Origin of the sequence: Haladaptatus sp. R4 (assembly GCF_001625445.1) — an archaeon.
In the GTDB taxonomy this organism is placed as follows: domain Archaea; phylum Halobacteriota; class Halobacteria; order Halobacteriales; family Haladaptataceae; genus Haladaptatus.
In genome coordinates, this window is the sequence record NZ_LWHG01000031.1 from 110050 (window position 1) to 221628 (window position 111579).

The window sequence follows — 111579 nt, forward strand, 5'->3', positions numbered from 1 at the left end:
TCGACATGCTGTTCGACATCCAGAAGACCCTCAACGAGGACGTCCCGATGCATCCCATCGTCCAGATGCCGAACATCGTGGCGTACAACTCGGACCAAGTCAGCGGCTGGACCGATCACATCGCCGGGTACTTCCACTTCGAACCGATGACGAGTGTCGAGGTGAACAACAGCAAGAAGGAACTTCGCGGGTCGTGGGCCGAGACCTCGGCACTTTGAGCGTCCTCGGATACAACAACGAGACGAAACTCATCCACCAGTTCGAGATGCTGTACGACAAGCTCGTGCGTATCAACTCGAAACTGGAAGCCGATCCGGAACTCAGTCTGGCGACCGAGTGGAAGCGTCCGGATACCAAGACGGTGAAGTACAAGATTCGGGAGGGGCACAAATGGCACGACGGGAAGAGCCTGACCCCGGACGACGTGAAGTTCACGCTCGACTACATCAAGAAACACGAAATCCCGCTTTACGCCACGCAGTGGGAGATGTACGACACGGTTTCGGTCGACGGGCAGTGGGTGACGGTGAAGTTCAAGGACCCGGTCGGCCCGGTCCACAAACTGTTCTCCAACCAGATTCCCATCATTCCGAAGCACAAGTGGGAGAGTCGGAGCAAACCGGCCAAAGCGACCATCAAGGAACCGGTCGGAAGCGGGCCGCTCCAGTTCGACTACTGGGACAAGGGGAGCGAACTGAGCCTGAAGAAGTTCGACGCCCACTGGCACCCGGTCAAGTTCAACCGCCGTATCTGGCGAATCATCCCGGAGAGTTCGACCGTCTGGTCGCTGCTGAAGAAAGGGACGCTGAACTACCTGCCGTACACCCGTATCGGCAAACAACTCAACGACAACCAGGACGAATCGAACATCGGCGTGAAATCCGCCCCCGGCGACGGATGGTGGCACTTCAGCCAGAACACGCGAAAGAAGGGACTCGACGACAAGGCCGTTCGACAGGCCGCCGTCAACGCGATTCCGAAGAAGGCCATCAACCAGCAGATACTCTACGGTTTCGCGACGGAAGGGTGGAACCTCGTCGGGGAATCCTTCGGCAAGTTCAGCAACCCGGACGTGAAGAAATACCAACCGGCGGACGGCGTGAAAGCAGGAAAGAAGACCCTCAAAGACGCTGGCTACGTCTTCGACGGGGACGGGATGGCGCACTTCCCGAAATCGAAGTCGGAGTAACCGACGACACAACAGCCACAACACTTCACATAAATGGGAAAATTAGACTTCTTCGTCAGACGCACGGTGCAGTTGGGAATAACGCTCTGGGCAGTCGCGACCGCACTGTTCCTCCTGTTTCGACTCATGCCGGGCGACCCGACATCGTACATCATCTCGCCCGGGATGACGCCGGAGGTGAGACGGCGACTCATCCAGAGTTACGGGTTGAACGACCCGATGTGGATGCAGTACGTTCGATACATCCAGAACCTCGCCACGCTCAACCTCGGTCGTTCGTTCAAGACGCACGAGCGCGTCGTGAACATGCTCGTCACGTATCTCCCGAACACGCTCATCCTGATGCTGACTGCCTTCGTCGTGGCGTACATCATCGGCATCTCGCTGGGAGTGCTCACCGGTTGGTATCGTGGAAGCCGTTTCGAGAAGACGACGGTCGTCACCGCGCTCATCGGACGGAGCGTTCCCAGTTTCTGGATGGGTATCCTCGTCCTCTGGATATTCGGCGCCAAGTTGGGCATCATCCCCATGAGCGGAATGACGAGTTTCGGGTCCGGACCCAAGCACTTCTGGGCAATGGTGTTCTCGCTCGACTTCCTCAAGCACATGGTCGCGCCGGTCCTCGTGCTCGCGTTCTACTACATGGGCTACCCGCTGCTCATCATGCGCAACAGCATGCTGGAGACGCTCTCGGAGGATTTCATCGACCTGTGCCGTGCGAAGGGGTTGACGGAGCGCAAGATAATGTTCAACCACGCCGCCCGGAACGCCCTGCTTCCCGTCCTGACCGCGGCCGCCATCGCCATCGGCTACGCGGTCGGCGGCAGCGTCCTCATCGAGACGGTGTTCGGGTGGCCGGGCATCGGACGCGAGATGATCCGGGCCGTGCTCCGACGCGACTACCCGGTCGCGCAGGGGACGTTCCTCGTCCTCGCGCTCTCTGTCATCGTGATGAACTTCGTCGCCGACCTGCTGTACGGGGTTCTCGACCCACGGGTGACCTATGACTGAAGCGATGAATCAAGAGCGGGAGGCGTCGATATTCGCGGATATCGACGAGGAGAGCGAGGAGCAGTTCAGCGCGTGGCAGCGCAACCTCCGCCTCTGGAAGCGGACGATATCCGAGCAGTTCGACATGCTCACCGACGACCCGTTGGTCGTCGTCGCGATGTGTATCCTGGCGTTCTTCGCGCTCGTCGCCGTCTTCGCGCCGTTCATCGCGCCGTACGGCCCGAAGGACCGACTGATGACGAACGCGCTGTTCGCCAAGTGGATCAAACCGTCGTTCCTCGGCGGTCAGGGGGGCTACATCCTCGGCACGACCGCGCAGGGGTACGACATCTTCAGCCAACTGGTGTACGGGGCACGTCCCGCCATCATGGTCGGTCTGGTGGCCGCCGTGATGACGGTCGGTCTCGGGACGCTCGTCGGACTGGTCAGCGGTTACTACGGCGGCCGCGTCGACGACCTCCTCATGCGCCTCGTGGACTTCGTCTACGGGCTACCGCTCCTGCCGACGGTCATCGTCCTCGTGACGGTGCTCGGGCCGGGACTGGAGAACATCGTCCTCGCGTTCGTGCTCCTGCAGTGGCGCACGTCCGCCCGCGTCATCCGCGCGCTCGTCCTCTCGCTCCGCGAACGCTCGTTCGTCAAGGCGGCGAAGGTCTCCGGCGCGAGCAACTGGCGCATCATCTCGCGACACATCGCGCCGAACGTCCTCCCGATGGCGTTCCTGTACGGCGCCTTCGCCATCGCGTGGGCCATCCTCACCGAGGCGGGGGTCTCCTTCTTGGGACTCGGCGACCCGAACAGCGTCTCGTGGGGCATGATGCTCCAGAGCGCCCGCGTCTACAGCGCCATGACCGAAGGGACGTGGTGGTGGTTCGTGCCGCCGGGAGTCTGTATCGCCCTCGTGGTCATCAGCGGCTTCCTCATCGGTCGCGGCTACGAAGAAATCGTCAATCCGGAACTACAGGTGGAAGGATGAACGTATTCGAACGATTCATGATCACACGATTCACGCTCGAACGGTTCATACACGCACGATTCACACACATGGGATACATGTACTCGGACGAAACGGAGGCCCGCTGAATGGCACTGCTCGAAGTCGAAGACCTCGAAGTCTACTACGACAGCGAGGACGGCCCCGTCAAAGCCGTCGACGGCGTCAGCTTCGAGATCGAGGCCGGTGAGACCGTCGGCATCGTCGGCGAATCCGGCTGTGGCAAATCGACGCTCGCGAAGGCGCTCATCGGAATCCTTCCGAAGAACGGCTACATCAACGGCGGGAAAATCCTGTTCAAGGGTGAAGACCTGACCGACATGCCCGAAAAGCGACGTCGGGAACTCCGCTGGGACGAGATTTCGCTCATCGCCCAGTCGGCGATGAACGCGCTCGACCCCGTCTACACCATCCGCGAACAGATTCTGGAGGCCATCGACGCCCACTACCCGAAGATGGGACGGACCGAGGCCCAGGAGATAATCGACGAATCGTTCGACATCGTCGGGTTGGACCGCGAACGCCAGACCGACTACCCGCATCAGTTCTCGGGCGGGATGCGCCAGCGGGCGATGATCGCCATGTCGCTCGTGCTCCAACCGTCGCTCATCCTCGCGGACGAACCGACGACGGCGCTCGACGTGATAATGCAGGATCAGATCCTCAAGCGGATCAACGGGATTCAGCGCGAGAGCGACACCGCGATGATGGTCATCACGCACGACGTGGCCGTCGTCGCCGAGACCTGCGACCGCGTCGTCGTCATGTACGCGGGCGAACTCGCGGAGGAAGGCCCGGCCGAGTTCATCTTCGGCGAACCGTACCACCCGTACACGCTCGGGCTGAAGAGCGCGTTCCCGGACATTCGGCTGTCGGAACAGGACCTCGTGAGCATCGGCGGCCATCCGCCTGATTTGAGCAACCCGCCGAGCGGGTGTCGGTTCGCGGAGCGCTGTCCGCTGGCGACCGAAATCTGTTCCGAACAGACGCCGCCGATGGTCGAACACGGCGAACTACGGTCGTTCTGTCACCACACCGACCGCGTCGATTCGGAACTGCGTTCGGTCGCCAGCAGTGCGCGGACGTGGCAGAACGACGCGTCGATGGAGGTGGGCGATGACTGACACCGAACAGGAGACGCTCGTTCGCGTCGAAGGGCTCGAAAAGGAGTTCCCGGTCGGGAGCGGTCTCGTGACGGACCTGTTGAACTCCATTCGCGGCGAAGAGGGTGATGCGGTGCACGCCATCGACGGCATCGATTTCGACCTCCGCGAGGGCGAGACGTTCGGCATCGCGGGCGAATCCGGCTGTGGGAAGACCACGACCGGGATGTGCCTGACGAAGCTGTACGAACCGACGGGCGGGAGCATCTACTACGACGGCGAGGACATCGCGGACAAGAGCGGGTCGGACCTCACGAACTTCCGGCAGAACGCCCAGATGATCTTTCAGGACCCGTTCGAAAGCCTGAATCCGCGCATGACGGTGTACGACACGGTGGTCGAACCGCTCCGGATTCACGACATCCCGAACCAGCGCGCGCGGGTTCGCCGGGCACTCGAATTCGCGGAACTGGAACCCGCCGAATCGTTCTTCGACCGCTACCCGCACGAACTGTCCGGCGGGCAACGGCAGCGTCTCGCCATCGCCCGGGCGCTGGTCATCGACCCGGAGTTCATCGTCGCGGACGAACCGGTGTCGATGCTCGACGTGAGTCTTCGGGCGGGCGTGCTCTCCCTGCTGGAGCGCATGACCGACGAGTTCGGTCTCTCCGTGGTGTACATCAGCCACGACCTCTCGCTCCTGCGCCACATGTGCGACCGACTCGCCATCATGTACATGGGGAAAATCGTGGAGCAGGGACCCACCGAGGAGATAATCACGAACCCAAAACACCCCTACACGCGGGCGCTCATCGACGCCGTTCCGGTCCCCGACCCCACGGCGGGCAGGGAGCGCGTCGAACTACAGGGCGAGGTTGGCGACGCCATCAACGTCCCGTCCGGTTGCCGGTTCAAGAACCGATGTGAGAAGTACATCGGCGGCGTTTGCGATGCGGTACAACCGCCGCTCGAACGGAAATCCGACGTCGAGGACGAACGTGAAGTCGCGTGTCACCTCTACGAGAGCGCAGAAGGCTTCGACCCGTACGCGGGGATCGAGGACGAACGCGAGGACGCCGCCGAACCGGTTGAGTCGTCCGCCGACTGAACCTGCTTCGGCCGACGACAGGGTGAAGTGGAAAAGCGGAAAAAACGTGACTCCGCGCGGCTCTCCCGGTGCCCCCGGCGCGGAGTAGTAGACGGCTACTCGTAAGACGACTTCTTCTACTCGATCGATCGGGCGAGCGTGTCGCGTCCGCCCGTCACGAGCGGTTGACCGTGACCTACGCAGGCAACGTCGAACTGCGGCCCGTCCCGTAGCAAGTAGCGGATGCTCTCCCTGACGACCCCCGTGTCGTAGCTCATAAACCACGGCGAAGGGTTCAGGTCGCCGTCGGATTCCCGGACGAGGTCGCCGAGGAGCGCCACGCCGCGCTCGCGCGAGACGAACGCCACGTGTCCGAGCGCGTGCCCGGGTGTGTCGTAGGCAGTGAAGCTCCCGAACTCGTCGCCGTCGGTGATCGAATCGGCTTGTTCGGGCGCATCGAGGAACAACCCCGTGAGCCACTGGGAGAACCCCTTCCGGTTCGAGAGTGGCGGCCGCTGTCGGCCGAGGAGGAAGTCCACGTCCTTCGCGCCGACGTGTATCGGTGCGTCGAGCGGGAGTTTGGCCAGCGTACCCACGTGGTCGAGGTCGTAGTGCGTCACGAGCACGCGGGTGACGTCGTCGAGGTCGTGTCCCGTGGCCGTGATCTCCGCCCGGAGGTCGTCCGCGTCCCACGGCATCCCCGCGTCGACGAGGATGACGTCGTCACCCTCTTCGATGAGGTAGGCGTTCACCCCGCCGAGGTCGAACCACCAGCATCCGGAGACGAGTTCTTCAGGCATACCGGCACCCCTCCGGCGTTGCGCGCCCCCGTAGACCGACGAGATTGCTATCGTTCCCATCGAGGGCGTAGATGGCTACGAAAAGGTGGCCATCGTCCATCCCGACGATGCACGAGTGAATCTCCTCGGTCATTTCTCCGAACTTCATCTCCGTCGGGAGCGCACGGATGTGATCTGTAACTCGCATGTTGGTGAATGATCGTTCATTCATTATAACTGTATCGTTTAGATGAGATCGACTTGGCACCCAGCGCTACGACTCGTCTACGTCTGCACCGTCTGCTGTGCTTCGTCCCTCGACACCCGACTCATCTTTTAAGTCAAGATGCGGGAGTGCAAGCGCTGCGACGACCGAGAGAACGAGGAGAATCCCGCCGAAGAAGAAAACGGCGTCGAAGGCGTCGGCGAGTGCGTGGACGGCAGTTTGTTGAAGTTGCGGTGAGAGTTGTTGGATCGACTGTGGACTTTGTGCGACTGTACTGGGGTCGATACTCTTCGGAAGCACATCGCCTAATTCGGTAGTGACCCGACGGTTGAGGACGATACCGAATGCCGCAACGCCGAGTGCGCCGCCAAGATTCCGCGTGAATGCGTACAGCGAGCTAACTTCGCCGATGGCGTCGCCGCTCACGGCGTTTTGAATCGCTGTCGAAAGCGTCGGGCTCGTCATCCCCATCAACCCGGCGGCGATCATGTAGCCAGTCGTCTGAAGCCAGGTGATGTGCACACTCATCGTCGAAAGCAGGTAGAATCCGAGTGCACCGAAGACTAGCCCGCCAATCGTGATCGGTTTGTATCGACCTATCCGGCTCATGAACTGTCCACCGACCATAGAGCTAACTACGTAACCGCCGAGGAACGGCAGGAGGAGGAGTCCGGCGTTCGATTCGCCCGCGCCGAGTACCGTCTGCAAGAACAGCGGGATGTAGTTGGTCGCGCCGTACCTCGCGCCGGCGTTGAGCACGGCAATGATAGCGATTAACACCACGGTCCGATTCCGGAACAGTTCGAACGAGAAGATCGGTTCGTTAACACGGCGTTCCTGGAGGACGAATAGAACGGTGCCGACGACGGTGACGACCGCGAGTCCGAGTATTTCCCACGACCCCCACGCGTAGCGGTCACCGCCGAACGAAGTGAGGGCAATGAGGGCGGTGACGGTGACGACGATGAGGATCGCTCCACCGAAATCGATCTCGTGGCTCTCGTCCGGCACGGGAACGTCCAGCGACGTTTCGACGAGCGCGAGTGCGAGGAGCGCAACGGGAACGTTGATGTAGAAAATCCACCGCCACGTGAAATATTCGGTGATGTAACCGCCGACCAGCGGTCCACCGACGACTGCGGCACCGAAGACGAGATTGAGGTAGCTCATGTACTTGCCGCGTTCACGGGGAGTGAAGATGTCACCCATTCCTGCGACCGCCATCGCCATGAGGCCACCACCACCGACCCCCTGAAGAGCGCGGAACAGAGTGAGCTGAAGCATCGATCCGGAGAGACCGGACAGGATGGACCCCACCAGGAAAATTATAATCCCGACCTGGGTGAGTCGGCGTCGGCCGTAGATATCGGAGAGTTTCCCGTAGAGCGGAGTAACCGCTGTGGTAGTGATGAGATAGGACGTGACGACCCAGAACACCTGATCGAGGGAGCCGAGATCCGACGCGATCGAGGGAAGAGCGGTGGCCACGATAGTCTGGTCGATTGCGGCGAGCAGCATCAAGAACGCTAACCCGACGAAGGCTGAGTACTTTGTACGGTCGTCCACCGACATCAGTTTCCACCTCGGTTCGGTCGGGCGACCCCGAGACTCCCTACGAAAGAATATAGCGACGGAGGATGCAGGTGCCCTTGGGACGACCGAAAGTCCGCTTCGCTTTGCGTCCGAGTAAAAGAAGTGGACCATCTCGGTTCCTCTTTTGTGCGTGTGCCGATTGTATAGATTTTCATATATGAACGATCGTTCTTCACATAGGTGAATTACCGTTCGTTCACATTAACGTGTCGATGTGGGAGACTACCAAACGTGATTTCGTGGTGTCGTGGACGAGGACGATAGCCTTTAGTTGCGCTGAGAACGAATATTCGTTCATGAGGGAGACCGATAGCCTTTCTGAGAATGGGTCAGGAGATCGAAAAGAGGAGATCATGAGGGCGACGTATCGGGTATTTCGGACGGAAGGCTATGCCGGCCTCTCAATTTCGAAGATCGCTGATGAAGTCGGTGTTAGTAAGTCTGCCCTTTATAACCATTACAGTGGGAAAGACGAACTCCTCGTTGCGTTCCTAGAGTATGTAATGGATAAGTACAGCGATGAGATCCAGCACAGTGATACAGAGAATCCCATCGTGTATCTCAAACTGTTTAAAAAGACGCTCCTCTCGGAGGAGTCGATAGAAAATAACGGAAACAGTGACGTGCCGATCGACCTCTTCGAGACGATCATGCAGCTCAAGGTACAGGCGGTGCACAACGAGGTCTTCCGGGAGCATTTCACCCGGGACGATCAGTTCGAACACGAACGCCTCGCGGATCGAGTGCGCTCCGGCATCGAGGAAGGATATTTCCAAGATGTAGACCCCGACGCAACGGCGGAATTCGTACAGACAGTCGTTGAGGGAGCGATACTCCGGCAGACGACAACGGACTCCACCTCGTTACAAAATATCAGACGAGAGCTGGACGAGTATCTACGCTGTCGGTTGATTGCCGACCCAGAAAAATTCAACTTGCGTGATTAACTCCCAAATCACTTCGAGAGCACCGCATTCGAAACACGCTCCATAAGACCGGTAACTCCTCAAACCACGTAGAATCGGTATGGTTTGTGAATCTATCTCCCGGAGCTCTGTCTGGCGACTCGAATTCGGCAGTGGACGACTCGTCGGGGACGAGTCGTCCGCGTTTGATAGGGTGTCGCCCAATTCCGAGAGAGATTCGTCCGAATAACCGTCACTGACGGCGCTTTCGCCGGTTTTCCTCCGCCTCGGCTTCGAACCGCTCGGCGCGAATCTGGTCGGTTCGTTTCCGTCGCCACTCCCAAATTCCGGCCCCGATGACGACGATTCCTACCGCTGCACCCCGTACGGGCGACCCTTGAATCCAGAGGAACACGAAGACGACGACCGCAAAAAGTATCGAGATACCGAGGGTTATCTTCGCCCAGCCGCGCTGTGGCCCTCGAAAACGGCGCATACTCCTTCGTCGGATGGGAGGGACGTGAACGTTACGGGAACCGAGCGTCGGGCGGCGGGTGGCGAAGGGAGTTACCGCGGGCGGCGAATCTCGTCCCGACTCGGGAACTCCCGCTCCAGCGCGGACAACAGCACGTCCGCAGTTTCGTCCGCGTCCTCCATGGAGATGGTTTCGACCGGGGAGTGAGTGTAGCGGCAGGGAACCGCGATTGCGCCCGCGTGACGGCCGCCGCGGACCTGTTGGAGTTCGGTCGCGTCGGTCGTACCGGTCAGCATCACGTCGTGTTGCACGTCCACGTCGATCTCGTCCGCCGCCTCGCAGAGCCACGTTCTCGTCTGGCGGTCCACGATGACGCCGCCGAAGAAGTACTCCGAGGACCCGTCCCCGAACTCGACGACCGGACCGCCGTCCAGCGTCGCCTCCGCACCGTCCGTTCGCCCGGCGGGGTAGTCGTCAACCGGGAAGATTTCGAGCGCGATGCCGACGTCCGGGTCGAGGTCGTAGCCCGCCGTTCTCGCGCCGCGGAGGCCGACTTCCTCCTGCACCGTGGCGACGTAGTGAACCGTCGCGTCCACGTCCGCCTCGCGGGCGAGGGCGAGCAGGATGGCGAGCGCTATCCTGTCGTCCAGTGCCCGCCCGGCGACGCGGTCGTTTGCGAGGCGGGAGACGCCGCCGTCCCACGTCGCGTAATCGCCGGGTTCGACGTTCAGGTCGGCGACCTCTTCGGGGGAAGTGGCGCCGATGTCGATACGAAGGTCGTTCGGCAGGGAATCCTTCTCCTCGTCGCCCATGTAGTGGCGACAGCGCGGACCGATGACGCCGAGGACGCTGTCCGGGCCGACGCGGACGCGTTGGCCCGACAGGTTGCCCTTGTAGTGACCGCCCAGCATGTGGAAGGTGAGAAAACCGTCGTCGTCCACCGCGTCGATCAGGAACCCGAGTTCGTCGGTGTGGGCCGCGAGCATTATCTCGAAGTCGCTTCCCTCGCTCGTGGCGCGACGACGTTCCCCATCGCGTCGAACGAAACGGTGTCAACGTGCGGTTCTATCAGTTCGGCAAAACGGTCGGCGACGGCGTACTCGTTCCCCGGTGCACCGGGTGCGTCCACCAACGCTTCGAGGTCCTCGAACGAAACGTGCATGCTGGTATCGTGTGTCTACGGGGGATAACCGTTCGGGTCGAAGCAATCCGAACCGTCGGTCGTCCCGTTTCGGTTCCGGCAAACCACTCGCATTTCTCGATATGTTCTGTTTGTGATCGTATGGACATTTCCCAAATCTAAGGCGATGAAGAGTAATTTTCCGTATATAATCCCATAATTATGAATCTCTACCATCTATTTTTGAACAAAACCCAAACAACGATAACCCCGCACTACGACCCACGATTGGGTAGTATGACCTCAACACGACGCACATTTCTGACAGCGGCAGGCTGCGCGGGGCTTCTCGGACTCGGTGTTGCCGGGACGAGCGGAAAGAGCGAAGCGGACGTTTCGCGTGATTCGTTCACCATTCGGAGCGGGACCGACCAAGCGACGAAAGTGTACGTAACGACCGCCAACCAGTCCGGGCCGACGGTGATGGTCACTGGTGGAATGCACGGCAACGAGGAAGGTGGCTACACGGCCGCCGGAAAAATCGCCGATTGGGACATCAGTCGCGGTAGGCTCGTGGTGATTCCGAGGACGAACGCCGCGGCCGACAGGCAGGATTCGCGTGTCGCGGACGGCGGCGTCGATCTGAACCGCCAGTTCCCGACAGGGAGCGAACCGGAGACGAAACTCGCTCGCGCCATCTGGGACGTCGTCGAGAAGTACGAGCCGGATACCGTCATCGACCTCCACGAATCGCAGGAAATCTACGACGGCGATATGGTCGGCGGCGTCGGCCAAGTGATCTTCCGCTCGCGGGACAAGAAAACGGAGAACGATGCCACCGCGGCGGCCGATTACGTGAACGAGAACTACGTCTCGCGTGACGGCTACGACTTCACCGTCGACGTGTTCTCCTCGTCCTCCAACGAACCGACGGGTCTGTTTACGCACAAGGCAGCGCGCGACACCGATGCTATCGCATATCTCGTCGAAGCGACTTCGGAGGATACGCCCCTCGACAAACGCGTTCAATGGCACACCAAAGTCGTCCAGCAACTCGTCGAGGACGACATACTCACCGGCAGCGGCGGGGATGGCGGCGATGGCGGCGACGGTAACGATGGCGGCGACGGCGACAACGGCGACGAACAGAACAAACCGCCGGTCGCGCGGATCGAAACCACGCCGACGGACACCACCGGACTCGGTCGGGGTGCCACGGTCACGCTCGACGCGTCCTCCTCCACGGACGACGACGGCGACATCAGCGAGTACGCGTGGGACATCGACGGCGACGGGACGTTCGAAAAGAGCGGCGAATCGATCCAGATGACCCTCTCGAACTGTGGCCGCTACCAGGTCACCCTCCAGGTCACCGACGACGAGGGCGCGACGGACACCGACACCGTGGTCCTCTCGACGGTCTAATCGGACCGCGAGAACGACAGTATTGACGATATTTTCAAATTTTTCATTACTAACGACGTTGATTGGTATATATTTGGCCAATAGTGAGATATACCCCGGGTTGTAACCGGCGAGACGCAATGAAACGACGCACGTTCATCGCCGGTGTCGGAACCACGAGCACGTTCTTCCTCGCGGGGTGCAACTCCAACGGGGACGACTCCGGACCCTCCACCAAAACGTCGTCGGGCGAAACGACGACCGGAACAGGGGGAACCACGAGTGGTACAGATTCGACGAGTACGACGAGCGGTGCGGACGAAACGACGAGCGAAACCACCACGGACTCCGAAACGACGACGGACGACGAGACGACGACCGATTCCTCGGGAACCACGACGGCGGAATCGAAGACCGTCTCGTTCGGCGAACACGCGACCGTCGCCGACGACCTCAGCGTCGCCGTGACGGAAGCCAATACGTCCGACTCCTACTCGCATAACGGAACGACCGACGAGGCTGACGACGATTCGACCTACCTCCTCGTCACCTTCGAGACGAAAAACACCGGTGGGTCGTCTCAATCGCTCCCCGACGATGCATCGCTCTCGCTTCACGCCAACGGGAACGAGTACGGCATGACCGACTCGGCGAAGAGCGCGTGGAAGGACTACGTCTCGTCCGGCGTGAACGGCAACGGATCGTCATCGAAGACCGTCGCCTTCGAAGTACCGAAGGACGCTCTCGCTTCCCTCGGCGTGACGGTCACGCTGTCGTACACTGATTCCGGGTCGAAGAAGCTGATCCGGTGGAGCATGGAGTAGCCCCGAACGCTCCTTTTCCCGTCGCTGTCGGTGGGGCCTCCGAAAAGTGAGAAGATCGAAAGGGGTCGTATCGCTATTCGTCCGAGTCGAAGCCGAGTTCGTGAAGCGTTTCCTTGGAGACACCCGCATCGAGAATCCGCCGATAGACTGCCTTTCGCTCGGTATCGGAGAGATCGAGAGATGTCCCGGTGCCGGGAGCGTCATCCGTGGAGCGGCCACTTTGGGCCGTCTCGTAGGCGTCACGGATGAGTTCGGCTTCTAGTTTCGGGACCGATTGGGGAATATCCGGTGAGTTTCTGATTCCTGACATCGTTTCCCGCCACTCACAGGAGGGTGTTAAAGTTATTTTAGGCCAACAGATCTGTCTTTTCCCAGTCCAACGTTCCTCTTTGGTGGTACGTTCGACTGGGTAAGCGTAGGGTTGTCAGTGGGTTCTACTTTCGGTATCGAGAAAAACAACGAAACGACAACGAAGCTGAAAATACGCCGCCTTCCGCCGTTCAATCGACGAGCAGCGGTATCTCGGTGGCTTCCGTCCGAACCTCGTCCATGTCGGGGACGGTGGTTCCGGGGACCGTCACGACGCGGGACGCGACGGTGATTCCGACGCGGAGCGCGATACGGTCGGATTGGCCGCGAGCGAGCGTCGAGAGGACGCCAGCGAGCAGGCCGTCCCCGGCACCGACCGAATCGACCACGTCCACGTCGAGCGGTTTCGCGTGGAAGACGCCCTCGTCGGAGGTGAGAAGCGCACCGTCGTCCCCGAGCGAGGTGATGACGCGGTCGAACCCCTTCTCCCGGAGCGCGTGGGAGGCTTCGGCGCACTCCTCGATACTGTGGACCGGCATGCCGGTCGCGCTCGCCAGTTCGCTCCGGTTGGGCTTGCAGAGCGCGTAGTCGCCCGCAACGCCGGTCAGGAGGTCGCCCTGTACGTCCACGACGGTCTCCCACGGCCCGGCCCCTGCGATACGGTCGATGGTCGCCGGACCGAGGTTCGGCGGGAGGCTCCCGGCGATGACGACGATTTCGGGTTCGTACTCGCGCACCTTCGCGATGAGTTCGCGGACGGTTTCGTCCTTGACACCCTGTCCGGACTGATTGAGTTTGTACTCGCCGTCCTCGCCCAGAATCGTGGTGTTGAGCCGGGTGCACACGTCCATCTCCACGAAGTCGTTCGGCACCTTTCCGCGGATGAGTTGCTCCTCGATGTAGCGACCGAGGAAGCCGCCGACGAAGCCCGTTGCGAGCGTGTCGACCTCCAACCTGGAGAGGTATTTCGAGACGTTGATGCCCTTGCCGCCGGGGTCGTACTGGGTCATGCTCGACCGCATGACGCCACCCGGTTCGACGTCCGAATCGACGGAAACGGTGTAATCGACGGCCGGATTGAGCGTGACGGTCAGGATCATTCCCCCACCTCCTCGATGATTTCGACGCCCATCGTCTCGAACGGTTCGCGGTACTCCGCCGGAACCGGGGCGTCGGTGACGAGCGTATCCACGTCCTCGAACGAGGCGAAGCGGAAGAAGCTCCGGCGGCCGAACTTGCTGTTGTCCGCGACGAGCACGACGCGACTCGCCTTCTCGCACATCAGGGATTTGATGCGCGCTTCGTCCTCGTTCGGCGTCGTCAGCCCGGAATCCGGGTGGATTCCGTTCGTGCCCAGAAACAGCACGTCGAAGTTGGTCCGGTCGAGAAAGCCCTCGCCGGTCGGTCCGACGAGCGACCACGTGGAACGCCGAAGCGTCCCGCCGGTGACTTTCACCTCGATGCCCGCCTCGGCGAGTTGCATCGACACGAGTGGCGAGTTGGTCGCGGCGGTGATGGTCACGTCGTCGGGGACGTGTTTGGCGACTTCGATGGTCGTCGTTCCCGAATCGAAGAAGACGACCTGCCCGTCTTGGAGGGTTTCGACGGCGCGTTCTCCGATGATCCGTTTCGCGTCCCGCCCTTGGACTTGCTTCTGTCCGTAGGTTCGCTCCTCGCCGACGGTTTTGACGGGGAGCGCGCCGCCGTGTGATCGCTCGACGCGCCCGTCGTCTTCCAAATCGCGGAGGTCTCGTCGGATGGTCGCCTCCGAAACGTCGAGCCGACCCGCGAGGTCGGCGACGGTACTGCCGTTCTCTTCGGTGACTATCTCGGCTATCTCTCGTTTCCGTTCGTCAGGCAACATATGTTCGTATCATACCGACTCGACCGTGAGCCGGGAGCGTCTCGTTCGTCTCTCCTGTAGGCAATTCTACCCAATAACGTCTCTGGTGTGGGAGAGCGAGGTCGGTTCGAGTGCGGGGAGTGGGGCGGTTCGGCATCATCTCAGCCGGTGAAGACGAGAAACAGCAACGCGATACCCGCCCCCACGGTCGCGACGATGGTCCCGCCGTACGAGCCGACGAGATAGTTGTACGCCGCGATGAGGGCCAACAGACAGCAAGCGGCCACCAGCAGGATGTCCCGCTCGGGCACCCACGACGTGATCGTTTGTGCCATCGGTCAGTGCGTCGCCTCCACCCGCTTCGATTCCTTGGACGGGGAGTACGTCAGCGATTCGCCGCTGCTGGCGTCGAAGTAGTGGAGCGACCGTCGGTCGAATTCGACGTTGACGCGGTCGTTGAGTTCGACCGGAACGCTCGGTTCCACGGACGCCTTGATGGTGATGTCGTCGCCGAGGTCGAGTTCGAGGACGGTCTTCTCACCCTGCGGTTCGACGACTTCCACGAGCGCGGGAAGGCCGTCCGGTCTGAGCGTGACGTTCTCCGGGCGGACACCGACGACGATTTCGTCGCCGAACTTGTCGTCGAGCGCGTCCCGATAGGATTCGGGCACCTCGTGTTGGAACGGTCCGACGTCCACGACGGGCGTTCCGTCGCGGTTCTGGAGGGTTCCCTCGACGAAGTTCATCGACGGGCTTCCGAGGAAGTCGGCGACGAACTGGTTCCGTGGATGCGTGTAGACGTACGTCGGGTCGCCCACCTGCTGAATCTCGCCGTCGTTCATCACGGCGATCTGGTCGGCGAGCGTCATGGCCTCGATCTGGTCGTGGGTGACGTACACCGTCGTCGTGGACAATTGCTCGTGCAGCTTGTTGAGTTCCGCGCGCATCTGCACCCGCAGTTTGGCGTCCAGGTTCGACAGCGGTTCGTCCATCAGGAACACGTCGGGTTCCCTGACGATGGCGCGGCCGAGCGCGACGCGCTGTTGTTGGCCGCCGGAGAGCTCCGCCGGACGTCGGTCGAGCAGGTCGTCGATCTGGAGGAGGTCCGCGGCGTCGGACACGCGTTCCTCGATGATGTCGTCGTCCACGCCGTGCTGTTCCAGCCCGAATCGCATGTTCTCGCCGACCGTCTTGTGCGGGTAGAGCGCGTAGTTCTGGAACACCATCGCGATGTCCCGTTCGTAGGCGCGGTGGTCGTTGACCATCGTGTCGCCGATGTGAATCTCGCCGTCGGTCGCGCGTTCGAGTCCGGCGATGAGCCGAAGGGTCGTCGTCTTTCCACACCCGGACGGACCGACGAACACCGTGAAGGACTCGTCGGGGATGTCGAGCGAGATTCCGTCGACCGCGACTACGTCGCCGAACCGTTTTTCGAGCGTGTCGAGCGTTACTTCAGCCATCGATACCACCGTCGTTTGGATTGAATCGCATGTGTAGATCTGTTTTCGTCATTCTTTCACTGCTCCTTGCGTGAGACCGCTGACGATGTAGCGCTGGAAGAACAGGCCGAACAGGATGCCCGGCAGGGCCGCAATCATGCCACCGGCAGCGAGGTGCGCCCAGTCGATGAAGTCGTCAGCGACGAACAGGGAGACGCCGATGGGCAGCGTCTGTGCGACGTTCGAGGACGTGAGGACGAGCGCGAAGACGAACTCGTTCCACGAGAAGATGAAGGCCAGAATGGCCGTCGCCGCGATGCCCGGTTTCGCCACCGGGAGGATGATCTTGAAGAAGCCCTCCCACGTCGAACAGCCGTCGACTTGGGCCTGCTCGTCCAACGAGTTCGGGACGCCGTCGAAGTAGTTCTTCATTATCCACACCGCAAAGGGCAGGTTGAAGAACGTGTACGTCAGGATGAGCGCTATCTTCGTGTCGTACAGGGTTCCCGTGAGACCGCCGATGAGCGGGGGGTGCGACATGATCTCGAAGAACGGAACGATGAGCGCGATGGGGGGGATCATCCGCGCCGCGATGATGGACAGCAACAGCGCCTTGTTGCCGAGGAAGTCGTATCGGGAGAACGTGTATCCCGACAGCGTTCCCAGCGTGACACAGATTATCGTCGTCGTTCCGGCGACGATGAGGCTGTTCAGCGTGTACGTGCCGAACGGGCGGTTCTGGAAGATTTCGACGTAGTTCGAAACCGTCGGGTGGTGCGGGTAGAACGTGATGGGGAACGACAGCGTCTCGGACGGTGCCTTCAAACTCGTGATGAGGATGTAGTAGATCGGGAACCACACCACCACGACGTAGAGACCGAGCAGTCCGTAGGCGACCAGTCGCTCACGGATCACGCTCGGCCACTCGTCTTCCGCGTTCAAGTTCAATCCGCGCCGCAGTCGGCTCATCGTGTCTGTTTTCGTACTCATGTTTCGTAGGGGGTCCCTCCGAAGACCTGATAGAGAACCGCAACGATGGCGAACGTCGTAGCGAGCATCACCACGCCGAGGGCGGCACCTTGGCCGGTGTCACCGAACACCATCGCGGTGCGGTAGAGCCACGAGGCCCACACTTCGGTGGACTTCCCGGGACCACCGTGAGTCATCACCCAGACGAGGTCGAGCGCCCGGATGTCGAAGATGATCCGGATGGTGAGCGCGACCAGGATCGACGGTTTGAGGAACGGGTAGGTGACGTTCCGGAACCGCGACCATCGACTCGCGCCGTCCACCTCGGCCGCGTCGTACAACTGCTCGGGAACGTTCTGGAGTCCCGCGAGGAGGATGATGATGATGAAGGGCGTGAACACCCACACGTCGGCGATGATGAGTGCGATCATCGCGAGGGTTCCGTCCGAGAGGAACGGGATCTGTTTCGATATGACGCCCCCGCCGACGAGGACGCCGTTAATCGCACCGTACTGCGTCTGGAACATCCAACGCCACATCAGACCGCTCATCACGTACGGCAGGATCCACGGCACGATGACTGCCGTTCGGATCCAGCCACGTCCCTTCAGGTCCTTGTTGAGCAGCATCGCGATGCCGAGTCCCAACAGGAACGAGATGGTGACGCTGAAGCCGACGTAGATGACGGTGTGTTTCGTGAACCGGACGATGTCGGGGTTGACCGACCCGAACCAGTGGCCGTGCTTGAACAGAAGCGAGGCGAAGTTGTCCAGTCCGACGAACTGTTTTTGCTGTGTGATCGGGTTCGTGTAGAACAGACTCGACCACAGGAGTTGGAGCGTCGGATAGAGGATGATGCCGGCTATCCAGATGACCGTCGGTCCCACCGTGAGCGGGATGAACAGCCTATCGAGCCGTCGCCGAAGCGAGCGTGTATTCTCTGCCATATAGTGACTCTACAGAATCTTGTTCTTCTTGTACAGCGACTTGATGTCCTGTTGGGCAGCGGTGAGCGCGTCGTGAGCGTCCTTCTTGCCGAGGAAGACGGGCGTGATGTTGGACGAGAGAATGTCGTCGACCTGCGGTTGCAGGCGGTAAATCTCGCTCGTCGCGTGTTTGAGGTTGTACTTCATGTTGTCGCGCAACTCCTTCGGATACTTCTTTTTCACCTCGTCGGAGTCGTACACCGACGGCATGACCGCCGGGTTCCCCTCGACCACCATGTCGGTCTTGCACGATTCCTCCTCGCTCATGAACTCCGCGAACTTCTTCGCGGCCTTCTTGCGCTTCGAGAACGCCGAGACGCCGACGGCGTTCGAATCCTGGAACGTCGCACGCGACGCGGGCCCTTTCGGCGGTTTGGCGATGCCGAGGCGGTCCTTCTTCCAGCCCTCGTCGAGCGCACGGGAACCGAGTGGGGTCCATCCCTCGACGGTGGCGAACTTGCCCCCGATGAAGGCGTCACCGACGTTCCCCTCGTTCATGCTCTGGATGCCGCTCGGGAGGAGTCCCTTCTTTCGAAGCGGCGTCAGGAACTCGTCGAAGACTTTCACGCCTTTGTCCGCGAAGACGGGTTCGTGTTTGTCGTTGAACACCTGGCCGCCCGCCTGCCAGAGGAACTGTTTGAACATGAAAACGTCCTTGTTCGCCCACGTGAACCCGAACGCCGACCGGTCGTTGCCGACCTTGTCGCCGAGTTTGAGGACGTCGTCCCACGTGTCCGGCGGCGACGAGATTCCCTGCTTCTCGAAGTACTGCTTGTCGTAGAGGAAGTTACCCCATTTGCCCAGTTGCGGGGCCATGTACGGCTTCCCGTCGAACATGACGAGTTCCTTGAGATTGTCGGGGAACTTGTTCAGGTGTTTCTTCGTGAGCGGAAGCGGTTCGACCCAATCGGCCGCGACGAAGTCGGCGAGCCACCACGTCGGCCCGTTGAAGGCGTCCACTTTGCTGCTCTCGTTTCGCCACTGCGTAATGAGCGTCGTCTTCAGGTTGCTCCACGGAACCTCGTTGACTTCGACTTCGATGCCGGTTTTCTTCTCGAACCGGTCGATGTTCTTCTTGGTTCCGGGGTCGTCCTTGAGACTCCCCGCGTTGAAGAATTTGATCTTGTCGGCCATCTCGCCGCTGCCTCCGTTTTTGCCTCCGTTGTCGCTCTTACTCGAAGAGGTACAACCGGCGAGCGCAGTGGACCCTGCGATACCGAGTGCCCCCGTCGTTTGCATAAATCGACGCCGTGTATGGTTGTGTTCATCACCCATGACATCCATAACCAAAACAAACGACCATAATAAATGTTCTGCAAAAACGTTCAAACTCGTTCAAACTCGTTCACTGATTCAGCGACCAAATGCGCAAAAATGAACAATTACGAAACGAAACACCCCGCGGTGATCCGGGGGAATCGCGGGAATCAGGCCGTATTGAGTGGGGATCACGATCCAGTACGTACGACTGATCGATCGTGTTCAAATCTGCACGAATTGCTTCCGTTCGTTGCGACTGGAAACGTCGCGGCGAGATTGCTCAGTCACGTGACGTTACGAAGTCGTGTTGGCGGAACAGTTCGGGCCAAATGAGATACCGGACGAGGAAGGAACCGGCCATGAGGGCGACGGTGACCAGCGACCAGACCACTTGGGTCGAACCCAATCCGATCATCGCAACACTGAGTGCGACGAGTGCGACGACGGGGAGCGCGTAACCACCGGGGGCGCGAAACGGCGGCGTTACTTCGGGACGGTAGTAGCGCAGTCCGACGAACGAGACGATGTTGAGCGCGTACGGAAGCCCCGTCCCCACGACGGATGCGACGACGAGCAGCGCCTCGAAATGCTCGGGGAAAGTCGCCAGTACGGCCGCGACGAGGCTGACAGTCACGAGTCCGACCCACGGAACCTGAAAGCACGAATCGACCGCCGCGAAGAACGAGGGGAGCGTTTTGTTCCGTCCCAGTGCGAGGACGATGCGACTGGCGCTCATGGTCCCGACCAGCATGGTCGTAAAGATGGCGACTATCGCGCCGAGCGGGAGGAGATACCGTTGAACCACCGGCAATCCGAGTTTCGTCGCTGCCACCCCGAGGGGTACTTGGCTCATGATTTTGGTTTGAAACGCCGACGCCGGGACGACGCCGTGGAGCGCGACGACGACGGCGGTGTAACAGACGGTCGTTACGAGGAGCGAGAGCAAAATCGCCCGTGGAACGGTTTTGGCTGGCCGTTTGACCTCCTCCGCGACGGACGGAATCGCCGTCCACGCGCCGTATCCCGTCAGTGCGAGTGAGACGGCGGCGAAGAACTTCGTCACGCCGCCGGTGAAAAACGGCTCGTAGTTGGTGGGCGAAAAGCGGGTCAATCCGGCACCGACGAAAACGAGGAGAACCGTGAGCAACAACGCTGATAACACGAGGTTCGTCCGACTCGTACTCGTCACGCCGACGAGGTTGACGAGGAAACTCAAGCCGATAGCGACGAGCGCAATCGGGACGACGTACCCCTTCATGCTGGGGAACGCGATACCCAGATACTGGGCGATGGCGAGCGCCGAAATCGTGATGCTGAACACCATCCCGATGCAGTAGGAAACGCCTTCGATGTAACTGGCGAAGAGGCGGACGGACGGGTTCGGACCGAACGTTTCGGCGGGAAAGACGGCGGGGCCGCCAGCCTTCGGGAACGCGAGCGCGAGTTCAGTATAGCAGAGTGCGATTATCATCATCAACAGCCCAGCGACCGGCCACGCGAGCGTCGAGGCGGGGCCGGCCAACCGTCCGGTCGAACCGGGGAAGACGAAAATCGCGGACCCCACCATCCCGCCGACGCTCAACAGCACGCAATCGAGCAACCCCAACTCGCGCGTGAGTCCTCCGTCCCCCGAACTCGCCCCGCCGCGCTCGCTCATCGTGATAGCACCATGTCGTTCGATGCTACAGAGAGATTCTATTTAACCATTCTCAAAACAGGTTAGCGTAACGAATTTGTGATGGGAATGGCAGCTCACAGTTCGAAGGGTCTAGCGCGGCGGCTCTCCATCGAATCTACTCGTGAAAAGGTCGCCCGTTCGAGGCCCTATCGCCACTCTTCCAACGGCATCGTGTCCGTCTCGTCTACCGCGACCCACGCGTCGTCCCGCGTGATGTCGGCGATGATCGCCCGGTTCGGACACCGCTCGTCCGATGTCTCGTCGATGGCGAAGACGATTTCGGGCGTATCCGGTTCCACGTGCCGTCCGTCAGGTACTGCGTTAGTCATGGTCGTTGGGTTTTGTCGCTCGTCTGGCGATGCTCCTCATCCGAACGTTCGCAAGGGGGTTAAAAAGACGTTCTGACCGGTCTCTCGAATCACCGCGGTTCGAAATCGTCCGGATCGAATCGATACTCGCCGTCGGGTACCGTCGGCCTCGGTTGCATCGGCAGGTCGGGCATGAACATCCAAATCAAGACGAGCATGCCAACGAAAGCGGGGAGTACGGTAAAAAACGGAACGGTCGTACCGAGCCATCGAACTCCCTCCCAGAATCCCAGAACCATGAGTATTGTTCCCATACGTCGCTCGATTGATAACTCGCACTGCTATGGTATAACAATACCGATTTTTAATCAAAAATAGCGATTCGAGAGTCAGTCGTCCAATCGCGGCGTTCCTGTCAATATCCCTTGAAGGTCCTCCATCGGTTCGCCGACTCTGACGCCGTTTTCCGTTATCTCGAACTCGCGGAGGAGGTGCTCGTAGTCGCTGGTTCGCTTTTTCAACACGCTGATAGATTTTCGCATCTCGCCGGAAACTTCGAGGTGTTGGAGGAGAACGATGTTGTCCGCGAGGTAGCTGATTCCCTTCCCGGTCGCCTTGACCTGCCCCGTCATCGAGTCGTGTTCCGAGACGAGGATGACCGTGATACCGTTGTTCTTGAGATATCGACAGAGTGCCTGTAACCGCTCGACGAGGTTCTGTCGCTCGTCACGCAGGGAGAGGGTGTACCCCTCGATGCCGTCGATCATTACGATGTCCGTCTCGTTGGTTTCGACCTCGCGGCGGACCATATCGACGAACTCGACGGCCGAGCGCTTGACCGGTTCGACCTCCACGAGATGAAGTCGCCCTTCGTCTTGCATCTCGGCGACGGGAACGTTGATGGCCCTGCTTCGTTCACGAAACGTTTCGGTCGACTCCTCGAACATGTAGATGACCGACCGCTTGCCGCGGCCCGCCGCTTCCTTCATGAACTGCGTCCCGAACGTCGTCTTTCCGACGCCGGTCGGCCCGCTGAGGACCGTGACCGTCCCCCGCTCGATGCCACCGTCGAGTAGCTGATCCACTTGGGGAATCCCGGACGAGAGTTGAACGGGGTTGAAATCGCGGTCGTGAACCGTGGGGTCGAGCGCGGGGAACACGGCGATGCCGTCGTCCGAAATTCGCATCCCGTGTCGTCCCTTTCGCACGTTTTTCGGGAACTTCGGCACGAGGAGCGTTCGTGTTCGGTCGGTGCGCTGGAGTTCGATTCGGCGTCGTCCACGACGGACAGGTCGTCGTTGAGTGCTGTACGGCCGGTAAACAGCACCGTCGTACCGTCCTCCTTTAGATATCGTGCGAGACCGATGACTTCCTCCCGAAACCGTTCCCGACTCGAAAGGAGGTCACGGAGCCGAGTCGAAGAATCGACGACGACTCTGTCGGGCGAGAGCGAGTCGATTCGGTCGGCGAGGCGACCGACGAGTTCGTCGTCGTCGGCGTTCCCAGCGAACGTGTCCCGCTGCCCGCCGCTTTCGGCCTGTTCGGCGCGTAAATCGAGGAACGAAAGGGCGTCCGCATCGATATCGACCGCGTTCGCCTTCTCGCGGAGTTCGTCCGCCGTCTCGGAGCAATGGACGAACAGCCCCGTTTGGTCCCGCTCGGTTCCCGCTTCGAGAAAACGCAACCCGAGCACGGTCTTTCCCGTGCCTGCTTCGCCGTGGAGGACGTACGACCGGTTCGGAACCAGTCCACCGTTCAGCACGATGTCGAATCCGCGAACGCCGGTCGATTGTCGTTCGACAGCCATTATCGTACTCCTGAAGCGCTATCGGAAAACAATTATGAATCCTGGTAGTACCAGAAACAGCACATCGACACGCGACTCCACGCTCGATTCGGCCGACGAGCGGTCAGTCGGGTGTCGTCTGAACGGTTTCGTTTCGAGAGAGTTCGTCGTCCTCGGTCGCACAGGCGTTCCCCGCACGAACGGTACTCCTGTCGAGACAGGCGATGCAACCGTGGACTTCGTCGGTGTTGTCCCCGAACACGCGGGCGAAGCGCGCCGTCACGAACCCCCCGCAGTTCAGGCACCGTCTCGATGACGACCTGTGACGCGTCGGTCGGACGCGGATTCCGGTCTCGTCGCTGGCCAAGTTCGCCATCAGAGCCCTCGCACGTTGTTCATGCGGACTGCGGTCGTTCTCCCACATCCCGTACACGTACTGACTCGGTACGGTTCGCGCGAGAACGCCGCGTTGTCGCTGTGCTCGTTTTCGGTTCGAATCTCTATTTCGACCTCGTGTACCGTGTCCCGGTCACAGTCGGGACAGGATTCGACGATATCGGTCACGAACCCGTCACCGGACTTCGTCGCGGTCATGGGAAAATCACCTCCGTCGTTGGCCCGGGGCCGAACTGGAGTCGGTCCCGATGGCTCTCCACCTTCCAACGATATCGGTACGCGGGCGATTCCCGCGGTTCCGCGTCGACTACGACGTCGGTTTCGTGTTGTGGGACCCCATAGAACGTCATCTCCGGGTCGGCCCTTCGCGTCGAATGCTGTGGCGGTCCGTAGACCGTCTCCTCGATGGAAGGGGTTCTCCTCTCGGTCGTATCGTTCCGGACTGTAGATTTCATTTTGTTTTCGACTCCGTGTGGACCGGTTGTGGTCGTGGGTGCGATTCGTTGACCTACTTCGTACCAGCGTGTGGGATAGAAAAGGAGGTTCTGACCACTTTCTCAAAACGTCGGTCACGATATCGTCCGAGAAACATACCGAGAATTACAAAACGATAATTATAGTTTGGGAGATGATTAAATAGATGGGAATGGTGTAATCGATCATGGGTTCACCGGGTACAGTCCGACTACTGAGCGCCCTTCGAGAGGGCACGCTCGACGAAATTCGACCGGTACTTGACATCGAGACGGGGACGGTCACCTACCCCGACGCGGACGAGTATCTCGACGACTACGACGGAGATACCTTCGAGGTGCTAGAAACGCTGTCCGAACGCGACCTCCTTCACCGCGAGTTTCAGGAGAAACAGTACATCTGTCCTCGCTGTGAATCGAAGGGGATGCAGTACACGACGGCGTGTCCGTCCTGTGAGTCGCCGAACACGATCCGAACGGACAGCTATCGCCATCCCGAGTGTGGCTACGAGGGGATGCGGGAGCAGTTCGTCGGCGAGAATGCCGTCGTCTGTCCGAACTGCGAGACCGAACTCGATTCGCTGAAACACCTCGAATCGGATGCGGCACACGTCTGTGAGGACTGTGGCGACGTGTTCGAAAAGCCCGTCAACCGCCTTCGATGCCGCGACTGCCATCACGTCGCCGACCCGCTCCAAACCATCGAGCGGGTGCTGTACCGGTACTTCTTGAGCGAAGACGGAGCCACGTGGGTGGACGAACAACTCGCCGCGCGGCAGGCCCTCGCGGAAGCGTTCGAGGACAGGAAACTCCGAACGGAGATCGACAGTACCGTCACCGACGCGTCGGATGAAGAGGTTCCGGTCCACGTCTACGCACGCGATGACCTATTGAACGACCACGTCATCGGCGCGGTTTACGAACGTCCCGACGGGGACGACATTTCGGCGCTCAGAACCCTCGCCTCGGGTGCTGGCGCACGCGCGACGCTCGTCACCACGTCCGGGACCATCGTCGGGAACGACGCCGGAACGCTCCTCACGGACGGCGACCTGACGGTGCTCCGGTTGACGGGGGACGGGACGCTGGAACGCGAGTACGAGGTGGTCGAAGGAACGCATCCGAACAACTCGTTCGTCGGCCGTCTCGCCGACATCTTCAAACCGCAGAACGGGTAAACTGTTGCCGAAAACGGGCGGTCAGAATTCCGTCACCGAGGGAATAGCTGCCCGCCCCAACAGCGATCCGTCGTCCGTTCCGCCGGTTCCGTTCTTCACCGCCGTTCCTATCGTGGAGATACCGCCCGCGTCAGTACCGTTGCTGGCGTTTTCACTGACAGCCGACGTATTTTGGACGGCATCCGTCGTGCTATCAGTGGTCGTCGTGAGACGATCCACCGTCTTTTCCACGCCGCCTGAAACATCATCCGACGTGTTCTTGACACCACCTGCGACCCCATTTGACGTGTTCTCGATACCGTCGCCAACCCTCTTGGTCGTCTCGTCTACCGTCCCAGTGGTTTTTCCCGTGCTGTCGTCCACCGTGCTCGTCGTCGTATCGACGCCGTCCGTGATCTTCCCTGTGGTATCGTCCACATCATCCGTGGCTTTGTCAGTCGTTCTATCGACCGTCTCCGTCGTCGCGTCCACGCCATTCGTGATCGTATCGGCACTCCCGTCCGCTTTGTCTGCCGTCCTATCCACTCGATCCGTGATGTTGTTCGTGGTGTCGTTCACCTCATCGGTGAGCCCATTCGTGGTATTATTGACCGGATCCGCCGTCTCATTGACCTCGTCCGTGAGTTTATCCGTCGTGTCGTCGATCGAGCCCGTCGTGTTATCCACGCCATCCGTGATCCTGTCCGTGGTGTTATCGACGCCGTCCGTGACTTTGTCAGTCGTGTTATCCACCGTGTCCGTGGTATCGTCCACTCCGTCCGTCGTGTTATTCACTCCGTCTAAGACTTTTTTCGTCGTGTCGTCGACCCTATCCGTGGTGTTATCGACACGGTCCGTGACTTTGTCAGTCGTATCTTCGATCGTATCAGTCGTATTGTCCGCGCTGTCCGTGGTGTCGTCCACCGTGTCCGTCGTATTGTCCACCCCGTCCGTGATTTTATCAGTCGTATTGTCGACCTCGTCCGTCGTGTTATTCACACCGTCTGAGACCTTTCTCGTCGTATCGTCCACGCCATCGGTGACGTTCCCGGTGGTGTCGTGTACGCGGTCAGCGACATCGTCACGAGTTTCGTTCATCCCGTCCGTGACGTTATCGACTCCGTTTCCGACTGTGTTCTTCGTCTCGTTGACCTCGTTTTCTGGGTTGTTGTCCTCACCGCTTCCCTCGGTGGTGTCGTTCACGATGGTCCCCACTCGGTGAGTCGCGTCGCCGGGTGCAACCGTTCGATTCTCGTTTGCACCCGAGTTCGGTCCAGTGCCCGCGTCGTCGTTCCCGTCATTCGCTCGGTCTCCCCCCGTCAGTAGGGAACGGAATTGGCGGCCGATCCGCTTCGGGACGTCGAACGTTATCGAGTCGGCCGTCGCCCGTTCGAACCGCATGTTCGCCCCTCGAAGGTTCGTCTTCTTCAACACCGCATCGTGAAACGCCATTCTGATGCCCGCATCGCCCCCAGTGGGCTTCACCTCTAGACAGACCGATTCGGCGTGTATCCGTTCGACTCGAACGCTAAGCGCTGTGTCGTTCGTCCGCGGACCATCACCGAGATTTCCGGCCATCGCCTCCTCGACGTCGAGACCGTGAGCGTTCTGCCGGTAGGCAGGGAAGTTCACGGTCCGAAACGTTACGTTCTGGAAGCAGCGTTTCGCATCCGAGAACGACTGTTGGGCGGATACACCCGACGTTTCACGGTGTGTACCCGCCGCCGGAGATACCGAAGCGATCACGAGACAAAGGATAACCACGAGGATGGTTCGGTGTTTCATCGAATATCACTACCTTCTATGATTATTCCTACCATGCGACCGCAGAGGAATATTTATTCCCGCATCCATGCACGGTTATTTATATCCCGTCGAATCTTCGTTGGACGTCATTCCTGGTGGCCGAAAAGGGTCGAAAAGAGGTGATACTCCGCCTTTCGGAGGTGTTCGTCCACGGTGCTCGGCGCACAGCCGAGTCGTTCCGCGATGTCCGCATGTGTCGCTCGTCGTGGGCTCTGGTAGTGACCTTGTTTGACGGCGGTTTCGAGCACCTCGTGTTGCCGATCGGTCAACCCCGAAAAGAGGTGGTCGGAATCCGGCGCATACTCCCCCGTCTGTTCGACACGGACGTCGATTTGCTTCGGTAGCTCGCGGAACGCCCGTTGTATCATCTCCTGCTTGCCGACGACGGTGGCGAGGATGTCGTTGGAGTCGGTGTACGTGAGCGGCGTATCGATGATGAGTGCATACTTCTCGACGACGTACATGAGCGTTCCCGCTGGCTCACCCGCTTCGACGTGTATGTAGATGTGAAACAGATCATCTTGCACGTCGAGTATATCGTAAGCCAAGACCGACTCGTGTGCATCCAACTCCTCGACGAGCCCGTTCGAGCTCCCACGCAGTCGATAGAGAAGCACACCGCCACCGCTGAAGAGGGAGTTGACGTGGAGGAGTTGATCCCGTTGGACGTCGGGCCGTGCAGCGATAACGTCGCCGACTGGATGGATTCCTTTCCCGTCCAGGACTAATTTGAGGGTTAGATATCTCATCATCTTCGATTCTATCACGCACTCGTTCTCGAAACGTACATAATTATTTGTTGTCTAAATTGAAGGTTCGGCAATAGGACTCGCCCAAAATGGAACTCTCCGACGATTACATCGTCGGTATTGTTTCTTCGGTGTCGGTGTCGGTGGTCTCAGGTGGTTCCCACGCGACACAGAGCGCACCGCCGAGCGTGCCGAGTATCATCCCCACGCCGAACCCTCCGAGCGCCCCGAAGATCGAGGCGATCGAAAGCAGGATGCCAGCGGCACCGAAGAACTCGGCGAACTCCGGGCGCAGTAGAGCGAAGACACCGCTCAAGAAGACGAAGACTGCGAACACTAATCCCGCAAACATGAATGTGCTCGGAACCAGCGCGAAGGTTATCGCCAGTTGTGCGGGAATGATCCCGATGACGAGTCCGGCGAGGATGACGAGGAGTGCACCCCAGAACGGCCGGTCGTGGCGCCACGACGCGAACCTCGACCGGTACGATGCGAACTGCGTTATGTGAATTGAACTCATATCGTGTGCCTCCGTTCGATCGGATCAGTTTCCTCCCGCCGCACACTGGCTCTTCGGGAAGCTAGTGGTGTTTTTCGGGTTCACGACGGTCTTCACGTGTGCTCCGGAGAGCGTGATGCTCTGTAGGAATTGGCTTTGTGCTTTGATCCTCCCGTCATCGATGACGATGGTCGGCGCCGAGAGCGAGAACGAACTCTTCATGCTGTTGGGGTCGGACAGCGTCTTCTGGTTCTCCATCTTGAGGTTCCCCTGTAGATAGGTGAACTTCTGTGTCATTCCACTGAATTTCACCGTCTTGTCCGAGGAAATCATGAGACGGACGGTGGTACCACCGCCGGGCATTCCCTTCGGGATTTCAACGTCCTTATACATTTTCAACCCCTTGATCGATCCTCGGTTGATTTTTGCAACCGCCGATGGGTACGTTCCGCACTCGCTCGAATTTTCGAGCGATGCGTACTGCGTGAACCCTTGACCCTCCAGTTGGTCGAACGTGACGGTGAATCCACCCACACCTGCTGTGGGCACTGCGATGGCTGTTCCTCCAGTCGCGATAGCGCCGACAGTGGCGGCTTGTAGCACCAACGCTGCACCGATCACGATCGCGAACTTTTTGGTATTGATTGCCATACCCGTACAAAGATAATTTAATACATTAAGGATTGGCGCGGTTTTACACGGCGATATACAAGGGGGTGGATTTTAATTCAAAATATTACTATAAATTTTATATGGTATTAAAAATATACCGATACTACTCCCCGGGCGATCGACTTCGTTGTAGCACGGGAAAAGCGAACTGCAAATCGATGGGCGAGCGGTCACCGACGAGTACCGGTGAACCGTTCGTCAGCCGACCTGCATCGCGCGTTCGACCACGTTCTCGCCGTACAGTTCCGCCAACGCATCGTGCTGGTCCGGCCGGTTCTCGTACACGTCCTGGAACACGGCGATCGGCGTCATCGCGGCTTGGTACGTGGCTTCGTCCCACATCCGGTCGTTCTCGATGTCGATCTCGACGCCGTCGATGACGACGGTCGTCGCCTGCGTCATGGCGATGGCACCCCTCCCCGCTTCCTTCGCGGCTTCGAACTCCTCCATCGAATCGACGATGTCGTCCATGCTCGGGACGTATTCGGTCATGTCCAGCAGTTCTTCGCGGAGTTCGTCCCCGTCGAGTTCCCGCTCGTCGTCGCCGACCCGAAGGCGATAGCCGTCGCCCGTCTCCGACAGTCCGACTCGATTTCCGTCGTAAAACTGTGTGTCGTCCTCCCGTTCGAGTTCGGTTCGTTGGCCGTCAACGTCGAGCAGCCATCTGCCGGTTTCCGGCGGCAAGGGTGCCTCGTTCGCCGTCACGACTTGGCCGGGGGTCAGCGACCAGATGCCGATCATTCCCTTGGCCCGGTTGGCGGTCATGCGCTCGCGGTAGCCGTCCACGTCCCGGATGTCGTCGTACGGGCCGTCGACCGCGATGAGTCCGGCGGCGCTCGCACCGCGCGACGTGTTGTGGCGCAGTTCCTCCCACTCCGGGAGGCCGCCGGTCGGCGTCATCGCGCGCATATCCTTGGTGTAATCGACCTCGCCGTCCACGAGCATGAACAGGCGTTCGAGGTTGTTGTCCGGCTTTCCTATCTCCTCGCGGAGGTCGCCCATCGCCAATTCCGCCGCCCCGCTCTCGATGATGACGGACATGGCGAGACTGCCCTCTTCGAGGCCGTGTTCGTTCTCGACGAGGGTTATGAACTCGTCGGCCTTCTTCCAGTCGTCGATGCCGCCCACTTCGGGAACCACGAACCCGTCGATGTGTTCGATGGCTCCCCGCTCGGGGTCGGCGATCTGCAGTATGTGCTGGAATCCCCGATAACGGGTTCCGGGGGCGTCCCGGTGCCAGACGATACGAGGGTGGATTTCGCCCGGGAACTCCTCCCCGTGCTCGGCCACCACTTCGACGATGTTCTTGGCACCCTCGTCGCGCATCGACGGGGCCGTCGCGTCCTCGTTGTCCGGGACCCAAACGTCGGGGGCCTGCATCCCGCGTAACTGTGCTGCGCTCCGTAGCATCTTGGCGGAGTCGTCTTCCCCCTCGACCGCCGTTGGCGAGGTGAAGAACGTCCGCACGAACGCTCGTTCGTGTCGTCGTTCCGTGGTCATATCAGTCGTCTCCCTGCTCGGAAGCGACCACCTCTTCGTCATCCTCCGAGTTAGAGGTGATGGGGGTCGATTCGTCCTCGCTGAACCCTTCCGAACCCTCGATTCGCTCGCGGGCCTCCGGGTCGAACTGCGTCTCGATGTCCTGATACCGACTGACGAACGAGAGTTCGTGGTGCGATTCCGTAGGGTGGTCGAGGTATCTGCCTTCGAGGTCGAACTGCGCCTGCTCGTCGTCCTCGGCGAGTCGTTCGAAGTCCTCGTAGACGCTGTGTGCACCCGAATGGAGCGCGAACAGCGTGATGAAGATGTACTTGTAGCCGAGGTCTCCCAGTTCCTCGAAGGTGAGCGGGTCGTCCTCCTCCGACCACGCGAACGACGAGGAGTAGTTGAACGCGAGTTTCAGATCGGGATGGGTCTCGTGGATGGTTTCGGCGTACTCGACCGCGTCCTCTCGACTCGGGTCGGGCATCTCGGGCCACACGATATCGACGCCCGCGTCGGCATAGATGCGGCCGCGTTCGAGGTGTTCCTCCCAGTCGCCGTTCGCCGACCCGTAGGCGTCGGTTCGGGCGATGATGACGGTGTCCTCGGATTGCTTCGCATCGACGGCGGCCTCGAAGCGGGCGCGGGCTTTCTCGCGGGAGACGATTTGCTTGCCCGCGATGTGGCCACAGCGTTTCGGCGTCGTCTGGTCCTCGATGTGGATGGCGGCGACACCGGCCTTTTCGTACTCGCGCACGGCCCGCCGGACGTTGTGGATGCCGCCGTAGCCCGTGTCACAGTCGGCGATAACGGGGAGGTTGGTGGCTTCGACGATGCGTTTCGCGTTCTCGACCATCTCGGTCATCGTCACCATCTCCAAGTCCGGGAAGCCGAACTGGCCGAGCACGGTCGAATAGCCGCTCATGTACGCGGCGTCGAGTCCGGCCATTTCCGCCAGTCGGGCGTCGAGGGCGTGATAGAGTCCGGGTGCGAAGACGTAGTTCTGGTCGTTCAGCATCTCTCGGAGTTCCTTTCCGGCGCGATTCTCGATGTCTCTCGTCGGTGTTTCGGGTTTCATCTGTTGTCCTGTAGGGTGGCTTCGATTCGGTCGAGTTGTGCTCGGAGCGTTCGGAGTTCGCGCGCGAGTTCCGGCAGCGTCTCCGTTCGCTCGGCGGTACGATAGCCCGTCCGTCGTCCGGTCGTCGGTCGGTACGGGGTTGGTCGGCGCTCGGTTTCGGTGATGAGCGGAACGAGCGGTGCTTCCTCTTCGGTGCGGTCGTAGCGTGTTCGGTCGGTCATATACGTCGTGTCGTTCGGTTGAATTTCGTGGGGCGAGTCGTTCTGCGAGCGGTTCCATCGCGTGCCGATGAGCGTGCTGTGTGTACGGACATGTGTTTCACTGCATTGCTGGCGAGGACAGTACCGACAATAAACATTATGATTTATAATGATAATATTCATTAATGAGGTTTAACGCCCCAAGGCCGTTCAAGGACGTATTAGTGACGCGTGGTACCACATGACGTCCCATCCCCGATTCCGGCTTCCCGTGCGCTTATCTCCGTTCGTCCCCGAGTTATCGTATGAAACGAAGGTGGGAGCGTGCGGAATAGGGTTCCCCGCCGATGGTGGCTCCTTCGGATGCTGTTGCTGTTCGCGTTCCTCGCCGGGGGTCGGGGAATTCTCGGCGGCAAAAAACTGCAGGACGTACCGTACGTCCCCGGGACGAACAACACGCTCGTGCTCGTCGCGCTCGTCGGCGCTGTCGTCCTCATCGGCGGCGTCCTCGCGTATCGAGCGGGAGCGCTGCCGGGGACGTCTTCGGCATCCGAAACCGAAGTGCACCCCCCGGATGACGGGTACAACTGTCGATACTGCGGGCGGAACTTGGAGCGCTACCGCAACCGGTGTCCCTACTGCGAAACGCGTGACCCGGTCGGCAACGAGGATTGGTAACCGAATTTTTCTGACAGGGCGTGAACGACCGGTGAGTTGTTGGGCCGTTGGGATTATGCGCGTCCCTCCCGATACACTATTTTCATGGAGAGACGACAGTTTCTCGAACGATTGGGGGGAGTAGTGGCCGGAATCGGTGTCGTCGGGGGGGTGGCCGACGGCGCGCAATCGAACGTGAACCGGAGACCGGTCATCACGTCATCGCTGATTCGGGAATGGACGCTCGAAGACGAGCGGACGGACAAAACGCCGATCAAGCAGGCGGGCACGTCGCTCGGCGATGCTTACACGAACACGCTCATTTACAGGGACGCGGAACTCGCCTCGGGCCTCGACAAGTACGTCAGCGGGAGTTTCGACGGCATCGTCGGCGCGTTCATGGCGACCCGCGTCACGTTCGACTCCCCGGTGGCGATATTCGCCCAGCCATCGCTGGTCACCGGAATCGCAAAGCGGCGGTTCGAGGAGACGTTGAGCAGCCTCGGATTCTCCGACATCCGCGAGCGCTCCGCGTCGGAGCGCGAGACGACGAACGAACAGGCCATCGCGGAGTACGAAGCCTACTACGACGCGAGCGAGTACATCACGCGACCGAACTCGCCAGCCTACGACCTTCCGTCCGTCACGTCCGACGGGCGCGTGAAGACGGTCCTCTATCTGGAGGTGTTGAAACCGGGCAAGACGCTCCTGATAACGTCGGGAATCCGCCCGACGAATCGGATGCTACGTGACGTGTTTCACCGAAACCCGAACGTGTATCGGAGGGAACTCCTCCGGTTGATGCACAGCGTGAAGTAGGGAAACGGCGAAAAGCCTGAAACCCATCGAGTTCAATACGCAAGCGATGGTCGATTCTCACACTTCTGAGCGCCGATTTCTCCCGTTCTTCCGGCGCTACACGAAGACGTGGGTTCACGCGGTGGCGACGGCGGGATTGACAGCGTTCGGCACGTTGACCTTCGTGAATCAAGGTTTCGCGCTCGTCGCCGTCGCCATCTACGTCCTCCCGCCGGTCGTGCTCTACCTTCGCGGCGGAAATCCCGGCGTCGAAGGCGGCGTCGTCTCCCCGGAGCGCGGCGACGGGGAGGCGACGAAAATCGAACCGGACGGGGATGAAGAAAGGGGCGAAGATAACGGGAAGGACGAACGCGAGCGCGAACCCGAACGGGACTCTAATCCTTCGAGAGAACCCGAACCGCCGGAAGGGTCCGAACCCTCGAACGCCCCGGCGTGGACGCGCGCGTCCACGCCGGACGTCGGACCGCTGTTCGACGCCGTCGTTACCGAAGACGGCGCGTACGCCGCCGGTGAAGGCGGCGTCGTTCTCCGCGGTCGCACCGCGGAGAACGACTGGGATTTCGTGCTCGAAGACGGACCGGGCGCGGACGGGGCCGACCTCCACGGCGTCGATGCGACGAACGACGGCGCTGCGGTCTGGGTCGCCGGGGACGGCGGCGCACTCGGTCGGGTCGAGACGGAAACCGACCGGCACACCGACTACTCGGCACCGAACGGAGTCACGGACAATTGGACGGCCGTCGCGGCCGCCGGAACGGCGGGCGACGAGACGATTCTGCTCGCCAACGGTTCCGGGCAGGTGCTCCGCGGGCGATACCGAGACGGCAACCTCGCGTGGGATGGCCCCACAAAACCCGGAAGCGGGTCGAGTCTGTGCGCCGCGACGCTGGTCGATTCGTCCGTCGGCTACCTCTGTGACACGAACGACGGCGTGTTCGAGACGACGGACGGCGGCGGGAGTTTCCGTCGAATCGGCATCGAGAACGTGGACGGCACCCTGACCGACGTGGCGGCAGTCGAGGACGCCGACGGGGCGTACGTCACGGCCGACGACGGCGTCTGCTGTCGATACGCTGATGGAACGTGGACGCCGAACCGTCTCGGGGATGCGGAACTTCGGGCGATTTCGATGGCGGACGAGTTGACCGTCGTCTGCGGTGGAAACGCCGTCTTCGAGCGGCGGAACGGAACCGGGTGGGAGCGTATCGTCGTCCCCGCGGACGGGGACCTTCTGGGCGTCGGGGTCGGGCCGAACCGTGCAGTCGCGGTCGGTTCGGAGGGAACCGTCGTCGAGCGAAGTCGGCGATGACTCACCGGAGGAACACGAGCGCGACGGCCCCCGCGACGAACGCCAATCCCGCACTCAACAGGAAGGTCGGCGACCAACCGATCCGAATCACGAGGAGGCTGGCAACCAACCCGCCGTAGATGCCGCCCCACAACTTCGCCGTGAGCATCACGGCATAGTTTTCCGAGGAGAACTCCTCGCCGTAGTACTCGCCGACGAGTCCCGGGAGGATGGAAAACGAGGGCGCTCTGAAGAACATCGTCAACCACGCGAGCGCGACGAACATCCACTGTAATCCCATCCCGCCCGAGACGACCAGCGCCGTGAGCGCGATACCACAACAGACCACCGAACCGGCGAGGGTCCGTTCCCGTCCCAAGCGGTCGGACGCGGTTCCGATGACGATGACGCCGGTCGCCTGCCCCAACGCGACCATGGACGCCGCCGCCGTCGCGGCCGTCACGGAGAGGCCGAGGTGAGTCGCGTACACGATGACCTTCTCGATGAGCACGAGACCGACGCCGTTGACGACGGCGAAGAGGACGTACAACAACCAAAACCGACGCGTTCGAATCATCGTCCGCCACGTGACGTTCGATCCGGCGGCCGAATCAGCGGCCGCCGGATCGTCGTTCGTGTCAGACCCGTCGTCTTCCGAATCGGCGACCGTGTCCGAACTGCCGTCTTCCGAATCGTCGTCCCACTCCTCCTCGGGATCGTGGATGACGAGTCCGGCGACCACACCCGCGACGCCCGCGGCGACGCCCAAAACGAACAGGGTCGGGGAGAAAGAGGTTTCGACGGCGCTCTTGATGAACGGGATGAGCAGAAAGCTCGTTCCGCTGAACGCCATGCTCACCGCACCCGTCGCCATCCCGCGGCGCGAGACGAACCAACGCGAGGGGGTGTTTATCGCGACATCGTAGGCGATGCCCATACCCGCCCCGCCGAGCGCGAACCAGAGGTAGAGCGCGGGGAGCGACGGGACGAAACTGGCACCGACGAACCCGCCGAACAGCAGGGCCGCGGCCACGAAGAACGGGAGTCGAGGGCCGTAACGATCACGGATCCATCCGGCGGGGAACGCGGTGAGCGTCTCCGCGACCACCAACACCGAGAATATCGCCCCGAGTTCCGTCCCGGAGGCCGAGGCGTGTGCTCCTAACGCGCCGCGAATCGCTGGCCACGAGAACTGATACGTTCCGGCAGTTCCGACGGCGAGGACTGCGGCGACGATGTACCACCACCGTGCGGAGCGAAAACGACCACCCACCATCCCAGAGTAGCTACTCGATACGTCACCACACAAAATATACTCGGCGGTTGAACTGTCTCCGCTGGGTCCTGTCCCCGACAAACCGTCGAATACAGAGCTAAGTCGATGTGGTGCCAGTAGGTCTCATGAGCCTCGAAACCCTGTTCCGAGTGTTCGTGGCCGGCGTTCTCGTCGTCGCGCCGACGGTACTGTTTCTCGGTCTGTGGCGGGGGATGATGGCACTCCGCGACGGCGACCTCGTCAACCGGACGATGAACGGCGATTTCGGACCGATACCCGAATCGCCGATAACGGCCGCCATGTTCGGATACGGTGGCGTACAACGGTCCCGAACGACCAGTTCGACGGCCGGAGGACAAGTACGATGTGGACAGTGCGGTGCGGTGAATCCCGAGTACGCCGACTACTGCGGAAACTGTCTGGACGAACTGGGTTGATCGGGCCGAACAGTTACGATTCGTCGGTTCCTCGTCTCACGAAATGACTGCCCGGTCCTCCATCGGCTTTCGCTCGTTGACCGACGAGATCGACCACGATTGTTGCGTCACCGGAACCGTGCCGGACTGGCTCTCGGGCACGCTGATTCGAAACGGTCCCGGCGCGTTCGAGATGGCCGGGTCGTCGGTGGATCACTGGTTCGACGGGTTGGCGATGCTCCACGCGTTCACCTTCGGCGACGGCGTCACCTACCGAAACCGATTCGTCCGCAGCGACGCCTACCGATCCGCCCGAAACGGAAACTTCGAGAGCGGGTTTGCGACGGGGAACACGACGCTCCGCGACCGCCTGAGGGCGTTTCTCTTCGAGAAACCGTACGACAACGCGAACATCATCGCCGAACGGATCGGTGACGACTATCTCGCACTGACGGAACTGCCGCGCTGGGTCGCGTTCGACCCGGACACGCTCGAAACGCTCGGTCACGTCCAGTATGACGGGCCGGAACCCGCCGGAAACCTCGCCTGTGCCCACCTGAAACGCGACCCGATAACGGACGAACTCGTGAACTTCGAGACCTCGTTCGGACGGAACTGCCACTATCACGTCCACTCGATACCCTCGGCGACCGACCGCGAGCACATCTGCTCGATTCCCGTGGACGAACCGGCGTACATGCACAGTTTCGCGCTGACGCCGAACTACGTCGTCCTCACCGAGTTCCCGTTCGTGGTGAACCCGCTCGACTTCATCAAGCCGGGCGCACAGGGTCCGTTCATCGAGAATTTCACGTGGAAACCGGAACGCGGCACGCGCTTTTTCGTCATCGACCGCCGACGCGGGGCCGTCGTCGCTGCACCGCGGACGGAGGCGTTTTTCGGTTTCCATCACGCCAACGCCTACGAGGACGACGGCGAAATCGTCCTCGACCTCGAAACCGTGCCGGATGCGACCGCCATCGAGGTGTTGTACCTCGACAATCTTCGAGACGGTAATTTCGGCGGGTTGAGCGGCCGGTTGGAGCGATTTCGTGTCGATCCCAAATCGGAATCCGTCGAGCGCGAGCGGATGTACGACGGGACGGCGCTCCCGACGACGTCGCCCGACCGCTGGTGTCGAAAACACCGATACGTCTACGCGCAATCGCCCGACCCACAGATGACGACGTGGCCCGAGGCTATCGCGAAGATAGACACCGAGACGCACCGGGCGGTGGAGTTCGCGGACGAGGGGAGTTATCTCGGCGAACCGATTTTCGTTCCCAACCCGGACGGCGAGCGGACGGACGATGGCGTCATCCTGACGCCCTCGCTCGACCCCGAAACCGAACGGTCGTCGCTGATCGTCGTGGACGGCGAGTCGCTCGCCGAACTCGCGCGGGCAGCGTCCCGCACCCGATTCCGTTCGACTTCCACGGTCGATTTTTCCCCGAACTGACCGGCTAACGGTCACTCGGAGCGTTCCGAGCGCTCCGAGCGTTCCGAGCGCTCCGAGCGTTCCGACCGGCCGCGTCGGTCGCGCCGTTCGCTCGCGATTCGAAACCCGTCGGTGTCCTCTCGTCCGGCGATTTCCCGCTGCGGGACGGGGATTTTGATCCCTTCGCGGTCGAACGCCGTCTTCACCGACGCGATGACATCGGTCGTCGCGCGCCATCGGCGACGACTGCTCGGTCGGTCGATCCAGAACCGGAGTTCGAGCAGGACCGCCGACTCCCCGAACCCCGTCAGCACGGCGTCCGGTTGCGGGACGTTCAACACCACCCGTGAGTTCTCCATCGTCTCCTTCGCGATGTCGATGGCGCGATTCGGGTCCGAACCGTAGTCGATGCCGACTTCGACCTCCAACCTGAGCCGTCCCTTTCGGTTGTAGTTGACGAGCGTGTTCGACCCGACGAGGTCGTTCGGGAGGATCACGTACTTCCCCGAAAACGTCTCGATTCGCGTCGAAAACAGCGTGATGTCGGTGACGATGCCGTCGGTCCTCGTCCCGTCTTCCAGCGGCACCTGAATCCAGTCCCCTATCTCGAACGGCCGCGAGAACATGAGCGTGAACCCGGCGATGAGGGCACTCAGCGTTTCGTTCGCGGCGAGGCCGATGATGATGCCGAGGAACCCCGCACCGATGAGGAACGCACGGACGTCCACCCGCCAGACGCTCAGCAACAACAGCGCGGCGAGGAGGTACACGCCGACCTCGGTGAGGCGGGAGAAGACCTCGCCCTGATGTCCCGTGAGTTGGCCGGTTTCCGTGGTAAATCGATCCACGGCCCGGACGAGCATGCCCGATCCGATGTAGGCCGCCGCGACGACGCCGACCGTGATGAGGACGCGGATACCGGTGGACCGTAGGTCGACGTTCGGCGCGTTCGGTCGCGCGCTCGGCCAGAGCGACAACGCATACTGGCCGATGAGGAGCGCGACGATGCCGCTCACGACGAGGAGAAAGACGTCCACCGCGCGTGGGTCGGTTCGACGCTTCAATCTGGGGGCGATTCGCCAGAGAACCCACACGGCGAAGACGAGAACCACCAGTAGAAACGTCGATTGCAGGACCCTGGCTCCCGGGATGGGAAGCAACGGAACGGGTCGGGGCGAGTCGAGGGACAGCGGTGTCATGGCGAATCTCCGATTGGTCGCTTTCTCCGTACCGCGAAAACGAACCACAGAATCCGGACAATCGCTCTCTGCTTCAGTGTATCGGGTGGAATCGGCGCTCTCGCCGCGACGTTCACTCCGCGCTCGAATTTCCCATCGTCTGGACGGTCCACTCCTCGGAATCGCGCAGGTAGTTCGGGATTTCCTCGTCGTCCAATTTCTCGTGGATGTGGATGGTGTCGTCCTCGACCGCGCCGCGTCCGAGGTCGATGAACAGCCGTTGGAGACCGTTTCGCCACTCCGCGTCCACCAACTGATGCCAACACGACTCGAAGGCGTCCTGTTCGGTTTGGCTGGGACCGCCGCTCTCGCGGGCGATTTCGAGACAGCACTCCGGACAGTTACAGACGGAGACGGGTTTCGTGAGGGCGTGAATGTGGCCGTCGAAGGTGACGACCGGCGCTTGTCGCTCCATCTGTCCGTGGCGTTCACACGTCGCGTCATCCGGTTCCGTGCCGATGTAAATCGGGCGTCTGTTCTGTGACATGGGTCGGATGAAAAGGGTCATCGGTTGACAGGAGTATCAAGCTACTGGCGGCGATCAATTTATCAGAGGGACGAGGTGGCGCACAGAAAGCTCATATAGGGGCCGTAATAATCGGCACAACTGACATGCCCTTCCAGCGTCCGACTCGGCGGCAGTTCCTCGCCGGTCTCGGTGCCGGTGGAGTGACCGCCATTTCCGGGTGTGCTTCCTCCAGTTCGACACCCGCGACCGCGGCGCTCGATTGGCCATCGGACGAGTGGCCGGTCGCCCACGGGACGCCGACGAACACGGGCTACACCCGCTCGAAGAGCGCACCGCGAACCGACCCCACGATGGAAGAGTGGCAACTGTGGGACATGGAGGAGTGGCAGGTGAGCGAGGACTCCGTTCGATACAGAACGACGAGCAGTCCGGTCGTCGCGAACGGGACGCTGTTCGTCGCCACGGGACTCCCCGGCGGACACAGCGCTGACGAGAACGGTGTCGTTCTCGCCCTCGACGCAGCGAGGGGGAAGATTCAGTGGTCCGCGACCCTCCCGAAAGGAGGGTCGGGAACACCGGCCGTCGCCGACGGACTCGTTATCGTCGGTTCGAACGACCGCGCGCTGACCGCGTTCGACACCGCGTCCGGTTCGGTTCGATGGCGAACCACGACGAGCGCACCGGTCGGGACACCGGCCGTCGCTGGCGACCACGTCTACGTCGGCGACGGACACGGGTCGGTTCACGCCTTCAGGCGGACTGACGGGAAACTTCGGTGGCGGTACGGACAGAGAACGCTCGACTCGCTGGGGTCGTTCCTCTCCGACAAAACGTGGGAGATACGCGCCAAACCGGCCGTCACGGACGACACCGTCTACGTCACCACGGGTATCGGACAGCACGGTAAGTCGGTTATCGACCGCACCAACTTGCTTGCGCTCTCCCGCGACGATGGCAGCGAACGCTGGCGGTACGAGTACGCGCGGGACGGCTACACTTACAGACCGCCGCGTGCGCCCGTCGTCGCGGACGGGACGGTTTTCGTCTCCGACTCTGCGCTCCACGCCGTGGACTCGTCGGACGGATCGAAACAATGGCAGTTCACGTTCGGCTACAGGCGAAGCGTGAGCGCACCGGCGGTCCACGACGGAACCGTCTACATCGGCGCGAAGAATGTGTACGCCCTCTCCGCTGAGGACGGGACCGAACAGTGGCGCTTCGTGAACCGGGCACCCATTTCGAGCATGGGGTCCCATCGTGCACCGATGGTGAGCGCACCGGCAGTTACCGACGAAACGGTGTACATCGGCGCTGGCGCGCTCGATTCGTCGTCCGGCGAGAAGTTGTGGGGCGACCTCGGGAATCAGGAGGACAGCGAATACTTCGCCTCCCACATCGACCAAAACGCGACCCTCGAAGGTCCCGCAATCGCAGGTGAGACGGTGTTCATGGCGACGGAATACGGGAGCGTCATCCGGGCAACGGAGGGAAGCGAATGAAGCGCCGCGCGTTCCTCGCGGCGGGAGGAATTGCCCTCGGTGCTGGTTGCTCCGGTCTGATGGACGACTCGAAGGGGAAGAAATCGAAGCCACCGGCCGAGTGTGCCATCGACCCGGACGTAACCCCCGGAACGCCGGGATGGCCGAGCGTATCTGGTGGACCGAGAAACACGCGGTCGGTGCCCTCCGAAGGCGTTCCGACGCCACCATTGGAACTCGATTGGACGTTCACGACGGGCGAACACATGGCCGCCCCGGAACCCGTCGTCGCGAACGGAACCGTCTACGCGACCAACTACGACGACGACGTTCACGCCGTGGACGCGGAGACGGGGGAGCATCGCTGGCGAGTGACCGTTCCGGTGGATTCGCGGGTGGCGGTCGCCGGAAATCGGCTGTTCATCGTGAGCGACCAGTCGCTTCGTGCGCTCGATACGAGAGACGGTGGGACGGTGTGGTCGACCGAATTGACCGCCGAACCGGGCATTTTCTCGACCGAGATACAGGTGACCGAGGATACGGTGTTCGTCTACGGAGGGCTATTCCTCTCCGCATTCGACGTGAAGACGGGGAAGCGACGGTGGGAGTTCTCCACGGGACTCGAAACCGAGGGATGTCCCGCAATCGCCGACGGCGTCGTGTACGTCGGGAGCGACGATACCTACGTCTACGCGCTGGACGCCGCCACTGGCGAGCGTCAATGGCGGTACAAAACCGACGACAGCGTCTCCTGTGACACCCCAGTCGCTGATGGCGTCGTCTACGCCGGGTCGGAAGACGGGAACGTGTACGCCCTCAATGCGAAGACGGGGAAAAAACGCTGGAAACGTCGGGTCGGAAGCGTCGAAACCATCGCCCTGGACGGCGGGCACGTTTACGTGGGGAGCGGACGGAGTGACACCTCGACACTGCAGGCGTTTACGGCGGAAACGGGGACCGAATGCTGGTCGTCGGACGAGAGCGACTTTGGATACATGGAAACCATCGCCGCGAGTTCGGACGGGATTTACCTTCCAACCGGGTCTTTCAGCAACAGAGACGCGCTCGGCGTGTTGAATCCCCAGACGGGCGAACGCGTGTGGCGAGACGAGGGATCCGGTATGATATTCCAAGGCGGCCTGGCCGTCGCCGACGGTGCAGTGTATATCGGCGGGTGGGACGACGACAACGTGTTGGTCGTCGCCCGATTCGTCCCGAAGAACTAATCCTCGGTCCGGTCGCGCAGTTCCGTCCGGCGAATCTTTCCGGTCACCGTTTTCGGCAGTTCGTCCACGAACTCGACCTCCCTGGGATACTCGTGGGCGGACAGTTCCTGTTTGACGTGGTTCTGAATGTCCTCGACGAGTTCGTCCGACGGGTCCGCGCTCGCGCTCGGGACGACGTAGGCCTTGACGATGTTGCCGCGTTCGCGGTGGGGTTTAGGAACAACCGCGGCCTCCGCGACGGCGGGGTGTTCGCCGAGCGAACTCTCGACCTCGAAGGGGCCGATGCGGTAGCCCGCGCTCAGGATGACGTCGTCGGCGCGTCCCTCGAACCAGAAGTAGCCGTCCTCGTCCAGATGACCGAGGTCGCCGGAGAGGTACCAGTCATTGACGAAGCAATTCGCAGTTTTATCGGGCTTGTTCCAGTACTCCGCGAAGAAACACGGGTAGTTCCCGCGTTCGGCGATTTCTCCCGTCTCGCCGGGTTCCAGCGGTTCGCCGGTCTCCGGGTCCACGACGGCGGCCTCGATGCCCGGTAACGGTTTCCCCATGCTCCCCGGTCGAACCTCCATCGTCGGGTAGTTGTTGATGATCATGTTGCCCGTCTCGGTCTGGCCGTAGGTGTCGTGGATAGTGACGCCGAGCGTGTCCTCGCCCCACGTGACCACGCCCGCCGACAGCGGTTCGCCGATGGAGAGCGCGTGACGGAGGTCGAGGTCCACGCCCTCCAGCATGGACTCGTTCTCGCGGAGCATGCGGTAGGCCGTCGGGACGCTGAACAGCACCGAGATGGGGAACTCGTCCAGCAGGTCCGCCCACGCTTCGGGGTCGAACTCTCCCTCGTAGGTGAACTGGGTCGCCCCCCAGAACCACGCGCCGAGCGTGTTGATGGGCCCGGTCAGCCACCCCAAGTCGCCCGTGGACCAGTAGCAGTCCCCGGGTTGCAAATCGACGGCGAACTTCTGTGTCGCGGCGACGCCCGCGACCCAACGGTGTTTGTGGAGAACGCCCTTCGCCAGTCCCGTCGTGCCGCTCGTGTAGTAGAGCAACGCGTTGTCCTCGCCGCCCGTCTCGGCCGTCTCGAACTCCTTGCTCGCGTCCGCCATCGCGGAGTGGTAATCGATGTCGTCCCGTTGCGTCCCGGTTCGCTGCTCGCCGATGACGATGACGTGTTCGACCGACGGCGCGTCTTCGAGCGCCTTGTCCATCGTGTCCCTGTTTTCCGGCGTGGTGATGACCACCTTCGCATCGCAGTCGTCCAACCGATAGGCGATGCCGTCCGGACCGAACCGTTCGTTGATGCCGCCCCAGACGCCGCCCGCCTTGAGCGTCCCGATGAGTGCGACGTAGTGCTCCGGAATCCGCGGCAGGTAGGAGAACACGCGGTCGCCCGAATCGATGTGCTCCGAGAGGACGTTCGCGAAACGGTTCGATCGCTCCGCGAGTTGCCAGAACGTGAGCGTTTCGCGCTCCCCGTTCTTGCCCGCGTAGTACAGCGCGACCTTCCCCCGGTCGTTCGCGTGGCGGTCACAAACCTCGTGCGCGATGTTCAACCGTTCGGGCGCGTTCCAGTCGGCGTCCGCATAGATGTCGTCCCACTCGAACGTTTCCCGCTCGCTGTCATAATCGTGCAGATTGTGACCAGTCATCACGACGTATGTCGTAGACTGCACGTATAATCGTTATTCATATCCGCGGTCATGTCGCCGTCGGATTCCTTGCGGTTACTCTCGCACGGGGATTGTGCGTGGAGAGCCGCCCCCTCTAAAAGAGGGTGAAAACGAAACCAGAGAAAGAATGCCGATACTGATGGTAATCCGTGTGAATGAATCCCTCTGAGTCGTCACCCCCGTCATCGGAACCACCTCCTGGCGAGGACGAAGAGCCCTATCGAACTACCTCGCTCGTCGTCGATACCACGGACTCCGTCACTCGACTTCTCTCGGTTCTCGCGGACGAGGAACCACGTCTCATCATCTACGCGCTCTTCCGAAAGGAGAAAACGACGGTCCCGCTGACGGAAATCACCCAAATGGTCGCGGCGGCGGTTGACGGCGATACCGAATCGGTCCGTGAACGGATAGTTCGCGTACATCTCCCGAACCTCGGCTTTCTCGGGATCGTCGATTACGACCTCGCCGGGGACCCGCGCGTGTGGCTCTCGGAGAACGTGGACATCGTGAACAAACGGTTGCTCCACGACGTCGTCGAACGAATCGAGCGATACGAATGTTCATAAATGGGTTCAACCGGAGCCCAATAGTAGATGGTAGTTGACTGCAAACCCGTAATCGGTGACGGAGAGTGTCGCATTCAGGGAGCATGTTTGAATGAGTACGATCGTTGAATTCACCCTACCGACGGACGAGTTCGTCCTCGCCGAGACGTTCCGTGCGGTTCCATCCGCCACGTTCGAAATCATCCGATTGGTGGCACACGACGTAGACCGCGCGTTTCCGTACCTCTGGGTGTCGAACAACGATATGGAAACCGTCGACGAGGCGCTCGCCACCGACCCGAGCACGGAGAACCTGGAACTGGTGTCCACGTTCGACGGGACGAGCCTGTATCGGATGGACTGGATCGACGCCATCGAAGTCATGATTCAAATCCTCGTTGAAGAAGACGGTGCGATCCTCAACGCCAACGGGACGAACGAGCGCTGGAAGATGCGGGCGCTGTTTCCGGACAGGGACGCGTTCTCACGCACGCACGACCATTGCAAGGAGCGGGAACTGACGATGACGATCGACCGCATCTACCCGCTCACCGATTTTCCGCACGGTCAGTTCGGTTTGACGAAAGAACAGTATGCGGTGTTGGCCCTCGCCACGAAACGCGGGTATTTCGACGTTCCACGTACCAGTTCGATGGCCGACCTCGCGGACGAACTCGGCATCAGCCAACAGGCGGTGTCGGAGCGGCTTCGGCGCGCCCACGACACGTTAGTCCGTGGGGCGCTCGCGGTCGGTCCGGAGATCACGACAGAGCCGGAAATCGGTCGGTCGAGACGTTAGATCGGGATCGAATTCCCGATGAGTTGGTCGTGTGCACGTCGGATCCGCTCCGACACTGCCTGGTGTGAAACCCCGATTCTGTCGGCCAGTTCGCCGACCGTGATCCCGCGTGGAATGTCGTAGTAACCGTGCTCGAACGCCAGTTGCAACACTTCCAACTGCTCTTCGCTGAAGTCGATCTGCTCCCCGGAAACGCCGTCCAGTTGCTGAAGCCGCCGAATCTCCATCGAGATACCACGGTCAGTACACCGATGATACAGCCTCGATGCCATCTCTCGGGTGGTGGTTCGGAGCCGAAACGTCCAGTGCTGTTTCGTGCCGGAGACCTGACTGATGACGACATCGTCTTCGAGAATCGTCTCGAAGACGGACCGCGGCGTCGATGTCCAGTTGACGGCAAAGAGCGTCGAATGCGAGTTCGAGACGATCGTTTTCACCGAAGTGAGGGTCGGATCCGTTCGGAGCACGTCGGCGACGTCTCGGTCGCTTTTCACGCGGATGAGCGGCGGGCCTGTTTCGGATCGATACGAGATCGTGGGAAGGAGTTCGAACCGGGCCTCCGGGACCGATACGAACGTCTCTTCCAGGGCGAAGTCCGCGACGGGAACCGCCACTTCGACGAGCGTGTTCATGTGGAGTAACGTCCAGCCAGCACCCAGTGGCTTTCACTCGTATATACAAGTCATTTATATCCCCATCAGTAGGCGTATTCCAACGACCGATCGGTCCGATTTCGAGCAAAAGTCTATTAGCCCTTCTACCCGTGCGTAGCCCAACGATGTCTGAACCGTTCCGTTCGGACGATAGCGCTTCGGCAACCACCTCACTCGTCGAAACGGAAGCGGGGGAGGAAGCCGCCTTTTTCAAGCATATCGTCGAGACGCGCTCGATGCGGTGGTGACGGTATCCGGAGACGGGACCATCCTGTTCGCAAACGAGGCTGCCGGTCGAATGTTCGGCTACGACGTGGACACGCTCCTCGGAGAGTCGATACGGATGCTGTTTCCGGAACGCTACCGCCAAGAGTATTTTGCGGAGTTCCGTGAGCAAGTCGAGGATGCCGACACGTCCACCGAATACACCGGCCTCGAACGAATCGGAGTCCGCCGGACCGGCGAGGAGTTTTCCATGTCGTTTTCCTTCCGTCGGCACCGATATCACGACCGGACGCTGTTTACCACGACACTGCGCGATATCACCGACAGAAAGCGTCAGCAGAACGAACTCGAAACCGCGACCGAGAAGTATCGAACGCTGGTCGAGGCCGCACCCGACGCGATCTTCCTCGCCGACGTAGAGACGGGAGAGATCCTGGAAGCGAACCGAGCGGCCGCCGAACTCCTCGACCGACCGATAGAGGAACTCGTCGGAATGCACCAGTCCGATCTCCATCCGGAAGGGGAGTTGGAGCGATACAAGAACCTCTTCGGTCGAAGACACGAACTCGACGAATCGATCCCCGACGATCACAACATGTCCGTGATCGATTCGAACGGGAATCGAATCCCCATCGACATCAACTCGACCAGTACCGAACTGAACGGTCGCCGGGTCGCACAGGGGATCTTTCACGACATCAGCAACCGGAAACGACGTGAAGAAGCCCTCAGTTCGCTTCACGAGACGACACACGAGATGCTCGGAACGTCGTCGCCCAAACTCATCTGCCAGCACGCAGTGGAAACTGCCGTCGACGTGCTCGACCTGCCCGCTTCCGGTATCTATCTCCATTCGGAAGACGGGGACGTACTCGAACCCGAGGTGCTGACCGACACGGTCGAGGAGTTGTTGAACGACGCGGTGCCGACGTACGCGCTCGACGACAACCTCGTCGGAACGGTCTTCGAGACGGGTGAACCGCGGGTTATCTCCGACTTCCAGACGACGCCGAACGTGGCACAGCGGGATACGCCGATGCGAAGCGCCATCATTACACCGTTAGGCGAACACGGAGTGTTCATCACGGCGTCCCCGTCGCCGCGGGATTTCGACCGAATCGACTTCGACCTGATGCGTGTGCTGGCGGCGAACACCGAAGCCGCCTTGACCCGCGCGGGACGCGAGCGCGACGTCGCCCGCCAGCGCGACGAGTTGACGACGCTGAACCGGATCAACGCCATCGTTCGGGATATCAACCAAGCGCTCGTGGCCGCACCGTCACGCGAAGAGATCGAACGAACCGTCTGCGAGCGACTGGCCGCTTCGGATGCTTATCACGGTGCGTTCATCGCTATGGGGTCGTCTACCGAAGAAGGGATGTTCGTCCAAACGGCCGCCGGAATCGACGACGACTATCTAGACGCGATGCCGGAGAACACCGCGGAGAGCGGACAGGGACCCGCCGCACTCGCGCTTCGGACAGGGGAACTCCAGATCGTGGAAGACGTGAAGTCGGATCCCTTATTCCCGCCGTCCCTTCGGAGTGCTGCGCTCGACCAAGGATACAACGCTGCAGCCTACATTCCGATCGTCTATGGGGAGACCACGTACGGGGTATTGACCCTCTATACCGACGATCCGGCCGTCGTGGGCGAGCGCGAGCGGGACGTTTTCAGCGAGTTGGGGGAAACCATCGGTCACGCCATCAACGCGGTCGAAAGCAAGCGACTCCTCTACTCAGATCGTGTCGTCGAACTCGAATTCTCGCTCACGAACACGGAGTCGTTTTTCGTCACGACGTCCGACGAGTTGGAGTGTTCGCTCGACCTCGATGGGGTGGTTCCGTCGAGCGACGGCACGTACATCTTCTACGTTACCGCGAGCGGCGTTTCGCCGGAGCGGATACTCGAACGGGCGTCCGAATCATCTGTCGTCGAACGTGCTCGCCTCGTTCAAGAACGGGACGAGGAAGCCATGCTGGAGGTCGCGTTTCACCGTACGGCGACGATCGCGCAAGCGCTCATCGAACGCGGCGCGTACGTCCAGCGCGGGTCGATAACGGACGGTGAGGGAAGCATCGTCGTCGAAGTGCCGGGGAACACCCGCATCCGTCCGTTCTTGGACGCAGTCGAGTCGGTGTACTCCGAAGGGAACCTGCTCTCGAAGCAGTCCCGCGAGCGACCGTTTCACTCGACGTCCGGCTTTTATCACGAACTCAGCGAGACGCTCACCGAGCGACAGGCGGAAATTCTCCACGCAGCGTATCTCGCGGGATACTTCGACTATCCCCGTGCGAGTTCCGGCAAGGAGTTGGCCGAAACGCTGGACATCTCCTCACCGACGTTCCATCAACACCTCCAAGCGGCCGAGCGGAAGTTCCTCACGCTGCTGTTCGCGGGACAGTCAGGTATCGTCTGAGTTCGATACCTCAGTATTGAGGCAAAGGACTGGTACCGACAGAACAGTTCGTAAGAGATGATGAGCGACTCGGAGCAACCAAACGACACCCATTTAGACACGAGTCGAAACCATCCGGAAGAGGAGTGTGACAGTTCGCTCCCCACCGGAACCGTGGAGCGAATTCTCTCGGACCAACAGCGACGTGTACTCTGTGAGTATCTCTCGAACAACGGGATCGCCTCGGTGGACGAACTTATCGATCTACTTGCGGACGAGGGGTGTAGCGACGAAACGGCGTTGATTCGGCTTCACCACATTCATCTCCCGATGTTGGAGGACTGTGGAATCCTGGCCTACGAAGCGCGAAGTGAGACCGTCCGGTACTGGGGCCACGAGGAAGTCGAACGGAGAATGGACCTCTGCCGGACCATCTCGTCCGCGTTGGACGAAGGGAAGAGCAGTCCCAAAACCCGAACGTAATCGAACGGTACGGCCGTCGGAATCGCTGGCGTCTTTTCCAAACCGCTCGCCCTCGTAGTGGTTACTCGGTACCGGCACCCATTCCCACGCAGATGGGACAACCATTCGATAATTTTCGGGCGGAAAGGAAGGATTTGGGGCCTCTGTTCACGCCGAAGGTACCATATCAATTCGAATAACGACATACGTGAGAATGGCGTGCCCTCTTTGGGGTGGAAACGTATGTCAATGGACGCGGTCGTATACCAAGGACCGCACGACGTAGAAGTCGAAGAAGTAGACGAACCTGAAATCGAACACCCGAACGATGTCGTCATCGACATCACGACGAGCGCCATCTGCGGGTCGGACCTCCACATGTACGAGGGACGAACGGACGCCGACCCCGGCATCGTCTTCGGCCACGAGAACATGGGTATCGTGGACGAGGTGGGCGACGGCGTAACGACGCTCGAAGAGGGGGACCGCGTCGTCCTCCCGTTCAACGTCGCCTGTGGTGTGTGTAAGAACTGTGAGAACGGCTATACGGGGTTCTGCCTGAACGTGAATCCCGGCTTCGCCGGTGGGGCGTACGGATACGTCGCAATGGGGCCGTATAAGGGTGGACAAGCGGAGAGGCTCCGCGTGCCGTTCGCGGACTTCAACGCGCTCAAACTCCCGGAAGGGACCGAACACGAGGATTCGTTCATCCTGCTCGCGGACATCTTCCCGACGGGGTGGCACGGGACCGAACTGGCGAACCTCCAACCCGGCGAATCGGTCGCCATCTTCGGTGCTGGCCCGGTCGGACTGATGGCCGCCTACAGCGCGAAGATCAAGGGCGCGGCGGAGATATACGTGGTCGACAGGGTCGACAGTCGACTCGAACTCGCCGAGAAGCACTGTGATGCGACGCCCATCAACTTCGAGGAGAGCGACCCGGTCGAGCAGATCAAGAACATCCACGGCGGCGGCGTGGACAAAGGCGTTGACGCGGTCGGATACCAAGCCGTGGACCCCGACACCGACGTTGGCGACGACGCCTACGACCCGGCACGGGAGAATCCCGCAGTGGTTCTCAACCAACTGATTCAGGTCGTCCGGGCGACCGGACAACTCGGCGTCCCCGGCCTGTACGTTCCCTCGGACCCCGGAGCACCGGACGAGATGGCCGCACAGGGCCGTCTCGGCATCGACTTCGGGAAGTTCTTCGAGAAGGGCCTCAAGGTCGGGACCGGACAGTGTAACGTCAAGGAGTACAACCGCCAACTCCGCGACCTCATCATTCAGGGCCGCGCCGACCCGAGTTTCGTCGTCTCACACCGCGTCGAACTCGATGACGCGCCCGAGATGTACGAGCGATTCGACAGCCGTGAAGAAGGCGTGACGAAAGTGTTGCTCGAACCCTGAACTAACTCGATTCTCGCTTTTTTGGTGTCGCGAGGAATACATCATTCAACTACTGTGCTGAGCCACGTTGTCCTCCGTAAGAGTTCCCGCGTCGAGTGGGATCATGAGGATCATTCATGCGGAATTTCATCATCATTGATCGGTTTAGTCGTGTCGACGGACGACGCTACGTCGTCCGTCGTGACTGTGACGCGATACCGTTCGGAAGGTTTGACCGGGTGTTTGAGATTTTCCACGGATGATTTGGCGGACTTTTCCGTCCCCGAGTCCATCGTCCAGTGGTACTTTTTGCAGTACCGTCGTTGACCAGTTTTCGATTTGTAGCTGTCTGTTAACCCGGTATCGCCGTTGGTCCTTGATCGAGATGAAGTAAATTTCCGATTGAGGATTTGAGTGTGAGAGATAGCCCGAACCGGCATGAAGGATGTCGAGCGGAAGTCATGCACAGATCCCACATCGGTGAAGGAACCAGTAGATTTACTCGCATCGATATGGGATTCAAATCCAAATCCAAATGACTCGGAAACGAACGCTCGTCATCGGACTTCTCGTTGCAGGGGTACTGTTCGTCGGCGGTGCAGGTGTCGTTTTCCTCCAAGTGAACGCGGCTCATTCAGCCGTATCGACGACCGGAACCATCCAATCGGCTCAGGTCGACAAATACACACCAGTCAAACGGCGGCCCGTTATCGGGAACACCCAGTACCGGGCGAACGTCACGTACACATACTCCGTACAGGGGAAGAAATATACCAGTAATCGCGTGTTTCCCGGACACTACACTGCCTACGCAACCGAGAAACCCATCGCTAAGGTCGCAAATACGTATCACCACGGGGAACCAGTTACGGTCTATTACAGTCCTTCGAACCCGTCGGCATCGTATCTCGTAAAGCGGTACGCGTTTGTACCGGGATTCCTCGCGATGGTTATCGCGCCGTACATCGCTGCTGTTCTCCTCACCCCCGGCTTCGGGTGGATGGATATCGTCCGGCAAATAGTTCGACAGTCATTGAACGACTTGAGACGTACATCGACCTCGGAATTGAGTCGTCCCGGAGACGTGAACGGCATAACGGGTTGAACGATGACCAACTATTCGGCACCGACAGAACGTCGAATTTGCTCTCTCTGAGCGGATGGTTGGAGTGGACGACGTGGACCGCCGCGACGGTAATCGCGCTCGCCGTTGTCGGCTTGTACGTACTGCTCTCCGGCTCGGCGTATAGTCGTATGGCCTATCTGGTCGCTTTTCTTGTTGTCGTCATAACGGTCGTACGAATGGGTTTCCGTCATCAGTTCTCTTGACTCACCTGTGTAGTATTCTCGGCGCTTCGAGCCAACACGCCGCTTCGGAGGGGGCGACGGGACCAAATTGTCCTAATTTCGAGGTCTGAATTGTTACTGACTCGGTCCCGAAGCCCCGACACGTGCGTTTGCCCGGTTATGAACACGACCCGGTCGTATCCGTTGGCTGTGGCCACTTCGCGCGCTCGTTCCAACATCGCTGCGTTCCGCTCATTGACCGTCGTATAGAGCGACCACAGGATGGCGATTCCTGCCAGTACGAGCGTCGGGAATGACCCGATGGTAATCTGTGCGAGGAAGAAAAAGAGGAAAGTCGGAATGCTGAGTGCGGCCGCAAGGCGCTGTGAGAGTTGTGCGCTCGCTCGAACGACCGCATAGGTGACGATTACGACACCGACGGTCGTTCCCGTTCGTACCGGTGAAAAGACGAAAGCCACTGCGAGGAGCGCGATCCAGTTTAAGGCGATGGTTAAGATGCCGCCAGGAAAGAGGAAAATGGATGCGTGTGGGTCGATATCATGTATCGGAATATTTGTTTCTTCGCCGAGTGTTCGTGCTGCTCCCGCTTCCGATGGGAGTGTCGTGCGTGAGATGAGAGCGGATATCGGAAAAAAGAGTAGCGCATAAATCATGAACCCGGTCACGACGAGCGGCCGCTGGAGGAACGCAGTAACCCACTCTACCGCAGTTAGACGACGTTCAGGATATTCGATAAACACCGCGTCGGAATCCGTTTCTGTTACTCGTTTTTCGAGCTCCCGATGAACGATAGAAACCCGATCAGCATGTAGTACAGCGAATAAATCGAGTTGGAGAGCCATGTTCGCTACTATCACTCTATGCTTGTGAATGTACTGAGATTGTTATTTTAATCTATCTCTACTTTCTTCGAAGAATTATATCTGAATATAAATCTAATAGATATTTTATAATAATTTAATTTTTATTAACTTAAATTATTTATTTGTGCAATAGATAATAACCATACGAACAAGCGGCGTCGAAACATCCTCAAACTAATCGGAGCGGGAGCAACCACGGTCCTCTCGTTCGGAGCTGTCGGAAGCGCAGCGGCAGCTAGCGGGGATCAACAGAAGTCCTCTCCGTTCACGCAGGAGCAGCTCTCGAAGATGCACGCCGCCCTCCAAAAGAAGGCCAACGAGAATCTCGCAGAATCGAGTGGGGAAGTTACCACAGAAGGTATTCCGGGCTGGATTCCCGGTCTCCCGTCCGCGATTCCATTCACTTGGTGTTTGAAGAACATCCCGTTGGCGGACGATATCTGCACGTACGCCAACTCACCGGTGACAACTCACTGGTTCAACTGTAACGGAACTTGGTACTACGGAACCGTCATCTCGGCCGGAATCGGCTACGGCCCCAGTGTCAGTGTCAGCGGTGACCAAATCACTGGGAACGTCCAGCACCAAGCGAACGTCGATCTGTTTTACGACCCCGACAACGACTGCTTCGCCGTCAAATTCTCGTCCGGTGGCGTCGAGGGCTGCGTCGGCGAGGAATGTGTTCCCAACCTGCCAAGCCCGACGGCTTCGATCACCAAGCTTGCGAACGCGCTCTACGATGTGGGTCACAGCCTCGCCACGGGAATGTATGACCAACTCGGGTACACACCTTCATCGGAAGTAATCGTCGCAACGGCCGTCTTCTTCGCCGTCGTCCTCGCGTTCGGCGTCGCTGCCGGTGCCCCTGCAGGCGTATAACTCTCACAGTCGCGAACCCGCCCTTTCAATCCCCGTTCTCACATAACGCCGGTCGGAGAAGGCGATTACTAGACGATATCGACAGTTCCTCTCGAATGACGAACGATCGATATGCGAAACGGTAATGAATACCTTGCAAACTATGAGCGCTAGTTAATGTCTATCGCACTCCTCCGTTCACATGGTGGTCAGCACATGCGAACACGAGGGCGACGATCGGCAGGCAGAACCGAGAAAGAGCGGCAACTCCAGCAACTCGCGCGGCTTCAACGGCAGATAACCGAACAGCGACGAAAGATCGCCGAGATGGAACGGGTTCGGGACGAAATGCTCCGCAGGGGGACGGGTTCGGTCGTGTACGAGGGAGTCTGTGCGGAGTGCGGTATCGGCGTCATCGTGCGGAAAAACGACTCGCTTCGCTGCACCTCGTGTGACTTCCGCTACAACCTCTAAGCCTGCTCGTCCTCGACCTTCTCGGCGTAGCGTTCGAGTTCCCCGGCGAGCGTCCGCGCCTCGTCGGGCGAGAGCGACACCGTGTCGGCGTGTGCCGGGAGGTTGTCTAGCGAACCGTTGTCCAGTTCGAGTTGGAGCAGGACTTCGTCCGGGTTCTTCCGCGGCGTTTTGACGTTCAACACGGCCATCGCCTCGTCCGTCCAGCCGTGGCCCTCCGCGACGGCGTCGAGCAGGTCGAACGTGGTGTAGGCGTTCACCGAGAGGACGCGGTCCGCCATCTCAGTCGTCCCCCGAAACCGCGCGAGACGGTCGCCTTTGGCGCTGCGACTCGCTGACTTCCGGGACTCCTTCGCTACGCTCAGTCATCGCCGGAAACAGCGTGAGGCGGTCGTGTTCACGCTGCGGCTCACTGGCTTCCGGGATTCCTTCGCTACGCTCAGTCATCGCCGGAAATCGGGTCGGCCGGGCTGTTGGGTGCCGGACTGGCGTCCATGTCGTCGTCCTCGGCGTACGGGTACCACGTCTTCTTCGTGTTGTGCATGTACGGGTCCTCGTAGCTGGTCTCCTCGGGGCTGGCGAGGGTTTCGAGTTCCTCGGCGTGGAGCGAGTGTACGAACTCGCGGAACGTCTGGCCGTCCTCGCGTCGGGCCGCGAAGCCGTCGATGAGGTTGCGAATTGCGCCGGGCACCTCGTCCACGGCGATGCGCTCCTGGATCCACGTCGCGAAGCTCGGCTCCTTGCCGAGTCCGCCGCCGACGCCGATGTCGAGGGCTTCGACGGTTTCGCCGTCCTTGCGCGTCTTCATGCCACGGAGGCTGATGTCGGCGATCTGGGGCTGAGCACAGGACGCGGTACAGCCGGAGAGGTGAATGTGGAAGTTCTCCACGTCGTCCGGAAGTTCCACGTTCTCCTTGAGCCAGCGCGAGAGACGAACTTGGCGGTTCTTCGTCTCCACGATGGAGAGCGAACAGAACTCCGTTCCCGTACAGGCGATGGAACCGCGCTGGAACGGGTGCGGGTCGGGGCTGTAGCGTTCGAGGACGGGTTCGTCGAGCAGGGCGTCGAGGTTCTCCTCGGGAATGTCCGTCAGGATGATGTTCTGGCGCTGGGAGAGTCGCGCCTCGCCGGAGCCGTACTTCTCGGCGATGTCCGCCAGTTCGATCATCTCCTCGGCACCGACGCGGCCGACGAGGACGTTCAGGCCGACGTAATAGTTCCCGTCGGGTTGCTCGTGCACGCCGACGTGGTCGGCGTGCCCGTGGTCGTCCGGGACGCCCGCGTTGTACGAGTACTCCTCGCGCAGGTCGTCGCCCGCCGTCTTGAGGTAGAAATCCACGTACTCCTCCTGAAGCGTCTTACGGACCTTCTCCGGCCCCCACTCGTCCACGAGGAACTTGATGCGGGCGCGGCGTCGGTTGTCGCGGTTACCGTAGTCGCGGAACAGTCCCGAAAGTCCGCCGAGGACGGGGACGACCTCGTCGGGTTCGGCGAACACGTCGATGTCGCGGGCGAAGCGCGCTTCGCGGCCCGCCAGACCCCCGCCGACGCGGACGTTGAACCCGCGGACGGTCTCACCGTCGATTTCCTTCTCGGCGGGTTCGATACCGATGTCGTTGATGTCGCCCTGGCCACAGCCTTCGCGGCAACCCGTCACCGACACCTTCCACTTCCGGGGGAGGTTCTCGTATTCGGGGTTACCCTTGAAGTTCTCGTTGAGGTCCTTGACGACGGGAACCGCGTCCACGAACTCGCGTTTGTCCTTCCCGGAGACCGGACAGCCGACGATGTTCCGCCACGAGTCACCGCAGGCCTGCTTGGTCGAGAGACCAGCGTCTTCCAAGCGCTCCCAGATCTTCGGCACGTCCTCTATGTTTATCCAGTGAAGCTGGACGGCCTGTCGCGTCGTCACGTCGGCGTAGCCGTTGCCGAACTCCGGGTTCGCGGCCGGGCCGGTGGCGAAATCCCGAGCGATCTCACCGATGACCCGAAGCTGACCGGGTTCAAGGTAGCCGCTCGGCGGTCCGATACGCATCATAAAGTAGCTCTCTTGGCCGTCGCGCTGGTGGTACAGCCCCCACCATTTGAACCGCTCGAACCACTCGTCGTGTTCGTCCTCCGGGATGGCTTCCCAGCCCTCCTCGGCGAATCGCCGCATGTGGTCCTTGATCTCTTCCCCATAGATATCATCCTTCCATTTCTCTACGTCGGTAGGCATGGGAATCGCTACAGCACACACGCCTAAACACCCCATCTCCGCGTCAATGCCCGCCGGGGGTCGGAAAAAGCGGCAAGTATCGCGGGGACATGGTAGCGACCCACTCTCTAGTCCGAGAACCGGGCGTTCGACGGCCGTTGGCCCCCTTCATAGTCGATGGAACGGAATTCGTCCCCATCGGCGCGTCCGATCCGAAGCCACCCCGTCGCGCCCCGCTTCCCACAGCCGATGCACTGTCCCGCCGCACGGGCTTCCACCCACGGACCGTCCACTCCGATGTCGGTGAACACCTCGACGAGGAACAACGCGGTATCACAATCACAGACGTCGTGGTCCACGAGCGGCCAGATATCGCTTACGCCGACGATTCGGGTATTGTTCACGTTGACCCACGCACCCTCGTCCAGCGTCCGAACCGCAGTTACCATGCCCTATCTCCGCGTCTCCGAACCCTCAATACATCGGCGGACGCAATCCCCGCCGAATCGCCTGACGCGTCGAAACGGGCGGAACGTTCGATACCTACACGGCCAACCTATTTCCTGCACGAATTGCCGGAACACGGGAGTCGGAGATAGCAGTGATTCTTACCGGTATGTGGGAGCAGTGGCCGGAATTACGGGTAGAGACGCGATTTAGGGGATTCCCGTCATAGGGTGTCCTGATGAATACCAGTGATGTAGCGACACGCCGACTCGTGGACGAGTCCGTCGTTGAACCGACAGCGGTAGTTTCACAATGGGGTGTGACAATCAGTGACTAAGGACCACGTGAGCGAATGTCACAGAAACGAATCTCAAGACGACGACCACCTACAGGACGTCCCTGATGGTGCAGGATGTACGGAAATCTGGGAGCACCTCTCCGACCGACGGGACGAGGAGGACGAAGAACCCGAAGAATGATCGAGGACACGGCGCTCGTACTGGTTGGTCACGGTTCACACCGGAACGCCGGGTCGGCGAGACCCATCTACGACCACGCCGACGAGATACGCGCCCGTGACCGCTTCGCGGAGGTTCGGGAAGCCTTCTGGAAGGAAGCCCCGTCGCTGCGCGAAGTCCTCAGAACGGTCGAATCGACCGACGTAGTCGTCGTCCCCCTCTTCACCAGCGAGGGGTATTTCACGGAACAGGTGCTCCCCCGTGAGCTCCGGCTCACCGACGAGTGGGACCTCGACGTGGACAAGCGAGTTCGCTACGCCGACCCGGTCGGGACCCACGAATCGATGGCCGACGTCATCGTCGAACGTGCCGAACACGTCACCGACGACCCGAGCGTCGGGGACGGCGTCGGACTGTCCGTCGTCGGCCACGGCACCGAACGAAATCCGAGAAGCGCGAAGGCGACCCGCGACCACGTCGCGGGTCTCGAAGCACGCGAGCGCTTCGACGAAGTGCGAGCGCTGTTCATGGACCAAGCGCCGTACATCGACGACCTGACCGACCACTTCGAGAGCGACGAACTCGTCGTCGTCCCGCTGTTCGTCGCCGACGGCTACCACACCCAAGAGGACATCCCGGAGGACATCGGCCTGACCGACGACGCAGAATCGGGGTATCCCGTCCCCGCCGACGTCGATGGCAAACGGGTCTGGTACTCGGGTGCCGTCGGAACCGAACCGCTCGTCGCAGACGTCGTCGTCGAGCGAGCGCGAGCGACGCTCAATGACGGGGATGAGCCGGTCGAAACCATCGCGCAGGCCGACGACACCGAGCGTAGCGAGGCCGAGGCGGCCCGCGATGCGTTTTTGAACTGGTTGGCGGACGGCGAGAGCGACGAACCTCACGACGCGACCCGAACGTGGGGGCAACTCGCCATCACGACGACGCGAACCGCCAACGGTAACCGCCGATACGAAATCCGGCACGTCGAGGACCGCGGCGCGGAGTCGGACGAACTCGACTCCCATGCCGACCCCGCAGAAACGCGCGACCGGGTTCGGTTCACGGACGACGGGGAGTACCGCCCGCTGGCGACGGCGGCGACGCTCCCCACCGGGTGGGTGTGTTCGGACCTCGACGCCGACGAACTCCTGCGGGCCTCGAGTTCGTCTACCCGGCGACGATTTCGAACTGGTACCGCGAGCGGAACGGCGAACTCGACGTGAGCCACTTTCGGGAGACGGCCGAGCGCCAAACCGGCGTGTACGCCGACGTGGGGGACATCGGGCGCGAAGCGCTCGACCACGCCGTCGAAGCCTGTTGTGTGGATTCACAGTGCAGTGCGCGGCGCGAATGGGACGCGACGGACGACGACGAAATCGCGGTTCCACGCGGGGACGGCGAGTTCCCCTGCCGGGAGCCGTGTTCGTTGTTCATCGCGAAGGTACGGGAGTTTCAGAAGATGGAGGAGTGCGGGGAAGACGACGCCGAAGACGGCTACCGAGCGCGGTACCGGAGCGCACGACGCGGAGGACGAACATGAGCATGCACACTGGAACGGTTTATTTGGTCGGTGCAGGACCGGGCGATCCGGAACTGCTGACGGTAAAGGCGCGGAGACTACTCGACGACGCGGACGTCGTCTGTCACGACAACCTCGCGGACGACCGAATCGTGGAGTCGTGTCCCGAGACCACGGAGCGGATGTACGTCGGCAAGCGACCCGGTCCGGACGGCGAGCGAACCACACAGGAGGAGATAAACTGCCTGCTCGTTCGACTGGCACGCGAAGGGAAGGACGTCGTTCGGCTCAAGGGCGGCGACCCGACGGTGTTCGGCCGCGGCGGCGAGGAGGCAGAGCACCTCGCGGCCGCCGGAATCGACTTCGATATTATTCCGGGGATTTCGAGCGCCGTCGCCGCACCGGCCGTCGCCGGAATCCCGGTGACCCACCGCGACCACGCCTCGTCCGTGACGTTCGTCACCGGCCACGAGGACCCGACGAAACCCGAGAGCGCGCTCGACTGGGACGGGCTCGCGGCGACGGTCCAAGCGGGCGGAACGCTGGTGATCCTGATGGGCGTCCGTCGCCTGCCCGATAACGTGACCGCACTGCGGAACGCGGGACTTCCCGAGGACACGCCCGCCGCGATGATCGAGAAGGCGACGCGGGACGACGAATTCACCGTCACCGGAACGCTCGATACCATCGTTGAGCGGCGCGACGAAGTGGGCATCGAACCGCCCGCGGTTACCGTCGTCGGCGACGTCGTCTCCGTGCGCGACCGCGTGGCCGAGTTCCTCGAAGGTGCGCCGTCGGTCGGCGTGTCGTCGTTCGCGGACGCCGTCGTCTCGGAGCGAGGTGTCGAGTGATGACTCGTGAGTTTCGAGACTTCGTCGGACACGTCGGCTCCGGGCCGAAGTCCGCCGACGACATGAGCTACGAGGAGGCCAAGTTCGCCTTCGGGGAAATCCTCGCTGGCGACGTGTCCCCCGTCGCGCTCGGCGGCTTCTGGGTGGCGAACCGCTGGAAACGCAACACGCCCGAGGAGTTGGCCGGTTTCGTGGACGCGATGCGCGAGGAGTCGGTCGAAATCGCGGCACCGGACCGTGACCCCGTGGACTGCGGCGCGAACTACGACGGCAAATCCCGGACGGCGCTCCTCGGCGTCGCGTCGGGGCTCGTCGCGGCGGCCGCAGGAACCCCCGTCGTCGTCCACAGCGGCGACCGCGTCCCCATGAGCGAGGGTTGTGCCTACCGGCACGTCCTCTCCGAACTCGGCGTGGAAACCGACCTTTCCCCCGAAGAAAGCGCCGCGATGACGGACGAGGTCGGCTTCGGGTTCTACGACCAAGCGCGATTCAACCCCGCCGTCGCCGCCCTCGATACGACGTCGCGCGCTCGGCGTCCGGACGTTCGTCAACACCGTCGAAACGCTCGCCAACCCGGCGGACGCGTCGGTCCACCTCGGGAGCTTCTTCCACACGACGTTCGGCGAGCGGATGATCAACACCCTCTCCGAGAGCCGAACCCAGAACGTCGAGCGCGTACTGATGTTCCAGGGATTGGAGGGCTACGACGACGTTCGACCGGGCCACACGACGTACGTCGAGTGGGACGGCGCGGAAATCGAGACCGACCGCCACGGAATGGAGTTCGACGCCGACGCGCTCGACATCGAGACGTGGCGACCGATTCCGCCGAAATCACCGAGGCGGTTCTCACCGGCGAGCGCGACGGCGACCTCGCGGACGCCGTCGCGTTCAACGCGGGACTTCGGCTGTACGCCCGCGACGACGTGAAATCGATCGACGACGGCGTCGAGCGAGCGCGGGACGCGCTCGCCGACGGCGCGGCTGAGGACCGGTTCGTCGCGCTCCGGCAGTTCGAATCGTAACTACTCCAGAATTCGTTCCACGACCGCATCCGCTTCCTCTCTCGCGCTTTTCTCGTCCTCGGCGTTCCACACGGCATCCGACTCGATGACCGCACGAACGGCGTCGCGCCGTTCGTGCGGGGGGACGTCCCTTCGTTTCAGTGCTTCGCGCAGGTCGCTCGTGACCGCCGCGACGATTTCGGCCCCCTCCAGTTCCGGTTCGATTCGTTTCCTGAGTTCCTTGCTCAGTGCCGGACTGCGCCCGCCGGTCCCGACGGCGCGACCACGTCGCCGTCGCGGTCGTCGCCGGAACGACGACGCTTCCCGACTCCCGTTCGCCGCTCCGGTCCGCGCGATTGACCAGAATCCCGCGCTCGCTCGCCGCTCGCTCGATGGCCGCGTTGCACTCCTCGTCGCTGGTCGCGGCGACGACGAGTGCGGGTGCTACTCTTTCGAGCCACGAATCCACATCCCCCGGCGAGACGTGCGCCCGGACGAGCGAGGCGCACGCGCCTCGCTCGTCGATTTTCGGTGTTCGTCCGGTTCTTCGAACTCGTCGAACGCTCGGAATTCCTCGTCGAACTCCGCTCCGACCACAACGACCGTCGCTTCGCGCGCGAAGCGACGGGTCTTCCGGTAGCCGACCCGTCCCCCGCCGAAGACGAGCACGCGCTCCCCGCGAAAGTCGTGAAACAGCGGAATCATGCGCGAAGCGTGAACTCGACCGTCTCGTGCTCCCCGGCGTAGTACGCCCGACAGAAGTCGTCCTCCGTCCCGTAGTCGCCCTTCGGGACGACTCGGGCGGCCACGGAGACGGTCAGGGGCGACTCGTCGAACGGGTACGGATCCAGTTCGAATTCGCCGTCGCCGACCGGTCTCACCGTGATGGAAACCTCCTCGCCGGGTGCCGTCGGAACGTCCTCGATGGTCGTCTGGTCGGGCGATTCTGTCGTTCCGAGGATCAGCGACAGGACGTCCCACACTTGCAGGAGTTCGTAGTTACACCAGAGGCGGCTAATCGTGTCCTCGGGTGGTTCTCCCTGTTCGTGAATCGCGGTGAGCAGTTCCATATCTTCCTCCGAGGGCCGCTCCTCGTCCTCGTCGGCTTCCATCAACTCGCCCGCCAGTCTCGTCTGTCGTTCCTCCTCCTTCGCCACGAACTCCTCGAAGGCGGGTTGCGTGTCGGGCCACGACGTGGAGAGGCCGTAGCGTCGGCGGCGGAGTCCCGAACCGTGCATGGACGCCAGCAGTCCGGCGTAGGTGTTCAACTCGGCGACTGAGCTGATGCCGTCGTCGTAGAACTCGACCCACTCGTCGGCGGGTACGCTCACGAAGTTAACGAGGTCGCCGTCTTCGATGTGTGGTTTTCGGTCGTACTCCCACCAGCCGTCGTCGTGGGTGGTCGCCACGAGGGTCATCGCGGCGGACGGCATCGGACGCTCGAACGTCTCGTTTCCCCAGTGTTCCGCGAACTGCCCCGCCAACGCCGCGTGGTCGGGTTGCGTGATGAACCGATATTGGTCGTCACCGTGGGCGATGAGCATCGGTCGAAATTGGGTCGGACGGAATAAAAGCGTGTGCCGACCCGCCGCCTTCTGCCGACGAGTCCTCGCTGGACTCACTCCGTCTCGACGTCTGGGCCGATGGTGATGACGTTCGTGCCGAACGGTTCCATCGGTTTCTCGAACGTCGCGGTCAGTTCGTCGTTCGGGAAGATTCCGAGGATACGGGCCGCCTTCCGCCCGACGTTTCGGATACTGTGCGGTTCCTCGGCCGGAACGACCGCGATTTCTCCGGTCGAGAGTTCTATCGTTTCGTCGCCCACCGTCGCCTCGACGGTTCCGGCTGTGACGTGCAACAACTCCTCGTTGCTGTCGCGGTGTGTCGGCAGATAGTTGCCGGGTTCGAGTTCGATGCAGACGAGCATGATGTCCTCGCCCGCCACCTCGCTCGCTTGTGGGGTCCCCGGCGACAGCGGGAAATAGCCCCGCAGTCGGGCGTGGTCGTCCCCCTCTTGCCACACGTCCGTCCCCTCGAACTGATAGAGCGGAATCGATCGTAAGCTCTCGTCTCGTGATTGGACTGCCATGGTTCCTCCAGTTGCTTCTCGCGGTGGGTCGCGTGGACCGAAGAGATCCCCTCCGTTGCTCCCCAAGTGACGCTAGGCCGATCCGGACCATCACCCTTTCGTGGGGCAGTTTTCCGACAGTAGGACGTGGCTACCGCCCAGTTCCCCAATCCGTACGAACCGCATACTCTTGCGCGACACCGTCGTGGTCCCGACGAGCGATGACTCCCGAGACGCCAGCACCCAACGAGTCCGCATCGGACGCTTCAGCCTGTTCGCGCTGCCGAGACGACGCAGTTCTCCGCGTCGTCCGCACCGAAATCGAAGGGCGTTCCGCCCCCGTCCGAACGTCGTCCTCCGACGCCGCCGACTCCGCGACCGTCTGTCGGGACTGCTTCGCCCGCCTCCGCGCCGACCCGAACGCGTCGTTCAACACCCTGTTCGAAACCGGGGACGCACCCGACCGCACGCGGCATTTCATCAAAATCGAACGGTTGTAGTCGAGAATCGGAGTTCCGTTTTCAGTACTCCGGCGGCACGTACAGGTTGACGGTTTCCAGCGGTTCCTCCCCGGTGTTCGTGATCTCGTGCGTCTCCCTTGGCTCGATACAGACGAGGGCGCCCGCCGACAGGCCGACCGTCTCGCCCGCCACGACTGCCTTCCCCCGTCCCGAAATCACGAACAGCCACTGTTCGTTCCCCTCGTGGCGATTCTCGGGTCCGCCCGTCGATTGTCCGGTCGACAACACCATCGAGGCGGCCTGCGCCCGTTCGGTTTCCAGCAACACGTCGAACCAATTCGCCGCGTCCGCGGTCGTCGTTCGCTTCATACGCCCCGTTCGTTCCGCGTCGGAAGAAACGTTCGGGCGAAATCGGTCGGACGGAATCGGGTGGGATCGGGCGGGAATGGTCGGTCTCCCCCGCTCGATCCCATTGCCGCGGATTCGTTTATCCCCGTCCGGCGCGTCCTTTTCGGTATGCCACAACGAAAGTTCGCACGGGAGACGGCGGGCGGCGGATTGCTATCGGTGCTCTATCGACTGCGACGCGGGGATGCGGTCACGGTCGGAACCGACACCGGAACGCTCCGGGACCCGCGCGAGTTCACGGTCGAACGGGTCGCCGAGGAGCGCACGGCGCGGGACGGCGAAATCTACTACCGGGTCCACCTACGCGGCCCCCGGGACGGCCACTACGTGTTGATGCCGGAGAAACCGCAGGGAAAGGGCGCACACGTGCCGCCGGAGTTGTTCTACCAGCATCCGACCGACCGCGACAGGTGGGACGAACCGGAGGAGGAAACCGAGGGAAGCGTCGTCTTCCTTCGACTTTCCGCGGGAGAACCAGCGGCGGCGAATCGGTCAGACTGACTCCACGAACAGGTCGAGTTTCGAGTTCGGCGCGTTCGTGGTGAGTCGCACGCCGTCGAAATCGCCGTTTTTCGCCGTCCGATACTCCACGCCACGAATACCGCCACCGACGCGCCCGAACGTGAGTTTCGGACGCTGTGCGTAGGGTTTCTCGAATTTCACCGTTGCGTGTCCCAATTCGTCGACGGCCACGCCGCGATGAACGTCGAACGCTGGCGTGTTGTTCCGGACGCGCGACGTCGGGCTAGAGACGTGCCACGGTCCCCGCACGTCGGACCAGTTGCCGTCGTAGCAGTTGTCCGCCCCGTCGCCTTCCACGATTGCCGGTCCGCCGCTCCGGTAGATGCGGTTTCGCCGGACGAGATTTCCCTCGCTCCGGACTAACATCCCGGCTTCGTGGCCCTTTCCGGCCGCGTAGTTTCGGATTCGGTTGTTCAGGAGTTCGTGATTCGTCTCGCCACCGGCGGCGACGAGTCCGATGCGGTCGAGATCACTGAGACGGTTTCCTTCGACCGTGACGAACCGGGCGTCGGCGAGCATGATCCCCGTCCGCCCGGTCCCCGAAATCGTGTTTCGGGACACGATGCCGTCCTCCGCGCCGTCGATCCTGATGCCGTCGCTCGCGACGTTTCGAATCCGATTTCGCGCGACGACGAAATCGGTGATGCCGTCGGTAACGTTGATTCCCCGCCCGCCGTAGCCGTAGAGGTCGTTGTCGACGGCGGTGATGTGGTTCGCGTGGGCGATATCGAGCGAAATACCCGAGTAGTCGTCCCGTTTCTCCTGTGCGCTGACGTTGTCGGCGATTCGAACGGCGTGAGTCGTCCCGTCGAAGCCGAGGTGAAAGAACGACTTGTGGTGTCCGAAGCCGAGGTTGTTCGCGATGAGGACGTAGCCGCCGTTACCCTGCGTTTTATCGCCGCCGAGACCGATCAGACTGCCCTCTCGGTTGTTCCCCAGCACGTTGCCGACGACGGCGATGTGTTTCCCTTGTCGATGGCGTCCCCGTCGCCAGATGTCACAGGAGATAGAGCGGTCGAGTCCGTTCGTGACGGTATTTCCGGAGACGACGACGCGCGTGCCGCCGACCTGGATTCCCCTGTCGCCGATGTCCTCGATGCGATTGCCGAGGATGCGAACGTTCCGACTCTCCCGTTCGGCGCTGATGCCGCTCCCGCCCGTGCTGTGTTCGTGGTAAGGATGCGTTCGCGTCACGTAGTTTCCCGAAATCGTGACGTTCTCGGCGTCACGGACGATGATGCCGTGACAGAGCTTCGTGAAGATGTTCTGCTCCTCGGGGTTGCCGTCGAAGCCGATGCCGCGAATCGTGACGTTCTCGCAGTGGCGATGATGGCCGATACGGAACCCACCGACGTTGGCGTCCGCCGCCGGTTTGATGAGCGTCCGGACGCCGGGACCGACGACGGTGACGTCGTCCACGTCGATGTCGAGCCACCCCGTCGTTCGATAGGGTGCGTTCTCCCCCGTGATGAGGACCGTCTCGCCGGGCGAGAGGTTCCTGAACGTGGCTTCCAACTCCGCCGTCGAGGTGACGATGGAATCAGCGACCCCGAGTTCGTTCGCACGGCCGCCGCTCGCCCCCCATCCTGCGAGTGCGAACGCCAACCCAGCAGTTCCCCCTAGTACCCGCCGCCGTGGAATTTCGGGCATTCTCCGTGAGATGCACGACGCGAACCACCCACTGATTTGTGGCCGAAATTTCACGTTTCGACGGTGACCGGGCGGCGGTGTGCGGGCAGTTTCGTCGGGGAGTAGACATCGGTTGTCTCGGTTCAGGGTTCGAGATACTCCGGTTCAGGGTTTCAGCCACCTCGATTCAGGCTCAACCTCCTCCGTTTCAGGCCGTGGAGTGCCCCGTTTCAGGCTCCGGAACATCCCTCCACAGGTGGCGAATAACAAACTCGTATTCCGCCGTTTCGCCTCGTGAGATGGTTCCTGCCGAACGTTCAACGACGAGCTACAACGCGGCGACATGCACGCCTCCGAGAAACGGACGAGCGAACGAATCCGAGAACGAATTCCAACGCGATTTTCGCACGAGGGGAGTGCTGTGACCGGCACACCGACACCCACTCGACGCGGGTTCTGTGCGTCCGTTGGCGCGGTTAGTCTCTCCCTCCTGAGTTCCCCCGTTACCGCCCGCTCGACGGACGGGCCGGACGGGCGGGTCGTGTTCATCTACGACGATTCGCCGGAGGAAGATTACACCGAAACGTTCCCCGTGCATCGGGACGAGGGCGTTCCGGGCTGTATCGCGGCAGTTTCCGACCGCATCGGGCATTCGTCGTGGCTCTCTCCGAAGCAGTTGCAGGAGATGGAGGGTGACGGCTGGGAGATCATGTCCCACTCGGTTCGGCATCGAGCGCTGGGAGCGATCGCTGTCACGCGGGACATCGAACCGGGAGATACGAAGGTGTACGTCGAGTCGAACTTCCACGACCGGGTTCCCGGCGACGAAATCGTCGTGGAGGACGGCAATCGGTCGGCGACGTTCAGCGTCGCCGACGGTGGTGAGGATTCCTCGGGGGAGTACCTCGTGAGCGAGAAACCGCTCCGGACCGGATTTACGGCGGCCGACGGCGTCACCGAACGCTACACCGACGAGCGGATCCGCCGTTCGCTCGCGGATTCGAAGCGGACGCTGGAGGGATTCGGCGTGGATATCTCGGCCATCGTGCTCCCGTTCGGACGGACGCAGGGACGGGTGCAGGAACTGATCCCGGAGTACTACGACGTGCTCGCCAACCAGCATCACGGCGGGTTCAATCCGCGGAAATCGCTCGATCCGTATCACCTCGGTCGAACGGTGTTCCGCGGCGACGACCTGTCGACGTCGGAAATCGGGAGCTTTCTCGACAAGGTTCGGAGCGAGAGCGCACTCGGAATATTCGTCGGCCACAGTCGGGAGGAGACGCTCACGCCCGCTCGCGTTCGGGAGACGATTCGCATGTCGAAGGATCGGAACCTCGAAATCACCACCCTCCGCGACGCTCTCTCCGATTTCGGTGTGTCCACGGGAAGTCCGACCACGACGACCCAGTCCACGGCGACGCAAACGACGACGGATACCGCGTCACGCTCGTCGGCAACTGGTGGTCGGAGACGACGCCGGACACGACGTCCGATGCGGGCGGAACGGACGGCGACGGCGATGGCTCGCCGTCGATGGAACAACTCGGTGCGGTGTCCGTACTCGGAGCGCTCGGTGCCGGTATCCTCACCTACACCCGCCGGAACGAGTGAGCATCGTCCCTCGACGTTCTGGAGTCGATACCGACAACTCCCTGTTTTCGACCCTATTTCGAGTCGGCCGGATCGACCACGAATCTCCGTTTCAGCCCCTGAGAACTTCACGAGCGCGAACAGTAGGGCCTCAATTCTTTTACAGGGGACGGGAGTAATCTTCTCCGTATCGTGCGATAGAACACAGCGGGTAACTCAGAAGGTAACCATGTCCACACAACGCCATCCCACTCACGGCGCGGCGAGCACGCGTCCGAACGACGAACGCTACGCGGTGGTCGTCATCACGAAAGCCGAAGGGATGGAGGTAGTCCTGCACGGGCTTCAACGGCGACGGGCGGAACGAATCGCGGCCCGGAAGAACCGAAACCGTGACGCGATGACGAACGTCCAACCTGTGCGGGAGGACGAACTCGAAGAGCGTAGCGCCCAACTGAAACACCCCGACGACTGATCGCTGCGATACATATCACGACGGCACTCCACGGTCCGTCGTATTTTTTCAACGAACTCCCGTCTCCGAGGTTACCCTACCGGCCAACCTCGCTCCCGTCAACATCGCTTTATCCGTCCCCCGTGTCGGAACGGACGTGAGAAACTCCCGTTTCGTCGCCGCGCTGTTCGCCTACGTCGCGTTGGCGTGGGGCGGTTCCTACGTCGCCATCTCCGTCGGCTTGCACAACCTCCCGCCGGTGTTCTTCGCCGCGAGTCGCCTCGACATCGCGTCGGTCATCCTCCTTCCGGCCGTCGTCTACCGATACGACGACTGGCGGCCGAAACTGACGGGTGACTGGCTGACCATCGGTGCCGCCGGGTTGTTCGTCGCCGCCGGAGCGAACGCCTTCCTCTTCCTCGGCCAGCAATCGACCCCCGGTCCCGTCGCCGCCGTGATATTCGCGCTCAACCCGATACTGGCGTCGCTGTTCGCGTGGCTGCTGTTGCCGAGCGAGCGGTTGTCCGTCGTCTCGGTGTTCGGCATCGTCCTCGGTATCGTCGGCGTTGCGGTCGTCGCGGAACCGAGCCCCGACATGCTCCTCTCGGCGGCGGGACTCGGTCCGTGGATCGTCCTCTGCGGTGCGGCCAGTCTCGGTTCCGGAACCGTCCTCACGCGTCGATTCGAGACGACGCTTCCGACGCTCGTGACCACCAGTTGGGGCCTCCTGTTCGGCGGTCTCTTCCTCCACCTCGTGAGCGTGGGTCTCGGCGAGCACGTCTCGACGGGGTGGAGTTCGACGCTCCTGCTCTCGGTCCTCTATCTGGGGCTGATCGCCACCGCCGGGGCGTATTCGGCGTACTTCGAACTCATCGATCGCATCGGTGCGGTTCGAACCGCGCTCGTCTCCTACGTGGTTCCCGTCGTCACCGCCATCGCGAGTTGGGTGATCGTCGGCGAGACCATCACCGTCCACACCGTCGTCGGGTTCGTCGTCATCGCGGTCGGGTTCGCGTTGACGGAACGGCGGACGCTCATCGCCGGGCTTCGTCGAAGTCGTTGGATCGGAACGGACGCATGAGCGGGACGGAATGAGGTGGTAGAGAAAGAAATTAGTTGATTTGTTGAGAACATTCGGCAAACATGGTCCGCACGGTTTCCGACTGGTTCCCCGACCGCTCGCCGACGTGGGGGGAAATAACGATAGTACTGTTCTCCAGTTTCGGAACGGTGACGAGCCTCTTTGACCTCGGTACGATTTCGTGGTGGTGGGTCGCCGTCGGATTCGTCCTGACCGGGACCGCCGTCGGTCCGCGGGAACCACGACGGCAGGAAAGCGGTTCGGACAGTGGTTCCGGGACATTGGCGTCACCGGGAGAACGTCTGCGATCATCCTCTTTGCCGTCGTCGTCTGGGGAACGATGTTTACCGTCGATATTCCGGTTGTCGCGGTCGAGAGCTTCGTTGCCGGGATCTGGGTCGCGCTTATCCTCTATCTTCTCGCGTACATCGTGAAGACCCGTGAAATCGGCGGCTGGCGAGCGAGGTAAGGTGAGGACTGTTTCCGAAAATTCCCTCGAAATCGAGACCAGTATCGTCCTCATGTCCGTCGTCAACCGCTCGAATCAGCTCACGGACGAGTGATACGGAGACAACGGTCGAATGTCCTAGTCCTCTTCCAGTGCCAACGCTTTGAAGAACCGTTCTGACACGATGTCGAACAGTCGTTCGTTGATGGCGGGCGAGTCCATGTCGCTGTCGGCGAAGATGCCGAGCGAGACCTGTCCCCCGGCGCGGTCCTGATGCCCCCCGGCGGTACCGAAGTCGGCGAAGGCTCCGTTGAGGACCGCGCCGATGTCGATGCGGGGGTCGAACGACCGACCGCTGAGCCAGAGGTCGCCGTTGACTATGCCGATGACGAGCACGGTTCGGACGCCTTCGAGTCGAAGGAGGTAGTCCGCGGCCTGCGGAAGCGCGCCGCTGTCGGGGGTTTGCCCGATGCTGGAGACGAGGACGGACCCGCGCAGAGTGCGGTGGTGAATCGCCCGCCCCACCGCGTCCAGCGTCTCGGGCGTGAGCGACGACCCGTACACCTCCTCGATGAGGTCGATGTCGGCGTGCGGGAAGAGGTCGAGCGCCGCCCGGTAGTCGAGTTCGGTCGGGTAGCGGATGTCGTCCAGTCGTTCGCGGTGGATGGCGAACAATAGCGCCGAGGCGACCAAGCGAGGTGGCTTCCCGTTCAACTTGGTCACGTACTCCGCGAGTATCGCCGCCGTCGAGCCGTACTCGGGGCGCGCGTCCACGAACGACGCCTCCGTCTCGGCGATCGATTCCACGTTGTCGATGACGACGTCGGCGGAGACGGTCGACGGCATTTCCACCTTCGTCCCCGAAATCGAGTGGTCAACGAACGCGACGAGGTCGTACTCCTCGAAGGCGGTGTCGTCGATCTCGTTCAGTTCGATGTCGAAGATGCTGATGAACGACCGGATCTCCTGGTGCGTGATGTGCCCCTGATAGAAGATGTCCGTGTCGTGCACGCCGTTTTGTGTTGCGATCCATTCGAGCGCGTAGGCACTCGCCAGACAGTCCGGGTCCGGCTGGTGATGACAGACGATCGCGAGCGACTCCGTCTCCTCTAAGGTGGTTGCCAGTTCTTCGGGTTCGCCGACAGCTATCTCTCCCATTCTCCATCCCCTGTAGCACTATGTGTCTGTCAAACAGGAAGCTACCGGTTGGTTTCGCCGTCGGTCGGAAAAATGGAAGTCGAACGGCTATTCGGTCATCTCTATCAGGTCGTCCGGCATCGGAACGACGCCGAGTTGCTGCATCATGCCGAGCATGTCCCAGTTGGCCCACGTCTGGGTGATTTCCCCGTCCTCGACGCGATGCATGGCGAGACCACTGATCTCGAACGTCTGGCCCGTCGGTTCGTGACCCATGAAATCGCCCTCGTGGGTGCCGGTCTCGGTGCCGCGGAAGACGACCAAATCGCCTTCGCCGATCATCTCCTCGATGGTCACTTCGGCGTCCGGAAACGCCTCCCCGAACATTTGAATCATCTCCTTGAACTCCTCGGGACCCTGCGCACCCGACGGTGCGTCGGGGTCGTATCGGACGTAATCCTGCGCGAGCAGTTCGTCTGCGACCGCTTCGTCCCCCTCGTTCACGAATTCGTTGATGAGTCGATTGACTACTTCCTTGTTTTCGTCTACGTGTTCCATACTGTCCCCCAGACATCGTTACGCCGTCGGGGTACAAATTGTTGTCTGGGAGTCATCTCCGATCGATACCGGATGCAGGATCGGATTCATCGGCTGTCGAGTTGAATACGATAATCGACTGGCAAACACTTATTTAGCGACCGGTGTGCAACTATGTGTCATGGCGAGCAACGCCGACCACAAGCAAGCGGTGCTCGACTCGAACCCGGACGACTGGCGAACCGACGATGCGCCGGACTCGTTCGTGTACCCGAACCGGGACATCACCATGGAACGGATCGGGGACTGGACGCCCACGTCCGCCCCGTGGGAGGAATGGACCGCCGCCGACACGCTTCGACGTGCGAAATACCGTCTGTATCACGACGGTGCCGCGTTCGACCAGTTGGACGTTCTGGCCCTCGACGACGGAACGTTGCTCCCGATGCCCGACTACGGTCCCCCAGAAGAAAAGCCGGACGCCGCGCCCAACGAGTACGTCCTCAGGCTGACGCGCTATCAGGACATGCTCGGCCGTATCGCCACTGATGGCGATTTCGAGAGCGCACGCGCTGATGTAGGCGTCGTCGTCCGTGAAAAAGGGAGGTGAGAACGGGAACGGGACGGCCAGCGATCGAATCAGCCCCTTCGGACCGTTCACCGACTGACGAGAAAATTCAACTCGAAAACCGTTCTGACGGCGCTGGTGCATTGATATGTCTGCCCGGTGTATGCCATTCATGATTTTCGACCCAACGGCGGAGCACGACCCACTCGAAACGGCGGACGGTCTCGTCACGGATGGCGGAACGGCGGAGGAGAGCATCGAAATCGAGTTCGTCATGGAGGAGGACGAGGACGTTCACGATGGGGACCGAATCCTCGTGCCGATTCTGGACACCCAGACGGACGACGAACAGGAGTACGACATCAAGCGACTACTCGGGGCCGCGTCGTCGCTGGCGCGTTCCCGGGACGGCGTGGTGCATCTGGTCAATATCCTGCTCTTCCCTGCACAGACACCGCTCGACACCGTCGCGCGGGACTCCACGATCGAGGAGGAACGGAAGAAAGCACGTGATGACGTAATACGGCTTTTGGATTGGGCCGAGGATAACGGGTTTCGAGATTCGATGCAGGGGAGCGTCTGTCTCGCGCACAAGGAGGCGAGGACCCTACAGCAACTGGTCGATGAGGGGGAGTACGACGCGGTGTTCCTCGGGACGCGGAAGCGGACCTCACAGCGACAGCGGTTGCTTCGCGGCGACACGATCGAGCGGTTCCTCGAATCCGCGACCTGTGACGTGTACGTCGAACGGTTCGGACTGGAACCGTACGTCGAGGAGTTGGGGTCCTCGGCCGAACAGGCACACCGGCTCCTGCTGGCCGTCGCCGATAGCGTCCACTCCGATTTGGCGGTCGACCTCGCACATGCACTGGCGACGGCCGCGGGCGCTCGAATCGATATCGTTCACTGCGTGTCGACGGACGCCACCGAGGAGGAGATGGAGGCGGCGAGACGACTCATCGAGGACGTCGAAACCCGACTCGGCGACGTTCCCGAGGCGAGTTCGAGTATCGTCAAGACGGAACACGCACCGGAAGAGATCATCCATCGCTCGAACAACTACGACGTGACCATCCTCGGCGCGACGCGCGAAACGCTCCTCCAACAGTTCATTTCCGGGTCGCTCCCCGAACGCGTGCGTCTCGGTGCGAAAAGTACGGTGGTAATGGCGAAACGCGGCGAAGACTGATCCGTCGAACACGTTTTCATTTCGATGAAATAACCGCAGTGGATTTGATAAATATTACATCAGTATTCCCGAACATTGTCGCACAGCAACGTTTTAGGATAACCTAAAAATCGGAGCTTTTACGGTGGATTAGGTCGGCCTAAAAACTGTATGCAACGATGCAAGCCCCAAAGGACACGGAGAGCGACGGCTTTACGACTCGATTCGATGGGGAGGGTCCGATGACCCGCTCCGAAAGCGAGCGACTGCTCGAAAAGCAGGCGCGTCGCGAGTCGAACGCCCGAACCTATCCGCGACATCTCCCGCTCGCCATCGAACGAGCGGAAGGCGTGAAAGTCGAGGACGTAGACGGGACCACCTACTACGACTGCCTCGCGGGCGCGGGGACGCTCGCGCTCGGCCACAATCACCCGGCCGTCGTAGGGGCCATCGAAGAAGTGCTGGACGCGAACGGACCGCTTCACACGCTCGACATCACGACGCCGACGAAGGACGCCTTCGTGGACCGACTGTTCGAGAGTCTCCCCGACGACTTCTCGGACTCCGCCCGCGTGCAGTTCTGTAGCCCGGCCGGAACCGACGCCATCGAAGCGGCGCTGAAACTCGCCAAGACGGCCACCGGAGACCGCTCCGTACTCGGGTTCCAGGGCGGCTACCACGGAATGACGCACGGTGCGCTCGGGTTGATGGGCGACACGGACGCGAAAGAGGACGTTCCGGGAACGATGCCCGACGTCCACCACCTGCCGTATCCGTACGACTACCGCTGTCCGTTCGGCATCGGCGGCGAGGACGGCCACCGAACGTCGAGCCGATACGTCGAACGCCTGTTGGACGACCCCGAGAGCGGTATCACCTCCCCCGCCGCGATGGTTCTCGAACTCGTACAGGGGGAGGGTGGCGCGATTCCCGCACCCGACGACTGGACGCGTGAAATCCGACGCATCACCCGCGAACGCGAGATTCCGCTCGTCGTGGACGAAATCCAGACGGGTCTCGGGCGGACGGGCGAAACCTTCGCCTTCGAACACGCGGACATCACCCCGGACGTGGTGACGCTCTCGAAGGCGGTCGGTGGCGGACTCCCGCTCGCAGTCGTCGTCTACGACGAGTCGCTCGATGTGTGGGAACCCGGCGCGCACGCCGGAACGTTCCGCGGCGATCAGTTGGCGATGGCCGCCGGTGAGGCGACCATCGAGTACGTCCTCGAAAACGACCTCGCGGGACACGCCGAACGGGTGGGGAAGCGACTCCGCGACCACCTCGAAGGGACGGGGGAGGCGTTCGACGCCATCGGCGACGTTCGCGGCCGTGGCCTGATGCTCGGAGCCGAAATCGTGGACGTGACGTCCGAACCGGACGAGTTGGGGAGTTTCCCCGTCGCACCCGACCTCGCGTCGGCCATCCGTGCTGAGTGTTTCGACCGCGGCCTCATCGTGGAACTGGGCGGACGCCACGGGAGTACAGTCCGGTTCCTGCCGCCGCTCGTCGTCACGAAGGACGACGTCGACGCCATCGCGGAACGGTTCCACGAGGCGGTCGGTGCGGCGGTCGAACAGGAACGACCGCAGGGGGTGAACATCACATGACGCCGATGAAACGGGAGCGGGACGAACGGACGTCCCCGGAATCGCTGTTCATCGGCAGCGACGAGGGCGATGACGCGTACCGAGCCGCCATGAACCGAGCGGTGGATGCGGTGCTCGACTCGTCGGACGGCGACCCGTACTCCGGTCAGTCGCCCGCGTCGCTCCGTGACCGATTCGCGGACGAGCGGATGATTCCCGAGGAGGGCGTGGGAATCGAGGAGGCAATCGAGGCCGCCGCGCCGATACTCGGGAACTCGGTCCGCGTCGAGAACCCGACCTGCTTCGCTCATCTCCACTGTCCTCCGACGGTCCCCGGTTTGGCCGCCGAGGCGATGCTCTCGGCGACGAACCAGTCGATGGACTCGTGGGACCAGAGTCCGGCGGCGACGACGGTGGAAACCCGAATGGTCGAGGAACTGTGTTCGCTCTTCGGCTACGACGCCGACGCTGGCGACGGCGTGTTCACCAGCGGCGGTACGCAGTCGAATTTCCTCGGCCTGCTGTTGGCCCGCGAATGGTTCGCCAAGGAGCGCTTCGGCACCGACGTACAGCGCTCGGGACTCCCGCCGCGCGCGAAGGCGATGCGAATCCTCTGCTCCGCGGAGGCCCACTTCACCGCCGAACAGGCCGCCGCTCATCTCGGACTGGGCGAAAACGCCGTGGTGACCGTCGAAACCGACGACGACCGCCGGATGTCCCCGGACGCACTCGACCGAACGGTCGCGGAACTCAACGAGCGGGAACTGATCCCGTTCGCGCTCGTCGGCACCGCCGGGACGACGGATTTCGGCAGTATCGACCCGCTCGGCGAACTCGCGGAACGGGCCGAGGAACACGACCTCTGGTTCCACGTGGACGCGGCCTACGGCGGTGCGCTGGCCGCGAGCGACCGACACCGCGAGCGTCTGGCGGGTATCGAGCGGGCCGACTCCATCTCCGTCGATTTCCACAAACTGTTCTATCAGCCCATCAGTTGCGGCGCGTTCCTGCTCCGCGATGGCTCGCAGTACGAACACATCGCACGGAACGCCTCGTATCTCAACCCGGCGGGCGACAACGCGCCGAACCTCGTCGCCAAATCCACCCAGACGACGCGGCGGTTCGACGCGCTCAAACCGTTCGTGACGTTTCAGGCGCTCGGCCGGGACGGATTGGCGACCCTCATTGACGGCACCATCGACCTCGCCGACGACGTCGCGTCCCTGTTGGCGGACGATGACGCGTTTGAACTGCTCGCGGAACCGACGCTCAACGCCGTCGTCTTCCGGTATCGGCCGACCGAGAACCTCTCGGACGAACGGGTGGGCTGGCTGAACGAAGCGATACGCGAGTCGTTGCTCCGGGAGGGAACGGCCGTCGTGGCGCGGACGACGGTGGACGGCGTTCCCGCGCTGAAGTTCACGCTCCTCAACCCACGGACGACGCTCGATGACGCGGCCGAGGTGCTCGACACGATTTCCAAGCGCGGCGATTCGCTGTGTGCCGTCTCGCCGGAGGTGAACCGATGAGTCACCTATCGGAAGTGGACGAGCGGACGGCCGCCGACGCGTCGGCGGTCGCCGGATCAGCGACGACGCACGCCTTCCTCAACTCGTATCTGCGGGAGACGGGGGCGGGGGAACTCGTCGATTCGACCGCACCCGCCGGGCAGGCGATTCGGTTCGAGTTGCCGACCGTCGGCGTCGAAATCGTCGCGCCGCTGTCGTACCGCTCCCCGACCGGTCGCCACCTGTTCGACCTCCCGGCGCGGTTCCGAGCGGGGGACGATAACGACTGGACGGACCTCGACTACGCCACGCTGGCGTCGCTCGTCGTCAAGGAACTGTCGTTGGAGCGGTCGGGCGACAACGTCGCCGACGAACTGCTCTCCCGCGTGCTGTCGAGCAAACGTGCGACCGAGCGGTTCTCGACGCGCGCGCGACGACTCGGAGCGACTGTACGGCACCGACTTCGAGTTCACGGATGCGGAACAGTCGCTCGTCTTCGGCCACCTCCTGCACCCGACGCCGAAGAGTCGGGAGGGTATCGCACACCGCGACGCGCCGACGTACGCTCCGGAACTGCGCGGGTCCTTCCCGCTCCACTACTTCCGAGTCTCCCCCGAACTCGTCGCGCACGATTCGGCGCGGGACGAATCTGCGGTCGAGTGGGTGAAGGAGGAACTCCGCGAGGATTCGTCGGTTCCCGAGTCGTTCGTGTCCGAACACGTCGAGGGCGACGACGCGCTGATTCCGGTCCACCCGTGGCAGGCCGAGCATCTGCTTCGGAAGCCGTTCGTGGAGTCGCTCGTGGAAAACGGCTCCCTCGAACATCTCGGTGCGGTGGGTCGGGAGTACTTCCCGACGTCGTCGGTTCGAACGCTGTACAGCCCGGAATCGTCGTTCATGGTGAAGGGGTCGCTCGCCGTCACCATCACCAACTCCGAGCGGACGAACAAGCGGCCGGAACTGGAACGCGGCGTCGCCATCACCGAACTGATGGACACGGAACTCGGCGACGAACTGCGCTCGCGGTTCCCGGGGTTCGACGTGGTTCGCGACCCGGCGTATCTGACCGTCGAAGCGGGACCTGAGCCCGAATCCGGGTTCGAAGTCGTCCTCCGCGAGAACCCGTTCCGCGGCGAAGATGCGAAGAGCGCGACGCCCATCGTCGGCCTCTGTCAGGATTCGATCGGTGGAAACTCGCGGCTCGGGAACATCGTGTTGGAAATCGCGGCGCGGGAGGGTCGAAGCACCGCCGAGGTCAGCGAGGAGTGGTTCCGTCGGTATCTCGAAATCTCGGTTCGTCCGGTGCTGTGGCTCTACCTGACCCACGGCATCGGGCTGGAGGCCCACCAGCAGAACAGCGTGCTGACGCTCGCGGAGGGGTATCCGGACACGTTCCGCTACCGTGACAATCAGGGCTACTACTTCGCGGAATCGACCCAAAGCGACGTCGAGGAGTATCTCCCCGGCGTCGCCGAGCGTGCCGACACGCTCGTTTCCGACGCGCTGGCGGACGAGCGAATCCGCTACTACGTGATGCTGAACAACACGTTCGGCGTCATCAACGCCTTCGGCTGTGCCGGACTCGCCGACGAGCGCGACCTGCTTGCTATCCTCCGCGAGGAACTGGAATCGCTCGCGGAGTTCGAGCGCGAGGAGTCCTCGTTGGTGACGAGCCTGCTCACCGAGCGCCGACTGCCGTGCAAGGCGAACCTCCTGACACGGTTCCGCGGCATGGACGAACTGACCGGGACGCTCGAAAACCAGTCCGTCTACTCCGAGGTCCCGAACCCGCTCGTGACGGAACTGGAGGGACCACGATGACCGGGGCCGCCGGGCTCGTAGCGTCGAACTACGACTACCAGACGTACGACGACGACGCGGAAGCGACCGTTTCGTTCCGACAGGCCGAGATGGAGCGCGACCTGGGTCGACTCCACCGCTGGCTGAACGAACCGCACGTCCTGCCGTACTGGCAGTGGAACGACCCGCTTCCCGAATTCCGCCGGAAACTGGCCGACAAGTTGGCCGACGACCACCAGACACTCTACGTCGGCCACCTCGACCACGTGCCGATGAGCTACTGGGAATCGTACTGGGCCGCGGACGACGACCTCGCCGCACACTACGACGCCCGTCCCGCCGACCAAGGCATCCATCTGCTCATCGGCGTGCCGGAGTTCCTGGGCCACGGCTACGCGAAGCCCCTCCTTCGGGCGATGACGGCGTTCCAGTTCCGCCACGACGAGACCGACCGGGTCGTGACGGAACCGGACGTTCGCAACGACAAGGTCATCAGCGTCTTCGAGGCGTGCGGGTTCGAACCCCGGCGCGAGTTGTCCTTGGAGGAGAAGGATGGCCTGCTCATGGTCTGTGAGCGCGACCGGTTCGAGTCGGAGGTATTGGGTCGATGACCGATTCCTACGACGTGGTCGGCGTCGCCCTCGGCCCGTTCAACCTCGGGTTGGCGGCGCTGTTGGACGACACCGACTGCGACGCGCTGTTCCTCGAACAGAAGCCCGAGTTCGAGTGGCACGGCGGCATGCTCATCGAGGACGCGACCCTCGAAGTGCCGTTCCTCGCCGACCTCGTGACGCTCGCCGACCCGACCAGCGAGTACAGCTACCTGAACTACCTCCGGGAGACGGACCGTCTCTACGAGTTCTACTTCTACGAGACGTTTCAGGTTCCGCGGCGGGAGTACGACGACTACTGCAAGTGGGTCGCCGACGCGCTCGAAAGCACGGCGTTCAGCCGCCGCGTGACGGACGTTCGCTACGACGATGCCGACGAGGTGTTCCACGTCACCGCACGCGACCCGAAAAGCGGCGAGACGGTCGAATGCGAGGCCGACGACGTCGTGGTCGGCGTCGGCAGCGTCCCGCACGTTCCGGAGGAATTACAGGGACATCCGGAGTCGGACGTGTTCCACACCGCGAGTTATCTGGACCGGCGGGAGCGTTGTCTCGACGCCGAAGCCATCACCGTCGTCGGGTCGGGCCAGAGCGCCGCCGAGGTGTTCCTCGACCTGCTGAAACGCCAACCGGAGGCGGGCTACCGGCTCGATTGGTTCACGCGTTCGGACGGCTTCTTCCCGATGGAGTACTCGAAGCTCGGGCTTCAACACTTCACGCCCGAGTACACCGAGTACTTCTACGACCTCCCACAGGAGCGAAAGGACTCGATCCTGCCCGAACAGGACCTGCTGTACAAGGGAATCGACCCCGAGACGAGCGAGGAAATCTACGACCTGCTGTACGAGCGCTCCATCGGCGATTCGGACCCGGACGTGGGCATGCTCGCGATGACCGAGGTGGAAAATATCGAGGAGGCTGGCGACGGCTACCTCCTGACCTGCGAGCAGCGACAGACGGGCGAACGGTTCGCTCACGGGAGCGACGTGGTCGTCCTCGGAACCGGCTATCATCGCCCGCAATCTCCCTTCCTCGCCGGAATCGAGGACCGCATCGCCCGCGACGCGAAGGGTCGCCTTCGCGTCGCCGAGAACTACGAGATAGAGTTCGACGGTGCCGGACGGCTGTTCGTTCAGAACCCCGGACTCCACAGCCACGGCGTCGGCTCACCCGACCTCGGACTGTGCTGTCAGCGAAACGCCGTCATCATCGAATCCCTCCTCGGCGAGGAACGGTATCCGACCGACGAGGACACCGTCTTTCAGGACTTCTCCGTCGAGCGATTTTGTGAAAAATCGCCCGACAGCGAACGATTGCGCGACGGTAAGGAATTGGGCGACGATGAGCGGTCGAACGACGGCGACCGCTCGGCCGACGAACGAGCCTCTGACGAGCGGACGGCGACCACACGGGAGGACTGACCATATGCAACGGACACCAATTCACGACGTGGACGGGACGAACGGAGTCGAAAACGAACGATTCGAGGACGCGGACGAGGCGAACGGAATCGAGTACGAACAACTTGAGGACGCGCTCTCCCCCGAAATTTGGGAGACCGTGGGCCGCCGACTGCTGGCGAAGATGCTGGCCGAGTTCAGTTACGAGGAGCTCATCGCCCCCCGGAAAACCGAGGACGGGTATCTCCATCTCGGGTTATCGGACGGCATCGAATATCGGTTCGAGGCCGACGAACGGCTGTTCGACTGGTCGAGCGTCCATCCCGATTCCATCGAGCGCCGGGAATACGGCGACTGGGAACCGGCGACGGATCCGATCGAGTTCCTGCTCGACGCACGGAAGACCATCGGCGTCTCGGACATGACCGCCGGGCACCTGGTTCGGGAGTACCGCAACACGATGCTCGCCGACGCCCACATCGAGGGGAAAACCCGGGACGGTGAGCGGGACCTCACCGCACTCGACTACGCGGAACTCGAAGGGGAGATGACGGGGCATCCGTGGATAACCTACAACAAAGGGCGACTCGGCTTCGGCTACGAGGACTACCTCGACTACGCGCCGGAGCGGAAACAGCCCGTGACGCTCTCGTGGCTGGCGGTATCCCGCTCGCGGGCCACCTTCAGCGCCGTGACCGACCTCGACCACGAGTCGCTGGTTCGGGACGAACTCGGCGAGCGCTACGGAGAATTCCGCTCGAAACTGGAGTCCAAGGGGCTCGACCCGGACGACTACTACTTCCTGCCGGTTCACGAGTGGCAGTGGGAGGACAGCATCGTCCAACTGTTCGCGGACGAAATCGCGTCGAACGCCATCGTCCCGTTGGGTGACGGGCCGGACGAGTACCTGCCCCAGCAGTCGATTCGGACGTTCGTGAACATCGACGAACTGGAGCGCCATCACGTCAAACTGCCGCTCAAAATCCTCAACACGCTCGTCTACCGCGGACTGCCGGGCGAACGGACCGAGGTCGCGCCGATAGTGACGGAGTACGTCAAGGAAATCTACGAGGACGACGAGTACCTCCGCGAGGAGTGTGATCTGATCCTCCCCGGCGAGATCGCGGGGCTGAACTACGACCATCCCGACTTCTCGCGGCTCGATGGCTCCGCTTACCAGTACGACGAACTGCTCGGTTGCGTGTGGCGCGAGAGCATCTACACCTTCCTCGACGACGACGAACGGGCCATCACGCTGTCGGCGCTGATGCAGGTCGAGGACGGAACGCCGTACCTCGAATCGCTCGTCGAGACGTCCGACCTGTCGATGGAGGAGTGGCTGGACGAACTGTTCTCGACGGTGTTGCCGCCGCTGCTTCACTACCTCTATCGGTACGGAACGGTGTTCTCGCCGCACGGCCAGAACACGATGCTGGTGCTGAAGGAGGGCCGCCCACATCGACTCGCCGTGAAGGACTTCGTGGACGACGTGAACGTCAGCGACCAACCCTTGCCGGAACTCCAGTCGCTTCCGGAGGACCTCTCGGACGTCCTGCGAACCGAACCGCCGGAGGGACTGTGCCAGTTCATCTTCTCCGGCCTGTTCGTCTGCGTCTTCCGGTACGTCGCCGACGCGCTGGAGACGCATTCGGACTATTCGGAGGAACAGTTCTGGTTGGGCGTGCGTGATGCCATCGAGGCGTATCAAGCGCAGTTCCCCGAACTGCAGGAGCGATTCGAACTGTTCGACCTGTTCCAACCCGAGTTCACGAAGCTCTGTCTCAACCGAAACCGGTTGCTCGACTACGGCTACGAGGACGCCGACGGTCGCCCGCACGCGTCGGAACACGGGACGGTCCCCAACCCGCTTCACGAAGTGGCGGACGAATAACACGACCACGGACCGAATCGCGGTCGATTTTTACCCCTAGAGAAAAGGACAAGACCAATACTATATTTTACGTATATTGCTTCATTTTGCCTTAGTAGGCGTTCTAATGCCTCACCAGAGATAAAGAGATACAAATCTATTTTGATAGTAAACGAAAAGTTTTAAAAGAGTACTGTTATGATGGACATGCGTGTCCGGGACTCTCCGATATAGCACCGGGCAAACGAGAATTATGAAAGACATACTTCAAAAGCGACTCGACGACCGCGGTCAGGTCGGCATCGGGACGCTCATCGTGTTCATCGCGATGGTACTGGTCGCCGCGATTGCGGCGGGCGTGCTCATCAACACGGCGGGTTTCCTCCAATCGAAGTCTCAGCAGACAGGACAGGACAGCAGCGCACAGGTCTCCAATCGCGTCGATATTGTCAGCGTGTACGGTAACGTCTCCGACAACAGTCACGTCGACCTCGTCAATTTCACCGTCATGCGCGGGTCGGGTTCGGACGACATCAACCTCTCCCAGGCGACGATAGAGTGGATCGGCCCGGACAACGCGACGACGCTCGTCGGGAACAACTCCTCGATGGTCGGCAACAAAGTCGTCATCGCTCCGTCGAGCAACGAGTTCGCTATCAGTCCGATCAAGGACACCGATGAGTCGCGTCCCGTGCTCAACAGCCAGGACGACCGACTTCGACTGACGGTCCCCGCCGACCTACTCAGCGACGACGGCAACGGACTCTCGGAAGGGCAGACCGCACACGTGAAGATTACCACCCAGTACGGTGCGACCACGGTCTATCAGGTCTCCATCCCGCAGTCGCTCTCGCAGAAGAAAGCGGTCACAGTCTAAGACCCGCGAGACGAACCGACGTTTCTTTTCGGTCTACTCGACACTCCAGCGACGGCGATTCGCACGCCACGGTCCCCATCGACAGGAGTGTCAGCTATGCAACCACAACCGTTATATGCTGATCGATATAACGATGTTCCATTCATGGGAAGCCGACCGACGATAACGCGACGGCGATTGCTTCGCGGGGTTGGAACGACAGGCGCTCTCGCACTCGCCGGGTGTACTTCGAGTGACGACAGTGGCGATGGTGGGGGCGACGGGAGCACGAGTTCGGACGAAACCGATTCGACCGACGGGGGAACTTCGAGCGAGGAAACGACCTCCTCCGACCTGAAGGGTTTCTCCGGGACGATGACCATCTTCCACGCGGGAAGCCTCTCCGCGCCGTTCGACGCCGCCGAGAAGAAAGTCGAGTCGAACTACGACGTACAGGTCAATCAGGAGGCGAAGGGTTCGGTCGATTCCACGCGGAAGATCACCAACCTCGGCCGGGCGGCGGACGTGCTCGGCGTGGCCGACTACCGCCTCCTCCGGGACATGATGCTTCCGAAGCACGCGAAGTGGTACGCGGTGTTCGCGACCAACGCCATGACCATCGCCTACACCGACAAATCGACGGGGTCGGACGAAATCTCCGCCGACAACTGGTGGAAGATTCTCGGGCGTGACGACGTCACGTTCGGGCATTCCGACCCCGCCGCGGACCCGAACGGCTATCGCTCCGTGATGTCGATGAAGCTCGGCGCGATTCCGCTGGACGGCGAGAAACTGTTCGACGAGAGCACGTCGAAGAAACTCATCGACAAGTCCAAGGTCCCGTCGAGCACCGAAACGGACCTCCTCAGTCAACTGCACTCGGGCGACCTCGATTACGCGTGGGAGTATCAGTCCACGAGCGCGAGCCACGACGTGAAGACGGTGGACTTACAGCCCTCGGTGGACCTCTCGAAAGCCACGAAGAAGTACGCCGAACACTACGCGAAGGTGAGCGTGAAGACGGACAGCGCGACGTACACTGGAGCGCCCATCGCCTACGGGATGACGGTCCCGAGCAATGCGAAGAACACCGAGGCCGGGAACGCGTGGGTTGAATACATGATCACGGAGCCAGGAGGGAAGATACTGAAGGACAACGGCTTCAAACCGGTTTCCCCTGCGGTCGTCCCGAAGAGTCAGAAGGACGCGGTCCCCGAGACCATCATGAACGACGCGGAAGCCAAATCGGCACTCGGCCCGCTCAAGCTATAGCCGGACTCCGAACTACCGCCGAGACCCGACACGGACCAATAGAAAACCAATGAGCGATTCCAACTACGAGGACGGGCGATATCGAACGACTTCCACGGCGATGCTCGGTCGGGGGTCGGTCGTACTGACGGTGCTGACGGTCCAAGCACTCGCGTTCGCTCGCTCTACGTGCTCGGCCATCCGACGCTCTACATCGGCGTCGCGCTCGTGAGCGCCGCGCTGTTGGGGTGGCGGGCGAACCGTGGCTGGTTCGGCGTGGCCGCCGCGACGTTCGGCGTCGTCCTCCTGCTCGCGCTCGGCATGCCGTTCGCCATGTTTTTCGTCAATCAAGAACCGGACCTCCTCGTCGAGACGGCCACGTCGTCGGAAGTTCACACGATGTTGTACCTCACTATCTACGGCCCGCTCCTCGCCACGGTTGGGGCACTCGTCTTCGGCGTCCCGCTCGCCTCCCTCCTCGCCCGCGGCTTCACGGGACAGGCGATAGTGGAGAGTCTGGTCGATCTGCCGCTCGTCGTTCCCCACTCGGTCGCCGGAATCCTCATCCTGTTCGGCTTCGGAAAACACGGGCTGTTTCCGGGGATGTCGGTGTTGACCACGATGACCGGAATGGTACTGGCGCTGACGTTCGTGAGCGCACCCTACGCGGTCAACACCACCCGTGAGGCGTTCGAATCCATCGATTCGGGACTCGAATACGCCGCGCGAAGCCACGGCGCGACGCCGTTCGAGACGTTCCGCCGGATTCAGGTGCCGCTCGCGTCTCGCGGCATCGTCACGGGCGGCGTCCTCGCGTGGGCGCGCGGCGTCTCGGAGTTCGGCGCGATTGCCATCGTCGCCTACAGCGTGAACTTCTTTTACCCGTTCACCGGAAAGGAGACCGTCTCACAGCACGCGCCGGTGTACATCCTCGACACGTATCGATCCGCGGGATTGCAACACGCGAGCGCCGTCGCGTTCATCTTGCTGGTGATGAGCGCGGGCATCTTCCTCGTCGTTCGCCTGCTCACGGGAACGAAATCGGGAGGATTCCTGTGAGTTTCGACGTGGACATCGCGGCGACGTTCACCACGGAAGGAACCGATTCGTTCGACCTCGAAACAGAGTTCTCGGTCGAGACGGGCGAGACCCTCGTCGTCCTCGGCCCGAGCGGGAGCGGCAAGACGCTCCTGCTCGAAACGGTTGCTGGCTATCACGACCACGACGGTCACGTCGGGTTCGACGGCCACGACGTGACGGACGACCCGCCGGAAGAACGGGGCTTCGGCTTCGTGTTTCAGGATTACGCCCTCTTTCCGCACATGACCGCGCGGGAAAACGTGGCGTTCGGGGCGCGCTACCACCCGGAAGCACGCGACGCCGATACCGTCCTCGCCGACCTCGGCGTGGACCACCTCGCGGACCGTCGCCCGGAAACGCTCTCCGGCGGCGAGCGCCAGCGTGTGGCGCTGGCGCGTTCGCTGGCCATCCGTCCCGCCGCACTCCTACTGGACGAACCGCTTTCCGCGCTCGACGTGCCGACGCGCGAGGCGCTCCGCGACGACCTCCGGGACCTCGTCGCGGACATCACCGCGATTCACGTCACCCACAATCGGACGACCGCCCGGGCGCTCGCCGACCGAATCGCTGTCATGCGCGACGGTCGTATCGTTCAACTCGGCTCCGTGGAGGACGTGTTCCACCGCCCGGCGACGCCCTTCGTCGCGTGGTTCACCGGATCGAACTGTCTTCCCGTGTCGGCGCTACCGGACGGCACGATTTCCGGGTCGTCGGCGACTCACGTCGCGATTCGGCCGGAGTACGTCGAACTGGATGGCTCGAATCCGACGGCGATGGCGAGCGTCACCCGCATCACGCCGCGGGACGGAGACGATAGGGTAACGCTCACGCTCGGCGACGAGGAGGTGACGGCGTTCAGCAACGCGGCGCTGACGGTCGGCGAGTCGGTGCCCGTGACCCTCCCGACGGACCGTCTCTGGTCGATCGAGGGCGGAAAAGCGGTGGAACCGTCGTCGGCCGCGGTGCGGCGACCGACGATTAGCGGTTTCGGGTAAGAGACCGCTCACCCGAGAACGGCAGCCGCCCCGAGGAACCCGAATCCCATGAATCCGAAGACGAGGAGAGCGTATGCCTCGACCGCGGTGGCGTCCGGGTTTCCGGAGACGGCGAAGGCGACGAAGACTGCGAATGCGAGAAAGAACACACCGAAGGCGACGAGTGCGTAGCGAACCGCCGAATCAGGACGGTCGTACTCCGGTGAATCGGCTTCGACGGCCGCGGAAAATACTGACGCCGCTTCGGTCGCGCGGACTCGGGAAGGACCACGAACCGCGGCGTCGAGACGTTCGACGCGCCCGCAACGTACGACAACCAGTGAACGGTCACTCCGAGGAGTGCGAAGCGGCGGACGTTCGCCAGTCCGTCCAGCGGAACGTCCCGGTCCCGGTACGTCATCGTTTGAGCCACGGCGTCGATTTCTCCCTCTGACCGGACTGCTGAAACGAGTACCATCGGAACCGCGATGAGGGAAAATAGGGAAACGAAGGTGACGAGGTTTCCGAACCCGAGCGTCAGATAGACCACGCCAACGCCGAACAACGACGAGACGAACAGCCAGCGGCGGTCGAGCGACCACGGGCCATCGGTCGACGCGAAAAGCGGTCGAACGTGGGTCTCCCACCTGAAGACGGCGAGCAGGAGCGCGACCGCCAGCGCGCCGCTCGGAATGGGGTTCCCATCCAGCACCAGCATTGCCGAGACGAACACTGCGAACACCGGCATCCCGAAGATGACGCCGAACGAGCAGTACGACAGCAACCGAAGCACCCGCGAGTCAGCAGGTGTGATCGACCACTCGATTCGGTGCGTTCCGGTAGCCATATCTCCGCATTCTTTTCAACGAATTATAATTTCATGGGTGTGTTGTGAACGATCAGTTCGTCTCCAGCGGATAGTCGTCGCCCAGCCACCAGACGATGAACTCAATGATAACCGGCTTGACCTCACGGAGTTTCCGGGTCGCCTCGTACTCGACGTGCGGTGGAATCTCGTCGTACGAGCGTCGGGTGACGAGGTCTTGCTCGACGAGGTCGGAGAGTCGCGCCGAGAGGGTCGTCCGTGGAATCTCCAGTTCGTCGCGGAGTTCGTTGAACCGCCACGGGGACTGTGACGCGGCGACCGTCGAAGCGATCAGCATCATGTGCGACTTGCTGAAGAAATCGAACATCTCCTGTTTTTTCTCGACCATCGCTTTGGTCTTCTCGTCCGTTTTGACCGCCATCGTCGGCTCCTTCTGATGTTCGGGTTCGGAAGTCATTTCGTCCATTCACCCACTCCGCGTCTCACACCTATAATCCTTGGTTCGACTATAGTCGTCCTCGTGGTCGTTCTACCACGGTATCGGCCGCCGGAGTTAGTATGATTCGTCGTACTTGGTGTCGTGATAGGAACTTGACCTCTTATCTCGTTCGATGGCTTTCCCTAACTCGGAAGGAAACCAATGGAATACACGACACTCGGCGGTACGGGAACGACGGTCAGCAGAATCTGTCTCGGTTGTATGGGTTTCGGTCGCTCGAACGGTGCGGGTGCCGATGCATACTACGTCTCAGCCGACGAGGAGCTAGCTTCCGAAGTCATCGACCGAGCGATAGACCTCGGAATCAACTTCTTCGATACGGGGACTTTCTACTCGAACGGTGAGTCCGAGGAAATCCTTGGCAACGTCCTCTCCGAATACGACCGCGACGAACTCGTGGTTGCGACCAAGGTTGCACCTCGACACCCTACCGACGAGGAGGACAACGCGGGCGGACTTTCGCGGAAGGCACTCGAACAAAAAATCGAACACAGCCTCGACAGATTGGGGATGGACACCATCGACCTCCTTCACATCGCCCGGTGGGATTACGATACTCCCATCGAGGAGACGCTCAAAACGCTCGACGATGCGGTGCGACGCGGCAAGGTTAGATACATCGGCGCGAGTTCGATGTGGGCGTACCAGTTCGCGAAAGCATTGTACACCAGCGACTCGCTGGACCTCGAACGCTTCGTGACGATGCAGAACCATTACAACCTCGTGTATCGCGAGGAAGAACGAGAAATGAACCCGCTCGCGAGGACGGAGGGGGTGGGCCTCATTCCGTGGAGCCCCCTCGCCGGGGGCTACGTCGCCCGTCCGCACGAGGAGCAGGATCAATTGCGGCCTTCCCCCGGGGAGGGTTCACTTTACGACTCCGAAGCGAGCCGCGAGATCAACGAGCGCGTGCAGGAACTCGCGGACGACATGGGTGTCTCGATGGCCCAGATCGGCCTCGCGTGGCAGCTTTCGAAGGAAGGAGTCACGGCTCCGATCTACGGCACCACGAGCGTCGAACACCTCGAAGACGCCGTCGAAGCCGTCGAACTCGATCTCTCCGACAGCGACATCGACTATCTGGAAGAACCCTACGAACCGGTCGAAGTAACGGACAACTTGTAGACGCTTGCGAATCAGTCGCTTCCGGGAGCAGCCACCGTCCCGCGCCCGAGCACGTCCTCGACCACGTCGAGCGCGTCGGCCTGTTCGTCGGGCATGACTTCCAGCACGACGATGCCGTCGTAGCAGTCATCGAGGAGCGAGATTAGCCGCTCCATCTCCATCGTTCCGGTGCCGAACGCCAAGCCGTCGGTGGTTTTGGTCCCGTCACAACAGTGGATGACCGGTATCGAGTCGCCGTGCTCGGTCAGCAGGCCCTCCAGCAGGGGAAAGAAGTCCGCTTCTGCCGTGTAGAAGTGGGCCGTATCGAGGACGAGCGACAGTCCCTCCTCGAAGAGGACGTTTTTCAGGAAGTGGGTGCTGTGGCCCGTCGAGTTCTCGAACCCGTTCGGGACGGTGATATCGACCCTGTCGAGGACGTAGTCGAGGTTACTCAGCGGGATTTTCGTGGAGTGGACGACGAGCGTCGCGTCGAGTCGTTTACAGAGGTCGTTCGTCAGTTGGACGTATTCGAGTTGTTCGAGGTCCACGTGCGGCGTGTGAACCGAGGCGATTTCGACCTCGGCGTCCCGGCACGCGGCGACCGTTTCTTCCATTGCGTCCAAGTTCTCCGGCGAGAGGTGGAGTTCGACGGCATCGAATCCACGCTCGGCCGCGGCTTGCAACTCCGCTTCCGTTGGGGGGCACTTTCCGACGACTTGCATCGAATCATCATAGCGGCTAATGTTTCAAATACGTATCGTGATCCATCTCGCCGTCATATCGCAGTACAACCGCCATACAGCGCCGTGAAACAGGAATCAATACTATCAGAATATATTAAATTTATTCTATTTGGAACCTGTGCGGCGGTCCACGATGCGCGCTCGGGAAGTCACTTCACTGCACTGCACTCCCGCCACCTTCCCATCTCATCCGATACCCCACCGCACCCCACTTCACTCCACTCCCACTCGATACCTTGCTTCACTCCATCCACCCCACCTCCGACGACTACCTCGCCCCGTGTTTTTGGTCGCCCGGCGCGAATTCCCGGCATGAACGTCACCGTCCTCGGCACGGGGGGAACGATTGCGAGCACGGGCCAAGAGACCGGCGCGGTCCCGACCCAACGCGGGGAAGCACTCATCGAGCGAGTTCCGGAATTGGACGAGTACGGCGACATCGCCGTCGAACAGGTGGCGCAGGTTCCGAGCTACGAGATGACCGCCGAAACGCTCGAATCCATCCGCGAGCGGGTGGCGGAACTGGACGGAGATTCGACCCGCGATGCCGTCGTCGTCACGCACGGCACGGACACGATGGAGGAGACGGCGTACTATCTGGATGTGACCCTCAATCCGAACACGCCGGTGTTCCTGACCGGTGCGCAGCGTCGCCCGGACGAACGGGGTTTCGATGGTTCGACGAACCTCGTCACCGCGTTCGCGGCGGCTGAGGCGTTCGCGGAAAAGGACGGAAGCGGAACCTACGTCGCCTTCGACGAAAAAATCCATTCGGCGCGGTTCGCCACGAAGGTCCACACGTCGCAACTCGACGCCTTCGCGTCGCCTGACATCGGCCCGGTGGCGACCCACGACCGCAGCGGCGTTCGAATCCTCCGCCAGCCACGGAGCGAATCCGTGCACATCCCGGACGCCTCGCTCGACCCCACCGTCTTCGTCGTCGGGAGCGGTGCCGGAGTGGACGAACGACTGGCCGCCGCCGCGCTGGACGCGGGCGCGGACGGTCTGGTCGTGAACGGCACGGGACTCGGCAACGTCACCGCGGAGTTGGGTGAGTTCGTGCAGTCGGCGATTCGGGACGGCACCCCCGTCGTCGTCACCTCCCGTTGTCTCGCCGGTCGAACGACGCCGGTTTACGGAAACGCGGGCGGCGGCGAGACGCTGCGGGACGCTGGAGCGATTTTCGCTGGTGACCTTCCGGCACAAAAGGCGCGGCTCAAGTTGGTGCTGGCGCTGTCGAAGCACGGCGGTGAGGATGAAAAGAAGGACTACAAAGCACTCCGTGCGCTCTTCGACGCCGAAACGTACTGACTCCTCAGACGTATCGCGTTTCGCTCTCGTACACGGACGGGTCGTCCTCGTACTTCCGCGCGATTTCTTCGAGCGTGAGGAACTCGGCGTCCTCGTGGCTCTTCACGTACTGGATGAACTCCTCCAGCAGCGGAATCATGTGTGGCAGGCCATGGATGTCCGGGTGGATGGTCAGCGTGTAGACGCCCGCACCGCGGCGGTTGTAGAGGAAATCGAACTGCGCCTCGTAAATCTCCTCGTGAATCATTCGCGGACTCGCGTAGCCCGCGTTGTAGTTCGGCTGTTTGATGAACTGCATCGGCGGGATGTCGTCTCGGAACCAGCTGATGGGTATCTCGACCACGTCCGTTTCCTCGCCGTACTCGTACGGTTCCATCCACGATTCGGCGTCGTTCTCGTACTCGATTTTCGTCCAGTCGTCGCCCTTGCGCACGTACCCCGGTTCGAACTGCCGTTCCATCAGGCTGCTGTCGTAGAGGAAGTCGTGCTCTTCGAGCAGTTCGGGCGTGTTCTCGCTGAACTCCCACCAACTCGCCCGGTGGCCGACGGGTCTGTCGCCGGTAATCTCCTCGACGAGGTCCATCGAGGCCTGCATGATGGCGTCCTCCTGTTCTCGGGTCAGGCTGGTCGGGTTCTCGTGGCTGTAGCCGTGAATTCCGATTTCGTGGCCGTCATCGGCGATGGCCTCGACGTTCTCCCGAAACGTTTCGATGGTGTGGCCGGGGACGTACCACGACGTGGTCACGTCCTCCTCCTCGAACAGTGCCAGCATTCGCGGAATCCCCTCGTTTCCGGCCGAGAGCCCGCGCGACAGGTCCGCGGGCGAATCCTCCCCGCCGTACGAACCGAGCCATCCCGCGACGCAGTCCGCGTCGATACCGATTGCGACGTCGATGTCTCCCATAGCACCGCGACTACCACGGCGCTCTGCAAAACGGTGCTGGCTACTGAATCCGAAAATTCGAGGACCAGAAAATCGAAACCCGAAACCCGAAATTCGAAAGTCCTGAAGTCCGAGCCCCGATTACTCGTCCGATGCGGCTTCGATGATGAAGTACGCCGCGACGACGCCGAGTATCGAGACGGCCATACAGAGCAACATCGCCCGGCCGAACGCGGAGACGAAGGCCACGTGGACGATTCGCTCCACCTGCGATTCGACTTCCGGGGCGAGGTGTTTGAGCGTCGCCTCCGCGGCGTCGGACCCGGACAGCAACCCCTTGATCTCCTGTCTGTCGGATGCATCCAGCGCCGCTCCGGCCTTGACGAGCAGTTCGGCCAGTTTCTCGTTCTCCAGCGTCTTGAACAGGGCACCGGTCACCGCGACCCCGAAGACGGCCCCCAGGAGCCGAACCATCCCCAACACGCCGGACGCTTCACCGCCCTTCGCGTCCGGCAGCGCTCCCATCCCGACCGTGTTCGAGAGCGTGTACGCCACTCCGATCCCGGTTCCGGCGAGGACGAGTGAGACGAGGATGGTGACCAATCCGCTCGTCGGGGTGACGCGGGTGAGGAAGACGAACGCGACTGCCATGAGTGCCATACCACCGACCATCGAATTTCGGACGCCGAGCCGCGTCGAGACGTCGTTCGTCCGTGCTTCCAACACCACCAACGGAACGGTGAACGCCAGGAATACCAGTCCGGTTCGTAACGGGGAGTAGTCGAGGATGTTCTGGAGATACAGCGTCATGTAGAACAACAGCGCACCGAACCCGTAGTTCACGACAAATCCGACCGCGTTCGCGCCGAGGAAGTCCCGGTTCGCGAAGAGGTCGAGTTCGATCAGCGGGTCGTCGGTACGCCGCTCGATGACGAAAAACGCCGCGAGCAACAGCACCGCTGCGCCGAGTGCGCCGATGACGAACGGTGACCCCCAGCCGAGCGTGTCACCCTGTTGAATCGCGAGCACTAGCGCGACGAGACCGCCGGTAACGGTCACGAGACCCGCAAAATCGACGTGATGGCCGACCGTCTCGTCACGCGATTCGCGCACGGCCGCGAGCGTCAGGATGACCGCCACCGCCGCGAGCGGAACGTTGAAGAAGAAAAACCAGCGCCACGACACCATCTGGGTGAGGACGCCGCCGACGAGGGGCCCGGCGGCCAGTCCGAGGCCGGAGATGGCGGCCCAGAGCGCGATACCTTTGCCGCGTTCCTTCTCGGGGAAGGCGTGACTGACTATCGGTAGCGACGCCGCGAAGAAGGCCGCCGCGCCCAGGCCCTGCACCACGCGGGCCGACACGAGCCACAGTTCGCTTTGGGAGAATCCGGCGAACGCCGATGCGGCGATGAAGACGGTGATCCCGATGAGCAGGACGCGCCGCCGACCGAAGATGTCCGACAGCCGACCGAACGCCACCATCGGCGCGGCGAACGCGAGCAGGTAGGCGTTGATGGTCCACTGGAGCCCCGTGGTCGAGATTCCGAGGTCCCGACCGATGGTCGGAAGCGCGACCGTGAGACCGTTGAAATCCACGCTGACCAGAATCCCGGCGATGCCGATGGCCACCACCACCCACCACTTCCGGTTTTGTTCGGTGATCGTAGGTACGCGATTCGCTAGTTTCGTCGTGGTAGTTCCCATCTGTCTCCACCCCTTACAGTCGCATCCGAAGAGCGCAACCGTGCGACAGCTGTTCTCCTGCGTTGTCGCTTCATTACGCCGTTGACGGGCATAAACATGTAGCAGATTAAATCAGAACCGTCGTCATTTCAGCGAAGTCTCACGTCCCTACTCGAAACGTCCGGGGGACAACTGCCGGAGCATCGGCGACGATTCGCCGTCCACCGCTTCGGATATCAGCTGTCCGACGACGGGCGCTCGGGTGATTCCGAGACCGCTCATGCCGACGGCGTGATAGTAGCCTTCCGTGTCCCCCTCACCGACGATCGGCAGGCCGTCGGGCGTGACGGTTCGGTAACCGATCCATCCCGTCTCGCGGCGGAAGCGGTCGGCGTCGAAGCCGAGTTCCGAGAGCAGTTCCCGCGCTCGCCGTTCGAAGTCATCGTCGGGGGAATCTCCGGTAGTGGGAGTCGCATCCTCGTCCGCTCGAAACTCGGTGTTGTAGTGGCCGACGTACAGTCCCTTCGCGTATCGACGGACGTAGAGTTCGTTCTCGAAGAGGGTGAACGGAATTTCGGTATCCGCGTCGTCGGGCGTCTCGAATCCGACGATGGGACCCGCCGTCCGGCGAACGGGGAGGTCGTCCATCCCGTCCACGTCAACCGCCCACGGTCCGGCGGCGTTCACCACCGCATCGACGGCCACCGTTTCATCGTCCAGTTCGATTCCCGTGACGCGTCCGGACTCGATTTCGACGCCCCTCACTTCCGTCCCGCTTCGAATCGTCGCGCCCGCGTTCCGTGCTTTTTCGGCGTACAGTTCCGCGATAGCGACGGGATCGAAGTGGCCGTCTTCGGGCGTCGAGAGCGCGCCGACGGCGCGCTCGTCGTCGTACGGCCTTGCGTCCGGGAGAATCTCCGCGTCGATTCCCGCGTCCCGGAGCGAATCCGCGTACTCCCGATACGCCTCCAGCGTCGAATCCGACCACGCGACGTGGAGCAGTCCCGTTTGCGTGTACGCCAGTTCGCCGTCCTCGATGAATACCGAGTACTCGTCCCACGCCCGCCGTCGGAGTCGATGGGCGAACCCGCTCGGCGGCACCGCCTGCCACACGAACACGGCCATCGAGGCGGCCGTCGTCCCGCCGCCGATATCGTCCCGTTCGAACAGTTCCACGTCGTGACCGCGCTCCGCGAGGTGGTACGCACAACTCGTGCCGATGACGCCGCCGCCGATGATGCCGACAGTCATGTATCCGTTTGCGAGATGGTTTCGAGGGGACCTGAGTGTTGCCCGCGTGCCGTTACAGGAGCGTCAGTGTCACTAACCGATAAAAAATAATATATCCGATTGTATTCGAAACCTAACAATATGGTCCTTCCGAAAACCGAACGCCCCTCCTCCAAACTGGGGTACTTCCGCAACACACCGATGTTCGTCGTCGTCGCCGTGACGATGGCGATTTACGTCGTCGCACGCCTCCTATTCCTCCACTGGGGAGAGATTCAGACACCCGCTGACGCCGCCGAGGAGTTCATCATCGGAACGCTCGGTTGTTATCTGGGAATCTGTCTCATCGATTTCGTGTGGGACGCCCTGTTCTACTGATTCGAACCAAAAAGGATTCGAGTCGGACGGTTCGAGTTATCGCTTCTCGCCGACTTCGACGCAGCCACCCGACTCTGACGAGCGGTAAATCGCGTCCATCACGCGCTGGGTGGTGAGCGCCTGCTCGATGGTGTTGAATTCGGGTGATTGTCCGGCCACAACGGCGTCGAGGAAGCGCTTGTCGCTTCCCTTCCAGCCGACGTGGTCGATGGAGGCGTCACTGACGGTGGATTCCACGAGGTGGTCGGGACCGTGCGATTTCGCTTCCAGCATCGTCAGTTCGTCGCCGCCGAGGTCGAGACGCGCGCCCGCTTCCGACCCGCGAACGACGAACTCCTGACTCTCGGCCTCGTTGGTCGCCCACGCGGCTTCGAGCGAGATGGTCCGGTCGTCGGCACAGCGGATCAGCGCCGTCGTCGAGTCCTCGACGTCGAACACGGCTTCCTCGGTGGCATCGTACCAGTCGTCCGGGTCCACGTAGTCGTCCCGATTCCCGAACTGGTTGCGGGTGACGCCGAACACGGTCTCGACCGGCGGGAAGTCCATCAGATACAGCGCGAAGTCGATGGCGTGAACGCCGATATCGACCACGACGCCGCCGCCCGAGAGTTCCTCGTTGGTGAACCACGAACCGACACCGGGGATGCCGCGACTGCGGATGTAGTTCGCCCGGATGTGCCGAACGTCGCCGAAGTGACCCGCGTCCTGATACCCCTTGAACAGTTCAGCCGCGGTCGAGACGCGGTTGTGGAAGTTCACCATGCAGAACCCGTCAGCCTCCCGCGCGGTTTCGGCCATCCGTTCGGCGGCCTCCAAACTGTCGGCGAGCGGTTTCTCACAGAGCACGTCGTAGCCGTGTCCGAGCGCGGCGACGACGGCGTCCTCGTGAAACGCGTTCGGCGTGGACACGGCGACCGCGTCGAGGTCCTCGTTCTCGTACATCGTCTCGAACTCCTCGTAGGTTCTCGCGCCGAACTTCGTCTCGAAATTCTCGCGAATATCGGGGACAATGTCGGCACCCGCAACGACCTCGTGGCCGAGTTCGGACGCGTTCGTCGCATGGGTCTGGCCCATGAATCCCAAGCCGACGACACCGAGGCGAACTGGTTCTCCTTGCATGGCTACGGAAACGGGCGACTGAATAAAATATGTAGGCATAACGGCGAAACCTATCACGAACGCGTTCGGCTATCGCGTTCGAACGACGAGCGTGTGGTTTTCTCCGGGTTCGTCCCGTACCGATGACCCGAACGATGGACCCCGAAGTCAGGACCCTATTCGCTCCGAAACTTTCGATCGTTGGCCACTTCCTCTTGCTCTCCATTCCGCTCCCGCCACCATCTTCGAATCCGATCGTCGACGCGGGAACCGAGTAGCCACGCCGACCACGACAGTTCGTACCGCTGGCGGTCGTGTTCGGGGAACCGGCGATTTTCGGTCATACTGAAGTTCACGAGTGCGACGAACACGATACCCCCGACGGTGTTACCGAGAACGACGGGAACGAAGAAGTGAATGAACACCGAAACGAGGGTTTCGCTGCCGACGAAAACCAGAAAGAGCACTTCACAGGCACCGGCGATGCAGTGGAACAAGTCGGCAATGGGAATGAGTATGATGATGACGTAAACGATGATGAAGCGAGAAATCGTCTCCCGCGCCGCGTGTATCAACCAGACCATCGTCGCCACGAGACCGCCCGCGAAGACTCCTTTGTAGAAGAGTGCCCACCACGCCGTTCCCATCGCGTGCTCGCCGAAGAGACGGGCAGTGTCGGCGACCCTCGGGTCGAAAATCCCCGTCTTGGCGAGGAGATACGCAGTGAGTCCCGCGCCGATGACGTTCGCCGCGAGCACGATGCTCCACAACCGGAGCAGTTGCGGAAGGCTTGCGAGGCGCGTCAACACGAGCGTTACCGGCGTCAGTGTGTTTTCGGTGAACAGTTGGTAACTGCCGATGACGATCATCACGAATCCAACGGGATACAGCAGGTTGCTCAGCCCCACATTGTCCGGATACGCGGTCGTCATCGCCGCTTGTGCGAGGAACGTCGCTCCGATGCTCAATCCGGCGGCGAGGCCGCTGAAGAACAGCAACCGCGTGCTCCGTTCGATCTCCTCGTCCGCCGTCGCCGTCACGCGCTGGAAGATTTCGTCCGCCGAAAAACGGTCGCGAACGGCCTCGCCAGCGGCGGGTGCACCCCGCCGCGAACGATCGATCGTCTCCCGAAGCTCCCGGTTTTCCGGCTGTAACGTCCGCTGAATATCGGTGAGATCACCGGCGTCGGCAATCGCTTCGAGGAGGGATTCGAACTCGTACGCACCGTCGTAGCGTTCGCCGTTGACGAAGAACGTCGGCGTCGCGTTCGCGCCGCTGTAGATGCCGCTCTCGAAATCCTCCCTGACTCGCTCTTCGTACACCCCGCGGTCGAGTTCGTCCGCGAACCGATCGACGTCCATTTCGAGTTCCTCGGCGTAACTGATCAGATCGGCGCGGGTGAGCGCGTCCTGATGCTGATACAGCAGGTCGTACATCTCCCAGAACCGTCCCTGCGCCGCGGCCGCCTCCGACGCCTCGGCGGCCCGCTGTGCGAGCGGATGCTGCTCCGTCAACGGAAAGTGCCGGAAGACGAAGCGAACTCGGGTCCCCAGTCGGTTCAAAATCCGACGGACGATGGGATAGAAATCGCCGCAGTAGGGACATTCGAAATCGCCGTACTCCACGAGCGTCACCGGCGCGTCGTCGGACCCGCGGACGTGATCCGTCTCGTTCACCGGCACCGTTAACGTCCGATTCTCGGTTTGACTCATCTGAAACCCACCCCGTCAGCCCCTCGACTGACCTGGTACAATAGTCGCTGTCACAGTGAAAGACGAGTAACAGGATAACGCTGTCGCCGGTACGTGGACCACCGTCGAACTATAACGGATGCGGAGAGGAGCCGTTTCGATTCGGAATCCGTACGAGACGATTGCATTCAACCTCGCGTTTCCACGGCGAGCGTCGTCTCGTACCTCCCTCGCTCCATCGTCACCCGAACGTCGAACGCCACCGCGAGGACGTGCGTTTCGCCGTCCCGATTCTGAACGACGACTCCTTGTTTCGCCTCGCACGCCCCGAACTGTCGATTCGGACCGCGTGTTTCCGGACAGTGCTCGTTCGCCCACGATTGGGCCGCCGACTCGTTGTATTCGACCTGATACACCGTCCCGGATTCGACGCGAGACGAGCGGAGCGAGTCGAGCGTCCCCTGCAAATCGGTGCGAATCGTCGAGACGGCGGCGTCCCGTTGCTGCCAGCGATACGACTCCGGAACCCCGCTCCCGGCACCGTGAACGCCGCGCGAGAGGACTCGCTGTGCGTTTTGGACGGGCGCGTCGTACTCGCCGCTCGCGGCCACGTCCCCGCTGTAGCCCAGTTGGAGATACGCGAAGAGTATCGGCGTCAACGCGACGGCGACGAGTGCCGCCGCGCCGAGGACGAGTTGGGCGCGGTCGTTCATACGTACCACACCCAAATCGTCACGTCGCCGTTCGCCGTCGTCACCGTGGAGTGGCCGACCGGAACGCCTGCCGGTTTCCGATACCCGACGGACCCGTACGGCGTTTCGACCCGGAACATGAGGTTGTCCGGGAGGATGCGGTCGACGCGATGTTCGAGCGCGCTTTTCTCGCGGCGGAACGATTTCGGCGAGTCGATAATCTCCGCCAGTCGCGTCGTTCCTTGGTGCCTCGGGGCGTCGTTCATGAGTACGTTTCCGGCGTCCTTCGCGTACATGTCCAGTTGCGTCCCTCTCGTGTGTGGCGCTGGAACGCCGAGCGCGAAGCCCATCGTAACGCCGAGGATGAGCACGACGCCGATTCCGGACTCCACGATGGAGAGGGAGAGTTGAGCGCGGGATTTTCGGTCACCCATCGACGGTCACCGCCAGAATCGATTTCCGGGTTTCGGCCGGATAGTACGTCACACGGACGCTTCCCGTCGGGAGTGTTCCGTTCGTGTCGAACGTGAACCGCGTCGTCTCGAACCGGGAGAGCGACACGTGAAACTCCCCGTCGAGACCCGACTCGTTTCGGAGAACGACTCGCCCGTTCGCTCGAACGGTGCTCACCGTCGTCCCGTCCGGCGGGTGAACGACGAGCGTCGCGTTCGGCGTACGCCGCGGCAGCGTGAACTGTGGATCACCTCCCGACAGCGGCGGTGTCCGCGTCGCCGCACTCCGATTCTCGACCAGCACGATACGGCGAATCGTCGTGCCGTCCGAGGGAGACCCGCGTTCCGCAAGAATCGTGTCCCCGAGCCTGATTCGAACGTCGTGATTCCCGAGGACGGGAAACAACGTCATCAGGCGGGTTGCGTTCAGATTCGCTACTTTCGTCCCGTCGAGGACGTTCGCCCGAATCGTCAGCGGACCGTCCGCGGACACGAACCGTTCGCTCGTCGCGACGGCGATTCGGCGCTTCGTCGGGGTCCTGTCCGCGCCGACCAACGCCCTATCGGCGATACCGACGCTCAATCCCGTCACCATCGTCAGGATGAGGAGGGCGACCGCCAGCGCGGGCAGGTTCATCTGCCCCCGCGGTCGTGGTCTCGGAGGTCGCTCGTCCGTCCCCTTCCGGTTCATCGATTCGTCCCCCGTTTCCCGCGTTTCAGTTCCACGATGAGACCGTCCGGTCCGCCGTGTACCGCGATGATGGCGGGGTCATAACTCGACCAGTGTCCGCGTACCGTCGCGACACGGGACGGAAGCGAGAGTCGCACGCTCGAATTCGAACCATCGTCCGAGCGGTGGAGCGTCAGCGTCCGTCCGTTCGCGCGGATGACGTACTCGTGGCCGTGAATCGTCTCCGGCAGGGAGACACGCATTCGTACGTCGACGTTCGTCCCATCGGCGGGAACCGACTGCTGAACCCGTTCCGCCGTCTTCGAGAGGACACGGTCGCCGACTTCGTGGCCGACGGCGGCCCTGTACTTCGGAACCGCGCCACTGTACAGCGTCGTCGTCAGCAGTCCGATGTACAGGACGACGAGTCCCGCTTCGAGTGCCTTGCCGATGACGGGGCTAACGGCGCGGTCGTCACGGAACCGCCTGTCGGTTTCGCGGCTTCGATGTTTTTCGTTCGTTCTCCGTCTCCGAGCGTCCATCATTCGACCTCCGTTCGCATGTCGTGGACGACGAGATAGGCGAACCGTCGCCCCGGGTATTTCGCCACGACGCTTTGGATACCGTCGTCGTCTAAGTCCCGAACCGTCGTCGTGGCGTTCTGCCGCTCGAAGTAACGCCGCCACGCGCCGGGCGTCCTCGTCTCGATTGCGATTCGGTAAGTGCCGTTGCCGAGCGTCGTCCGGTTGTGCGTGACGTTCGTGCGAACGAGTGCGGATTCTCCGCTCGTGGAGACGACGGTTTTCCTCGAAGCGTCGAGTTTCGGTGCGCCGACGACGAGGACACCACCGCGCCGCGAGGACGTTATCGGCGGGCGTGCGTACATCTGCCCGCCGTCGTTCGTCCCTCGGACGACCGCACCGGCCACGTACGTGACCCGCCTGTTTCCGCTCGTGAAAACGAGCGCATCGGTCTCAACTGTCCAAACAGTGCCGGAGTCGTCGAGGACTCGAAGCTCCCGGCTCTCGGTCGTCAGTCTGCCGTTCGAAAAGGAGATCCGACCGCGATGGATTCCCGTGGTCTCGACGGGAGCGAGTGCGTGGCTCATGTCGTTTGCGACACGCGCCGAGTCCGCTGTCGCGGCGTTGCTTTGAACGACCATCCCGACGCTGGCCGTCAGCGAAGCGAGCGAAAGCATGACGACGCCCAGGAGGAGCGCGACGCCGACGACGTTCGATTGGGCGCGAGTCGTGCGGTCCGGACGGGTTGTCGAGGTCATACCATTCCCGCCCCTGCGAAGACGAAGTACGCGATCGCGACGAGTGCGGCCGAGTGAAGCAGTGCTTCGTAGAACCCGCGGCTCGCGTAGCCCGCGAACCAGCCACACGCGAGCATGGTCGCTTGGGTGACGACGTAAAACCGATATCGGTCGCGGGTCGGTTGCACCGCGTTCGGGTCGAGCGCGAATCCGGCGTTCGACGAGGAGACCGTCGATAGCTGTGCGAAACTGTCGAGGACGTACGTGTTCACGGCGACCATGATACCGACGACGAGCAGTGCCGTCGTCCACCCGACCACGACGTACACGAGCATGTTCGAACGCAGCGACTTCTTCTGGTGGTACAGCCGCCCGATTTCGACCTGTAGCGTGTCGAAGACGGTTTCGGTATCCCCGCCGACATCCAGGGTTCCGGTGACGAGACCGATGGTTTGGTCGGCGAGCGGCGTTCCAACTTCGTCGACGAATCGGGTGAGGGCATCGCGTCGGAGGTCACCTTCGCGGCTGGTGAGGTTCGCACTGAACGCGAGGTCATTGACGTTCGGTTGAAGCGCGCCGAGATCCACGTCGCGGGCGACGCGCTCGACGGCGGTCGAGAACGGTCGCCCGAGACTGACGTGGCTCGACACGGCGTGGACGAAATCCTTTATTTCCCGATCTTTCGCGTCGTCACGGCGCGAGCGCCGTACCGACACCAACCCGACCGGAAGGGCGAACGCGACGTACGAGAGCAGGACGACGTTGGTCGGCGTGTAGCCGAGGGAGAGGAGAAGCGTTCCGACGACGACCGCCGCCGGACCGAACGCGACGATGGTATTTGCGGGATTGATGAACACCGTCCGCAAGAAATCGGTGACGTCCCCCGACCGTGCGTGACCTGGCGGGGATTGGTCCACGGGGCGGAGCGACGACACCATCACCGCAGCACCGGCACCGATAACGAGGATGAACGCCCCGCTCCCGTAGATGATGAACGCACGAACCGAGAGCGCACCGAACGGTGCCGGTGCGGGTGCCGCCAACCCCGGCGCGAGGACGCTCATCACGGTCAACACGATGACGAGCAACGCCGGAATGACGAGCAGGACGATGAACATCTCCGCCAGCAGTTCGAGGAAATCCTGTGCCTGTTCGTGAGAGCGGGACTGACTGTGGCTCAACATCCGCCCCTCCATCTGGAGATACTGCTCCAGCGTGTCGGGACCCTGTTCGGCGTGTTCGCGGAATTTGAGCAGAAACGGCGCGAGCACGTCCCGCGATGGCGTGTCGCGGGCGACGATTCGCAAGCCGTCATCGACGCTCCCGGTCAGGGCGGCCTTGTTCAACACCTTTCGGAACGCGACCGCGGTTTCGCCGTAGGACTCCTCCCGGTCGGCGACCTTCCGAAGCATCGCGATCAGATCGTCGCTCCCCGACGAAAGTGCGCGGAGATAGCGTACCGCGCCGGGGAGCGTCCGTTCGATGTTCGACCGACGTGCACTCGCCGCCCAGCCGAGATACAATCCGCCGAACCACACCGTCGTCCGTTTTCCGACCGTCGCACAGACGACGGCGAGTATCGCTGCGGCGTCCACGCGGGACACGGACGGAATAGTGAGTTTCTCCAACACCGGTACGCCGCCGTGAAAGAACGACACGAGATGTGCGAGGACGGACGGAGGGATTGCGAGTATCAATACCCCCGTCCACGCGAACAGCGCCAGAAAGACGACCCACGAGAGACCGTAGGTCCGTGAGAGAAACACGTCGAAACTGGCGTTCACGTCCGTCGCGCGGTACCGCTTTCGGTCCCGGTCGTGTCGCCTGTGATCGGCGTGGCGCGAGAACAGCGCGTACAGCGCGCGGTCGAGGATGCCGAGGGAAGAGCCAGAGCCAATGGAGTTTCCCATGCCGTTCCCGTTCGCCGTCGTGTTCGGGGACTCTGTGAGACTCATCCGCTCACCTCCCTCGAAACCCGCTCCACCGTCGCCGCCTCGTTGTTCTGGAGGTCGGCGAGGAACGAGAACAACTCGTCGAAGTCGGTCATCCCCTCGCGCTCCAGATACTGCACGTAGTGGTGTTTGCGGTGGAACTCCGTCTCGACCTCCTCCACGCTTCTGTCGGTGCGGTGGGCGAGTCGGTCGAAGAACTGAAAGCCGATTTCGTGGTCGTCGTCGCCGAGTCGCGGATGGTCGTACTTCGTGTGGAACGTCCCTTCGTGGTCGCGCCACGCGACCGTGTTCCAGTGAATCGTCGTGCCGTCCTTTCGAATCGTTCCACAGCGACCGTCCAACTCGGCCAGTTCGTCTTTGTTCACGAGTTCGATGACCTCGCCGACGTAGCGCTCGCCGTTGACGTTTCGCGGGAAGACGACGAGGTCTATCTCCCGGAGCAGATACGACGAGAGCCCCTGTTCGACCACGCGGTTGACGAGCTTCTCGATGTTTTCCGCGTGCGTGGTGCCCAGGAGTCCGTGTCCCGTGTTGAGCGATTCGGCGAACGTCTGGAAGGAAGCGGGGGTGTTGATTTCGGCGATGACCTCGACGTCCGGGTTCAGGTAGTTGCACTCGGTCATCAGGTCGGCCATCGTCACCCGCTTGTAGTCGTTTTCGTGGTCGCGGGTGGTGAGCGAGACGCCGGTTTCGTGTGGCAGACGAACCTCCCGTGACCCCTCGTCGATACTGATGGGACGGTCGCGGTACGGGATGAACGGCATGTGCGCGTTCATCAGCGTCGTCTTGCCGACGCCGGTTTGGCCCGAAAACAGCGCGACGCCGTGGTGCTCGTACAGTTGCCAGAGCAAGGTGACGATTTCGGTGGAGATGCTTTCGGTGTTCAGCAGGTCGACCGGCGTCATCGTATCGGGTGCCTGTTTTCGGATCGAGATGTGCGGCCCGCCCTCGCTGATGACCGGCAGGGCGACGGCACAACGGATCGTCTCCTCGTCGGCCACACCGTCGGGGGACAGGTTGACCTTCGCACTGGGGTTGCTGGCGTTGAGTTCGACACCATCGGAAGCGGCCATCTGGGTGACGACGTTGACGAACGCCGACTCGTCCTCGAACGAGAGGTTCGTCGGGATGCGCTCGCCGTGGCCGATGGCGTGACCGCGGGGAATCACTTTGATCCGTTCCCCGACCTCGTTCGCCTCGATGTCTTCGAGCAACCCGTCACGGATGGGAATCGTGAGTTTGCCGTGTCCGACGTAATCCCGAAGGACGTAGTACACGAGGTCCGAGAGACGGTCGTCCGAAAAGCGATGGTCCACGGGCGGAACGGCGAGGTCGTACTCCGCGAGCGCCGTCCGGACGCGATACTTCGCCGCGTCGAACCACGCGCGGGTGTTTCGGGCGGTGAGTCGCCGCGAGAGGAACTGTTTCGCGCGTTCGCGGACGAACGCCGCTCGGTCGTCCACGATGTCGCCGACGTGGGTCTCCCAGATTCGGTCCTTACACTCCGTGATGAGTCTGTCGTCGTCCGGCAGGAGGTTGGGTTCGAGGACTGCGTACTTCGTCGCAAAGGAGTCCGTTCCGAGCAGGTGTTCCTGATAGACGACGACCGGGATACGAAATCCCTCGAAATCGACGGTGTGCGTCTCGATACGCTCGCTGGCGAAGCGCGCGAGGTAGTCGGCGTCTGCCGGAAGGTCGGTATCCGCGGGTGCGTAGTTCTCGGTGTGAACGACGAGATGGTCGCCCGCGGCGTCGGCGACCTCGATCTGTTCGTCCAGCGCGAGAGGGGTGAGTCGCCCGAGACAGAGCAGCTCGGCGAGCGCGTGATACTCCACGCGCCGCCGGGAATCGGGCGAGAGGTCGGTCAGACGGTCGATGGCGCGCCGGTACTTCGGTTCGAACCCGTGTTCCACACACTCCACGGCACCTTCGCGCGTGAGCGGTCGGCGGAGGTTCGCGGTGGCGAAATACTCCCGAATTCGGGTGATCGCTTCCTCGTCGGCGGCACTGAGCGTGGGCGTTCGAACGTCGTATCGAAAGCCATTCTCGGTTTCTCGAACCGTCGCGACGACGCCGGGATGGAGTTCGCGTTGGTCGCGCACGTCCGGTGCGTACCAGGCGTTCGGGTCGTCCGGTGGAATCGGTGGGGGAACCGTCCCGGTATCAGACGTGGCAGGTGTGTCAGAACGCGGTGAAATATTCATCCCAGACATGTCGTTATGAGAATGTTTGGTTCACTATTCTGATTTAAACCTTTGGAAAATTTCGGATTATATATTATTTTTTGACGTGAATATTTCGGACCGTCTACCGTAGACAGTCCGTTCGAGACGGATCAGAAGACACCGAAAGGAATAGACGCCTGCCGTGAGTGGGTTCGACGTATGCGTTTGGCACGGATTCGTACCGCGGACGGGGTGTTGACCGGCGAATACGAGGACGGGACGGTGGACGCTGGCACAGAGTCGTACGTCGTCGGTGACGACGCCGAACTGCTCGCTCCCTGCGAACCGTCGGCACTGTACTGCGTCGGGCGGAACTACGCGGCGACGAACGAACAGATGGACTACGACCGGCCCGAACGTCCCGACTGGTTCATCAAGCCGCCCGTCTCGGTTCGTCCACACGGAGCGGAATTACCGTACCCCGACTGGACGAGCGAACTGACCTACGCCGGGGAACTCGCGGCCGTTATCGACGACCGATGCACGGACCTCGATGTCGACGACGTGGACGACGCGGTTCGCGGATACACGATACTCAACGACCTCGACGCACTCGATCAGGACGGCCGAACCGCCCGGAAAGCGTTCGACGGGTCCGGGCCGTTGGGTCCGTGGATCGAGACGGAGTTGGACCCGACGGACGTCGAGATGACGACGCACGTCGGCGGCGAACTTCGGCAGGAGGCGAACACCTCGGAGATGCTGTTTTCCGCGCGCGAAGTCGTCGCGTTCCTCTCGAAACGGTACACGTTCCAACCGGGCGACGTCGTCTCCTTCGGCAGTCCCGCCAACCCCGGTCTCGTTCGTCCCGGCGAGGCGGTCGAAATCCGATACGACGGTATCGGAACGCTCGAAAACAGGATCATCGACGCGGATTGATCGTGGAAACCGGCGTCGGGGTCGTCGTCCATCCACTCTCTTTTCGGTGAGCGATTGTGCGGGGAAGGAACTCTCAAACCACCAGCGTGCGGATATTTATTATTCGTGCGAATGAAACTCGGTATATGCACCCGACCGTGGGAGATACTCTCTCCCTCACTGCCGAGAAGTACCCGGAACGCACCGCACTGGTGTACCCGCGAAAGGACCAGACCTGGAGCTATCGGGAGTTCGACGAGAACGTGAACCGACTCGCCAACGCGCTCTCCGAGCGTGGTGTCGGAAAAGGTGACCGCGTCTCGACGCTCCTGTTCAACACCAGCGAGATGGTGCTCACGATGTACGCCGCCTCGAAACTCGGCGCGGCGTTCAATCCCTTGAACTTCCGCCTGCCTGCCGGAGAAGTGACGTACATCCTGAACGACGCCGAGAGTTCGGTACTCGTGTACGAAGACGCGGTGGCGGACGTGGTAGCGGCGGCCAGGGACGACCTCGAAACGGTCGAGGAGTTCGTCCACGTGGACGATTCGAGTGCGGACACGTATTTCTACGACCTGCTAGCGGACCAATCGACGGTCGCGCCGAGCGTGGACGTGTCACAGGACGACGACTACATCGTCATGTACACCAGCGGGACCACCGGGCGGCCGAAAGGCGTGGTTCACGCCCACCGGGACATGATCGAACACAGCATGTCCGTGCTCGTGGACCAGCAACTGACCCGGGACGACGTCGGCCTCTCGGCGGCACCGCTCTATCACTCGGCGGAACTCCACGTCTTCCTCATCCCACGGATTCACGTGGGAGCGGCGACCGTCATCCAGCACTCCTTCGATCCGGAGTTGGCGCTCTCGATGCTCGCGGAACACGACGTGACGGTTCTGTTCGGTGCGCCGACGATGTGGCTCGCGATGCTCCAGGCGGACCCGGAATCCTACGACCTCTCCGCGCTCCGACTGGGCGGGTACGGTGGTGCGAGCATGGCACCGGCGACCGTCCGCGACATCCACGAACGAATCGGCTGTGACCTCCTCCAGTACTACGGAATGACCGAACTCGGTCCGGCGGTCACGGTGCTCTATCCGGACGAGCAACTGGAGAAGGCGGGAAGCGCCGGAATTCCGATCCTCAATCACGACGTCCGCATCGCCAGACTCGACGAAGACGGGAACGCGCTCGCGCCGGACGAGGAAGCATCGCCCGGAACCGTCGGCGAAATCATCGTGCAGGGTCCGGCGTTGATGCGGGGATATTGGAAGAGTCCCGAGAAAACCGACGCGGCGATCCGTGACGGATGGTACTACTCCGGCGACCTCGGCTACGCCGACGAGGACGGCTACGTCTGGGTCAAAGACCGTGCGGACAACATGATCATCAGCGGTGGGGAGAACATCTATCCGCGAGAGGTCGAAGACACGCTCCTCGAACACGCCGACGTGTTCGAGGCGGCGGTCGTCGGCGTCCCCGACGACGAGTGGGGCGAGAAAGTGGTCGCGTACGTCGCCGCCGAATCGGGGACGACCGCGGAAACGCTCGATTCGTTCCTCCTCCGGAGCGACGACCTCGCGGATTTCAAGCGCCCGCGGGAGTACGCCTTCGTCGACGAACTCCCGAAGACGCCCAGCGGGAAGATTCAGAAGTTCGAACTCCGCGAGGAGGACGTGTAAGGGTGGAGCGAGCCATCACCACGGCCACGGTTCTCCGTTCTTCCCTCTGTTCGAATTCAAAACATTCTCCGACCGACTGTTGTTTTTATCGAAAAAAGAGTTATATCATAATACCTCGTCGGAGTTCGTGACTGCGGTTCGCCGTTCCACCCTGTCAGCCATCTATATAGTAGTATTATCCCGGTATTACTACTATTGGCGGAAATTGTCCGAATAGTGGTACCAATAGCGCTCCGTTCGGGTATGACTCGAACGGTGGTAATATGAACGCCTATTATAAGCGGTTTTTATGTCCCATCGGCCTCCTCCGAGTGAATGACGCGAAAATCCGAACGGGCGAACGGTGGCACGTCACGACGAAACTTCCTCGCGGTAACCGGCGTCGCTGGCGCAGCAGCCCTCGCTGGCTGTAGCGGCAGTAGCGGCGATTCCAAAGATTCGAGCACGAGCTCGGGAGGCGACGGTTCGGACACGTCCAACGACGACTCCGACAAAACGTCGGAACAGAGCGGCGACACGAAGAGCAAGGACCTCCTGACGGCGGGTGGCTCCTCGACGGTGTACCCCATCACGAACGATGCGGCGTCACTGTGGAACTACAACGCACCGGCGGACGACGAGGAGTACTGGCCACACAGCAAGTACAACATCGACACGAAGAAGAACTTCGCCGACTACTGGGCCTCCCAGTACGACGTTCCGACGAACAGCGACAAGGGCCTCCCGTTCCACGTTTCCGTCGGCCTGAGCCACTCGGGCGTCGGCCTGAACAAGGTCAAGGAAGGGAAGACGGACATCGGCGACGCCTCCGCTCCCGTGCAGGCGGAACTCTCGGGACTCGACAGCTACGACAAGTTCAAGAACCACGTCGTCGGCATCGACGCGATGCAGGTCGTCGTCAGCAAGGACATCAAAGACAGCGGCGTCAACCAGATCACGATCGAAGATCTCGCCAAGGTCTACAGAGGGAAAATCACGAACTGGAGCAAACTCGGCGTCCGGACCGCAAAATTCAGGTCGTCGGTCGTGTCGAAGGGTCGGGTACCCGAACCATCTTCCACGAGAACGTCCTCGACGGGAAGAAGGAAGCGGCCGGTGTCCAGGTGCACAAGGGCGAGAACCAGCAAGTCGCCTCCACGGTGGGTGGCTCCAACAACGCCATCGGCTACGTCGGCTACGCGTTCGTCAGCGACAAAACGCCCGCGCTCCACCTCAAAGTCGATAACACGGTGTACTCCCAGAAGAACGGGAACCTCGGTTCGAAGGATTACCCGCTCAACCGTGACCTGCACTGTTACACCTACGAGGGAACGGACAAGTACGAAGCCGCGTTCATCGGCATGATCATCAGCGAGTTCGGACAGAAGGAGTTCGTCAAGCCGCACAACTACATCATGCTCCCGGAGGACCGCCGGAAGGAAGAGAAGCAGAAGCTCAAGCAGTAAGCCTGGCGATAGCATCCGTCAGCAGCCACAGTATCAGTCATCCGGTTCCGTAACCGCGGAACCACCACTTCGGTTTCATGGACCACACAGTCGTTCACGGTGGGTAGCATCGGTGTGAACGACTCATACAAACAATGTCAGTAACACACATCCTCTCTAATCGTACCGACTCGTTCGGGTTGGGACGGTTGGCGCTCGACGAACGGATCGCCGCCGGGGTCGGCCTCTGTTCGGTCGTTGCGTTCGCTATCGTTTTCCTGATAGAGCCTTCCCTCGCCGTCTTTCCCGTCATCAGCTTCCTGCTGGTGACGCTGTACGGCTGGGTTCGAAATCAGGCCGTAACGGCGCGTGCGCTCACCTTCCTCGCCACCGTCTCGACCATCGTCGTCCTCGGACTCATCACCCTGTTCTTGGTGTTCAAATCCACGACGGCGTTTCGAATCATGGGCCTCGACATCGTGACCAAGACGGACGGCACCCTCTGGTCGTCCTCCGACCGCGTCTTCGCACTCGCCCCGATGATCTGGGGGACGTTCGTCACGACCCTCATCGCGACGTGTATCGCCGGACCGCTCGGCATCGCGGGCGCGATCTTCATCGCGGAGATGGCTCCCGGATGGGTCCGGGACATCGTCAAGCCCGGCGTCGAGATGCTCGCCGGAATCCCGTCCATCGTCTACGGGTTCATCGGGTTCAACATCGTCAATTCGGCGATGATGGACTACCTCGGACTCACCACCTTGGGAAGCCTGTTCGCCGTCGGCCTCGTCATCGGCATAATGGCGCTCCCGACGGTGGTTTCGGTCGCCGAGGACGCGATCACCGCAGTCCCCAATGCGATGCCCGACGGCGCGCTCGCGCTCGGCGTCACGGATTGGCAGACCATCAAGAGCGTCATCCTCCCCGCCAGCGTATCGGGGATTTCGGCCGCCGTCATCCTCGGCGTCGGCCGCGCCATCGGCGAGACGATGCCGCGACGGTCATGCTCGGGCACAACGCGATGTTCCCGAAACCGCTGTACAACGTCTTCGGCAACACCGAGACGCTGACGACGCTCATCGTGAGCCAGTACGGAAACGCCATCGCCGACAAGCCGTACCTCAGCGCGCTGTTCGCGGCCGGTGTCGTGCTGTACATCACCGTCCTCGCGTTGAGCATCGCTTCGCTCCTCATCGAGCGTCGCATGGAAAGTAGGCTCGGGGGGTCGCTATGAGCGACGCCTACGAGGGCGACGTACATCGACGTATGGACACCGATTGGTGGCGAACGGTTACCGTCGCCATCGTCGGCATCGCGTTCCTCTCGATGATCTTTGCGGCCGCGAACGTCTTCAGTTGGATAACCGCGACCGACGTGTTCGGTTCGGTCCACCTGTACACGCTGTACGGCATCGCCCTCGTCCTGACGGGGGCCGGGGTGGTGTTCGTCGGCATCGCTTCCGCGACCGACATCGTCGAGACGCGTGCGAGCGACAAGACGGGAGTGCTTCCCGGTACGCTCGCCGCGACCCTCGCGCTCGCCATAATCGGACTGGTCGTCTCCCAGACGCTCGGAATCAGTTCCACCCTCGGATGGGCCGTTCCCGCACAACTCGCGGGCGTGCTCGTCTTCTTCGGCGTCACGTTTGCGCCGGACGACCTCGGTTCCACGCTCCCGTGGGGGCTGTTCGCCGCGTTCGTCGGCGTGCTCCTTCTCACCGGGGTCATCTCGCCGGAGTGGACGTGGAAACTGACGACGTTCGACCTCGGCATAAAAGGGATAATCGCGATACCGAGCCTCGCCTTCGTCGCCAGTTTGTTGACTGCGTGGTCGGCCGCGAAGGCCACCGAAGGGTTCGGCGTGCGGGGCCAACAGACGGGCGCGTACTTCCTCGTCGGAACGAACGCGTTCTTCATGCTCGGACTGCTCGCCATGCTCGTCCTCTTCGTCACCGAGAAGGGAGCGGGGCGGGCGATGAAGGGGTTTCACATCGGACCGGGGCTCTCGATTCACTGGCCGTTCGTGATGAACGGAAGCGGTCTCGGCGTGATGATTCCGGGCGTCAAGCCCGCCATCGTGGGAACGTTCTGGCTGGTCCTCGGTGCCATTCTGGTTTCGGTCCCGCTCGGCGTCGGTGCGGCGGTGTTCCTCACCGAGTACGCCGAACGCGGATCGTTCACTTCCATCGTGGATATCGTGACCAACGGCCTCTGGAGCACGCCGAGCATCGTCTACGGTCTGTTCGGCTACGCGTTCCTCCTGCCGCGTCTCGGCGGCCGACCGAGCGTGCTCGCGGGGCAACTCGTGCTCGGTTTCATGCTCCTGCCGCTCGTCCTCATCACGAGCCGTGAGGCCATCCAATCCGTTCCGGACGCCTACCGGGACGGGAGCGTCGCACTCGGGGTGACGCGGTGGCAGACCATCAGAAGCGTCGTCCTTCCGGCGGCGGTTCCGGGAATCATCACCGGTGTCATCCTCGGCGTCGGCCGAATCGCCGGTGAAACCGCACCGCTCATCCTCGTCACCGCGGGCGGCCTGAACGACCGGGGAATTCACGTGCTCGACAGCTTCAAGTTCTCGACCGCGCCGCCGTTCGTGACGAACGATGCGCTATTGCACTCTTCGAGCGCCCTGCCGTATCAGATATACGCGGTCATCGAGGCTGGCGTCAGCGGTAGTGAGGAGTTCGGGTGGGCGACCGCTTTCCTGCTCCTCGTCGTCATCATCTGCTTCTACGTGGTCGGTATCGCGACGCGACTGTACTTCCAGCGGAAACTGAACCAATGAGCAAGACAATTACGACTCGGGTAGACGGTGAATCGGCGGAGGAAACGAAATCGGAGTGGACGGACTACACGTTCGCGGGCGAAACGGCCATCTCCGTCGAGGACCTCGACGTGTTCTACGACGACGATCAGGCGCTCCAATCGGTTTCGATGGACATTCCGAAACGGAGCGTCACCGCGCTTATCGGCCCGTCCGGATGTGGGAAATCGACCTTCCTCCGGTGTCTCAACCGCATGAACGACAGGATTCGAGCCGCACGCGTCGATGGATCCGTGGAATTCGAAGGGGCGGATATCTACGACGACAACGCGGATATCGTCCAACTCCGACGGAAGGTCGGAATGGTGTTCCAGAGTCCGAACCCGTTCCCGAAATCGATTCGGGACAACATCACCTACGGGCCGCGCAAGCACGGCGACATCGACACCGGCCTGCTCGCGTCGCTGCTCGGCCGCGACGACAAGGACGAGGCGGAGAAACTCGTCGAACGCTCGCTGCAACGGGCCGCCCTCTGGGAGGAGGTGGAAGACAGATTGGACGACAGCGCGCTGGGACTCTCCGGCGGACAACAACAACGGCTCTGCATCGCCCGTTGTCTCGCGGTGGACCCCGAAGTCATCCTGATGGACGAACCGGCGAGCGCGCTCGACCCCATCGCCACCTCGAAGATCGAGGACCTCATCGAGTCGCTGGCCGACGAGTACACGGTCATCGTCGTCACCCACAGCATGCAACAGGCGGCCCGCATCAGCGACCAGACCGCCGTGTTCCTCACCGGCGGCGAACTCGTCGAATACGACAAGACGGACAAGATCTTCGAGAACCCGGCGAGCCAGCGCGTCGAAGACTACGTGACTGGCAAGTTCGGATGACGGTGGAACTGGCGGAC

118 protein-coding genes and 5 pseudogenes (2 of these 123 cut by a window edge) are annotated in these 111579 nt (G+C 61.7%); 61 read left to right on the forward strand and 62 right to left on the reverse strand.

The window, feature by feature from the left end; translation table 11 throughout:
- The 6 genes from A4G99_RS27865 to A4G99_RS21250 form a co-directional block, all read left to right on the forward strand.
- On the forward strand, window positions 1-218 hold the end of the coding sequence (locus tag A4G99_RS27865) for a hypothetical protein (protein WP_255359160.1). Its footprint begins 439 nt before the window's first position; only the last 218 of its 657 coding nucleotides appear in the window; its start codon lies beyond the left edge, outside the window; it ends in the stop codon at window positions 216-218.
- Window positions 194-1189 (forward strand): ABC transporter substrate-binding protein, encoded by a 996-nt coding sequence (locus A4G99_RS27870; RefSeq protein WP_223302093.1) that lies wholly within the window; start codon window positions 194-196, stop codon window positions 1187-1189. The genes A4G99_RS27865 and A4G99_RS27870 overlap by 25 nt, the downstream gene beginning before the upstream one ends.
- 33 nt (window positions 1190-1222) lie before the next feature.
- Window positions 1223-2200, forward strand: coding sequence for an ABC transporter permease (locus tag A4G99_RS21235; protein WP_066148057.1), 978 nt, complete (start codon window positions 1223-1225; stop codon window positions 2198-2200).
- Window positions 2193-3176 (forward strand): ABC transporter permease, encoded by a 984-nt coding sequence (locus tag A4G99_RS21240; RefSeq protein WP_066148060.1) that lies wholly within the window; start codon window positions 2193-2195, stop codon window positions 3174-3176. The genes A4G99_RS21235 and A4G99_RS21240 overlap by 8 nt, the downstream gene beginning before the upstream one ends.
- Window positions 3177-3283: 107 nt before the next feature.
- Window positions 3284-4318 carry an ABC transporter ATP-binding protein gene (locus A4G99_RS21245; protein WP_066148063.1) on the forward strand — a complete coding sequence of 345 codons (1035 nt, stop codon included), beginning with the start codon at window positions 3284-3286 and terminating at the stop codon, window positions 4316-4318.
- Entirely contained in the window at window positions 4311-5405 is a 1095-nt protein-coding gene (locus A4G99_RS21250; protein ID WP_066148066.1) for an ABC transporter ATP-binding protein, read from the forward strand. Before A4G99_RS21245 ends, A4G99_RS21250 begins: the two co-directional genes overlap by 8 nt.
- A 116-nt stretch (window positions 5406-5521) precedes the next feature.
- On the opposite strand, the gene A4G99_RS21255 is transcribed toward A4G99_RS21250, so the two are convergent.
- From A4G99_RS21255 to A4G99_RS21265, 3 genes are all read right to left on the reverse strand, one after another.
- Window positions 5522-6184: an MBL fold metallo-hydrolase gene (locus tag A4G99_RS21255; protein ID WP_066148069.1), complete on the reverse strand. Its 663-nt coding sequence runs from the start codon at window positions 6182-6184 to the stop codon at window positions 5522-5524.
- A complete protein-coding gene (locus A4G99_RS21260; RefSeq protein ID WP_066148072.1) occupies window positions 6177-6371 on the reverse strand; it encodes a hypothetical protein in 195 nt (64 codons plus the stop codon). Before A4G99_RS21260 ends, A4G99_RS21255 begins: the two co-directional genes overlap by 8 nt.
- A gap of 66 nt (window positions 6372-6437) precedes the next feature.
- Window positions 6438-7961, reverse strand: a complete 1524-nt coding sequence (locus A4G99_RS21265; protein ID WP_066148075.1) for an MDR family MFS transporter — start codon at window positions 7959-7961, stop codon at window positions 6438-6440.
- Window positions 7962-8278: 317 nt separating this feature from the next.
- On the opposite strand from A4G99_RS21265, the gene A4G99_RS21270 reads away from it, so the two are divergent.
- Window positions 8279-8929, forward strand: coding sequence for a TetR/AcrR family transcriptional regulator (locus tag A4G99_RS21270; RefSeq protein WP_066148308.1), 651 nt, complete (start codon window positions 8279-8281; stop codon window positions 8927-8929).
- A 211-nt stretch (window positions 8930-9140) separates the two neighbouring features.
- Here A4G99_RS21270 and A4G99_RS21275 read toward each other — a convergent pair whose 3' ends face one another.
- The 3 genes from A4G99_RS21275 to A4G99_RS27875 all read right to left on the reverse strand — a co-directional run bounded on the left by A4G99_RS21275 (window position 9141) and on the right by A4G99_RS27875 (window position 10524).
- Complete coding sequence (locus A4G99_RS21275) at window positions 9141-9383, reverse strand: hypothetical protein (protein WP_066148078.1); 243 nt, start codon at window positions 9381-9383, stop codon at window positions 9141-9143.
- Window positions 9384-9454: 71 nt separating this feature from the next.
- Window positions 9455-10348, reverse strand: coding sequence for a M42 family metallopeptidase (locus A4G99_RS21280; RefSeq protein ID WP_255359161.1), 894 nt, complete (start codon window positions 10346-10348; stop codon window positions 9455-9457).
- Window positions 10348-10524: a hypothetical protein gene (locus A4G99_RS27875; protein ID WP_223302094.1), complete on the reverse strand. Its 177-nt coding sequence runs from the start codon at window positions 10522-10524 to the stop codon at window positions 10348-10350. Before A4G99_RS27875 ends, A4G99_RS21280 begins: the two co-directional genes overlap by 1 nt.
- 255 nt (window positions 10525-10779) lie before the next feature.
- Here A4G99_RS27875 and A4G99_RS21285 point away from each other — a divergent pair, with 255 nt between their 5' ends.
- Together A4G99_RS21285 and A4G99_RS21290 are read left to right on the forward strand one after the other, a co-directional pair.
- On the forward strand, window positions 10780-11907 hold the full coding sequence (locus A4G99_RS21285) for a PKD domain-containing protein (RefSeq protein ID WP_066148081.1): 1128 nt from the start codon (window positions 10780-10782) through the stop codon (window positions 11905-11907).
- Window positions 11908-12026: 119 nt separating this feature from the next.
- The gene (locus tag A4G99_RS21290) at window positions 12027-12710 is read left to right on the forward strand and encodes a DUF4352 domain-containing protein (RefSeq protein WP_066148084.1); all 684 of its coding nucleotides are present in this window, start codon (window positions 12027-12029) and stop codon (window positions 12708-12710) included.
- 73 nt (window positions 12711-12783) lie between these two features.
- On the opposite strand, the gene A4G99_RS21295 is transcribed toward A4G99_RS21290, so the two are convergent.
- The 16 genes from A4G99_RS21295 to A4G99_RS21360 form a co-directional block, all read right to left on the reverse strand.
- Window positions 12784-13020: a hypothetical protein gene (locus A4G99_RS21295; RefSeq protein WP_066148088.1), complete on the reverse strand. Its 237-nt coding sequence runs from the start codon at window positions 13018-13020 to the stop codon at window positions 12784-12786.
- A 190-nt stretch (window positions 13021-13210) separates the two neighbouring features.
- Window positions 13211-14119 (reverse strand): 1-phosphofructokinase, encoded by a 909-nt coding sequence (pfkB, locus tag A4G99_RS21300; protein ID WP_066148091.1) that lies wholly within the window; start codon window positions 14117-14119, stop codon window positions 13211-13213.
- The gene (glpR, locus tag A4G99_RS21305) at window positions 14116-14883 is read right to left on the reverse strand and encodes an HTH-type transcriptional regulator GlpR (protein WP_066148094.1); all 768 of its coding nucleotides are present in this window, start codon (window positions 14881-14883) and stop codon (window positions 14116-14118) included. The genes pfkB and glpR overlap by 4 nt, the downstream gene beginning before the upstream one ends.
- A 140-nt stretch (window positions 14884-15023) precedes the next feature.
- Window positions 15024-15197 (reverse strand): hypothetical protein, encoded by a 174-nt coding sequence (locus A4G99_RS26225; RefSeq protein WP_190303841.1) that lies wholly within the window; start codon window positions 15195-15197, stop codon window positions 15024-15026.
- 3 nt (window positions 15198-15200) lie between these two features.
- Window positions 15201-16322 carry an ABC transporter ATP-binding protein gene (locus A4G99_RS21310; protein WP_066148097.1) on the reverse strand — a complete coding sequence of 374 codons (1122 nt, stop codon included), beginning with the start codon at window positions 16320-16322 and terminating at the stop codon, window positions 15201-15203.
- Window positions 16323-16370: 48 nt separating this feature from the next.
- Entirely contained in the window at window positions 16371-17291 is a 921-nt protein-coding gene (locus A4G99_RS21315) for a carbohydrate ABC transporter permease (protein ID WP_066148099.1), read from the reverse strand.
- The gene (locus A4G99_RS21320; protein WP_066148101.1) at window positions 17288-18217 is read right to left on the reverse strand and encodes a carbohydrate ABC transporter permease; all 930 of its coding nucleotides are present in this window, start codon (window positions 18215-18217) and stop codon (window positions 17288-17290) included. The genes A4G99_RS21315 and A4G99_RS21320 overlap by 4 nt, the downstream gene beginning before the upstream one ends.
- Before the next feature lie 9 nt (window positions 18218-18226).
- Window positions 18227-19495, reverse strand: a complete 1269-nt coding sequence (locus A4G99_RS21325; RefSeq protein ID WP_223302095.1) for an ABC transporter substrate-binding protein — start codon at window positions 19493-19495, stop codon at window positions 18227-18229.
- A 301-nt stretch (window positions 19496-19796) separates the two neighbouring features.
- The gene (locus tag A4G99_RS21330; protein WP_066148104.1) at window positions 19797-21173 is read right to left on the reverse strand and encodes an APC family permease; all 1377 of its coding nucleotides are present in this window, start codon (window positions 21171-21173) and stop codon (window positions 19797-19799) included.
- Window positions 21174-21340: 167 nt separating this feature from the next.
- Window positions 21341-21523, reverse strand: a complete 183-nt coding sequence (locus A4G99_RS21335; protein WP_066148107.1) for a hypothetical protein — start codon at window positions 21521-21523, stop codon at window positions 21341-21343.
- Between the two features lie 89 nt (window positions 21524-21612).
- Window positions 21613-21816 carry a hypothetical protein gene (locus tag A4G99_RS21340; RefSeq protein ID WP_223302096.1) on the reverse strand — a complete coding sequence of 68 codons (204 nt, stop codon included), beginning with the start codon at window positions 21814-21816 and terminating at the stop codon, window positions 21613-21615.
- A 75-nt stretch (window positions 21817-21891) separates the two neighbouring features.
- Window positions 21892-22587, reverse strand: a complete 696-nt coding sequence (locus A4G99_RS27880; protein WP_255359162.1) for an ATPase domain-containing protein — start codon at window positions 22585-22587, stop codon at window positions 21892-21894.
- A complete protein-coding gene (locus A4G99_RS27885) occupies window positions 22488-23309 on the reverse strand; it encodes an ATPase domain-containing protein (protein WP_223302097.1) in 822 nt (273 codons plus the stop codon). The genes A4G99_RS27880 and A4G99_RS27885 overlap by 100 nt, the downstream gene beginning before the upstream one ends.
- 103 nt (window positions 23310-23412) lie before the next feature.
- Window positions 23413-23664, reverse strand: a complete 252-nt coding sequence (locus A4G99_RS21350; protein WP_150123198.1) for a hypothetical protein — start codon at window positions 23662-23664, stop codon at window positions 23413-23415.
- Complete coding sequence (locus A4G99_RS21355; RefSeq protein WP_066148112.1) at window positions 23664-23882, reverse strand: hypothetical protein; 219 nt, start codon at window positions 23880-23882, stop codon at window positions 23664-23666. The genes A4G99_RS21350 and A4G99_RS21355 overlap by 1 nt, the downstream gene beginning before the upstream one ends.
- Window positions 23879-24139 carry a hypothetical protein gene (locus tag A4G99_RS21360; RefSeq protein WP_066148114.1) on the reverse strand — a complete coding sequence of 87 codons (261 nt, stop codon included), beginning with the start codon at window positions 24137-24139 and terminating at the stop codon, window positions 23879-23881. Before A4G99_RS21360 ends, A4G99_RS21355 begins: the two co-directional genes overlap by 4 nt.
- 206 nt (window positions 24140-24345) lie before the next feature.
- Here A4G99_RS21360 and A4G99_RS21365 point away from each other — a divergent pair, with 206 nt between their 5' ends.
- Window positions 24346-25335, forward strand: coding sequence for a hypothetical protein (locus A4G99_RS21365; protein WP_066148119.1), 990 nt, complete (start codon window positions 24346-24348; stop codon window positions 25333-25335).
- Window positions 25336-25356: 21 nt separating this feature from the next.
- Here A4G99_RS21365 and A4G99_RS21370 read toward each other — a convergent pair whose 3' ends face one another.
- From A4G99_RS21370 to A4G99_RS21400, 7 genes are all read right to left on the reverse strand, one after another.
- A complete protein-coding gene (locus A4G99_RS21370) occupies window positions 25357-26946 on the reverse strand; it encodes a hypothetical protein (RefSeq protein WP_190303842.1) in 1590 nt (529 codons plus the stop codon).
- Window positions 26947-27206: 260 nt separating this feature from the next.
- Window positions 27207-27887: a helix-turn-helix domain-containing protein gene (locus A4G99_RS21375; RefSeq protein WP_223302098.1), complete on the reverse strand. Its 681-nt coding sequence runs from the start codon at window positions 27885-27887 to the stop codon at window positions 27207-27209.
- Window positions 27888-27975: 88 nt separating this feature from the next.
- Window positions 27976-28389: a DUF6114 domain-containing protein gene (locus tag A4G99_RS21380; RefSeq protein ID WP_066148123.1), complete on the reverse strand. Its 414-nt coding sequence runs from the start codon at window positions 28387-28389 to the stop codon at window positions 27976-27978.
- A gap of 24 nt (window positions 28390-28413) precedes the next feature.
- The gene (locus A4G99_RS21385) at window positions 28414-29019 is read right to left on the reverse strand and encodes a DUF6230 family protein (RefSeq protein WP_066148125.1); all 606 of its coding nucleotides are present in this window, start codon (window positions 29017-29019) and stop codon (window positions 28414-28416) included.
- Window positions 29020-29238: 219 nt separating this feature from the next.
- A complete protein-coding gene (gene aceB / locus A4G99_RS21390; protein WP_066148128.1) occupies window positions 29239-30540 on the reverse strand; it encodes a malate synthase AceB in 1302 nt (433 codons plus the stop codon).
- Between the two features lies 1 nt (window position 30541).
- Window positions 30542-31600, reverse strand: coding sequence for an isocitrate lyase (gene aceA / locus A4G99_RS21395; protein ID WP_066148131.1), 1059 nt, complete (start codon window positions 31598-31600; stop codon window positions 30542-30544).
- Window positions 31597-31821 carry a hypothetical protein gene (locus A4G99_RS21400; protein ID WP_066148133.1) on the reverse strand — a complete coding sequence of 75 codons (225 nt, stop codon included), beginning with the start codon at window positions 31819-31821 and terminating at the stop codon, window positions 31597-31599. The genes aceA and A4G99_RS21400 overlap by 4 nt, the downstream gene beginning before the upstream one ends.
- 303 nt (window positions 31822-32124) lie before the next feature.
- Here A4G99_RS21400 and A4G99_RS21405 point away from each other — a divergent pair, with 303 nt between their 5' ends.
- The 3 genes from A4G99_RS21405 to A4G99_RS21415 all read left to right on the forward strand — a co-directional run bounded on the left by A4G99_RS21405 (window position 32125) and on the right by A4G99_RS21415 (window position 34585).
- Window positions 32125-32478, forward strand: coding sequence for a hypothetical protein (locus tag A4G99_RS21405; protein ID WP_223302099.1), 354 nt, complete (start codon window positions 32125-32127; stop codon window positions 32476-32478).
- Between the two features lie 84 nt (window positions 32479-32562).
- Window positions 32563-33276, forward strand: a complete 714-nt coding sequence (locus tag A4G99_RS21410) for a hypothetical protein (RefSeq protein ID WP_223302100.1) — start codon at window positions 32563-32565, stop codon at window positions 33274-33276.
- Window positions 33277-33322: 46 nt separating this feature from the next.
- Window positions 33323-34585, forward strand: a complete 1263-nt coding sequence (locus A4G99_RS21415; protein WP_066148142.1) for a hypothetical protein — start codon at window positions 33323-33325, stop codon at window positions 34583-34585.
- A 1-nt stretch (window position 34586) separates the two neighbouring features.
- On the opposite strand, the gene A4G99_RS21420 is transcribed toward A4G99_RS21415, so the two are convergent.
- Window positions 34587-35840 carry an MFS transporter gene (locus tag A4G99_RS21420; protein WP_066148145.1) on the reverse strand — a complete coding sequence of 418 codons (1254 nt, stop codon included), beginning with the start codon at window positions 35838-35840 and terminating at the stop codon, window positions 34587-34589.
- A 125-nt stretch (window positions 35841-35965) separates the two neighbouring features.
- Between A4G99_RS21420 and A4G99_RS21425 the strand changes: the two genes are divergently transcribed.
- Together A4G99_RS21425 and A4G99_RS21430 are read left to right on the forward strand one after the other, a co-directional pair.
- Window positions 35966-36277: a hypothetical protein gene (locus tag A4G99_RS21425; RefSeq protein ID WP_066148148.1), complete on the forward strand. Its 312-nt coding sequence runs from the start codon at window positions 35966-35968 to the stop codon at window positions 36275-36277.
- A gap of 43 nt (window positions 36278-36320) precedes the next feature.
- A complete protein-coding gene (locus A4G99_RS21430; protein WP_342764533.1) occupies window positions 36321-37715 on the forward strand; it encodes a carotenoid oxygenase family protein in 1395 nt (464 codons plus the stop codon).
- Between the two features lie 11 nt (window positions 37716-37726).
- Here A4G99_RS21430 and A4G99_RS21435 read toward each other — a convergent pair whose 3' ends face one another.
- Both A4G99_RS21435 and A4G99_RS21440 read right to left on the reverse strand, forming a co-directional pair.
- Complete coding sequence (locus tag A4G99_RS21435) at window positions 37727-38893, reverse strand: mechanosensitive ion channel family protein (RefSeq protein ID WP_066148317.1); 1167 nt, start codon at window positions 38891-38893, stop codon at window positions 37727-37729.
- A 112-nt stretch (window positions 38894-39005) separates the two neighbouring features.
- On the reverse strand, window positions 39006-39419 hold the full coding sequence (locus A4G99_RS21440) for a hypothetical protein (protein WP_066148151.1): 414 nt from the start codon (window positions 39417-39419) through the stop codon (window positions 39006-39008).
- 125 nt (window positions 39420-39544) lie between these two features.
- On the opposite strand from A4G99_RS21440, the gene A4G99_RS21445 reads away from it, so the two are divergent.
- Window positions 39545-40900: a PQQ-binding-like beta-propeller repeat protein gene (locus A4G99_RS21445; protein ID WP_066148154.1), complete on the forward strand. Its 1356-nt coding sequence runs from the start codon at window positions 39545-39547 to the stop codon at window positions 40898-40900.
- Window positions 40897-42105 (forward strand): PQQ-binding-like beta-propeller repeat protein, encoded by a 1209-nt coding sequence (locus A4G99_RS21450; RefSeq protein WP_066148157.1) that lies wholly within the window; start codon window positions 40897-40899, stop codon window positions 42103-42105. The genes A4G99_RS21445 and A4G99_RS21450 overlap by 4 nt, the downstream gene beginning before the upstream one ends.
- On the opposite strand, the gene A4G99_RS21455 is transcribed toward A4G99_RS21450, so the two are convergent.
- Window positions 42102-43751 (reverse strand): acyl-CoA synthetase, encoded by a 1650-nt coding sequence (locus A4G99_RS21455; RefSeq protein ID WP_066148160.1) that lies wholly within the window; start codon window positions 43749-43751, stop codon window positions 42102-42104. The genes A4G99_RS21450 and A4G99_RS21455 overlap by 4 nt on opposite strands.
- A gap of 176 nt (window positions 43752-43927) precedes the next feature.
- Between A4G99_RS21455 and A4G99_RS21460 the strand changes: the two genes are divergently transcribed.
- Complete coding sequence (locus A4G99_RS21460) at window positions 43928-44341, forward strand: hypothetical protein (RefSeq protein ID WP_066148163.1); 414 nt, start codon at window positions 43928-43930, stop codon at window positions 44339-44341.
- A gap of 91 nt (window positions 44342-44432) precedes the next feature.
- The gene (locus A4G99_RS21465) at window positions 44433-45119 is read left to right on the forward strand and encodes a helix-turn-helix domain-containing protein (RefSeq protein WP_066148166.1); all 687 of its coding nucleotides are present in this window, start codon (window positions 44433-44435) and stop codon (window positions 45117-45119) included.
- On the opposite strand, the gene A4G99_RS21470 is transcribed toward A4G99_RS21465, so the two are convergent.
- Window positions 45116-45751 (reverse strand): helix-turn-helix domain-containing protein, encoded by a 636-nt coding sequence (locus tag A4G99_RS21470; RefSeq protein WP_066148169.1) that lies wholly within the window; start codon window positions 45749-45751, stop codon window positions 45116-45118. The genes A4G99_RS21465 and A4G99_RS21470 overlap by 4 nt on opposite strands.
- A gap of 146 nt (window positions 45752-45897) precedes the next feature.
- On the opposite strand from A4G99_RS21470, the gene A4G99_RS29010 reads away from it, so the two are divergent.
- The 5 genes from A4G99_RS29010 (at window position 45898) to A4G99_RS21490 (ending at window position 51351) form a co-directional block, all read left to right on the forward strand.
- On the forward strand, window positions 45898-46020 hold the full coding sequence (locus tag A4G99_RS29010) for a hypothetical protein (RefSeq protein ID WP_255359163.1): 123 nt from the start codon (window positions 45898-45900) through the stop codon (window positions 46018-46020).
- Window positions 46017-48416, forward strand: a complete 2400-nt coding sequence (locus A4G99_RS21475) for a bacterio-opsin activator domain-containing protein (RefSeq protein ID WP_255359164.1) — start codon at window positions 46017-46019, stop codon at window positions 48414-48416. Before A4G99_RS29010 ends, A4G99_RS21475 begins: the two co-directional genes overlap by 4 nt.
- 60 nt (window positions 48417-48476) lie before the next feature.
- Entirely contained in the window at window positions 48477-48878 is a 402-nt protein-coding gene (locus A4G99_RS21480; protein ID WP_223302102.1) for a hypothetical protein, read from the forward strand.
- 228 nt (window positions 48879-49106) lie between these two features.
- On the forward strand, window positions 49107-50267 hold the full coding sequence (locus A4G99_RS21485) for a glutathione-independent formaldehyde dehydrogenase (protein ID WP_066148175.1): 1161 nt from the start codon (window positions 49107-49109) through the stop codon (window positions 50265-50267).
- A gap of 514 nt (window positions 50268-50781) precedes the next feature.
- Window positions 50782-51351, forward strand: a complete 570-nt coding sequence (locus A4G99_RS21490; RefSeq protein WP_066148178.1) for a DUF3592 domain-containing protein — start codon at window positions 50782-50784, stop codon at window positions 51349-51351.
- 211 nt (window positions 51352-51562) lie between these two features.
- Here the strand turns inward: A4G99_RS21490 and A4G99_RS21500 are convergent, their stop codons facing one another.
- Window positions 51563-52396, reverse strand: coding sequence for a hypothetical protein (locus A4G99_RS21500; protein WP_066148184.1), 834 nt, complete (start codon window positions 52394-52396; stop codon window positions 51563-51565).
- A gap of 309 nt (window positions 52397-52705) precedes the next feature.
- Between A4G99_RS21500 and A4G99_RS21505 the strand changes: the two genes are divergently transcribed.
- Together A4G99_RS21505 and A4G99_RS21510 are read left to right on the forward strand one after the other, a co-directional pair.
- The gene (locus A4G99_RS21505; RefSeq protein ID WP_066148187.1) at window positions 52706-53296 is read left to right on the forward strand and encodes a hypothetical protein; all 591 of its coding nucleotides are present in this window, start codon (window positions 52706-52708) and stop codon (window positions 53294-53296) included.
- 195 nt (window positions 53297-53491) lie between these two features.
- Window positions 53492-53749 carry a hypothetical protein gene (locus A4G99_RS21510; RefSeq protein ID WP_066148190.1) on the forward strand — a complete coding sequence of 86 codons (258 nt, stop codon included), beginning with the start codon at window positions 53492-53494 and terminating at the stop codon, window positions 53747-53749.
- Here A4G99_RS21510 and A4G99_RS21515 read toward each other — a convergent pair.
- The 4 genes from A4G99_RS21515 to A4G99_RS21525 form a co-directional block, all read right to left on the reverse strand.
- The gene (locus A4G99_RS21515) at window positions 53746-54027 is read right to left on the reverse strand and encodes a DUF6360 family protein (protein ID WP_066148193.1); all 282 of its coding nucleotides are present in this window, start codon (window positions 54025-54027) and stop codon (window positions 53746-53748) included. The genes A4G99_RS21510 and A4G99_RS21515 overlap by 4 nt on opposite strands.
- A gap of 1 nt (window position 54028) precedes the next feature.
- Window positions 54029-54193 carry a hypothetical protein gene (locus tag A4G99_RS26230; protein ID WP_190303843.1) on the reverse strand — a complete coding sequence of 55 codons (165 nt, stop codon included), beginning with the start codon at window positions 54191-54193 and terminating at the stop codon, window positions 54029-54031.
- Complete coding sequence (locus A4G99_RS21520) at window positions 54186-55964, reverse strand: nitrite/sulfite reductase (protein ID WP_066148196.1); 1779 nt, start codon at window positions 55962-55964, stop codon at window positions 54186-54188. Before A4G99_RS21520 ends, A4G99_RS26230 begins: the two co-directional genes overlap by 8 nt.
- A gap of 107 nt (window positions 55965-56071) precedes the next feature.
- Window positions 56072-56392, reverse strand: coding sequence for a hypothetical protein (locus A4G99_RS21525; protein ID WP_066148199.1), 321 nt, complete (start codon window positions 56390-56392; stop codon window positions 56072-56074).
- Between the two features lie 327 nt (window positions 56393-56719).
- On the opposite strand from A4G99_RS21525, the gene A4G99_RS26235 reads away from it, so the two are divergent.
- From A4G99_RS26235 to A4G99_RS21540, 6 genes and pseudogenes are all read left to right on the forward strand, one after another.
- Entirely contained in the window at window positions 56720-56869 is a 150-nt protein-coding gene (locus tag A4G99_RS26235; RefSeq protein ID WP_190303844.1) for a hypothetical protein, read from the forward strand.
- Window positions 56866-57618, forward strand: a pseudogene (locus A4G99_RS27890) (CbiX/SirB N-terminal domain-containing protein); the annotation flags it as partial. The gene A4G99_RS26235 and the pseudogene A4G99_RS27890, both read left to right, overlap by 4 nt.
- A gap of 105 nt (window positions 57619-57723) precedes the next feature.
- Entirely contained in the window at window positions 57724-58074 is a 351-nt protein-coding gene (locus tag A4G99_RS27895; RefSeq protein ID WP_223302119.1) for a DR2241 family protein, read from the forward strand.
- Window positions 58071-58391 carry a hypothetical protein gene (locus A4G99_RS27900; RefSeq protein ID WP_223302103.1) on the forward strand — a complete coding sequence of 107 codons (321 nt, stop codon included), beginning with the start codon at window positions 58071-58073 and terminating at the stop codon, window positions 58389-58391. Before A4G99_RS27895 ends, A4G99_RS27900 begins: the two co-directional genes overlap by 4 nt.
- Window positions 58388-59221 carry a uroporphyrinogen-III C-methyltransferase gene (gene cobA / locus A4G99_RS21535; RefSeq protein WP_066148202.1) on the forward strand — a complete coding sequence of 278 codons (834 nt, stop codon included), beginning with the start codon at window positions 58388-58390 and terminating at the stop codon, window positions 59219-59221. Before A4G99_RS27900 ends, cobA begins: the two co-directional genes overlap by 4 nt.
- Window positions 59221-60246 (forward strand): annotated as a pseudogene (locus tag A4G99_RS21540) (anthranilate phosphoribosyltransferase). The gene cobA and the pseudogene A4G99_RS21540 overlap by 1 nt, the downstream one beginning before the upstream one ends.
- 343 nt (window positions 60247-60589) lie before the next feature.
- On the opposite strand, the pseudogene A4G99_RS30025 reads toward A4G99_RS21540, so the two are convergent.
- The 4 genes and pseudogenes from A4G99_RS30025 to A4G99_RS21555 form a co-directional block, all read right to left on the reverse strand.
- Window positions 60590-60694: pseudogene (locus A4G99_RS30025) on the reverse strand (bifunctional precorrin-2 dehydrogenase/sirohydrochlorin ferrochelatase); the annotation flags it as partial.
- Window positions 60670-60930 (reverse strand): NAD(P)-dependent oxidoreductase, encoded by a 261-nt coding sequence (locus A4G99_RS27905; protein ID WP_255359166.1) that lies wholly within the window; start codon window positions 60928-60930, stop codon window positions 60670-60672. The pseudogene A4G99_RS30025 and the gene A4G99_RS27905, both read right to left, overlap by 25 nt.
- Window positions 60927-61769 carry a DUF3891 family protein gene (locus tag A4G99_RS21550; protein WP_066148205.1) on the reverse strand — a complete coding sequence of 281 codons (843 nt, stop codon included), beginning with the start codon at window positions 61767-61769 and terminating at the stop codon, window positions 60927-60929. The genes A4G99_RS27905 and A4G99_RS21550 overlap by 4 nt, the downstream gene beginning before the upstream one ends.
- Window positions 61770-61843: 74 nt before the next feature.
- The gene (locus tag A4G99_RS21555; RefSeq protein WP_066148208.1) at window positions 61844-62314 is read right to left on the reverse strand and encodes a cupin domain-containing protein; all 471 of its coding nucleotides are present in this window, start codon (window positions 62312-62314) and stop codon (window positions 61844-61846) included.
- A 200-nt stretch (window positions 62315-62514) separates the two neighbouring features.
- On the opposite strand from A4G99_RS21555, the gene A4G99_RS21560 reads away from it, so the two are divergent.
- The gene (locus tag A4G99_RS21560; protein ID WP_066148211.1) at window positions 62515-62793 is read left to right on the forward strand and encodes a hypothetical protein; all 279 of its coding nucleotides are present in this window, start codon (window positions 62515-62517) and stop codon (window positions 62791-62793) included.
- Between the two features lie 21 nt (window positions 62794-62814).
- Here the strand turns inward: A4G99_RS21560 and A4G99_RS21565 are convergent, their stop codons facing one another.
- Window positions 62815-63123 carry a cupin domain-containing protein gene (locus A4G99_RS21565; protein WP_066148213.1) on the reverse strand — a complete coding sequence of 103 codons (309 nt, stop codon included), beginning with the start codon at window positions 63121-63123 and terminating at the stop codon, window positions 62815-62817.
- A gap of 147 nt (window positions 63124-63270) precedes the next feature.
- Between A4G99_RS21565 and A4G99_RS21570 the strand changes: the two genes are divergently transcribed.
- Window positions 63271-63663: a hypothetical protein gene (locus tag A4G99_RS21570; RefSeq protein ID WP_066148216.1), complete on the forward strand. Its 393-nt coding sequence runs from the start codon at window positions 63271-63273 to the stop codon at window positions 63661-63663.
- Here A4G99_RS21570 and A4G99_RS21575 read toward each other — a convergent pair.
- Entirely contained in the window at window positions 63655-65334 is a 1680-nt protein-coding gene (locus tag A4G99_RS21575) for a right-handed parallel beta-helix repeat-containing protein (protein WP_066148219.1), read from the reverse strand. The two genes, A4G99_RS21570 and A4G99_RS21575, sit on opposite strands and share 9 nt — an antisense overlap.
- A gap of 400 nt (window positions 65335-65734) precedes the next feature.
- On the opposite strand from A4G99_RS21575, the gene A4G99_RS21580 reads away from it, so the two are divergent.
- The 3 genes from A4G99_RS21580 (at window position 65735) to A4G99_RS21595 (ending at window position 68910) form a co-directional block, all read left to right on the forward strand.
- Window positions 65735-67381, forward strand: a complete 1647-nt coding sequence (locus tag A4G99_RS21580; RefSeq protein WP_223302104.1) for a polysaccharide deacetylase family protein — start codon at window positions 65735-65737, stop codon at window positions 67379-67381.
- A 136-nt stretch (window positions 67382-67517) separates the two neighbouring features.
- Complete coding sequence (locus tag A4G99_RS21590) at window positions 67518-68441, forward strand: DMT family transporter (protein ID WP_066148224.1); 924 nt, start codon at window positions 67518-67520, stop codon at window positions 68439-68441.
- A gap of 181 nt (window positions 68442-68622) precedes the next feature.
- Window positions 68623-68910, forward strand: a complete 288-nt coding sequence (locus A4G99_RS21595) for a hypothetical protein (protein WP_223302105.1) — start codon at window positions 68623-68625, stop codon at window positions 68908-68910.
- 117 nt (window positions 68911-69027) lie between these two features.
- On the opposite strand, the gene A4G99_RS21600 is transcribed toward A4G99_RS21595, so the two are convergent.
- Window positions 69028-70047: a bifunctional oligoribonuclease/PAP phosphatase NrnA gene (locus A4G99_RS21600; protein WP_066148226.1), complete on the reverse strand. Its 1020-nt coding sequence runs from the start codon at window positions 70045-70047 to the stop codon at window positions 69028-69030.
- Between the two features lie 87 nt (window positions 70048-70134).
- Window positions 70135-70584 (reverse strand): ester cyclase, encoded by a 450-nt coding sequence (locus A4G99_RS21605; protein ID WP_066148228.1) that lies wholly within the window; start codon window positions 70582-70584, stop codon window positions 70135-70137.
- Window positions 70585-70744: 160 nt separating this feature from the next.
- Between A4G99_RS21605 and A4G99_RS21610 the strand changes: the two genes are divergently transcribed.
- From A4G99_RS21610 to A4G99_RS21665, 13 genes and pseudogenes are all read left to right on the forward strand, one after another.
- Window positions 70745-71173, forward strand: coding sequence for a hypothetical protein (locus A4G99_RS21610; protein ID WP_066148230.1), 429 nt, complete (start codon window positions 70745-70747; stop codon window positions 71171-71173).
- 130 nt (window positions 71174-71303) lie between these two features.
- Window positions 71304-72320: a universal stress protein gene (locus tag A4G99_RS21615; protein ID WP_066148232.1), complete on the forward strand. Its 1017-nt coding sequence runs from the start codon at window positions 71304-71306 to the stop codon at window positions 72318-72320.
- Window positions 72321-72541: 221 nt separating this feature from the next.
- Complete coding sequence (locus A4G99_RS21620) at window positions 72542-73909, forward strand: diaminobutyrate--2-oxoglutarate transaminase (protein ID WP_066148318.1); 1368 nt, start codon at window positions 72542-72544, stop codon at window positions 73907-73909.
- Window positions 73906-75417, forward strand: coding sequence for an aspartate aminotransferase family protein (locus A4G99_RS21625; RefSeq protein WP_066148234.1), 1512 nt, complete (start codon window positions 73906-73908; stop codon window positions 75415-75417). The genes A4G99_RS21620 and A4G99_RS21625 overlap by 4 nt, the downstream gene beginning before the upstream one ends.
- A pseudogene (locus A4G99_RS21630) lies at window positions 75414-77217 on the forward strand (IucA/IucC family protein). The gene A4G99_RS21625 and the pseudogene A4G99_RS21630 overlap by 4 nt, the downstream one beginning before the upstream one ends.
- Window positions 77214-77807: a GNAT family N-acetyltransferase gene (locus A4G99_RS21635; protein WP_066148235.1), complete on the forward strand. Its 594-nt coding sequence runs from the start codon at window positions 77214-77216 to the stop codon at window positions 77805-77807. Before A4G99_RS21630 ends, A4G99_RS21635 begins: the two are co-directional and overlap by 4 nt.
- The gene (locus A4G99_RS21640; protein ID WP_082837990.1) at window positions 77804-79228 is read left to right on the forward strand and encodes a lysine N(6)-hydroxylase/L-ornithine N(5)-oxygenase family protein; all 1425 of its coding nucleotides are present in this window, start codon (window positions 77804-77806) and stop codon (window positions 79226-79228) included. The genes A4G99_RS21635 and A4G99_RS21640 overlap by 4 nt, the downstream gene beginning before the upstream one ends.
- Window positions 79229-79232: 4 nt before the next feature.
- Window positions 79233-81098 (forward strand): IucA/IucC family siderophore biosynthesis protein, encoded by a 1866-nt coding sequence (locus A4G99_RS21645; RefSeq protein WP_082837993.1) that lies wholly within the window; start codon window positions 79233-79235, stop codon window positions 81096-81098.
- Window positions 81099-81330: 232 nt separating this feature from the next.
- The gene (locus A4G99_RS21650) at window positions 81331-81954 is read left to right on the forward strand and encodes an archaellin/type IV pilin N-terminal domain-containing protein (RefSeq protein WP_066148237.1); all 624 of its coding nucleotides are present in this window, start codon (window positions 81331-81333) and stop codon (window positions 81952-81954) included.
- A gap of 144 nt (window positions 81955-82098) precedes the next feature.
- The gene (gene wtpA, locus A4G99_RS21655; protein ID WP_066148239.1) at window positions 82099-83205 is read left to right on the forward strand and encodes a tungstate ABC transporter substrate-binding protein WtpA; all 1107 of its coding nucleotides are present in this window, start codon (window positions 82099-82101) and stop codon (window positions 83203-83205) included.
- A gap of 49 nt (window positions 83206-83254) precedes the next feature.
- Entirely contained in the window at window positions 83255-83416 is a 162-nt protein-coding gene (locus tag A4G99_RS27910; protein WP_223302106.1) for a hypothetical protein, read from the forward strand.
- The gene (locus A4G99_RS21660) at window positions 83374-84243 is read left to right on the forward strand and encodes an ABC transporter permease (protein WP_223302107.1); all 870 of its coding nucleotides are present in this window, start codon (window positions 83374-83376) and stop codon (window positions 84241-84243) included. Before A4G99_RS27910 ends, A4G99_RS21660 begins: the two co-directional genes overlap by 43 nt.
- Window positions 84240-85259 carry an ABC transporter ATP-binding protein gene (locus A4G99_RS21665; protein WP_066148241.1) on the forward strand — a complete coding sequence of 340 codons (1020 nt, stop codon included), beginning with the start codon at window positions 84240-84242 and terminating at the stop codon, window positions 85257-85259. The genes A4G99_RS21660 and A4G99_RS21665 overlap by 4 nt, the downstream gene beginning before the upstream one ends.
- Here the strand turns inward: A4G99_RS21665 and A4G99_RS21670 are convergent.
- Window positions 85243-86085, reverse strand: coding sequence for a hypothetical protein (locus A4G99_RS21670; RefSeq protein ID WP_223302108.1), 843 nt, complete (start codon window positions 86083-86085; stop codon window positions 85243-85245). The two genes, A4G99_RS21665 and A4G99_RS21670, sit on opposite strands and share 17 nt — an antisense overlap.
- A 52-nt stretch (window positions 86086-86137) precedes the next feature.
- Window positions 86138-86530, reverse strand: a complete 393-nt coding sequence (locus A4G99_RS21675; protein WP_223302109.1) for a helix-turn-helix domain-containing protein — start codon at window positions 86528-86530, stop codon at window positions 86138-86140.
- Window positions 86531-86704: 174 nt separating this feature from the next.
- On the opposite strand from A4G99_RS21675, the gene A4G99_RS21680 reads away from it, so the two are divergent.
- Complete coding sequence (locus A4G99_RS21680) at window positions 86705-87688, forward strand: aldo/keto reductase (RefSeq protein WP_066148243.1); 984 nt, start codon at window positions 86705-86707, stop codon at window positions 87686-87688.
- 11 nt (window positions 87689-87699) lie between these two features.
- Here A4G99_RS21680 and A4G99_RS21685 read toward each other — a convergent pair whose 3' ends face one another.
- On the reverse strand, window positions 87700-88389 hold the full coding sequence (locus A4G99_RS21685) for a sugar phosphate isomerase/epimerase (protein ID WP_066148246.1): 690 nt from the start codon (window positions 88387-88389) through the stop codon (window positions 87700-87702).
- Window positions 88390-88722: 333 nt separating this feature from the next.
- On the opposite strand from A4G99_RS21685, the gene A4G99_RS21690 reads away from it, so the two are divergent.
- Window positions 88723-89721 (forward strand): asparaginase, encoded by a 999-nt coding sequence (locus A4G99_RS21690; RefSeq protein WP_066148247.1) that lies wholly within the window; start codon window positions 88723-88725, stop codon window positions 89719-89721.
- 4 nt (window positions 89722-89725) lie between these two features.
- Here A4G99_RS21690 and A4G99_RS21695 read toward each other — a convergent pair whose 3' ends face one another.
- The 3 genes from A4G99_RS21695 to A4G99_RS21705 all read right to left on the reverse strand — a co-directional run bounded on the left by A4G99_RS21695 (window position 89726) and on the right by A4G99_RS21705 (window position 93538).
- Window positions 89726-90625, reverse strand: a complete 900-nt coding sequence (locus A4G99_RS21695) for a polysaccharide deacetylase (protein ID WP_066148250.1) — start codon at window positions 90623-90625, stop codon at window positions 89726-89728.
- Between the two features lie 120 nt (window positions 90626-90745).
- A complete protein-coding gene (locus A4G99_RS21700) occupies window positions 90746-92308 on the reverse strand; it encodes an MFS transporter (protein WP_066148252.1) in 1563 nt (520 codons plus the stop codon).
- Window positions 92309-92455: 147 nt separating this feature from the next.
- Window positions 92456-93538 (reverse strand): FAD-binding oxidoreductase, encoded by a 1083-nt coding sequence (locus A4G99_RS21705; protein WP_066148255.1) that lies wholly within the window; start codon window positions 93536-93538, stop codon window positions 92456-92458.
- Between the two features lie 120 nt (window positions 93539-93658).
- On the opposite strand from A4G99_RS21705, the gene A4G99_RS21710 reads away from it, so the two are divergent.
- Window positions 93659-93895: a hypothetical protein gene (locus A4G99_RS21710; protein WP_066148257.1), complete on the forward strand. Its 237-nt coding sequence runs from the start codon at window positions 93659-93661 to the stop codon at window positions 93893-93895.
- Window positions 93896-93931: 36 nt separating this feature from the next.
- Here the strand turns inward: A4G99_RS21710 and A4G99_RS21715 are convergent, their stop codons facing one another.
- From A4G99_RS21715 to A4G99_RS21755, 9 genes are all read right to left on the reverse strand, one after another.
- Window positions 93932-95014, reverse strand: a complete 1083-nt coding sequence (locus tag A4G99_RS21715; RefSeq protein ID WP_066148259.1) for a Gfo/Idh/MocA family protein — start codon at window positions 95012-95014, stop codon at window positions 93932-93934.
- A 155-nt stretch (window positions 95015-95169) separates the two neighbouring features.
- Window positions 95170-96705, reverse strand: a complete 1536-nt coding sequence (locus A4G99_RS21720; RefSeq protein WP_066148261.1) for a formate/nitrite transporter family protein — start codon at window positions 96703-96705, stop codon at window positions 95170-95172.
- 167 nt (window positions 96706-96872) lie between these two features.
- Window positions 96873-97397 carry a hypothetical protein gene (locus A4G99_RS21725; protein ID WP_066148263.1) on the reverse strand — a complete coding sequence of 175 codons (525 nt, stop codon included), beginning with the start codon at window positions 97395-97397 and terminating at the stop codon, window positions 96873-96875.
- Window positions 97394-97810: a hypothetical protein gene (locus tag A4G99_RS21730; RefSeq protein WP_066148264.1), complete on the reverse strand. Its 417-nt coding sequence runs from the start codon at window positions 97808-97810 to the stop codon at window positions 97394-97396. Before A4G99_RS21730 ends, A4G99_RS21725 begins: the two co-directional genes overlap by 4 nt.
- Window positions 97803-98519, reverse strand: coding sequence for a hypothetical protein (locus A4G99_RS21735; RefSeq protein WP_066148265.1), 717 nt, complete (start codon window positions 98517-98519; stop codon window positions 97803-97805). The genes A4G99_RS21730 and A4G99_RS21735 overlap by 8 nt, the downstream gene beginning before the upstream one ends.
- Entirely contained in the window at window positions 98516-99043 is a 528-nt protein-coding gene (locus tag A4G99_RS21740) for a hypothetical protein (RefSeq protein WP_223302110.1), read from the reverse strand. Before A4G99_RS21740 ends, A4G99_RS21735 begins: the two co-directional genes overlap by 4 nt.
- On the reverse strand, window positions 99040-99777 hold the full coding sequence (locus A4G99_RS21745) for a hypothetical protein (protein ID WP_066148267.1): 738 nt from the start codon (window positions 99775-99777) through the stop codon (window positions 99040-99042). Before A4G99_RS21745 ends, A4G99_RS21740 begins: the two co-directional genes overlap by 4 nt.
- Complete coding sequence (locus A4G99_RS21750) at window positions 99774-101666, reverse strand: type II secretion system F family protein (RefSeq protein WP_150123201.1); 1893 nt, start codon at window positions 101664-101666, stop codon at window positions 99774-99776. The genes A4G99_RS21745 and A4G99_RS21750 overlap by 4 nt, the downstream gene beginning before the upstream one ends.
- A 41-nt stretch (window positions 101667-101707) precedes the next feature.
- On the reverse strand, window positions 101708-103921 hold the full coding sequence (locus A4G99_RS21755; protein WP_066148270.1) for a type II/IV secretion system ATPase subunit: 2214 nt from the start codon (window positions 103919-103921) through the stop codon (window positions 101708-101710).
- A 171-nt stretch (window positions 103922-104092) separates the two neighbouring features.
- Here A4G99_RS21755 and A4G99_RS21760 point away from each other — a divergent pair, with 171 nt between their 5' ends.
- The 8 genes and pseudogenes from A4G99_RS21760 to A4G99_RS21790 form a co-directional block, all read left to right on the forward strand.
- Window positions 104093-104812 (forward strand): fumarylacetoacetate hydrolase family protein, encoded by a 720-nt coding sequence (locus A4G99_RS21760; RefSeq protein ID WP_066148271.1) that lies wholly within the window; start codon window positions 104093-104095, stop codon window positions 104810-104812.
- Between the two features lie 125 nt (window positions 104813-104937).
- Entirely contained in the window at window positions 104938-106479 is a 1542-nt protein-coding gene (locus A4G99_RS21765; RefSeq protein ID WP_066148273.1) for a long-chain-fatty-acid--CoA ligase, read from the forward strand.
- Window positions 106480-106794: 315 nt separating this feature from the next.
- Window positions 106795-107759: pseudogene (locus A4G99_RS21770) on the forward strand (substrate-binding domain-containing protein); the annotation flags it as partial.
- Between the two features lie 299 nt (window positions 107760-108058).
- Window positions 108059-108973 (forward strand): phosphate ABC transporter permease subunit PstC, encoded by a 915-nt coding sequence (gene pstC, locus A4G99_RS21775; protein WP_342764536.1) that lies wholly within the window; start codon window positions 108059-108061, stop codon window positions 108971-108973.
- Window positions 108907-109137 (forward strand): hypothetical protein, encoded by a 231-nt coding sequence (locus tag A4G99_RS29525; protein WP_342764537.1) that lies wholly within the window; start codon window positions 108907-108909, stop codon window positions 109135-109137. Before pstC ends, A4G99_RS29525 begins: the two co-directional genes overlap by 67 nt.
- Entirely contained in the window at window positions 109134-110690 is a 1557-nt protein-coding gene (gene pstA, locus A4G99_RS21780) for a phosphate ABC transporter permease PstA (protein ID WP_066148275.1), read from the forward strand. Before A4G99_RS29525 ends, pstA begins: the two co-directional genes overlap by 4 nt.
- Window positions 110687-111562, forward strand: a complete 876-nt coding sequence (gene pstB / locus A4G99_RS21785; RefSeq protein ID WP_066148276.1) for a phosphate ABC transporter ATP-binding protein PstB — start codon at window positions 110687-110689, stop codon at window positions 111560-111562. The genes pstA and pstB overlap by 4 nt, the downstream gene beginning before the upstream one ends.
- A protein-coding gene (locus A4G99_RS21790; RefSeq protein WP_066148277.1) for an AbrB/MazE/SpoVT family DNA-binding domain-containing protein crosses the window boundary here: on the forward strand, window positions 111559-111579 show its beginning. 993 nt of this gene lie beyond the right edge of the window; only the first 21 of its 1014 coding nucleotides appear in the window; the start codon lies at window positions 111559-111561; its stop codon lies off the right edge, out of view. The genes pstB and A4G99_RS21790 overlap by 4 nt, the downstream gene beginning before the upstream one ends.

Excerpts from the sequence above, each read along its gene's own strand:
- A4G99_RS21235 (WP_066148057.1), top strand. The coding sequence starts at position 1,223 with ATGGGAAAATTAGACTTCTTCGTCAGACGCACGGTGCAGTTGGGAATA.
- A4G99_RS21240 (WP_066148060.1), top strand. The coding sequence starts at position 2,193 with ATGACTGAAGCGATGAATCAAGAGCGGGAGGCGTCGATATTCGCGGAT.
- A4G99_RS21245 (WP_066148063.1), top strand. The coding sequence starts at position 3,284 with ATGGCACTGCTCGAAGTCGAAGACCTCGAAGTCTACTACGACAGCGAG.
- A4G99_RS21250 (WP_066148066.1), top strand. The coding sequence starts at position 4,311 with ATGACTGACACCGAACAGGAGACGCTCGTTCGCGTCGAAGGGCTCGAA.
- A4G99_RS21255 (WP_066148069.1), bottom strand. The coding sequence starts at position 6,184 with ATGCCTGAAGAACTCGTCTCCGGATGCTGGTGGTTCGACCTCGGCGGG.
- A4G99_RS21260 (WP_066148072.1), bottom strand. The coding sequence starts at position 6,371 with ATGCGAGTTACAGATCACATCCGTGCGCTCCCGACGGAGATGAAGTTC.
- A4G99_RS21265 (WP_066148075.1), bottom strand. The coding sequence starts at position 7,961 with ATGTCGGTGGACGACCGTACAAAGTACTCAGCCTTCGTCGGGTTAGCG.
- A4G99_RS21270 (WP_066148308.1), top strand. The coding sequence starts at position 8,279 with ATGAGGGAGACCGATAGCCTTTCTGAGAATGGGTCAGGAGATCGAAAA.
- A4G99_RS21275 (WP_066148078.1), bottom strand. The coding sequence starts at position 9,383 with ATGCGCCGTTTTCGAGGGCCACAGCGCGGCTGGGCGAAGATAACCCTC.
- A4G99_RS21280 (WP_255359161.1), bottom strand. The coding sequence starts at position 10,348 with ATGCTCGCGGCCCACACCGACGAACTCGGGTTCCTGATCGACGCGGTG.
- A4G99_RS27875 (WP_223302094.1), bottom strand. The coding sequence starts at position 10,524 with ATGCACGTTTCGTTCGAGGACCTCGAAGCGTTGGTGGACGCACCCGGT.
- A4G99_RS21285 (WP_066148081.1), top strand. The coding sequence starts at position 10,780 with ATGACCTCAACACGACGCACATTTCTGACAGCGGCAGGCTGCGCGGGG.
- A4G99_RS21290 (WP_066148084.1), top strand. The coding sequence starts at position 12,027 with ATGAAACGACGCACGTTCATCGCCGGTGTCGGAACCACGAGCACGTTC.
- A4G99_RS21295 (WP_066148088.1), bottom strand. The coding sequence starts at position 13,020 with ATGTCAGGAATCAGAAACTCACCGGATATTCCCCAATCGGTCCCGAAA.
- pfkB (WP_066148091.1), bottom strand. The coding sequence starts at position 14,119 with ATGATCCTGACCGTCACGCTCAATCCGGCCGTCGATTACACCGTTTCC.
- glpR (WP_066148094.1), bottom strand. The coding sequence starts at position 14,883 with ATGTTGCCTGACGAACGGAAACGAGAGATAGCCGAGATAGTCACCGAA.
- A4G99_RS26225 (WP_190303841.1), bottom strand. The coding sequence starts at position 15,197 with ATGGCACAAACGATCACGTCGTGGGTGCCCGAGCGGGACATCCTGCTG.
- A4G99_RS21310 (WP_066148097.1), bottom strand. The coding sequence starts at position 16,322 with ATGGCTGAAGTAACGCTCGACACGCTCGAAAAACGGTTCGGCGACGTA.
- A4G99_RS21315 (WP_066148099.1), bottom strand. The coding sequence starts at position 17,291 with ATGAGTACGAAAACAGACACGATGAGCCGACTGCGGCGCGGATTGAAC.
- A4G99_RS21320 (WP_066148101.1), bottom strand. The coding sequence starts at position 18,217 with ATGGCAGAGAATACACGCTCGCTTCGGCGACGGCTCGATAGGCTGTTC.
- A4G99_RS21325 (WP_223302095.1), bottom strand. The coding sequence starts at position 19,495 with ATGCAAACGACGGGGGCACTCGGTATCGCAGGGTCCACTGCGCTCGCC.
- A4G99_RS21330 (WP_066148104.1), bottom strand. The coding sequence starts at position 21,173 with ATGAGCGAGCGCGGCGGGGCGAGTTCGGGGGACGGAGGACTCACGCGC.
- A4G99_RS21335 (WP_066148107.1), bottom strand. The coding sequence starts at position 21,523 with ATGACTAACGCAGTACCTGACGGACGGCACGTGGAACCGGATACGCCC.
- A4G99_RS21340 (WP_223302096.1), bottom strand. The coding sequence starts at position 21,816 with ATGGGAACAATACTCATGGTTCTGGGATTCTGGGAGGGAGTTCGATGG.
- A4G99_RS27885 (WP_223302097.1), bottom strand. The coding sequence starts at position 23,309 with ATGGCTGTCGAACGACAATCGACCGGCGTTCGCGGATTCGACATCGTG.
- A4G99_RS21350 (WP_150123198.1), bottom strand. The coding sequence starts at position 23,664 with ATGGCGAACTTGGCCAGCGACGAGACCGGAATCCGCGTCCGACCGACG.
- A4G99_RS21355 (WP_066148112.1), bottom strand. The coding sequence starts at position 23,882 with ATGACCGCGACGAAGTCCGGTGACGGGTTCGTGACCGATATCGTCGAA.
- A4G99_RS21360 (WP_066148114.1), bottom strand. The coding sequence starts at position 24,139 with ATGAAATCTACAGTCCGGAACGATACGACCGAGAGGAGAACCCCTTCC.
- A4G99_RS21365 (WP_066148119.1), top strand. The coding sequence starts at position 24,346 with ATGGGTTCACCGGGTACAGTCCGACTACTGAGCGCCCTTCGAGAGGGC.
- A4G99_RS21380 (WP_066148123.1), bottom strand. The coding sequence starts at position 28,389 with ATGAGTTCAATTCACATAACGCAGTTCGCATCGTACCGGTCGAGGTTC.
- A4G99_RS21385 (WP_066148125.1), bottom strand. The coding sequence starts at position 29,019 with ATGGCAATCAATACCAAAAAGTTCGCGATCGTGATCGGTGCAGCGTTG.
- aceB (WP_066148128.1), bottom strand. The coding sequence starts at position 30,540 with ATGACCACGGAACGACGACACGAACGAGCGTTCGTGCGGACGTTCTTC.
- aceA (WP_066148131.1), bottom strand. The coding sequence starts at position 31,600 with ATGAAACCCGAAACACCGACGAGAGACATCGAGAATCGCGCCGGAAAG.
- A4G99_RS21400 (WP_066148133.1), bottom strand. The coding sequence starts at position 31,821 with ATGACCGACCGAACACGCTACGACCGCACCGAAGAGGAAGCACCGCTC.
- A4G99_RS21410 (WP_223302100.1), top strand. The coding sequence starts at position 32,563 with ATGGAGAGACGACAGTTTCTCGAACGATTGGGGGGAGTAGTGGCCGGA.
- A4G99_RS21415 (WP_066148142.1), top strand. The coding sequence starts at position 33,323 with ATGGTCGATTCTCACACTTCTGAGCGCCGATTTCTCCCGTTCTTCCGG.
- A4G99_RS21420 (WP_066148145.1), bottom strand. The coding sequence starts at position 35,840 with ATGGTGGGTGGTCGTTTTCGCTCCGCACGGTGGTGGTACATCGTCGCC.
- A4G99_RS21425 (WP_066148148.1), top strand. The coding sequence starts at position 35,966 with ATGAGCCTCGAAACCCTGTTCCGAGTGTTCGTGGCCGGCGTTCTCGTC.
- A4G99_RS21430 (WP_342764533.1), top strand. The coding sequence starts at position 36,321 with ATGACTGCCCGGTCCTCCATCGGCTTTCGCTCGTTGACCGACGAGATC.
- A4G99_RS21435 (WP_066148317.1), bottom strand. The coding sequence starts at position 38,893 with ATGACACCGCTGTCCCTCGACTCGCCCCGACCCGTTCCGTTGCTTCCC.
- A4G99_RS21440 (WP_066148151.1), bottom strand. The coding sequence starts at position 39,419 with ATGTCACAGAACAGACGCCCGATTTACATCGGCACGGAACCGGATGAC.
- A4G99_RS21445 (WP_066148154.1), top strand. The coding sequence starts at position 39,545 with ATGCCCTTCCAGCGTCCGACTCGGCGGCAGTTCCTCGCCGGTCTCGGT.
- A4G99_RS21450 (WP_066148157.1), top strand. The coding sequence starts at position 40,897 with ATGAAGCGCCGCGCGTTCCTCGCGGCGGGAGGAATTGCCCTCGGTGCT.
- A4G99_RS21455 (WP_066148160.1), bottom strand. The coding sequence starts at position 43,751 with ATGACTGGTCACAATCTGCACGATTATGACAGCGAGCGGGAAACGTTC.
- A4G99_RS21460 (WP_066148163.1), top strand. The coding sequence starts at position 43,928 with ATGAATCCCTCTGAGTCGTCACCCCCGTCATCGGAACCACCTCCTGGC.
- A4G99_RS21465 (WP_066148166.1), top strand. The coding sequence starts at position 44,433 with ATGAGTACGATCGTTGAATTCACCCTACCGACGGACGAGTTCGTCCTC.
- A4G99_RS21470 (WP_066148169.1), bottom strand. The coding sequence starts at position 45,751 with ATGAACACGCTCGTCGAAGTGGCGGTTCCCGTCGCGGACTTCGCCCTG.
- A4G99_RS29010 (WP_255359163.1), top strand. The coding sequence starts at position 45,898 with ATGTCTGAACCGTTCCGTTCGGACGATAGCGCTTCGGCAACCACCTCA.
- A4G99_RS21480 (WP_223302102.1), top strand. The coding sequence starts at position 48,477 with ATGAGCGACTCGGAGCAACCAAACGACACCCATTTAGACACGAGTCGA.
- A4G99_RS21485 (WP_066148175.1), top strand. The coding sequence starts at position 49,107 with ATGGACGCGGTCGTATACCAAGGACCGCACGACGTAGAAGTCGAAGAA.
- A4G99_RS21490 (WP_066148178.1), top strand. The coding sequence starts at position 50,782 with ATGACTCGGAAACGAACGCTCGTCATCGGACTTCTCGTTGCAGGGGTA.
- A4G99_RS21500 (WP_066148184.1), bottom strand. The coding sequence starts at position 52,396 with ATGGCTCTCCAACTCGATTTATTCGCTGTACTACATGCTGATCGGGTT.
- A4G99_RS21505 (WP_066148187.1), top strand. The coding sequence starts at position 52,706 with ATGCACGCCGCCCTCCAAAAGAAGGCCAACGAGAATCTCGCAGAATCG.
- A4G99_RS21510 (WP_066148190.1), top strand. The coding sequence starts at position 53,492 with ATGCGAACACGAGGGCGACGATCGGCAGGCAGAACCGAGAAAGAGCGG.
- A4G99_RS21515 (WP_066148193.1), bottom strand. The coding sequence starts at position 54,027 with ATGGCGGACCGCGTCCTCTCGGTGAACGCCTACACCACGTTCGACCTG.
- A4G99_RS26230 (WP_190303843.1), bottom strand. The coding sequence starts at position 54,193 with ATGACTGAGCGTAGCGAAGGAATCCCGGAAGCCAGTGAGCCGCAGCGT.
- A4G99_RS21520 (WP_066148196.1), bottom strand. The coding sequence starts at position 55,964 with ATGCCTACCGACGTAGAGAAATGGAAGGATGATATCTATGGGGAAGAG.
- A4G99_RS21525 (WP_066148199.1), bottom strand. The coding sequence starts at position 56,392 with ATGGTAACTGCGGTTCGGACGCTGGACGAGGGTGCGTGGGTCAACGTG.
- cobA (WP_066148202.1), top strand. The coding sequence starts at position 58,388 with ATGAGCATGCACACTGGAACGGTTTATTTGGTCGGTGCAGGACCGGGC.
- A4G99_RS27905 (WP_255359166.1), bottom strand. The coding sequence starts at position 60,930 with ATGATTCCGCTGTTTCACGACTTTCGCGGGGAGCGCGTGCTCGTCTTC.
- A4G99_RS21550 (WP_066148205.1), bottom strand. The coding sequence starts at position 61,769 with ATGCTCATCGCCCACGGTGACGACCAATATCGGTTCATCACGCAACCC.
- A4G99_RS21555 (WP_066148208.1), bottom strand. The coding sequence starts at position 62,314 with ATGGCAGTCCAATCACGAGACGAGAGCTTACGATCGATTCCGCTCTAT.
- A4G99_RS21560 (WP_066148211.1), top strand. The coding sequence starts at position 62,515 with ATGACTCCCGAGACGCCAGCACCCAACGAGTCCGCATCGGACGCTTCA.
- A4G99_RS21565 (WP_066148213.1), bottom strand. The coding sequence starts at position 63,123 with ATGAAGCGAACGACGACCGCGGACGCGGCGAATTGGTTCGACGTGTTG.
- A4G99_RS21570 (WP_066148216.1), top strand. The coding sequence starts at position 63,271 with ATGCCACAACGAAAGTTCGCACGGGAGACGGCGGGCGGCGGATTGCTA.
- A4G99_RS21575 (WP_066148219.1), bottom strand. The coding sequence starts at position 65,334 with ATGCCCGAAATTCCACGGCGGCGGGTACTAGGGGGAACTGCTGGGTTG.
- A4G99_RS21600 (WP_066148226.1), bottom strand. The coding sequence starts at position 70,047 with ATGGGAGAGATAGCTGTCGGCGAACCCGAAGAACTGGCAACCACCTTA.
- A4G99_RS21605 (WP_066148228.1), bottom strand. The coding sequence starts at position 70,584 with ATGGAACACGTAGACGAAAACAAGGAAGTAGTCAATCGACTCATCAAC.
- A4G99_RS21610 (WP_066148230.1), top strand. The coding sequence starts at position 70,745 with ATGGCGAGCAACGCCGACCACAAGCAAGCGGTGCTCGACTCGAACCCG.
- A4G99_RS21615 (WP_066148232.1), top strand. The coding sequence starts at position 71,304 with ATGATTTTCGACCCAACGGCGGAGCACGACCCACTCGAAACGGCGGAC.
- A4G99_RS21620 (WP_066148318.1), top strand. The coding sequence starts at position 72,542 with ATGACCCGCTCCGAAAGCGAGCGACTGCTCGAAAAGCAGGCGCGTCGC.
- A4G99_RS21625 (WP_066148234.1), top strand. The coding sequence starts at position 73,906 with ATGACGCCGATGAAACGGGAGCGGGACGAACGGACGTCCCCGGAATCG.
- A4G99_RS21635 (WP_066148235.1), top strand. The coding sequence starts at position 77,214 with ATGACCGGGGCCGCCGGGCTCGTAGCGTCGAACTACGACTACCAGACG.
- A4G99_RS21640 (WP_082837990.1), top strand. The coding sequence starts at position 77,804 with ATGACCGATTCCTACGACGTGGTCGGCGTCGCCCTCGGCCCGTTCAAC.
- A4G99_RS21645 (WP_082837993.1), top strand. The coding sequence starts at position 79,233 with ATGCAACGGACACCAATTCACGACGTGGACGGGACGAACGGAGTCGAA.
- A4G99_RS21650 (WP_066148237.1), top strand. The coding sequence starts at position 81,331 with ATGAAAGACATACTTCAAAAGCGACTCGACGACCGCGGTCAGGTCGGC.
- wtpA (WP_066148239.1), top strand. The coding sequence starts at position 82,099 with ATGGGAAGCCGACCGACGATAACGCGACGGCGATTGCTTCGCGGGGTT.
- A4G99_RS27910 (WP_223302106.1), top strand. The coding sequence starts at position 83,255 with ATGAGCGATTCCAACTACGAGGACGGGCGATATCGAACGACTTCCACG.
- A4G99_RS21670 (WP_223302108.1), bottom strand. The coding sequence starts at position 86,085 with ATGGCTACCGGAACGCACCGAATCGAGTGGTCGATCACACCTGCTGAC.
- A4G99_RS21675 (WP_223302109.1), bottom strand. The coding sequence starts at position 86,530 with ATGGACGAAATGACTTCCGAACCCGAACATCAGAAGGAGCCGACGATG.
- A4G99_RS21680 (WP_066148243.1), top strand. The coding sequence starts at position 86,705 with ATGGAATACACGACACTCGGCGGTACGGGAACGACGGTCAGCAGAATC.
- A4G99_RS21685 (WP_066148246.1), bottom strand. The coding sequence starts at position 88,389 with ATGCAAGTCGTCGGAAAGTGCCCCCCAACGGAAGCGGAGTTGCAAGCC.
- A4G99_RS21690 (WP_066148247.1), top strand. The coding sequence starts at position 88,723 with ATGAACGTCACCGTCCTCGGCACGGGGGGAACGATTGCGAGCACGGGC.
- A4G99_RS21695 (WP_066148250.1), bottom strand. The coding sequence starts at position 90,625 with ATGGGAGACATCGACGTCGCAATCGGTATCGACGCGGACTGCGTCGCG.
- A4G99_RS21700 (WP_066148252.1), bottom strand. The coding sequence starts at position 92,308 with ATGGGAACTACCACGACGAAACTAGCGAATCGCGTACCTACGATCACC.
- A4G99_RS21705 (WP_066148255.1), bottom strand. The coding sequence starts at position 93,538 with ATGACTGTCGGCATCATCGGCGGCGGCGTCATCGGCACGAGTTGTGCG.
- A4G99_RS21710 (WP_066148257.1), top strand. The coding sequence starts at position 93,659 with ATGGTCCTTCCGAAAACCGAACGCCCCTCCTCCAAACTGGGGTACTTC.
- A4G99_RS21715 (WP_066148259.1), bottom strand. The coding sequence starts at position 95,014 with ATGCAAGGAGAACCAGTTCGCCTCGGTGTCGTCGGCTTGGGATTCATG.
- A4G99_RS21720 (WP_066148261.1), bottom strand. The coding sequence starts at position 96,705 with ATGAGTCAAACCGAGAATCGGACGTTAACGGTGCCGGTGAACGAGACG.
- A4G99_RS21725 (WP_066148263.1), bottom strand. The coding sequence starts at position 97,397 with ATGAACGACCGCGCCCAACTCGTCCTCGGCGCGGCGGCACTCGTCGCC.
- A4G99_RS21730 (WP_066148264.1), bottom strand. The coding sequence starts at position 97,810 with ATGGGTGACCGAAAATCCCGCGCTCAACTCTCCCTCTCCATCGTGGAG.
- A4G99_RS21735 (WP_066148265.1), bottom strand. The coding sequence starts at position 98,519 with ATGAACCGGAAGGGGACGGACGAGCGACCTCCGAGACCACGACCGCGG.
- A4G99_RS21740 (WP_223302110.1), bottom strand. The coding sequence starts at position 99,043 with ATGATGGACGCTCGGAGACGGAGAACGAACGAAAAACATCGAAGCCGC.
- A4G99_RS21745 (WP_066148267.1), bottom strand. The coding sequence starts at position 99,777 with ATGACCTCGACAACCCGTCCGGACCGCACGACTCGCGCCCAATCGAAC.
- A4G99_RS21750 (WP_150123201.1), bottom strand. The coding sequence starts at position 101,666 with ATGGGAAACTCCATTGGCTCTGGCTCTTCCCTCGGCATCCTCGACCGC.
- A4G99_RS21755 (WP_066148270.1), bottom strand. The coding sequence starts at position 103,921 with ATGTCTGGGATGAATATTTCACCGCGTTCTGACACACCTGCCACGTCT.
- A4G99_RS21760 (WP_066148271.1), top strand. The coding sequence starts at position 104,093 with ATGCGTTTGGCACGGATTCGTACCGCGGACGGGGTGTTGACCGGCGAA.
- A4G99_RS21765 (WP_066148273.1), top strand. The coding sequence starts at position 104,938 with ATGCACCCGACCGTGGGAGATACTCTCTCCCTCACTGCCGAGAAGTAC.
- pstC (WP_342764536.1), top strand. The coding sequence starts at position 108,059 with ATGTCAGTAACACACATCCTCTCTAATCGTACCGACTCGTTCGGGTTG.
- A4G99_RS29525 (WP_342764537.1), top strand. The coding sequence starts at position 108,907 with ATGCTCGGGCACAACGCGATGTTCCCGAAACCGCTGTACAACGTCTTC.
- pstA (WP_066148275.1), top strand. The coding sequence starts at position 109,134 with ATGAGCGACGCCTACGAGGGCGACGTACATCGACGTATGGACACCGAT.
- pstB (WP_066148276.1), top strand. The coding sequence starts at position 110,687 with ATGAGCAAGACAATTACGACTCGGGTAGACGGTGAATCGGCGGAGGAA.